Origin of the sequence: uncultured Sulfitobacter sp., from assembly GCF_964021855.1 — a bacterium.
GTDB lineage: Bacteria > Pseudomonadota > Alphaproteobacteria > Rhodobacterales > Rhodobacteraceae > Sulfitobacter.
In genome coordinates this window covers 453,203-536,262 of sequence record NZ_CAXHZD010000004.1, presented here as the reverse complement: position 1 = coordinate 536,262, position 83,060 = coordinate 453,203, and the positions used below count along the sequence as shown (strand labels likewise).

Below are 83,060 nucleotides of genomic sequence, written 5' to 3'. Positions count from 1 at the left end.
CCGCCCACAGCAGCCGTTAGGTTCAAGTGCAGCGTTCGGTACATCGAACTTATAGGGAAACTTCGCAGTGCAGAGGGCAGCTCCATTTAGCAACCCAAATACCTGAATTGGCTAAGAGCGTGCTTCCTTTCATCGTCCGTCGTGGGAAAGTGGCACCTCCTTGCTTAAATAGCTGACCACGGTGCGCAGACGTCAGAAGCAATGGCGGGGAAAATTCACAGATGTATTCCTGAGTGCTTAGTAAAACTGAGCATTGTCGGGCAAGGTAGGACTTAGCCCAGCGTGATTGATATAGATCAAATCAATTGAGATAAATCCCCTATATTCTAAAAATGGAATATATAGGAGTGAAGCAGATGATATTAAATTGGAAGGTTGGGGGGATGTTGCTCGGGTTGGTGTTTTTCGCCGCCGTGTTGCTCGTCAAGCCCATTGGTGTGTCAACGCAGTTTGTTATTCTTGACGCGATCGTTGCAGATGTAGTGAGTTCTGATTTCATCACCCAGACAGATGAAGGCTATACCTCCACCAACGCATATATGGCGAAATCGAATGGTAAATATGCAAAGAGCGCTGCCAACCCCTTAAATTACAGCTTTGTCTTCGTCCTTGCCATGGCCGCTGGGGCCTTCTTATCGGCGCGGCTGCGCGGCGGGGTCGACTTGGTTGAGCGGACGGCCCCGGCGATCTGGCGTGAGAATTATGGAGATACGCCGATGAAGCGCTATGCTGTTGCCTTTCTTGGTGGGATTGTGGTGCTTTATGGTGCGCGCCTTGCTGGTGGCTGCACCTCGGGTCACATGATGTCGGGCATGATGCAGACCGCGCTGTCGGGTTATATCTTTGCAGCAGGCGCTTTTGCTGCCGCCATTCCCACTGCAATGTTAATTTATAAAAAGGGTTAAGCTATGACATCCATTGTTCTTGCTCTTGTGATAGGTGCGGCGTTCGGTGCCGTATTGGACAGGATTGGCGCGACGAACCCGAACTGGATCGGTGGGATGTTGACGCTGCGGCGGTTACATCTGATGAAAACGATCCTGCTGGCGATCGGTGTTGGATCTATACTAATGTTCGGTGGCCAGATACTGGGGCTGGTAGACGTGGGCCATATGTCAGTGAAAGCGGCCTACATCGGCGTATTTGTCGGCGGGCTGATGCTGGGTGTCGGCTGGGCAGCTTCTGGATATTGCCCGGGCACGGGTGTCTGCGCGGCGGCAACAGGCCGAAAGGATGCGTTGTTCTTCATTGCTGGCGGACTGTTGGGCGCAGCAGCCTACATGGCTACATATCCGCTTTGGAAAGCCTCTGGTCTGCTCGACGATTTGGCAGGTGGTAAAGTCACGCTTGGGACGGTGCCGGGGTCGCCTTACGCTGGTCTGATGAACATCTCCGGTGATGTGCTTGGGATAGTGATCGGTGCGGTCTTCGTGCTGGTGGCATTTGTACTACCTGACACAATTGTGGGCGGGAACAAGAGAGTGGAAGCTCCTGCAAAGTAGTCATTTCTCAGGCAAACGCCCCAAAAAATGCTTTTGCGCAGGATCATGGGTGCCTATGGCTTGATCGGAACCATCGATGATGCGCCTAATTGCATCTTTGGTTCAGGATGTATGATATGGGCCGTTCGTGTAGGTCGGCACAGGGCGGATTGCGGACATTCGCTGCGCTCCGCACCAACGGCAGCTATGTGCAGATAGTGTACTTTGCAAAGTCGAACGAACAGCACAAACCTACCCGTGGTGACGATCTCAAATGCTGCGATTCTGTTCGTCATTGCAGACATTGGTGCGTTGCCGCAGCATTATTGAGGCGTTAAGGTCGGCTGGCGCAGCTATCATACGGTATTAGGTGCCTTTAAATATGGTAATCGCTCAAAATTGTGATGCTATATCTTCAGTTTCAGCTATACGATGAGCTTGGATGCTGTTCTCAGAATTCACCGTTGGCAACGCCAAATGATCCTAGAGTAGAGTTGCAGAACAGGCACGCGCAACCGGTTCTAATAAGCTGGCGAACAAGGCATATTCGAAAGAATTTGGGCAAGGGCTTTACACAGCCTTAAGTGGCGTGCATCAGCGGATAAAGTTTTTGGAAAGTTCACACCTTTCCCTAATTCATCTTGTACTGGCAGTCCACAGAGCCAAAATTCGATAAAATATATATTTAGTTAGGCTACGAATGAAGCACGTTAAAATTTTTGGTGAATTTCTAGCTGAATCAGTCAACTTAAATGCGACTCGTATCGGCCAACTTGAAACCCGTGTTGAAGTAATCAAAACCTTTCTAAAGGAATCTGTCTGGGATCCAAAGATTTCAACTTTTATTGAACAGGGGTCTTGGGCTCATGACACTATCATTCGCCCAGTAGATGGCGGTGAATTCGACGCGGATCTTCTTGTTAAGGTAAAATCTGTCGACGGTTGGAGTGCAGCACAGTATGTAAAAGAACTTGGTCGAATTTTCCAAAACAGTGGTCGATACGGAGACAAAACACAGGTCTATGATTATTGTGTTACAATAACCTACGCTGATGACTGCAAGATTGATATCGCTCCATTGGTGATGGATCGAAAATTTCAAGGTACTCTTGAAGTTTGCGATAGGCGAAGCGACAGTTTTAACGAATCTCAACCCATCGAATACACTCGTTGGATAAGAGAGAAAAATGGTTACTCAGGCAACAATTCTTTCCGCAAGGCAACGCGACTAATTAAGTACATTCGAGATATCAAGAAGCGTTTTAGCTGCCCGTCTATTTTGCTTACAACACTCATCGGCCATCGCATTGAATGGTTTGATAAGGATTCACCAGCCTTTGCAGACACGCCTAGTGCATTGCAAACTATCATGGGAAGACTGGACGATTGGTTGCAGGCTAGGCCGGACAGACCAATTGTCGAGAACCCATCGCTAACATCAGAGGACTTCGCCGAACTTTGGAACGATACTCAGTACGCCAACTTTAGAAAATTCGTAAACAAGTACCGGAAGTGGATTGATGAGGCGATTGTTGCTGATACTCGCTCCGATAGTATCGAAAAATGGCGACGAGTGTTTGGAGACGAGTTCGCCAAAGGTGAAAACGTTAAGAAGGCCGAAGCCACGGGCGCGCTACATGTTCTCACACTTCTGAAGGATAGCGCCGCACATCTCGATAGCTTAGTTGAGGCGGTTGTCGATTTTGGCATTACAATCTTACCAGAAAAATTTAGGAGCCCCTCCCACCTTCAAGTGCCCCAGTGGCAGCCTGTTGAAAACGTCTCTCGAAACGTTCAAGTCTTTGCGGAATACCGCGCGTCCAAAGCTTCTGGAAAGAATAACCGGGTCAACTCGGGCGAGGTCTTGCCTCCTCGTGGTGGCTTATTGTTCGATGTAAAAATTAACAAATTTCAAGCAGTTCCCGGAGACTATTACGTGCGCTGGCGCATAACGAACACAGGAGCCGTGGCCATCGCACTAAAAAAGGGAAGAGGTGGATTTGAAAGTCCAAATGAGGGAAATCGTCGTTGGGAAAGTCTCGAATACAGAGGCGTACATATGGCAGAAGCATTTATTATCCGAAGGAGCGACAATCGGTTGGCTGGCTATAGCGAACCGTTTTATGTTGTCGTCAAGTAGCTTGTGAAAGAGCAAATTACCCAGTTTCAGAGAAAAATTCGAGCTGAAGCATAATCGCTCTAACAATAGAATTCAGCAATGATCATAGTTTTCCTGGTTTTTTCCAATTTTTAAGAGTGAGCACCATCGTAGTTAATCCAAATGCGTTTGCAGATTAACTGCTCATGCGCTGCCCTCTTTGTCTGGGTTTCTAACGATGTCTAGAATTAGTTCGTTGATGCTCGAGGCGTTTGCAAAGGAAGAGAACCGCCTGACAGTCGCATTCTGGATTATACTTCGATGGCCTATGGCGCTTGCCCAGACCAACCAATCAGACCGACCGGATGTAAGGTGATCTCGCCGCCACTCCATCAGTCCCGGGTCTTGTATATCGATTTCTAGCAATTTTGCTTTAGATAGATCAGTCGCGTTTTTATGATTATAGATATTCTGTGATATCTCAGCTATCCCCCAACCTTCCACAATAAGGTTATCTGCTACATCTGAAAGAATTTGAGATAGCCAGAACAACTGATACTCTTGGATACTGGGGTCTCTAGATACTTCGGTTACAAGTTTATGAACGACCTCAATGTCGTTTAGAGTATCGCAAAACGACCAGATGCCTTTGGCGAGATGGGGGTACTGTATAGTGAGCCTTGTAAGGTGTTTCTTGACGCTCTCAGGTTGTGTCCTTGATACACTAAGAACAAGTTCAGCGTCATCTTCTGACAAGTCATTACTGTTAAGAAGTTTTTGAATATATTCGAGCTCATCTGCCTCCAACTCGATGCCGCCATGCGCATCATCGAAGTCCTCAGCGTATGCTAGTTGTATTGCGTTACGGCGTTTTGCCAGTAGGCGTGCTCTAACTTCAAGAATATCTTCGTTTTCGTTTTTTGTGTCTAAATTGCGGAAGAACGTTTTACTCGGATTTACAGAGAGCCCTCTTGCTCCAATTATTTTTTGGAACAAAAAGAAATCTTCAATCAAATCGCTTTCGCTATCCGAAAATAATACAAAATCATCCATAAATCTTATGATCTTGGTAGCTTTTAAACTTGAATTTTCTTCAGAAAATCGAAGAAAATCATTGCCCATCACTTTTGCAGGGTAAATTCCTTGTGGCCAACAATCCGAACTTCTTCCTGAATTGCTTTGCTCAAGAAATGTGTCTAAAGCTCGTAGGTCATCAGAGTTCATACCAATGATATGAAGCCATTCAACAATATCATCATGTCGAATTGAATTGAAGTATGAAGCGACATCAAATGAAAGGCTGTGCTTATACTGCCTTTCGTAATCTGAATTGGCGCTTCTAAAAGCTCCATATGTTTCTGTTGCGGAAGTCGGGATATCATCTTCATCAAACCGGTAGCCGTAGTGCTCGCGATTATCTAATTTGGGTTCCAAAAAAAGTGCCCGATTTCGATAAATTAGGTCATACAAAAAATACTCTGCGGAAGGATCAAGTTTTGTCGTTCTTCTCAGATGACGTTTTGGCTTTGAAGCATAGGCTCTTACCTGCGGTAAGAAGTCGAAGTTTTGCTTACCTTCAACGCATTTTTTCGAGTGCTCGAGCAAACGAGAACCACCAAAATCGACTAAGAACTTGGTAGTTGCCATCGGAAAAAGAGAGCTGCGGTAATCGTACCTAAAAAAATCTGCACTTGTTTTCATACTAGTCTCGATTTTCAGGTTTCTGGGTTCTTGAGCCAATGAATTTTATCGGTTGTTCGATTTTCTGACACATCGGATGCTGAAGAAGCATCGAAAATCGGTTTGTCAAAAGTAGAACATCCTATAATTTAGTTTTACTAAAAATTGAAATCCAAGGTTTTATAAGTTCAAAATTTGCGGAAAGAGCCAAACCAAAAAATGAAAAAACGCATATAAGAATCCATAATCGCGCACTTTTTTTCAGAAAAATATCCGAGGCGAATGCCCAAATGCCACTTGTAAGCCCGACAACAAAAAACAATTGAGCCAGTTGCATGTACCACGGAATCGGGCCGTCCAAGCCTCCGCCAAGAAAGATAGGTGCTTGAGAACCAAGAAATATGTTCATGCCCCCAGCTCCAACGATCAGGGACAAGGGAACGCCAATAGACAGAAGATTGTTGAGCTTTTCAGAGCTTCTTTGGGACTTTTGTTCAAGTCTCATTGTCAAAAATTCAGTGGCTACGTTCAGTTCTTGCTCAACTTCATGAAACATCTCGGTAATCCCGAAATTGCTGTACAGCTTTTCAAACATTTCGCGAGGTTGTAGTTGAGAGGAAATGTTACTGAAGTGATGTAAATGTGTGAAGTCTAAAAAGTCCTGTCGAATTTTATATAAACCGCTTGCGAACAGCTCGTATCGCTGATCATCATCGGTTTCGTCACCTGTTTCTCGCGATTGTCGGTCTTCTTGAACTAGTGCAGTAAGTTGCTGCGAGAACTGAAGCAAACGGAAATATTCGAAGACGCACAAAAATTGCATGTGACGATAATATTGGGACAAATGCCCCAACAATGGATCCTCGTTTGCGATGAAGTCTGCGGTAAAAGCTCCGCTGCCAACCGCACAAAGATGATGTTGGGACAATAAAAACTGGGTAGTATTGCCGGTCTGTGTGTCCGGGTCTCGGGTATGACGATCGTAAAAGTAATCCTCTTTCATCTTGTCCAAGAACGGTTTCTGATAGCAGTACCCATCACCGTCATCATCGACTTCCGCCAAGCGAAACAAGTCCGAAGGTTTGAGGCTTTCAATGGTGGGAACACTTCCTGTATCAAGCCCGTCGCCAATTACGACACAGCTCGATATATAGGAACGTTCATCGCCAAACGGCTTCGATTGTTTACCGTCTAATGTGAATGGAGCGACGAGTTCAGCGACCCAAGGCATTAATGGCATCTCTCCATTTGAGTGTTTCTTGCGAACCTCAGCGCCGTTGGGCGAAACGCCATGACCGAGGATACCTGAAAATGAGTCGCCAGGCATCGTACCTCGCTTGTCTGAGGTACCGCTAGCGTCCTTAAACCAAGTTGGGAATGCCCGACGGCTTCGATTCAATATCTGTTGTGAGGCGGCGAGCGTAAGGGCAGTGAATGTTTTGGGAGGTGTCAACGCCTGGTTTAAATCAGTTACAATTTCGGTGCTCATGCCGTCGTATTTTACGCCGACTATGAGAATCGCGATGCCTGGGTCTTTCTCGCTCGTTGTCTTCGACGGAAGCAAATGCCTCAGTTCCACCTCAAATACCTTGCCTTTGTACCATTTTCTTTGCCTAGGCGTTTCGCCGCCTAGTTGCTTCTCAACCTCCTGATGATCGGGGGTGCTAATTTCTTTGTCGATTTTTGTAGATTCTAGAAAATGATCAACGTAGGCATAAACTGCATTTCCGACTATCGGTCGTTTTGGTGTTAACCGATCAAATAGTGGCGCACGTTTTTCATCCGACGGGTTCACCCAAAGCGCCCGGGTGACATAAGGATGAAAATAATTAGTTTGCTGGAAGCTTGCTAGGGCTTGCTCACTTTTCCACTCGTTTCTTAGATCAACATCTTCAAGAACAGCAAACGGAAAATGGTACCAGATCACAAGTGATTTCACGTCAATCTCACTAGCGTTCTGTACAGGAGAAGGGGATGAATTTGTTTTATTGTTCATGATCAGTTCGCTGTTTGGATCCAGAAAAGACGTTAGCCAAATTGTTAACGATGAAAGCAACTGAAGTCGACCTGTCCGTCGTCAGAGCTTTTGGGTCCAGAGTGAATAGCCCCTAGTTCCCTAAGGGGCTATTCAAAGCGATCGTTCGTCCACTATGCAGCATCAGTCAGAATGGGCTCACTTCCGCCATTCGCTGCGGTGTGGATAAAGGTCGGCTATGGGCTGGGGGCTGCCATTAGACGCGATTCACACTAACGGCGGCTTTGGGCCGTCCTTGTTCGTGGCCGGCAACTAGTTCCGCAAACATGCTGCAATCGATCTAATGGCAGCTAGGAGCCCTCTTTGACCGATGCTGCGCGGTGATCGAATGTCTCCCTTATGAGAACCCATAGCTATTTTTTTCTTACAGACACATCCCAAAGAACCGCACTTGTGATGACAATCAACCCGGCTGCGGTAGCGCATGACCACTGATACTTCGATGAGAACCCTTCAAAGAAAAACGTCAATACAGGAAGCGCTGCCATGGTCACCATCACAGTATATGGGTCGCACCGGCTTATTCCGACCTGAAGAAGATATAGAGGTACGAGAACGCTGATAGATGTAACTAGCAGCAGCAAAAGGGACAGTTGGACTGACCACTGAATGCTCGGCATATCTGAGAACCAGACCAAGCCCAGAGAGACGGCTACAATGACATAGAAACGATGGGCCAGAACTGCACCAAATTTCCAGCCACACCTAAGAAGGGATTTGGACGCAATTGTGATCAAAACCGCACCAATTCCCGCCGCAAAACTTGCCAAAAGCCCAATAAGTGCAGCGTTGTTGCTAGCCTGAAACCCAGTGCCTGAGAAGGCCGATACACCCAAGACAAGGCAACCGGCCATGATGATGCCGCACACCAGAATGCTTTGCCCTGTCGGAGCCTTTCGATGTAAAAGAAACGAAATCACCACAGCCGCTATGGGTCCAACGGAAATTTCGACTGCTCCAACTATGGCTGGCTGAATGAGCTTCAAGGCGAGAAAAAGAGATAGAAATGTGATGGCTGTCGCAACATTCAGGAACAGCAATGTTCCCCATTTTGCTACGCCGATCCCTCCCTTCGACGTAGACAGAAAGAATAAGGCTGTCAGGGTAAAACTGATGCAAACAAACAAAGTTGCCGGGAAGTTTTCAAGCCATGTGCCATAGAGAACCTTCCCCATGGCCTGAAGGGTAATCGCAGCGATAATGACAGGTCTTGCCGAGAAATCGTTTGTATCAATCAAGCTTGAAAATCGCTGCGTTGGTCACTTGTTTCAAATTCGTTGGAGACACACTGAAAACTGCGTTTGGCGCACCCGCCGCCGCCCAAACAGTGCCGTGATCAAGGAGCGCCGCATCGATCCACGTCTCCGTTGGCGACAGGTGGCCGATTGGTGACACACCACCAATGGCAAAACCGGTCTCTGACCGGACCCGCTTTGGATCAGCTCTTATTAATGGCTCACCAAACAGTTCAGGAGCCTTGCCGAGATCAACATCATGTTGACCGCTCACGAGAAGCAGCTTCAGGTTTCCCGTTTCAACACCTTCGAAAATCATCGACTTTACAATTTGCCCAACTGAACAGCCGCAGGCTGCGGCAGCGTCGTCCGCTGTCCTTGTTGATTCCGGCATGCGTTCAACAGAAGCATCCAGTTTCAGATCAGAAATTGCTCTTTCTACACGGCTCACACTCTTCGACATCTGTATCCTCACGAATCAATTGGATACAGATTTATCTATTGTCTACATTCCGTCAAGCTGACTATGCTCTGCGAAGGAGCATTGGCATGAAACAAAAACCTACCAGAGATGGCGAAACAGCGGAGCATATCGCCAGCGTACTTCGTGCGGAAATCATTGCAGGCGACCGCGAACCGGGCGAGGTTTTGTATCAGGAAGAGCTTGCCGACAGATTCCAAACAAGCCGAATGCCCATCAGGGACAGCTTGAAAATTCTTGAACGGGAGGGTCTTGTCGTTGTTCCCGCCAATAAAAGTGCGACGGTTTCACCGCTGGACCCCGCTAGTTTTGTAGAGATTAATGAAATGCGCGCTGTGGCTGAGCCGCTTGCGCTCAAGATTGCCATGCCTGAATTGACGAACAGACAAATCGACCGTGCTATCACCATTCAGGATGAGGCTGAGCGTTCGGATATTGCGGTCTTCGCGGCCTTGAACAGGGATTTCCACATGGCTCTTATACAGCCCTGCGAAAGACCACGCCTACTCGCGCACATCGCGTCGTTAAATGATGCGTCACAACGTTATTTCCACCTTACAGCAGTTGATCTCGACTATTCGACCCAATCCCATGATGAGCATCGCGCACTGATTGCAGCATGCATGGCCAGAAACACGGAAAAAGCGTGTGCTATCCTAGAACGGCATATTCTTTCGGCGAGTGAGAAGATGCGAATTGCGATGCTATCCAAGGCGTAGTCAATTTAGGGCCCACGAACAGGTATGACTACGAAAGCCGACATTGATCCAACGTGCATGAACGGTAGGTTTGTCCGCAGTGCGAACCTTGCCGTGTTAGGCACCAAACGTCTGGAGTGAGCCCATTGTAACGGATGCTGCGGTGCTTGCGAATGTCGGCTTGGCGGAACAGCCAAATGATCAAGCCAAAATTCACATGGGCATTTTCAATTCAAACTGCCCAACCGTTTCTGTGGCTTTCAAATTGGCCATCAAACCACGAAACGCTGCATCAGTGCTGCAAATATTGATCAGCCTTAAAGCGCAGCCTGGCAATTGGTTCTGGATTCCAGCAATTAATGCAGTCGCAATCCCATTGCGTCGAGACTTCGGTCGCACTGCTATTTGATGTATTGTTCCCGTTCCCGGGTGGACCGCTGCAAAGGCAATGACGTCTGGACCATCAAATAATGACAAGCACAACAATTGATTGGAGATCGCATTGAGCGATTGAGTGTCGTTTTGCCACGACGGCTCCCAGTCGAACAGGCCACGCGTCAGCGGGGCAATTCGATCCCAAGGGACCTGCTCGAACTGGAACGGGTTAGAATTAGAGCAGCCCGACGCTGGAAGGCTATAGCAATCAAGTAGCCGTTGTTTCTCCATACCAAGTGACATGTACAGAGCCGCAGCGGTGTCATTGTTGCGCAGAACTTCAGTTTGAAAGGAGCAAACGCTGATCGAGCGCAGATACGCAAGACTGTCATTTGCCAAGGCCCGAGCAATGCCAAGGGATCGATACGAGGGACGAGTTCCGCTGGAAATCAAATAGGCGCGGTCCTCGCGTACAGATGTTAGCCAGATGCCTGCTATCTGACTGTCGCTGATGGCAATGCGGGAACTGGCCAAATCCAAGCCACGCTGCCGCATCATTTCCGCGAACTGCTGTGGGCTGAGCTGCATCGGAATCGCGTAATCAGAGAATGCGTCAAGCATCGCCTTTCGTAACTTATCCTGAGAATAGCCCAATGCGGAAGTGATTTTTGGTACAGTCATAGGGCTCAGTTTCCCGCCTTGAATTTTCGGGCTTTAATTTTCAACAAGACGTTATCGTTTAGTTGAAGCCTGTTCAACAAAGGCGTTTTGGGCATGCATCAAAAACTCTTTAGCTTGTGTCGCCACACATCTTGGGTGCTGCATCGCATCAGCAGTCACTTCTTCCCCGCGTGTAACAGGGGGGCACGGAATAAATAGGACATCCGACCGGCAGGTGTTCAAAAAGGTGGCGTCAATGCGCTGTCGCAAGAGCGTCGTGCGATCCGTTTCCAAGGCGTTGGCCGGCCAACAATCGGTTATGATGACATCCGCGTCCTTCGCTGCGTCAAGGTCGTCGGTCACTGTTATGTTTTGCCTTGTTTCAGCAAGCGTCAGTGCCAAATCTGGAGGGGCAACCTGAACAAGATCGATCGGCAAAACCTCTGCGGCCTCTTCTCATGACTCGGCGATATTGCCCGTGGTCCAACAATGGCCACGCGTAGACCCTCCCACGTGCCGCGTTGCGAAAGAATGTAAGCCAGATCGCCAATGATCTCGCAGGGATGATTTTCATTCGTTCGCAGGTTCAACACCGAGGCGCTGAGTGCGTTGGTAAAATCCGAAAGTCGCTGTAAACGCGGAGTGCGCACGGCCAACAAATCGAACCAGTTATCCATATATCCCGCCAGATCTTCGACGGTTTCAGCTCCTTCAAGGCGGGCTGAAACAGACACACAATTTCCGCCCATGGCCTGAACACCAAGCGCAAGCGCGGTGGGGTTGCGCCATCCGGGCAGTTCGGCGATGATCCCGACCCGAGTGCCGATGAGTGATTGTGGCATCCTTCGTTGTGACCAGAGTTCCGCAAGCGTCATTGCGCGGTGGGCAAGTTTTTCATGCGCATCAGCATCCAGATCGGACACTAACAAAAGATCAGAGGGGAGTGATTTCAGCGTCTTCATATCGAGTGCTTACAATTAATGAACTGCAAAAAAACAGTGGCTAAGCAGACCTTTGTACAGAGCGCAGCGAATTGTCGCTATGTCCGCCCAGCAGACCTTAGTGTTCGTTGCCGCTAACGTCTACTGCGAGCCCTTTGTATCCGTTGCTGCATCTCTCACCAACGGCAGCTATGCGCAGAAAGCGAGCTTTGCAAAGTTTGGCCCGTATCACACTCAGCGGCTTTTCGTGCGAACTGCAGCTAATGGCAGTAGAGAGACCATTTTGCCAATATACTGCACCGCGGCGCATTTTTGTTTGGATGGCTTGCCAAAAACGGTCCAGAACTGGCTGGGTTTTGAACGGGTTCTTTGACGGCCTATAATGAGGTGGTTTGAGGCCGTGCCAAAAACGAGCGTTTTTGACACCTTCGCGCGGTTGGCTCTGCGGGGCATCGCTGCCGTTCAAACTATTGCCGTAATCCAATGCCAAAACACTCCAACGATAGCCAAACTAAGGTAAAAGTGACCATGAGCACCACCAATAAGCACAGTGAAGATATAACAGCGTTTCTCTCAAACCATGCAGGGGTATATCTTTATCGCCCGCGGGTTAGCAGATTCATGTTCTGGTTTGGGACCGTGTTCATTCTCGGATTTTCCATCGGTGTTTATGAGTTACTTTTTGTTGATCAAAACTCAATTTATTCGACGGTAAAACTTTATGTGATGCTAGTGTTTGGACCTTATTGCATATGGTCATTTTTTGTTGTTGCGCGAAAATTCAGAGAAATTAGGATTGACGACGAAGGCATCAGAATTCTGCCTTTTGGACTGCATATTGCACCCCATGAAGTCGAAAAAATACGGCACAGCGAGAACTATACTGGCGCAGGAAGAATTGAGCTAAAACTAAAGTCCCCACATCTGATATATCACGTATTAGCATGGTCTTGGGGTCGAACTTTGACGATTTCTTTTAACAGCCGTTTGCTAACGCTAGCTGCAGCCCCTGTTTAATTTATACCTTGGGTTCGGAGCGAACGTTCAGTGTCTTCCAAAAACTACCGTTTGTTGAAAAGTTCGCTGAACCAGACATCGGTCCTCTTGCGGCTAAGGTCTGAAAGGCCCCGCACACTACCAGTTAGCTGTCGGTTCGATTTTGCACCAGCAGCGAAAGTCCGATCTGACGGGCTGCACCGCAGCGGTGGTATGGTACGGTGAATGTCCGCTAAGGGCTGGAAGCGGTCATCTATCTGATTGAGGCGGACGGCCACTTCGTCCGCAAAGCTGACTTCGGTATAGAGCGCAACAAATGGCCGCAATTTTCGCCAAAGCGGCGAGTGCTTCTGATGTAATCAGCTAAACTGACAGTTAGTGGTTCCGGCGATGATGGGGCGCTTTCAGCGTCGTCGGAACTTCCGCCATACCTTCACCGCACGACAGGCAGATCCTCTATGCGTGTGGTATACCGTGGGCTGCGATGGTCTGCGCGGAGTTGCCAAGATTGCTTTACCCCTTCGCTGGCAACAACCATCGTCTTCTTGCCGAAGCGGTCGTTTACTTTGTCTATCGCCACCATCAAGGCGCGGGATTTCGGTCGCTCCTGTTCGAACAGTGTCCGGGGGCGATCTTCGTATCGCACCAGGTCGTTCAGCAGGATACCGGCTTTGGTGAACCCGAAGGTTTCTGACCGAGCCTTTGGCCACGCAGCAACGGCGCAGCGCCTTGCGGCTTCGACGAGTTCAAAGGTATCTGACGACATAGGTGTCATTCGTGTTGATTTGGACGCGGCATATTGAGGGCGGTCAGGGCGGTGCCGGTTGGTATGGAAGAATACCGTCAGCGTGCCGGCGACCAACCCGTGCTGGCGGAGCTTTTCAGCCCCACGCGACGCATGTGCTGTGATCGCTTGGAACAGCGTATCAAAGTCCTCCATAGGCGTCCCTGCGGAGCGTGTGACTGCCATTCCTTTACGTTGCGGCTCCACATCCTCGAAGGCGAGGCAGGCCTCTCCTTGCAGCTCCAAAACGATCCTCTCCAATACCACCGTCCCAACCGCGCGCGCTTGCCTGATCGGCATGTTGCGTAGTTCGCCGGCGGTGTGGATGTTGAGGGCTTTGAGCTTTTGCTCCGTCTTTCGGCCGATACCCCAGATGTCACCGACGGGCACCCGTGGTAAAAGCCAATCGGCAAGTGCATCATCCATCAAATCCAGCACGCCAGCGAAAATCGGATTCTTCTTGGCGATATCGTTCGCGCATTTTGCCAGTGTCTTGGTGGGCGCAATACCAATGCGCACGGGGATACCGACACGCCTCAGCACTGCCGAGCGTAACTCGATGGCATGGGCGGTGCGATCCTTGAAGCCCACAAAATCCAGGAAACATTCGTCGATAGAGTAGATATCCACGTTCGGTGTAAAGTCTTCGTAAACCTCGACAACCCGCCGGGAGATATCGCCATAAAGCGTGTAATTGGAACTGAACACGCGCACGCCATGTGTTTCGATTTTGTCTCGGATGTGGTGCAGCGGTTGGCCCATCTTGATCCCAAGGGCCTTTGCCTCGTCGCTGCGTGCAATTGCGCAGCCATCATTGTTTGAAAGAACAATGACCGGCACATTCTTGAGAGTCTGGTCAAATATGCGCTCGGCGCTGACGTAGAAGTTGGCGCTGTCGCTGATCGCTATGGGGCGCTTCATGCCAGATCGTAGCGTCGCACGACCCCGGCTATCACCCCCCAGATCTCGCTGTCTTCGGTCAACTCAATATCAGGAAACTGTTCTTGGCTGTTGGCGGGCGCAAGGTAATAGCGATCGCCACGCTTTCTGAGGATCTTTGCGGTCACGGCACCATCGACCACAGCCAACACCGCACGACCAACGCGCCGCTTTCCAGCGCGATCCACTGCGATGATGTCGCCATCGCGGATCCCTGCATCCCACAGACAATCGCCCTCAACACGCCACCAGAACGTGGAGGCGGGATGGCGAACAACCCAGGCCATCGGATCAATCTCGTCTTCCAGATCATCCCCCGCTGGCGATGGAAATCCCGCGCTGGCAGGGGTGCTCACGAGGTGCACAGGGTGCGTGGCTGCAAGGGTTGGTTGATCGATAGGGTGCAGGGGCATGAGAATCCTAAGTGTTCGCTATTTGTTCTCAATCTGCTATTTGCCGATCACATGTCAAGTTTGATCGGCCCGTTCCCGCTACGTCAAAGTCCACCTCGGTCAGATTTCAAATCCTCACCGCTTTGGTGGATTACCATTTTCTCCGCCGGGAAGGGGCGAATGAGTTTGAAAGCGTCCTCCGGGGTGCCCGTCAGCCATGTGTCATACTCCTCAGGGCGCAGGATTGCCGGCATTCTGTCAGGATGGGTGTCCTTGACCAGATCGTTTGGCACGGTGGTAATCATCGATGAAGTGGTCAGCTCACGATGCTCCGTCCCGTACGCTCCTGAGAAGGCCCGCCAAATTCCGGCCAGTGCGAACGCAGGACGGTCTCCATCGCCCTTCACGCCAAACCAGACGTAGGTCGCAGGTGCGCGCCCCTTCGCCTCGCAAAAGCTTGATGCGGGGATCAGGCAGCGTCGCTCGATAAAGCTACTCTTCCAGAACGGGGAACTACGCAGCTTGTCGTCACGGGCATTATTAACAGCTTTGGGTTGGATCGGCTTGCCGGTCTTCTTGGATACCTGAGGCAAGACAAAGCCCCAATGTGTGTTCCAAAGTGCCCGATCACCGTCTTCATTCAGCGCAACAATGGGGGCAGTGCCTTTGGGAAAGATCGCAGTCAGAGGTTCAGCGTTGCCGAGTTGGTCATTCTGGCCCTCGACCCCAAAGAGCTGCTGCATCAGCGTAGAGGGCAGGGTGTTCGAGTAGAGGTTACACATGTCACGGCTCCCAGCGGTGGTACGCAACAAGTATCTGTCAATTCAACTCGGGCTTAAAGTGGTGGAGTGATCGTATGTTATGCTGGTGAGCGCAGCTCTGAAAGCGACAGGGCGTGATAATAGGGTCGTTCATATCGGTAGAGGCGGGCGGAAACCGGTCTTTCGCCGCGCGAAAAGGACGCCATAGTTCAAATATTAAAAGCTGCCATTCAGTGGAAGAAGCTCCATCGATCCGAAGTGTTTCAGGAGTTTGCTCGGAACATCACTGGTTTTGGCTGGATTCTTCCTTACCCTCTCGCTTCAGCGCTGGTATCTAAAATGGATGAGTTCAAGTTTTTATTTGCAGCGCACTCTCACGAGTAACGAGAAGTCCTACAGCGAGTCAGGTCTTCTGACGGCTTCTCGTTACATCGTCGTGCTGGGCGAACCCGGCGGTGGCAAAACCGAACTTATGAGTAGCCTCGCTGATCAGTTGGGCAGTGTAGTTGTTACTGCAAACGTGTTTGGGCAGGTCGGAGCAAAAGCTGAGAACAGCCCACTTGTTATTGATGCCTTTGACGAACTGGCGAAGGTGGATGAAACAGGCATCCACAAACTGCTTGGCAAGGTCCAAAAAGCACACCCCACTAACGTTATTGTTTCAAGCCGCTCCAGCGAATGGAATAATGCAGCGACTAGCTCATTCGAAGAATTTATTGGGCACGCACCGTTGATCGTTAGACTTCGGGAATTTAATGAAGCAGAACAACGATTAATTTTTGAAAACCATACTCCGGGGGAAGACTTTGCAGCGTTCCAAGCGGAGGTTGCTTGCTTTGACTTAGATGTACTACTTCCGAACCCTCAGTTCTTGAAACTTTTTGCTGACGCCTATGTTGGGAGTGGGCGACACTTTATCGACAAGCGGTCAATTTTTGAACAAGCTGTTGTGCAATTGGCGAAAGAAGCCAATACGAAAGTAGCAAAAAGCAAGCAGACACTCTCCAACTCACGAAAGGTACAGTTTGCCTCTGAAGTCTTTGCCAAACTTTTACTGTCCGGCGCAGAGGGTATCGGAACGAGCGAAGCCAGCGAAAACCAGATGTATCCTTTACTTGCTACGCTGTTTGAAGACGAAGATACGGCGGCAGTCATCCTTACAACCCGGCTCTTCAAACCAGGAGACAACGCAGATCAGCATCGCCCGGTTCATAAGATCGTATCTGAATACTGTGCTGCGGATTATCTAACTAAGCGGATTGCGGACCCTTTAGACCCATTGACCATCTCGAAATGTCTGTCGATCATTGCACCCAATTCGACTGTGCGAGATGAACTCCGAGGTATGGTCGGCTGGATGGCATCGCTTGGCAACACGCATATTCAAGAAGCCACGATTGCGCTTGACCCCTATGCGGTACTAGCCAACGGTGACCCGTCTCAACTAGATGCTTCGTCAAAGAGCCTACTTGTGAAGCGACTAAAGTACATTGCGGACCAAGACCCATACTTTCGCAGAAGTGATTTTTGGCGCAGGTTCAGTGTTGCTGGCTTCTTCACGCAAGCGATTGTGGACGAAATCAAGCCTCTATTAGCGCAAACAGGCGATGGGCACTTGCGCGATTTGATATTGGAACTTTTGACCGGGTCGCCAGCAATTGCTCAATTTTCTGAAGAATTGCGCCAACTTGTTCTTTCGCCAACCGAAAGTGAAAATACTCGTATATTGGCCAACAGCTGTTTGCTTGGCTGGACGGGACATGATCATCGCGCAAACCTAGCTGTTCTCATCTTTGAGGCCAGCGAGACTTCGCTGAAAGTTGCCGCGCAGGCAATTGAGACACTCGGCCCAGAAGCCTTTGGTCGGTCGTATCTCGTGGGTTTCTTTCGGGTCTGTGCGAACCTCTACCCCGGTCACCAACAGCGACATGAGCGCACAATAGGGTCGCGATATTTCGTGAAGCGCTTCATTGACACGTTAGATACGGCCGCGACCCAGTGGCTGCTGGACAAGTTGACAAAAGACCTGACCTGCACATGCGGGAAACAGTCATTCGAGTGTGACTGCCGAAATGGCATAAGCAAGATAGTCGGCTTAATGCTGGATAGATACTTCGACCTTGCATCGCCTCCCCACGATCCGAAACGAGTTTGGCAGTGGGTTGAAAACCTCAACTTTCACGAGACTAAAGGCTCAGATCAAAGCAAGGCAGTCCATATTTTGCAGGAAGACGATGGGCTCAGGCAAAGTATTATCGCTCACGTGTTTAGTGACCTGAACGACCAAGACCAGATATTTGATTCGAAACGGCATTTCCAGTTTGTGCACGGTCATCATTCGGGCCTCTTTCTGCGAGCCCCAGATTACAAATTTGTAGTCGATCTAGCCTTCGATACGAACAATCCAATCCTATGGTCGAGCTTCATGGCTCGGCATCAAGTTCATCGGAATGTTGCGGATCGCGGCGTAGACACGCTGCGACGTCACATGCGCAAACAAGCGTTAGAAAAACCAGCGTTCATGCGCGAGTGGGTGAAGTCAAATCGAGCGGCGAACCGGTTCGAACGTGAAAATCGTATGCCAAGCTTTAGGCATAGTCGCAAAATGAGACGCCGTCGCAAAATAAACGACGAAAGGCATGCGGCGAACATCAAGTATGTTCAAGAAAACCGGAAGCTTGTCGAAAGTGGTCGCCACTGGAATTGTTTGGTTCGTTTTGCGGAATTAGTGCTCGAGCACCCTGATAGAATCGAACGTGAGTTTGGTGACGAGAAACTCGTTCGCAATGCTCTCAGGAGCTGCCTTGATTTCATTGATGAAGCCGTACCCGATCTGCAGCGCCTTGCCGAACTCCAGTGCGCCTCGCAGGGCCTCCACGCTGAAACAATCCTCTATGCCGCCTGCTTGGAAATCCTGCGGGAACAAGGCCACTTAGAATGTGTTGATCGACGCTTACTGAGAGCACTGCGTACCAACATCAATATGGGATACAGTGCTGTCTCCGAGGAAGACCGGAATGCGCTGAAAGCTGAGATCGAGCGCCTCATCTTCCCCGACATTGCAAGTGCTGAAGATTTTCTTCGGAGGTACGTCGAACCACAATTGGCCATGCAGGGATGTGCTAACCCCGAAATTTGGTGGCTTCAGCACGAAGAGGCTTTTAGCCCCTTTCGCTCAAAACTTTCAATTGAATGGCTTGGACGGTCCCGTGGATTGGGGTTGGGATCACTGGACACCCTGTTTGAGATTGCTGCGCAGTATGGCAGTCGTGAAGAGCTGAAAGAGATCATTGCATCGCGATGTGCGGAATTTGTGTTCTTCTGGCCCAACGCTACTGGAAACGAGGACATCGAACAGAAGCGGGCGTTCTGGTTTTTGCGAGCTTTTTATTTTTTGGGCAATGCACCCGCAGTTTATTGGGATTGGCTCAAAGCAGACAAAGATACCGTTCTAATGTTTCACGAACGCTCTGGCCGCTTGAACCGAAGCGATCACCCTGCATGGCCGGTGCTTACCTCTGAAAAAGTTGCAGCGATTTTGAGCGCGTTTGTGGGCCAATGGCCCAAAGTGGACCTGCCAAGCAGTTTTGGGACTGGACGCCCCAAAGAGGAAAACGCGTATCGCTTTCTGACCGACGTCATATGGTCTATCAACTCCGACGACCCCGATAACGCCATCCCTGTTCTTGATCGGCTTCTTACTGACGCGCGTTGTGCGGACCTTCATAAAGACCTGAAAAGCATTCGTGCCGGTCAAGTTCGGAGAAAAGCACTCAGAGACTTTGAGCCACCGACACCGCAGGAAATTGTGAAATGTTTGGACCACGATGCAGTTGTTACGGTGGAAGGGCTGAGGGAACTCTTGGTTCAAGAACTGCACGAGTTCCAGAAAGCAATTGATGGAGGCGAATTCAACTCAGCGGTGGTATTCTATGATAAAATTATGAAAAAGGATAAGAAGCTAGGAAAGTCTGTGAAGGTGCTTCGCCGGAAGAACGAAAATGAAAGTACCGAAAGGATCGCAGAGCGCCTGAACCTTCGTCTTCAACCTCAAGGCATCTCCATAGTACCCGAGCACCAACTCAAAGCCTTAAAGCGTAGTGACTTTACTGCGACTAAGATGATCGACGGGACGCGTCGACTGCTTGTCACAGAAGTTAAAGGGCAGTGGCACGACGAGCTATATACTGCGGCCGCCGCACAACTTTATGAGAGGTATTCAATTCACCCTGATGCAGAGCAGCAGGGAGTTTATCTTGTTCTTTGGTTCGGACCGGACGAGAAAGTCGCAGGCCTGAAGAACACCACTATTACAACCGCTCTAGCACTCAAGAAAAGTATTAAGGAGCAAATGCCGACTGAGTTGGCGGCTTTTGTAGATGTGTTCGTTCTTGATGTTTCAAGAAACTAGATTGAGCAGAAAACTAAAGTCGGCTTTGACTAGCTGCGTCGCAGCATCACAGGTGCTTCCCGAAAGTCGGCAATGGGCCGTATGCTGCCAGAAAGCAGGTAATGGCTTGTATTGTCAGAAGCCTTGCGGCGGAGGCCATTTCAAATGGGCGTTATTACAAACCGGCTATATTTAAACAATATTCTTGGAAACATTTTGCTTGGCTCTCTCCAGCCAAAGTGGTGGCTTGGCAGAAGGAACGCGCGAAGGCGTAGATGTCTCATTGGTTGTAAAAATGCTCGATAGAAGCGCCAATGCAACTGAGCCCTTCGCTTGGGTCGAATTATCCCGCCCCATTGTGAAGAGGATGCGCATCAATTGGTTTCGTTGTTCATTTGTAGGCAAATGGAATTTCACCTCAATCTGCAACCCCTTATGCTTTATGATATTGGCCGCGACAGGCCCAATTTCTGGAATATCGACAAGAAGCCATCTAACATTCTGGGGAACCTGACTTTCGCTTTGAAGTCCAATACGCGCCCCAGCTAATGACAATGTTTCAATTTGTGCCAAAAGCTGCTCGTTTGGTTTGGTAGCAATTGTACAGGGCTCATTAAACTCAAAGCGTTCTTCTCGTTGCTCGGTGTCGGGCGAAACTGCGACAGCCTGAACGATAGAAAGCAAGACCATGCTTATAACTGCCCAAAAGGCGAGCATAGGAAGTTGCCCGTTGTCCATAACAACCCGACTATCAATATCTGCATTTACGTAGAGTCCTAATGCTGCAGCCAAAATTAATGCTATCGGCCAAAAGATCATCGCGCGGTCGATACCGCCACCGCCTGCGGCACTGCCTTTTGGCGTCACCTTAAAGGCGTGTCCATGCGGTTTGATAAGGGTGGTGATAACCGTTGGTAAAATGCGTGGCGCGTGAAGGGCTGCATGCACTGTCGATGCCAAAGGAAAAAATGAATCAGGGGCAATTAATCGCAAGGTACATAGGGTTGCCAGCATGGCCGGGACTTGTAACGAGAGTATTTCTTGCGCGCTTACGTTTCCAAGAGGGGACCAGCCGGTCCAGAGACAGACTATCGGGGTCAGAACTGTGGCGATCACCATAAATGGCTGCACAATCCAAGTCAGAGGTAAAAACATCAAACGGTGCCGTAACTTTATCCCGGGCCCCAGTGGGCCATCGCGGAGGAACAGCATTTGAATGGCACCCCGTGCCCAACGTGCGCGTTGGACGTACATTGCTGAGAGCGACTCAGGTGCGAGTCCAACTGCAAGACGCTCATTAAGATAGCGCGTGACATATCCTTTGCGCAGAAGTGCAAGCGTCAGCAACATGTCTTCTGTAATCGAACCGGTAGGCATGCCACCCCCAATGGCTTCCATCGCGGCACGGCGGGTGATTGAATTTGAACCACAGCAAAACGCCGCGTCCCAACCATCTCGGCCAACCATTATAGTATCAAAAAATAATCGTTGATCATCAGGCATTACCTTACGCAATCCAAGATTGTTTTGCATCGGATCAGCATTATAAAAATTGTGGGGAATCTGGACAATACCGACCTTCTCATCTTGGAAAAGCCCCATAGCGCGATAGAGAAAATTTTGTTGTGGAATAAAGTCCGCATCGAGAACCATAAAAAATTCACTATTGGTACGTTTAATAGCTGCGTTGATATTGCCAGCTTTTGCGTGATCGTTGTTCTTACGTGTAAAGTATTCGATGCCTTTTTGTGCACTGTACTTCTCAAGCCACTCCCGCTTACCATCATCAAGAATGTAAACAGTAAAACGATCCTTCGGCCAATCGAGCGCAATAGCGCCCGCAATTGTTTTTTCCAGCACTTCAATATCTTCGTTATAAGTTGCAATGAAGATATCGATCGTGGGGAGATCATTTGGTGCTCTTAACCGAAGCCGCTTCTCGCCGGCTGAGGCCGCATCAGAGTTATTCCTGCGACGCGCAAGCATTAGAAAGAGCACAGCTGTATCAAACCAGACGAATACTTCGACAACTATTAGAAACCACGCGAAAGTAGCCTCGGAAAAACCAGTGCCAGAGACAGGAAGCGTCTCAGTAAAACGCCATGCGAGATAGCGAACGATCACTGTCAAGGTAGCTATTAACAATACCCAAACGGCGAAGGGCCGCATGGTGACGCCTGACATCCACTGACGCGGAACAAGCAAGGTCAAAGCTACGACCAACGCAATTGGAACAAGAAAATCGGGCATACCTCATTCCGTTTCTATTGGAGCAGTCTCTTGGCCGAATGTAGGTTCCACGTTTAGGGGGGCAGTCCCGCCAAAACCCGAAAGCAGCCGTGATATACGTGACAACAAACTGTCTTGGTGCAAATCAAACCGGACATCGGCAGTTCGGCCAACATCGCAGAATGATCCTGCTGCGATGGCATCTTTCAAGTTTGCACTGCCCAGCCCAACAATGACTCTGAAACCGTCGATCGTTATGATCCTTGGGCTCGCGGCTTGCATTTCACGGTTTGGACGTGCACCGCTTCCGTATGCTGCAAGGACCTCGGCGGTAAATCGATCTGTCGACCCTTTGAGTTGAACTGTCGCGATTGTTCCTGTTGGAATGTTCTCAAAGTGCCGCTCTGGTAGTTGAACTTCAAGAAAGCGCCGTGAACAATCGAGGACCTGTGCGACACTTTCTCCGAAGGCAACGGTGGTTCCTTCGCGGGCAGAAGCCTCCCAGATTATTCCCGATGTTGTAACATTCGGCTTAAAGCTTTCTTGACGTATTGCTTCAAGGCCCATAGTTCTTATTTGGTTCTTGAGGCCAGCACGTTGAGCCTGCCGTTCAAGCAAGCGCGCACTAATATCCGCCAGACGAACGTCTATTTCGTTCAATCGATATTCAATTTGCTCAAAACCGTTGGACGTTAGGTCAATACCCATCGCACCGTTGAGAGTATCACGTTCGACTTTTAGCTGGTCAAATGCCGCTTTTTGTTGCGCCAAATTAGCGATCGCGACTGATAGTTCGGCGCTTGCGTCGGATGCATTTGTTGGGGTGACAGAACCACTCTTTACAAGTTTTTCAATACGTTGGGAGTTTCTTTGAGCTTTTTGTAAAGCAGTAGTTGCGCGACTAATGTTCGCGGTGGCCTCGGCCAGGCGCGGAATGAACCACGCCGTACGAGCCTCAACCAGTGCATCTCGTCTGGCTATAAGATCGGCCCGAATACGAGCCAAATCACGAGTCTGCTTGTCCATTCCTACTATCTCGCCGCTGAGAGCTCCAAGTCTCGTTTGCGCGGCTTGGAGAGCTCCCCGCTGACTTTGAGAGTTTTTCAGTTCGATGAGTGTTTCCCCACTTTCGACTATTACTGAAACCGGTTTAGTCGGCTGGATAATAGTCCCGCTGAAAGGGGCGCTGACGTTAATCAGCGGTGCGTTCACAACCGCGGATGTCGAAACATAACTTGTCGCATATGGTGCAACTGTAAAGCCGACCGCAGCTAAAAGAACCAAGGCAATGAGAACACGAAGAAGAGTAATTGGCATATGCTGTCCTTTATGAGGTCATTTTAAGTGTGCAAATGCTTCATCAACCACCCTTGACCTGTGATATTTGAAGTTGTCACATCTTGTCACTCTCGTTTGTCAAAAGTTAGGCGATCTTTGCTATGGTACGACGTCGAGAAATGAAGCAGTTTGAAGGAAGCTTGCGGTCTTTTCTTCGCTGCTAAGATAATCGAATAGGATGCAGCCGGACTTAGGCGGGTACCCTATTAAATCTCATCCACCAAAATTTATAATGCGCGATAATGAGAATACCCAGCAACGAGTGAATCTTTAGAGTGTCAGTGTTTCACTCGCTCTGTAATCATTATACTCTTGGCATCACAGATATGCTTAGTGCTTGCAAGAAAAGATAACATTCTGCAGGGGAACCTATCAACATAAGGCTCGTAAGATACCTTGGACTTATCTGCCCTCATCAGATTAAGAATACTTTTGCTACATCTGGATGTGCCCTACCTAATGATTGTAGTGGGTGAAGATTACTGGAAGGTACGGACGCGTAGTGTCGCCAATCTTGGTTCTGAAACGAACTCCACAACGCATTTAAGGTTTGGGCTTTGCTGGCCGCATATTTGGCATTTTCGCTCGACAAGGCGGAAAACCGTTTCCGGATTTGCTCCTCTCTGTAATGGTCCGCCAGATGCCCATAAGTGTTGCTAACAGCGATTGAGTTTGCGTGGCCGAGTTGTTTGGCAATCACTTCGAGAGGTACACCTTGGCGGACGAGATCACTTGCATAGGTGTGCCTTAACCCGTGAAAAACAAACTTTTCCGGTAATCCGGCTTGCGTAACAGCGCGCCGAAACAACGGAGTGTGCTGTCTTCTCCAAGGCAATTTTCTATGAGATAGAAAAACATAGTCCCTATCTGACTTTCCTTCACAAAGCTTCATAAAGAATGCCATGCCTTCATCAGGTAAAAATACGAACCGCGCTGGTGCCCTCTTAAAGGCATCCACTCTCAAGCCAAAGCCTTGGCGACCTACATCCTCAACGCGCAGCGCGCCCAACTCCCCAACGCGGCAACCTGTATAAAGCGCCCCTAAAACTAATAACTTCAACGGGGGATCGCAGACCTCCAGAAGGTCCTTACATTCCTCTCTTGTCAAAAATAGCGTACGAGGGGTGTGGTTTACCGAGATACGCTTGATGCATCGCCACGGTCTCTCTGACTCGATCTTGCCGCTATCCCAAGCATGCTGAAATGCCATCTTCATTATACTGAGCAATGAATTAAATGTCTTCTTGCGTCGCCGAATGTCATCGCGGGAAAGGTCATCAATTTGCACCCGCGACTTGTGGGGCATGAAGCCGAACTTTGGAGGGGTCTCTAAAACTTGCTTTGCCAATGATACGAGATTGGTCGCATTAAACTCTTCCAGCGGGATATGAGAAAATTTGGGTATAATATGATGGTTGATCAGCACGAGATTGTTATAATGCCCTCCTTTCGACCGCGATAGCTTGGTCCACTCAGTATAATCTCTGAGTGCGTGACCAACGGTGTAAATGTCACCGATGGGGCAGATGCAAATCTCTGACGCTCTGCCTGTCGGTGTTGGCTCATTCGCTATTTCTCGGATTTCCGCTTCCTGGAACCAAAGAAAGGCACCCTCAATAGCTTCGTGAAAAGAGATTTCGCCTTTTCCAGTATTTAAGGCCGGCCCAAGGCACTTTTGCTTGTACTGCTTGTCCTTGGTTAAAATGCGTGCGGTCCAGTTACATGTTCGCCCGTCGGGTCGGTGAATACCAAGATGTCGTGATACGAGTAGAGAGTGCCAATATGGAGCATTTCGGAATTCAAGGTTTTTGATAAAACTGATGTTAGAGAAACGACATATTTTAACAGAACTTAATGCGATTTTCGGGACATTTTCTGTGAATTTTTTCTTGAGCACGGTTGGTCGCCTTTTTTATTTCACCTCCGTCAGCTTAACCCATGTTTTAACTCCGGCAGTAATTCGCCCTCTAACAAAGAAAAATTACTCTTTGGCCAAGAGCCCGTCGGCAAAGTTTGCTCGTTCATTTGCAACGATAGTCTTAGCGCTTTCAGGCTGGGGTCTGACATAACCGGGCTTTCGCCGAGAGGCGCAAATCGCAGTTCAAGCTCCCGCTCAATACTTGAAGAGGATAAGTGACCATATGTCCTGCTGACTGTATCCGTGTTCGAGTGCCCCAATTGGCGGGCAATGATAGCTAACGGTGCCCCTGCCTGAACAAGCTGACTTGCATATGTATGCCGCAGTCCGTGAAATACGAATTGCTCAGGCAGCCCGGCGGACCGGACCGCTTCCTTGAAAAGGTGTTTGTGGAGGCCATTCCATTTTTGGTTACGCTCCGTCCTAAAAACTAAATCACTCGGTTCCTTTTCGAGACACATGCTTAAAAAGAACTGCATGCCCTCCTCAGGCAGAATAACATGTCGAGATTTACGGCTTTTTGCCGTTAAGACGAAAAGGCCGAATACATCTTTTCCGATGTCTTGGCAGCGCAGTTCGGCCAATTCAGTTATCCGACAGCCTGAATACAGTGCCCCTCGAACCAGAAGGCTAAGATCCTCCCGGCAATGCCGGATGAGCGCGCGGCACTCAATACGTGTTAGAAAGATTTGCCGTGGAGCCTCGTAGTTCGGAAGTCTTCGGATACGCCGCCAAGCGCGTTCATCGTCTGTTTGGCCATTCTCCCATGCCATTTTAAGCGCAAGCCGCATGATACCAAGAACTGTGTTCACTGTGGACTTTCGTTTTCGCAGCGTGTCAGCGTCGAGATCGCTGATTGACACTTGGGGCTGCGCCTTTTGGTTACCTCGAGCGGCAGGCGTTTCGAGAATGTCCCGACAAAAGGACGTCACTACGTTTCCTGTAAGCTCTGAGAGTTGGAGTTCGCCCAAACGTGGAATGATATGATGATTTATCAAAGATAATAGGACCAAGAAGTTCTTATGAGTGGCCGCAATTCTCTTCCACTCGACATAGTCAATCATGGCATCGCCGACGGTAAAGCCATGTTTTGAGCGTGAATACCGTAATATCTGGTTAGTTCCGACATTATATGCCTTCGAAGCGATGGCCACAGTGTCGGGTTCAGCAAACTTGGCCTCGACCAGCGTCAATGCATCATTAAAATTAAGGCCCTCAACTTCCCGCTGAGCGCAGGGCCCGACCCTGAACTGCTTGTAGCTACCAGCATTTGTTCTAACTCTTCCCAGCCACATCATCGATTTGCCTGGTTGCTTCTCCAATCCGATGTGGCGACCGTACTGCAAGATATTCCAATAAGGCGATTTGCGCTCTTTTAACTCAATTTGCGCCTTTGGGTCGGAAAGATTGGGAGATTTCATTTTTGGCACCATTGAAGTAGTACTGCACAAAGTAATCATGGGCTTCTTCGGTAAAGCCATGTTTTTCGATATAGTTCGTCAAAATGCGCTCCAAAGCCGACACTTGATCGTGTACGCTCATTTGTTCCTCCAATAAATGTTCAGCTTTTTCATTATAAAACAATATGTTAGTTAAGTTGTATCTAAGCCCCGATGGCATAAGTGTTTGAACTTTAGCCGCCTTTATGGGTTCTTATTTCTGTCGTGGATCCATTGCTGCCGGTAGGGATATTCTACAATTTTACAGGGCCTGAAGCCACTCTACCTTAACGGTTTTAAATACAACCTATTAACGAAACTTTAATTTTCGGTTCTTCTGGAAAGAATTTTTAAAATTTTTAACAGAAAGGCGAATGGGGCTCATTCCCCACCTCCACCGCGATCTACACGAACGGTAGCTTTGGGCCGTTCGTGTAGGTCGGCACAGGGCGGAAACCGGACCTTCGCTGCAATTGCAGCTGTATCTCTTCAGTCTGGAAAAGCGGCCATTCAAATATTGTAGTTTCTTCTATCAAGGGACCATTTCCGCTCCAACATTTGATTGATGTCAGGTGGATATTCAAAAATTGAAACCAGAGACGTAGCATCTTGATACAAATAGAGCACGTTTCTAAGCCTTCGAAACTTTCGACGACGCAGCTATTCAACATTTTTTGAAATTAGGCTGGCTTGATGCGATGTCTCGGCTGTTACTGGCTTTCAGAACTGAGGCTATCGTTTTTCTGATCGGCGCAGTCTCGCAACAATTTAGGTCCGCAGATATTGAGCCTGTTCCAATAACCAATTCTTGAAGAACGCCGGGGCGGACGATCCTGATGTGTTCTTGTCCAGGCCAATTTCGTACCAGATACATCTTATCGTCCGTTGATCCACAGCGACAAGCTGGCCCGATGATAACTCGCGCTCGCATAAGATATTATCTGCGAGGATAACGCCTTCACCATCTATTGCGGCATCAATCGCGAGTGAGAGGTCGGAATAAACCTTGCCAGTTTTCCAGCCAAGGCTTTGCTGCTCATGCGCCGCGTACCATTTGTGCCATGTCTCTTTGCCATTGTCGTGAATGAGAGTTGCGCTGCTCCAGTCCACAAGGGCATTTTGAGACGTGAGTTGGGCATTGAGGTAGGGAGATGCTGCGGGAAAGCCATTTATCGGAAACAGGCGGTCTCTGGTAATCCCGCTTCCGGGCATTCTGGTTTCGAAGTGAATAGCGATATCCGCATGCCCTTCGCCGATCTGCGCGGGGCTCCACGCTGGCCTTAAATCCACTTCGATACGTGGAAAAAGACTGCAAAACTCTGTGATCCGCTTGCGCAGCCACAGGGACGCAATCGCAGGTTCCGCGCTGACCACGACGGCACCAGAACGGGTTTTGCGCAAAAGGGTTTCACTGGCATCGGTAAGCGTTTGAAGGCCGCTCGCGACTTGCGGCAACAAGTCCCGCCCGTTTTCACTGAGCTCGACCCGGTTGCGATGCCTGATGAAAAGATCGGTCCCGAACCATGCCTCAAGATTCTTGATGTGCTGGCTGACAACGCTGTGGCTGACATTCAATTCACTGGCCGCTTTAGCAAAATTACAATGCCGTGCGGCAGCTTCAAAAACCCTAAGCGCATTTAGATGACGGAGCGTGTTCTTCATTAGTTTAGCGTAGTTAAAACCTTCGCTGAGAGCAAGTTAAACGCGCTTTTGGTTTGAGGCTGATGGTGAGTAACCTTCCTTTAACGAATTGCTCCCTAACGCAGAACGGAAACCCGCATGGTCGCTGCCTTGTCCGCCGACAAATCCAATGTCTCGCTTAGCGTAACCGATCTGCACAAATCCTTCGGATCGCATGAGGTTCTCAAGGGTGTTTCCCTCAAGGCTTGTGAAGGCGATGTGATTTCGCTGCTGGGGTCGTCCGGTTCTGGCAAAAGCACATTCCTGCGCTGCATCAATCTTTTGGAAACTCCGACATCTGGTTTGATCAGAGTTCATGGTGAAGACATCAAAATGTCGAAGGATCGCCACGGCGAGTCACACCCTACTGATCCACGACAGGTTGAACGCATCCGCGCCCGCCTGGCGATGGTGTTTCAGTCCTTCAATTTGTGGTCGCATATGACTGTGTTGGAGAATGTTATCGCGGGACCAATCCACGTTCTGAAGCAGTCGCGGGCCGAGGCGATTGAACACGCCAAAGAGGTGTTGGAACGCGTCGGAATGTATGAGCGCCGCGACTACTATCCATCCCATATTTCGGGCGGTCAGCAACAACGCGCAGCGATCGCCCGTGCCTTGGCCATGCAGCCCGAAGTTATGTTGTTCGATGAGCCGACCTCTGCGCTTGATCCAGAGCTTGTGGGTGAGGTGCTGAAGGTGATCCGCTCGCTTGCCGAGGAAGGGCGCACGATGGTTGTTGTCACTCATGAAATGGCTTTTGCGCGCGACGTCTCGTCCGAAGTGATCTTCTTGCATCAGGGGTTGATCGAGGAACAGGGGGCACCCGCACAAATGTTCAATGAGCCAAAATCTAACCGCTTCAAGGAATTCCTGTCGACCACCAGACAGTAAGCCGGTGTGTAAGCATCAAACCTAAAATCAATCCGAAACAAGGGAGTACCCACATGAATATCAAACAAACACTTCTCGCCTCCGCCGTTGGTGCATTCGCATTCATGGCCAGTACCGCCACCGCGGACACGTTGCGTATGGGTGTCGAGGGCGCTTATCCTCCGTTCTCGCAAAAGGAAGCTGATGGGTCGCTGTCCGGCTTCGACATCGAAATCGCGCAGGCCCTGTGCGAAGAGTTGAAGCGCGAATGCGAACTGGTTGAGCAGGAATGGGACGGCATGATCCCGGCACTGATCGCCCGCAAATACGACGCCATCGTTGCTTCGATGTCGATCACCGAAGATCGTAAGAAGCGCGTCGATTTTACTGGGAAATACTATGATACGCCGTCGCGGTTCATTGCCAAGGAAGATGCCAGCTTTGACATGACGGCTGAGGGCAGCAAGGGTCTTAAAATCGGTGTTCTGCGCGGCACGACGTTGCAATGCCATGTTGAGAAAGCATTCCCTGATGCGGACTTGCGTCTTTACAACACACAAGAGGACGTATTTGCCGATCTGGTCGCCGGGCGTCTGGACCTGCAGCTAAACAATACCTTGCAAGCCATCGACGGTTTCTTGAGCACCGATCAGGGTCAGGGCTTTGCCTTTTATGGTGAAAACATCGACGATCCCGAATGCCTTGGTGAGGGTACTGGCATCGCTGTGCGCAAAGGTGATGCGCTTGCCGATGAGCTGACCGCGGCGATCGCAGCGATCCGCGCCAACGGCACCTATGCCGCGATCAACGACAAGTATTTCGACGTCGATATCTACGGCAAGTAATCCTGCTGAAACCACGCGACAGGGGAGCCTTGCTGTTTCCCTGACGCCCAACATCCCCCCATTGACGGACAATGCACATGGACGTGATCTTTGAATACAAACAGATCCTGATCGAGGGTACTCTGGTCACGATTTCGCTGGCGGTTCTGTCCCTGCTTTTGTCCATTGTGTTGGGCCTGATCGGTGCCTTTGCCAAGCTTTCGTCTTCTCGCGGGGTCCGGCGCGCGGGCAATATCTATACTCTTTTCGTGCGCAGCGTGCCTGACCTTGTCTTGATGATGTTGATCTTTTTTGGCGGCCAGACATTGCTGAGCCAGATCGGCGGATTGACGGGCCTTTGGGATTACATCGAGATCAACCAATTTGTGGCCGGGGTGCTGACGCTTGGCTTTATCTTCGGGGCCTATATGTCTGAGACATTTCGTGGTGCGATCCTTGCCATTCCGCGCGGCCAGATCGAAGCAGCGATGGCCGTAGGCATGAAACCGGGTCAGATATTCCGGATCGTAACATGGCCGCAAATGGTACGGTTTGCACTGCCAAGCTTTACCAACAACTGGTTGGTGCTGGTCAAATCCACCGCTCTTGTATCGGTGATCGGCCTGCACGATCTGGTCTGGAACGCCTTTTCGGCCGGACGGTCTACGCACCAACTGTTTAGTTTCATGATTGCCGTCATGGTTATCTATCTAATCATCACGGGCCTGTCTGATCTTATCCTGCGCGGGGTTGACCGGAAGTACGCCGCTGGCGTGAGAAAGGCATAGACGATGGAATCCGAACGCAGCTTTTACGAATACCTCCAAAGCTTCAGCGAGACGCGATCCCCGATTGATTTCGTGCTGATCTATGACAACCTGCCGCGGTTCTTTGATGGTGCCTTGGTCACGCTTCAACTGACGTTCCTCGCTCTGCTTGTGGGCGGATTGGTTGCTGTGCCACTGGCCATCGCGCGCGCCTATCGCAAGCCGTTCCTAAGCCCGGCGATCCGTGTCTATACCTATGTCTTCTGCGGCACGCCGCTCTTGGTTCAGGTCTATCTCTCTTATTTCGCCCTCGGACAATTCACTGCCGTTCAGGAAAGCTTCCTGTGGGATCCGATCCTCAGCAATCCGTGGTGGTGCGTGATCATCGCCTTCACACTGAATACCGCCGCCTATACCACCGAATTTTTGCGCGGCGCGATTGAGGCGACACCCCACGGTGAAGTAGAAGCAGCCAAAGCTTGTGGCATGTCGCCCTTCACCCGGATGCGGTTGGTGGTTTTGCCCAATGCGTTCCGCCGCGCCCTGCCGGCCTATTCCAACGAGGTCATATTCACGCTGCACGGGTCTGTCATCGCCAGCACTGTCACATTGCAGGATCTGTTGGGGGTGGGGCGCTGGCTGAATGGCCGTTACTATCTGGCCTATGAGGGGTTTTTAACGGCGATGGTGTTCTACATGGCAATCGTCTTCCTGATCACCTTTGTTTTCCGAATGGCCGAAAAACGCTTCCTTGGGCACTTGCGGCCCCGTGAAACGCCCGCGCCCGGCAGCACCAGAGTGGCTGCATGACCGCCGGGTCCCAATCCTCGATCCACAAAAACCCATATCACTTCCTGTAAGAGGCAAAACAATGACAACTTCAGAAAAACGAGACTTGATCGAAGGGCGCGCGGCGCTGATCGTCATCGACATCCAGAAATCCACCTTTGCGCCAATTCCCGACGACAAACGTGCCATCGCTCATATGCCGGACTATGCAGAGCGCATGTCGCGTTCCAAAGTGGCGATCGACAAGGCGCGCGAGGTCGGTATTCCGGTGGTATTCATTCAGGAAATTCACCGCGCCAACCTGATCGACATGGGCCGCGAAACCGATGGCGACGAGGACGTGCATTGCCTTGATAGCAACCCGCTGACTGCCTTTGCCGAAGAAGAGTTAGGTATGCGCCCGGATGATTATCGCATTTCCAAACGGCGCTATTCAGCATTCTACGGCACCGATCTGGAAATCCTGTTGAAGGGTCTCAAGGCCGAGACTCTGATCCTTGTCGGCGGCTTGACCGACGTGTGCGTACACTACACCTTTGTTGATGCGCATCAGGGTGACTACTTCTGCCGCGTGATCGAGGATTGCGTCGCAGGCTCAAGCCGCGAGGCTCATGACGCCTCGCTCAAAGCGGTAGAGTACCTGCAACACGGCGCAGTGCGGTCGTTGGATGAGGTGCTGGACGCGATGCAAACCAGCGTGGCAACCGATGCTGCCTGACAAAACGTTTATGGCGGTCGGCCTTGCGCTAACCGCCTCAGCGGTCCTCAGCTTCATAGACAACTTCGTTGCCCCCGTCAGCCAAGAGGCAGGCCTGTGGCAGTTTCAAGTGTTTCGTACCCTATTCGCCGTCCCACTATTGCTGGTGGCGGCGCGGATGTCGGGGCGTGTGATACGCCCGGTCAACCTGCCTCGGCTTGCGGGACGCAGCCTTGCGGTGTCGGTCGGGTTATTGATCTACTTTGCCGCACTCGGAACCTTGCCCGTGTCACAAGCGGGGGCTGGTCTGTTTAGCGCGCCACTTTGGGTGGTATTGTTGTCCGCCCTTTTGTTCCGTCACAGGATCGGCGCAATCGGGGCCTTCGCCGTCGTCATCGGTTTCGCTGGCGCTTTGATTTTGCTGCAGCCCGACTTTGCGAACCTGACCCCGCTGTCCATGATGCCACTGGCAGCCGGGTTGTTCTATGGTTTGGGGATGACGCTGACGCGTCACTGGTGCAGTGACGAAAGCGCAATTGCACTGGCCATTGGCATATTCGTCACCATCGGGGCGGCTGCCCTGATCATGATGGGGTGGGTCACGATCTGTCCCGGCGATACGTTCATAACCGCGCCCTGGACTGCCCCGAGTGCTCGCTTCCTTTGGCTCACCTTATTCCAAGCCGTGGGCGCTGTAATCGCGGTTACATTGATTGCCCAAGCCTACCGGATTGGAAATCCGGCTGTGGTCGCCGTATTCGAATATTCGTTCCTGATTTTTGCAAGCCTCTGGGCATTTCTGCTTTGGGGCACGGCAACCAATCCACTCGCTTGGGCGGGGATCGCTGTAATCCTGCTCTCTGGCATCATGATGGCCCTCAGCCAGAAAGAAAAAGCAAATGCCCCCATTGCCGTCTGAACTCGCCTATGTACCCTTTGTGTCCGTCGAAAACATGATGGGCCTTGTCCACCAGATCGGAATCGAAAACGTCCTGTGCGATCTTGCCGAAGCTATTGAGGCCGACTTCAAACGCTGGGAGTTATTCGACAAGACACCGCGAGTCGCCAGCCATTCTGCCGTAGGCGTTATCGAATTGATGCCCACTTCGGATAGAGAGATGTACGGTTTCAAATACGTGAACGGTCACCCCAAGAACACCAAGGAAGGGTTGCAGACCGTCACCGCATTTGGCCTTCTGGCGGATGTGGACACAGGCTATCCGAAATTGTTGTCGGAAATGACTTTGCTGACCGCATTGCGCACGGCCGCTTCTTCGGCGATGGCCGCGCGCCACCTTGCACCCAAAGGCGCACGTATCATGGCGATGATCGGCAATGGTGCGCAGTCGGAATTCCAGTGCCTCGCGTTCAAAGCAATCTGCGGTATCGACACTGTGCGCCTGTACGACATCGACCCGTCTGCTACTGCGCGTTGCGCGGCTAACCTGAAACGACACGGCCTGAACGTTGTGTCTTGCACCTCGGGCCAGGAAGCGATGGAGGGGGCAGAGATCATCACCACCTGCACTGCGGACAAACAAAATGCCACGATACTGACAGATAATATGGTCGGCAGCGGCGTGCATATCAACGCGATTGGTGGCGATTGCCCGGGCAAAACAGAGTTGCACCGCGATATCCTGTTGCGCTCCGAAATTTTCGTGGAATACCCGCCGCAAACCCGGATCGAAGGCGAAATCCAGCAGCTGGAGGACGACCATCCCGTGACCGAATTATGGGAGGTGATTTCTGGAAAGGCCAAGGGCCGCACTGACGCAAAACAGATCACGCTGTTCGACAGCGTTGGTTTTGCGATCGAGGATTTCAGCGCACTGCGCTATGTGCTAAAGGCGATCAAGGGCACACCGTGGTTCTCCAACCTTGATATGGTTGCGGACCCCGACGACCCCCGCGACCTGTTCGGCATGTTCGAACGCGCGAACCAATAAGCTCTGGCAGCAAAGGATCGGTAAATGGCTTGGTTTCTCCTTGTTCTCGCAGGCCTGTTCGAAGTGGGCTGGGCCGTCGGGTTAAAATACACCGAAGGTTTTACGCGGCCCTGGCCCACCGTGCTGACGGCGGCTTCAATGATTGTCAGCCTTGTCCTTTTGGGGCTCGCGTTGCGCAGCATCCCCCTTGGTACAGGCTATGCGATCTGGACTGGCATCGGCACCATCGGCACTGTGATTTTCGGAATCGTCTATTTTGCTGAACCAGCTACCGCTGCGCGGATGTTTTGCGTGTTGCTCATCCTTTCGGGGATTGTCGGCCTGAAACTCGTCTCAACCACCTGACCAATGAAAAGGACTATACAATGACAACTTCGATTTCCCGAAATCACACCGGCACGCGCATGTCTCAGATCGTCACGCATGGCGATACGATTTATCTGGCCGGACAGGTCGGAAACCCCGGCGACAGCGTAGAACAACAAACACGCGATTGCCTTGCGTCGGTCGAAAAACTGCTGGCAGAGGCCGGATCCGATAAAGAACACATGCTTCAGGCAACAATCTGGCTAGCGGACATGGCCGATTTCGCCGAGATGAACGCGGTCTGGGATGCGTGGGTGCCCGAGGGTCATGCCCCAACCCGTGCTTGCGGCGAGGCCCGGCTTGCCACGCCGGAATACAAGGTCGAGGTCATTTTGATTGCTGCGCGTAAGTAATGCCCGCCGGTATACCCTTCATTGACGCGGCATCCATGCCGTCCGGCTTTGGCTGGACAGACGCCGTTGACGCGATTGCAAAGGGGCACACCCGTGCCCCCGCGCAAATAACGGATCAATTCCTGAACCGTAGAGAAGATAGCTTTGTGAACCGCGCCGCATGGATTGAGGGGTTCGGCGTTGGGGTGAAATCCTTCACCGTTTTCCCCGACAATGTGCAGCATCAAAGGCCATCCGTACAGGGCGCGATGCTAATCTTTGATGATCAAACAGGAGCGCCGCTGGCCGTCGTTGACAGTGGTTTGGTGACCTATTGGAAAACGGCCGCCGATTCCGTTTATGGCGCATCTCTTTTGGCCCGCCCTGATAGTAAGACACTTTTGATTGTGGGGTCGGGCATCGTGGCGGACAGTTTGGTCGGCGCATATTCTGCGCTTTTTCCGTGTTTGGGGCGAATTTTGATATGGGGTAGAAATCCGGAAAAAAGCCGCGCGCTGGTAGGGCTACACTCTCATCAGAAAGCCACCGTTGAGGCAATTGAGGATCTTGAAGCGGGCGTAAAACAGGCTGATATCATTTCAACAGCAACAATGAGCAAACAGCCTATTCTTGACGGAAAGTGGGTCGCGCCCGGTACCCATGTCGACCTAATCGGTGCCTTCAAAGCTGACATGCGTGAAGCCAACGACGCATTGCTGACGCGTGCAGAGATCTTTGTTGATAGGTTTGAGACCACGCTTGGGCATATTGGCGAATTGCTGATCCCATTGAAAGAAGGCACCATTAGCAGGTCCGATGTGCGCGGCGATCTCTATGATCTGACACAGCGCGCGACCGGTCGGAGCGCCCCTGACACCATCACCGTTTTCAAAAACGGCGGCGGAGCGCATCTTGACCTGATGACTGCCAAAGCATTGTCCAACTGGGGAATGCAAATCCCGCAGCCCTGAACGCGCCTTTGCCAATCATCGCGGCGAAAGCGCGTTGCAGGAGGGTTTTGCCCTACACGAAATTTGAGTACTCATTCGGGGCCAAGACCTTTCCATCCACCGGAAGCTTAGAGCCATTCACAAAGAAAAGCTCGGACCCCAGTAGATAAGGTGATCACAGAGACAGCCCCGGACGGTGTCGCACCACGCACCATAGGTACAAAGGTCCGGAATAGTTAGATCATCTCGTCACTTTCGATGGAGAAAGGTGCTTGATGATTAGTTTAGGCATGCGCCGACCGCATTCACTCATGCCACCGGGTCGGTCCGCCCTCGAATCCATCACATCGACAGAAATGCTGTACTTGAATGTCCCCTTTCCTGGCGCAGCGCCGCCGCACTATCGCAACCAGCAATGTCCGCTGTGGGCCGTTCATGTCGGCGACACTAAGGACGGTTCTTGTCAACCAACACCAAGGACGAAGGCGGGACGTTCGCCGCGGCGCATCAGGAAATTATTAGGTTTCACAATGCAGACACTCGCTTGCCGGCTTTCAGAAGGTTCTGCGTAACTTAACGCTGAAGAACTCGATTGCATGTCCACGCAGTGCTCTCGACTTGGCGCTTGGGTGACAAGGTCAATGGCAATACCGAGATGCTGTCGCATCTGGTAGAAGAAATGAAAACCTTGCAGCAGCCAGATGTGATTTTTCGGATATCCCAATCGTAGATTCTTGGGCCCAGATTTGGGGGCGGTGGCAACTGCGCCATCGGGGCATTAGGCGGCTCATGTGATAGCATTACCTGTGGTAAATGAGATGAACGATAGGACTGAAACGGACGGGGAAAAATCGTCAGAATGCCGCCGGACCAGCTGGTCCAGCGGCAAATGTTTAGCGACTGTGAGGGCTAACCTATTTACTGTGGTGCACAATTAGGTATTGCTCCATTAACAACATTAAAATTCAGCCTTGCTCCATTAATAACATTAACATGGGGGTCATTTATAGCGAGGTACTGAAAGCCTACAGTCGCCATTCCGCCTGCTTGTCTATTGGAAACATCCAAAATTTGTTCCCTGAATATGCTCCAATGATTTGGGGGGGCATTGTCAAATACAATTTCCCAAGGAAAATTGGATTGGAAGTTGTTATGCTGGACGGCACCACCTATCAGTCCAACCCAAGCAGCATCTCCAACTTGAGGATCGGGTGGCACGTCGGGCAGGAACACGCGGATTAAGCAGTCATATTGGTTAACTACGGCCCACGCGTACGCGGCGTTGTAGTTGGGAAGATGAAAGAATGACAGCGATGGGGGCTGACCGCTGACACCAAAGTTGTTGTCATTAACGCCCCAGCGGACAACACCAGTTGCCGGGTCAGCCCGAACGCCGCGATAGACTTCATATGCAGATGCGGGAGTAATGCTTGCCAGTCCAGTGCAAGCGGCGAGGATAACAACAGTAAACTTGTTGCGGAATTTGAAGTGTCTCATGTGATTAGTTCCTTTTGTTTGAGGATGAAATGCGCCCCAAGTCATAGGGGGAGCGCTGACCAACAACGGATGCTGCGGCCTTGGGAAGATGACTGGCGATTATTAGCCGCCAGTCTGGATTTTATGGTGATTGCAGAGCCGCAGTTCGGACGCTCTCAGCACCGCACCTTATCTTGGATGCGCGCGTCGAATGTAGGCATCAGAGGAGCGTTTTAAACAGCTCTGCTGGAACTGCGGCTCTTCGACAATTTGAGTGTATGATATGGACCCAGATTGAAGAGAGAGCAGCGTAGTGTTCAACTGCACTCGTTCTGTATGAGATTAACTCGCGACGGGCTCCACCTTGCCATAGCCATGGAAAACATACGCTTGTTTTGGCTCTACCAGAAACTCAGCCTTCCGGTTGTTATTCGGGTGGATTTTGAAGTAGACGCCTGATGCCGCGACGATTCCCTGATGGCCCGGCGCAACCAGTACTTTTTGTGCCGGTACCAAGTTGATCCCATCACTGTAGTTGTAGACGAAAAATGTTACAGGGTTGGGTGAGTTGTTAAAGATCACAGCGGCCTTAATGGCTGCGCCCCCAATCAGTTTTGTGATATCGTCGCGCGCGTCCTGATAGAACTTGTTAAGGTCCCCATCAAGTTTCACGTCTAGTTTTGCGTTAGTGTTCATTTTGTTTTCCTCTTAATTTATGCCAACGGACCATCCGTTAGGCACTTTGAGGTTATCTTTTAGGTTGAGTTGTCGTAACCGCGTGCAGCCTCCGCGATATGCAAGAATGCGGGCTTTCGTTTGCGCCACGCGCAATTACTGTTGGAAATTAAGGCTTAAAATGAATTTTCTTAGATGCTCCAGAGCATCTTCGGGTAGCTCATTAAGGAATTTTGGAAGTTCGGCCAGACTCCCACTGGCTGGAGGGTCCGAGTGCACGGCCTCAAGACGCTCTGCGGACCGAAACAACCAGTCCATAGAGATATCCATTTCATTACAAAGCTTGATCGCATTCTCAATACTAATACTTTCGCCAGCGGCCCATCTTGAGATGGTGCTCTCACTTACGTCCAGCGCTGCAGCAAGAGCGGTGAATTTGTTATATCCTCGTTTCGAAATCGCCTTTTTCAACTGAACACCCCAATGCCGATCCATTTTGTAAACTCCCAATGCAAATAGGAAATTTTGCGCGCGCTAAGCACTAACGCAAAGGGTGCATACGTTATTCGCGGAACAATCTCAGGTTATTTATGGGCAGTCGTGTTTCAAGAGGCGGACGAGACGTGGTGCAACGACTTCAATCACCACCGCGCTCATTTCAGCCTCGCTGGTATGACAACGTCGGAAAAGCGGCGGCAACCCAATCGAATGACCAACGTCGGCAATGGGCCGTGCGTGACGGGGGGTGGGCGACCTTGCAAGCGAACATGCTGCGGTCGATCTAATGGCGGCAGAGAGCCCAAATTTCCGATGCTGTCAGGCGCACGAATAGCAGGTAAGGGAGAAGCGAGCCTAAGCGTGAACCCCACCGTAGACCATGGTGGTTGCAGGTAAACTCAAGCCTGCGGCGAGTTCGTAATCGAATGCTGCCGTTGGAGAAAAGCCAAGCGCTTCATAAAATGCGCGGGCATCAGGGCTGGCTTGGAGGACTACAACCGAGAACTGCTTCGCAGATGGAAGGAGTCGTTGGATTTCGTTGATCAATGCTCTGCCGATGCCATTCCGCTTGTTCTCGGCTGAGACATACATTCCCCAAATATACCCTATTCTGCCGCGTTCTGCTGCTATTGCAGTTCCTACTATGCAATCGGTTGGCGTCATCGACTGCGATCCGTCAGCCGTTTCTACCGCTATCAAGGCCAATCCATCAGGAACCATTATCCCAAGGTCGACAGCGTCAAGCGAAGCAATCATCTCTTCAACTTGCGCGCCTCCAACCAAGTTGGTGTAAGTATCTCGCCAGCATCGCGCTAGATGGCTGCGGACACCTTCATGGTCAGCGATGGTCAAGTTTCGAACTGTCAGCATACGCACCTATTATCATGCCGCTTCGCATGACAAAAGCTGCCCTTCGATCAAGATCAACGAACGACAGAAAAGTCCGCGAACTGTGCATTCGCCAATCCTTTGATTTCGCAATTGCGGCGAATGGCAGGTTTGGCGAGCCGCACTGCAGCATCGCGACAGCATGATGAACGGCCGGTTTGGGCCGTTCTCGTAGATCAACTCAAGCTCGATTGGTCGGATCGCGGCGATGCCGCTAATGACCGGAGTGAGCCCAATTCGATTATATGGGTTCAGATCGGTGGGTCCAGATTTCTGCATCTGGTTCGTGATCAGCACGTGCGCCATCTGTTTTTGCTCCAAGACGTTTTGCAACCGCTTGCGAACGATGATTTTCGCAATCAATGTAGCTAACCAATTGGTTTAATCCATGGGTTTGATACGCCCAGCTAAGAACTGCCTGCCCGGCTTCGGTTGCGTATCCATTGCCCTCGGCTCCGTCGTAAAGATGCCACGCTAACTCAACTTCGGGCCAATTTGAGTGCTTAAGCAGCCCGACACGACCAATGGGGAGGCTCCTTCCATGTTCAATTACCGTAAAGAATCCGAACCCGTGCCATTGCCAATGACCAATCCCGATCAAGAACCCGAACCAGGCTTGTTCTTTGCTGCCCGTTTCCCCCTGAGCCAGCATCCTTGGCGAATTCGTCATAAATCGGGTAAACTCGGGTAGGTCGCTTTGAAGTGGTCCGCGTAGGATCAAGCGTTCCGTTTCAAGGATTGGTGCGGACGTCAAAGGTTCGGTCATATCGGACTCCGTTCAAGCATTGATTTAGGAACCATAACTCGCGATGGCCAGATCAATACATCCCCTCTATCTTCAAATGGGAGTGTAGCTTTATCCCGCATTGCCGCCTCTCGCCTTTCGATTTGAAGGTGATTTCGAGTGCAACCGTAGCGAACGGCAGCAAGGAGCCCAAGGTACCGAATGCTGCATTGTGCACGAATGTCCGCTGCCCGAAGTATGGTCAAAAACGTGTCGTGATCAAACCGCGTTCTGCAAAGGGCATGAGGCACACGATTTATGAAGGGTTTTTCTCTGAATCTTCGTCGGTAAATAAGGACCGGCCTTAGCGATGCGCCCTAAGCACAGCACCATGCGTTGCTGCATGAACACGGAGCTATGTCATAGCTTATTGCGAAGCTGTTCTGCTATGTTTAAATTGAAGTATCTGAAAACCTTGGCATGCTTGGGCGATGAAAAAGCAAACGCAGACCAGCCTGCGCGCGCGTCTGCGAACTGACACGCGCTTGGCTCATGAACAGCTTGACCAAGAGGTGTCTAGGTTCGACCTGACGACGCCCAATGGGCTTATCGGCTTTTTAGATATGCAGTCCGCCGCGTTTCAAACTCTCTTGGAGTTCGACGCCTCTGCGAAAACAGAAGCCATGATACGAGATCTCCTTGAGCGTGCGACGCTTGATCTTTGTGAACTGCGGTCATCAGCTGAAACGGTACCGGCGGCAATCGAACCGGTCCACCCACTCTCCATCGACTACGCTGTCGCCGGGTCGAGGCTGGGCTCACGACTCCTCAAGAAACGATGGCAGGCAGCCACAGACCCGAAGGTCAGGCGCGCCCGTGCTTACTTTTCGGCACCAAGTTACATCGTTATATGGGCATCTTTTTGCGACGCCACCGAAGCGATGCAGTCAACTGGACCGCAGGCCGATCAAGTCGTCAAAGATGCCAACCGAATTTTTCACATGTACCATGAGTGTGCCCGCACTCTCATGCTTACGAAAGAAGCGACCCATGTCTGAGACAGTTTCATACCAGCCGCAATATGACTACGATCTGACCAATTGCGACCGCGAACCAATCCACATCCTTGGGCGTGTTCAAAGCTACGGATGCCTGATCGCAGTTTCGACCGACTGGATGGTGACATACGCATCTGAGAACTCTGGTGACCTGCTGGGACTTGATGCTCAAATCATCGTGGGCTCTCGCTTCATGGATATCTTCCCCCAAGAAACAGTCCACCATCTGCGGACGAAAATGCAGATGCTCAGCTATCACGCGGAGGCGGCGCGCGTGTTCGCCTATCCTGTATTGGAGGATGAACGGCTTTTTGACGTCTCGATCAGCCAGAGCGATCACAACATCATCTTCGAGTTTGAGCCACGTAACGGGCAAAAACAAACCGATCAGGATCGGTCAACTGTGCGCGCTTTGATCGGTCGCGTTAGACGACACAAAACAATCGATGACATGGCGCGCGAAGCCGTCCGTGCGGTCAAGATGCTGTCCGGATTTGACCGTGTCATGGCGTATAAGTTCAACGAAGACGATAGCGGCACGGTGATTGCGGAAGTTGCCCAACCCGATCAGGAACCGTTTCTGGGTTTGCGCTATCCGGCGAGCGATATTCCAAAACAAGCACGTGCGCTCTATCTTCGCAGTCCATTGCGGATCATCTCGGACGTCGATGCAAAGATCTACCCAATACACCCTTCTTTTGATCCAAATGGTCAACCACTCGACCTTTCGTTGGCCATGACACGTGCCGTTTCTCCGATCCATCTTGAATATCTGCGCAATATGGGCGTCGCCGCTTCGATGTCCGTGTCGATCATTCGAAATGGCAAGCTTTGGGGGCTGTTTGCGTGTCACCACCAGACGGCCAAACATATCAGTTATGAGACCCGCAGCGAGATCGAGCTCTTCTCAGAGCTCTTTAACTATCAACTTGCGCAAGTGGAAATGACCTCCGAACTGACAGAGGTTGATCTTGCACGGTCACTGCATGATCGGTTGATGACACAGCTTTCCGGTGGCAAATCCATGGCGGAAGCCTTTGATGTCCTGTCTGAGAATATCAAAGAGGTTATCCCGTTCGACGGCGCTGCCGTCTACACGGATGGAGATTACAAATTTGCTGGAACCGTACCGACCAAAGAAGAATTTTTGGGTCTTGCACGGTTCCTGAACACCACGCAGTCGGGACAAGTCTACCATACAAATGCGCTTTCGACGCGTTATCCTGCAGCTGCAGACTTCGGAGATCGGGTTGCCGGTATTCTGGCTCTTCCGGTGTCTCGCACGCCGCGGGACTATCTCGTGCTGTTCCGTCGTGAGATCGCTTCCTCGGTAAAGTGGGCGGGGAACCCCGAAAAACCCATCGATCTTGGTCCGAACGGAATCAGGCTAACTCCGCGTAAAAGCTTTGATGCCTGGCAAGAGGTCGTGCACGGACAATCCGCGCCCTGGCGCGCTTCAGAGCTCCGTGCCGCTGATGCCCTTCGGGTAACGCTGCTGGAGGTTGTGCTGAAGATGGCCGATGAACGCAACGCGGCACGCAAGCAGGCGCAGGATCAACAAGAACTCTTGGTTGCGGAGTTAAACCACCGCGTCCGGAACATTCTGAACCTTATTCGTGGATTGGTATCCCAAGGTCAGGAAGACGCGAAGTCGCTAGACCACTACCGATCCGTTCTGGAAGATCGCATCTTTGCACTGGCGCGCGCGCATGACCAGCTGACACAAACAGAGTGGAATTGGGTTCCGTTCCGGTCTTTGGTCGAAACCGAGGTAAAGGCGTTTCTAACGTCGAAGGCCTCGCGCGTGAACATCACCGGAGATGAGATTGAACTGTCGCCCACAGCTTTCTCAACGCTTGCACTGGTGATACATGAGCTTGTGACGAACTCGGCCAAGTACGGAGCCCTCAAAGACACATCGGGCCGCGTTGTGCTCGATGTTCGTCTGCAGCCAGATGGGGTCGCGAAACTGTCTTGGTGCGAAGAGAACGGCCCCCCTGTGCAGCCGCCAAAGCGACGTGGCTTCGGGTCGACAATTATCCAGCGCTCCATTCCCTTCGAGCTGAAAGGCCAAGCCGACACCCGCTACCGTGTGACAGGGTTCGAGGCAGATTTCGTCTTACCGTCTGCGCATGTGCGGAAGGCAGAGTCGACGGTCATTAAGTTTGAAGATGATGCAACGACAAAGGCCCCGGACGTGCGTCTTCAAGGTGAATGCCTCGTCCTAGAGGACAATATGGTTATCGCGCTGGATGCGGCGGATATGCTTTCGGACTTGGGTGCCAGACATGTCAGCACAGCAAGCTCTGTTGCCACTGCGCTTCCGCTTATTGAGAAACGTGACATCTATTTTGCGCTGTTGGATGTCAATTTGGGCGATGAGACATCGCTACCCGTGATCGAGAAGTGTTTGGAGTTGGGCATCCCCACGGTCCTTGCAACGGGGTATGGTGCGAACTCAGCCGTCGTCGAGCGGTTTCCAGACGTTCCGGTGCTCAACAAGCCATACAACTCAGACAGCCTCAAGCAGGTTGCCGCGAAAGCGCTTGATATCTAGTCTTCAACTCAAGAACACTGGTCGCTATTTCAGGCTCCGCGCGACCAAGTTCTTGATATGAATCATCTTTATGCCCGCGGCCCCAGATGTCCGCACGCACGACTTTCTCTAATCCGATAGGCTCCTCGAAAGCAGACCCTGGAGCGGCTACAGCGGAATACTGCTTCGTTGCGCTCTGCCGACCTTCCCCTTCCGAAAGTGCTGCATGATGGACGAATGTCCGGTCTGGTGAAGCTGCGCTGCAGCGCTCAGCCTCGAAGCGAACGGCAGGAATGGGCCGTGCGTGACGATGCGATCAGGTCAGATGTTAACGGATGCTGTAGTCGATCTAATGGCTGGAAAGAGCCCAAAATGCGTGATGCTGCGTTTTGCATGAATGGCAGCTTAGCGAATGCTTACCGCTTGATGGACCAGACCATCGCTGTCTTGTAACCTGCGGCTTCAAGGAGATCGATCTTTGATTTCCAGCCTGCCGGGCAGACGACAAACGCGGCTCCCATTCCCCGGTCCGCGAATATAGCTTCTGCGGCACGTAGCAATGCGCCCGCCCCCTCCACCCCATTTTCCAGTGTGACAGGATTGGCTAAGTCGGGGTGGTAATAGTCATCTATGACACCTGTGCCAGTGATGTCATGTGCCGGGGAAAAGTGCAGACGGGATACAGGCTGTGCGATCACATAGCCTTCCAAATCATCCGCCGACCCCAGAACCATCATGTCGCGATCACGCAATATCAGGCTCCGCTGCATCCACGCCGAAAACCGCTGGTCAGCTTCGGGATGGATTTCCCAGAACGGATCGATGTCAAACAGTACCCGCCTATTCTCTGCACTGCGCGTCACAATGCCGGGAACATCACCATCTTTTGCGAGCCGAACATCTGTTGGCATTCCCTGATCGCCAAGATCGCTGCGCGAAAGATAGAGCGTCAGAGGATCGTAACCTCCGTTCTCAAACGCAACGCGCCAATCCTCACCAGTGACGTAGGAGCTCAGTATGATCTGCGATCCAGCATCTTGAAGTGCGTCTTCGGCTGCCGCCAGCAAGGCTTCCACCGTGCCATCAGGCGCATCTGGTGCTGCAAATGAGTCTGGCAGGATCAGTCCCGGTTCACCGAGCGCGCCCGTATAGATCGGAGGGACCGGCAGCAGCATTGAGTGGATAACGCCCGTGACTTGACCCCCAGCGTCCGCCACCTGCCAAAGCTGGCGGAACGGTTGTTGCTCGGCGGTCAAGGCAAAGGTCAGGGCCTTCCCGATCTGCGCGGGCGCATCGTCCGCCATTTTCCAAAGGATTGGGTCGACTGAATGACGCGTCTCTGAGTCGAGCATCAGTAGATCCACGAGACGCGGTATGTCATCGGGTGTTGCTGGACGGATCGTCTGGGTCATTCGTGGCTCTCTCTTGTCTTCCTGCTGGGTGCAGCCTCAGTGCTTTATCCGCTGCCTACATCAAATTGACAAAGCGGAACAAATCCATCAGCCTTTAGAAAATCTATCGCCTTAAAGAAATTAAATGAGAAATGTGAATCTGAACGCGCTCCGGGTCTTTGCGGTCGTCGCATCGCATGAAAATCTGCAACGCGCCGCTGAAGAGATGAACCTTTCGCGTGGCGCGGTCTCCCAGCGGATCAAGCAACTTGAAATCGAACTCGGAGTGGTTCTGCTTGTTCGAGGCGCGCGCGGCGTTTCGCTCACTCCGGAAGGTGAACGCTGTCGCACGGCCATGGAAGATGCCCTTGCGATCCTCGACACCGCGTTGGTCGATCTAGGTGAAGGTGGTGATCGCGTCACGCTGCATCTAGGCTCATCCACTGCGACGAAGTGGTTGATGCCCCGGATGGACGCTTTCGCGGCCAAGTTTCCGAACGTCTCGCTTACCACGCAGGTTCACGAACAAATACTGGCACGCAGTCTGGGTCGGAACGAGATTGCGCTCTGGCCTGGGAAAACACTCGACGCAAATCCGACCCACGGCTCGCGACGCCTCACCGACATTCGCTTGGTCGCTGTTTGTAGCCGTGACTTTCTGCGCCCAGACTGGCCCATGGGTCAGGAAACCTTGCTGACAATGCCCTTGCTTCAGGACGCGCACCGGCGGTGGGAAAAATTGATCAAGACCACAGGATATGGTGACATAAACAAACTGCTTAATTTCGACCGGTCTGCCTTGGCTCTGGATGCGGCCATCGGCGGTCACGGCGTTGCCATTGCGCCAACTTATATGGTCGAGAATGATCTTCGGGCAAAGAAGCTGGTGGAGGTTTGGATCGATCCCGAACCCTCCGATGATGGGCTCTATATTTCGTGGTCGAAGGATCATCTCGGCCAAACACGCATTAAGCGGATCGTTGACTGGATTGCCTCAGAGTTCGAGTAAGAGGCAGACCTTTAATATGAGATGGTGAACGGCAGCAAAGTCCGCAGAGCGGACCAACACGATTTGCGGACACCCCCTAAAAAATTTGAATAGGGTAAAATGTCGTCGCCCCCGACGTGGTATTCCTCAATAAATTACTGGTGATGGGGTCGGACTGGCACTTCAGCACCTGCTCTAACTACACGCTGGTTTGCCGAGGGACATGGCAACAAAACTGATAGAGGGGCAGGAGAGCATGGCGTGCAATCGTGGTACCCTAAGTTCTATACCCGGTATTGGCGATTTCTCGGCGGCTGGTGTAATAACGCTGTTTACAATGATTGGTAGGCTTGAACGTAAGCATTTAACCGGCCTCGCAGGTCGCGCTCCCATCACCCGGCAATCCGGAAAGTGGCAGGGCAAGGTATGCAGGAGAAGCGGTCGTATGTAGCTGCGCGATGCGCTCTATCTGCCCGCATTGGTTACCAGCCGCTGGAACCTGGACTTTGAAATGAAATATGGAAGACTGTGACGCTTGGATAGCATGGCAAAAACCCTGTCGTCGCAGCCAGGAGCCAGCTGGTAGAAATTGCAAATCTCATTGCCAAAGCTGATATAAATTATTCACCATAGGCAGCTTGATCAAGACAGGTACTTTATACGTAAAGCAACAAGTGACCCAACATGGACATCGGTGGCGTCACACCCGTAATGATGCTGAAGGCAGACGCATGAGTTTTACCGTCGGGCCCAACTGAAATTCTTAGATCACCGTACGATCTCAACGGTTGGTAGGAATGGACGGACTTGAACCGTCGACCACACAGTCATCTACTGCTGAAGGGTGTATAAATCCCGCGTCCCACCATGGCACTCCCGAAAATCCGTTTAAAAGTTAAAACGGTATTCGAGCGCTCAGAGTGATGTGGGATCTGTCGGTCATCCGTTACTGATAGATTGAGATGATCTTCGCCGTCAAGCTCTACATTAACAATCGCTTGCGACCCTGTGCTTCGCAATGGCGCTTTGTGAAAGCCCGCCTTCGCCATTCAGTCTCGACCTCACTGTCATCCATATCCAAAGCGGCAGTCCGGGTGAGCCTCCCCCTTTGAAGTGGTCCGTTCCTAGGTAATCCCCACTAAAAATGGGGGGATTACCGGGCTGCTCATCGCTGTTAGTAATTGAGCAGGCCCCGAGGCTCCCTCATTCATCACGAGAGTCTGCGGGTCTGTGCACCCTTACTGCAGCCAAAACATTCTGTGTGCAAAATGCCGTAGCGTATGCAGATGCGGTTCGCTTTTGAAGCTTATCCTTTTCTAAGAGCTTCGATCACGCTCGTCATCCTCTCCACGAAAATTACTCGTCTGATGACTTCGCTTGCCACGCCTAGCGTCCCAGCAATTTCGCGCAGCCTGAACAATTGCGGCAACATGGCGACGAGGATGTCTTTAGTGTCATTCGATGACAATCCATCGCACGCTACAGCTTCACACACGGCAGACCAGTCACCGCCGGGGTCCGCGTTACCTAGGCAGCGCCAGCGAGCCGCCCTCGCGATACCAGCATCAGACAGGCGCATCGGCGCGAAATCGAACAATGGGGATAGTCGTGTGCCACCCGCTGCATTGCGGCATAAAGCTGTATTCCGGCCATGATTGTCGGGATTTCCTGCGGTGATGTTTAGAACGTCTCGCTTAAGGTATTCGATACGGTCAGCGACAGGATCATCACTAAACTGATCGATTACAGCCAAGTAATCCTCGTGCGACCGTCGAGCGCCGAATTCGGTGATACCCATAGCAGAGTAGAGGCTCTCTTGGCCGTGCATCAACACCTGTTCCGACGACACAGACCTGTCGAACCGAGGGATTAGCAGGATACCGTTACCATATTTCAACGGCGCGCCACAGTTGAGGCCGACGACCCTTGCCATTTCCAGATAGGGTGCCTCTGACGCGAGAATAAGCTCATCTGCGTGCCTTCCAGTTTTGGCTAACTTAGCGATGAAATGCTCAGCTCCGTCTTGGGCCTTCAAATATGGGTCAGGGTACAAGAAACCGTCGCGCTTTGATCGCGTAAGCAAAACCTTGGGCCATTCGCCCTGGACGCAGGTCGCGCCTGGTGCTCTGTTCACATATGTATCTAACACATTAATGAAGTGGGAACTGACAGAAAGGACATCAGCATCCGTGAGCGACGGACACTTGAGCTGACGGATGTTTTCTTGCTCGCGCTTCCACGCCTGTCGGATACGAATGTTACCCACCGGCGTGCTGCTTGCGATCGCCAGAAGCAGCACATCCAACTTGGGATCATCTGGACGCAGTCCCTGGTCTCCCGCTATTCTGCCGCGCACAGGCCCTTGAGGCAGCAGATCAAGAAGAAACGAGGGCCAACTGCCCAGCATGTAATAAGTGACATCGACAGGAAATTGGACCGACACAGCACGATGGTCGATAACTGGCCCCCCCAACGCATCGACCGAGGCATGTTCCGCCCAATAGTCAGTCTCGTAGCTCAGCCAAGCTCCACTATTGATACCGCGTCGGGTCGCTGTGAACCCGACCTGCGCGGCATTGTGCCATTGGCCATCGATATTGATCTGTATTGTCAGCGCCATCTCGATTTAGCTCGCCTGTACTCACAGGACACCTTGCAATGTTCCAAATACGTTCTCAAGTCCCCGTTGGCTCGCCTTACTAAGGGAGCAAGCTGTCCGGGTGGTGCCCGAAGCTTTCTATTCTCAAATCAAGGATGGGCCTTGTGTGATCACGGGGAGGTCGAAGTGCAGTCGATCAAGCCGGATAGGCGCTTGCACTCGATAGGCGCGTTATTGTTGCGATAGAGCATTTTAATCACCTTCTCGTCAAAGATCAGTAGCTCGCAAATGGGAGGTAATGTCTGTATCCAGTTTTGGGTGGGCAGCGCACGCTCAGGTCTCCCGAGTGTGCAAAAACCTGAATTATCTCCATTGCTATTCTTTTTTGAGGATCCGGTTCAACGCCCACCTGGCCGCCCAATAGAGCGGTTGTTCGCAATTTTGAAAATAGGCGCATATTCGTTTTGCCGTAACGGGCGCATTTGGGTGGCTCTGTCTACCGTCATAATTGATACAGACTATGCGGGCGGGGTACTGATCCGACATGATAAGAGAACAGTCAGAAAGGTGAACGTGCTTTTCGATGTCCGAATCACCGCCCCGAGGGCGGGCCCTGCCTTCAGAATGCACTAGAAATCCAGAAAATTGAGGCTGGTGTCGCAAGGCAGGGTGTCAACTAAAAGCAACACTAAATTTTTGAGTATCGATTAAAATCATTAATAGATTTTTTTTATCCATTAAGCTCATCATTAGATTTTTTTTGTATCGATTAAAATCATCATTAGATCTTGAGTATCGATTAAAACCATCATTAGATCTTGAGTATCGATTAAAACCATCATTAGATTCTGAGTATCTCTTGGGAATGCTTGGAAATGCATGATTAAATCATGTTTTCTCCATTAATATCATTTGCAAACAGTAGGTTATTGACTCTTCTAGTTGTCGCATGCACGATATGGGGGGAGAGGTTGTTTTAGTGATATGGATAAGATCTGGAAAGGTGGCGAAATGAATGATTGGATTTGTTCAGTAATAGAGAGAACTCGACATTTTGCGTTGGCGATGGTGTCATATATAAAAAGTGCATTTTTTATATTAATATGCCGAAGGAGAGTCTACGCTGAGTAACATATTGTTGATCGTTTCAGTGTTCGTAGTAAAAGAATAATTATTAGATCTCATAATTATTTCACTATTGGTATAAGGTATTTCGGTTGATTTTTTGACATTTTATTCAACCGAATTTTTGTTGGTAGTGATTCAATAACGCGAATACTCGTTTAATCCGGCGGTCAGACCGTCTTTCACACACCATATTCGAAATCGACTTGGTATATTTACCATGATTTTGGGTGTCGCCTCGTCAAGTGAGGGAAGAAATATGTATACTAACACATCCGGTATTCGACTACCTGCCGCTTCGCAGGCAGATCGATCTATCGCGAAAGCGTCCAAAGGGCATTGTACGGCTGATGTCATTTTAGGGAGTGATAACGGCCGTCGTTTCCAGGCGGAATCCCATCTCGAACTGCGTGCCTTATTCGTGGTGAATGACTTACCAGATGTCGCGCAAATCAAAGAGCAAGTGCTCTTTGAATGGTGTGAGGGTGCACGTCATAGGAAGCACTACTTCGACATGGTTGCGGTTTTCGCTGATGGCCGGAAGATTGCCTTTACTGTCAAACCTGAAATCCGTCTTCGCTCAGGCAAATTCCTTGCGGAAATGGAGGACGTTACACGTCATGCGCTCGATACCGGATTCTGTGATGAGGTCAGGTTGGTCACTGAGAGGGACATCGATCCGATCAGCGAAAGTAACGCTAGGCAGTTAGCGGCTGTTCGCGAACTTGATTCCGAAGCAGATCGCATTGCCTTGAAAGCCGTATCTGAACTTTCCGGAGCTCTCTCGCTTCGGGATCTAACCGTCAGGACCGGTCTAAACGAGAAGGGCTACCGTGCTCTGCTCCGTTTAATTCGGGACCATCATCTCCGTCTTGTGAACCATGAAATCATCAACCCGAAAACTCTCGTATACAAAATGGAGGTCGTACAATGACCAGCTATTCCGAAACCTACTTTGGCCGTTTTCACATCAAGCCTCACGACAAGATCACGATCCGAGGGCGTGCTTTACGCTTGGCGTATCAAACACGAAATGGCTATGTCTTGATGGATGCAGACGGCTCAGGCATCGCCGAAACATTTAATTTTGAATTTCTTTCTCGATTGAATGCTTCCAAAAAAATTACGCATGAGCCCGATTTTTATAACCCTGCTGCAGCGACGCGTCGTTCTAGAGGGGTTAGCCCTCAATTGTCGAATCTTTCCACAAAGCAGCGTAAGCGGCTTAATGTACGGCACGCTTTGGTTTCAGCATTGTTGGAAATGCAGAATGAAGCGCTTGTGTCCGTGAATGATGCGTCAATTGAAGAGAATATGCCTGAAATTTGTAGGCGTGCACAAACGTTCCTAGCAGAGGACGCTCCTAGCCCTGAGGACGGTTTGCGTGAAAAAGAAATCCGCGATGGCTTGCGCCGAAAGCCTCGCGGCGGGTGCGTATCACCGTCTGTAGCGCCTGTGCATCCGCGAACGCTCCGAAAATGGCTCGCTTCGTTTAACGACTTCGGAATGACAGGTTTGGCAGACTCCGTTGCAAATCGAGGGAATCGGACAAGCTACTTCAGTGCGGAGGAGCAGGAGCTGCTGATGCGCATTGTAAATGAAAGCTATCTATCGCTAAACCAGCCATCCCAAAAGACTACGGCAGAGGATGTCAAACAAGCATTTATCAACGAGAATGAGAAACGAAAAGCTCAAGGCTTGACACCGCATCGAGTTCCTTCTCGCCAAGCTGTTCGCAACGCCATCGGCAGCATTGATAAGTTCCACGTGGTTTTGAAGAGGAAAGGGCTCGAAGAAGCAGTAAAGATATTTAAACCGGTTAGCTCTGGGTTGCAGGTCTATCGTCCATATGAACGAGTAGAGATGGATGAATGGAAGATCGATTTGATCTCTATTCTGGCCGGTTCAGGGCTCAAGTCGCTGTTTACGACGGAAGAGCTTCAGAGCTTAGGTCTCGATGATAAACTGGGGCGCTGGTGGATCACGGCATCTATTGACTGTCGGACACGCTGCGTTTTGGGTATGAAGTTGACCTTAAATCCGACTTCCTGCGCAGCTCTTGATTGTCTCCGCATGACGACCTCTGACAAAGGCGATTGGGCGGATGCCGTAGGCGCTGTTTCGGGATGGCATATGGCTGCCACCCCAGAGACGCTGGTAACAGATAATGGATCAGCCTTCAAAGCATTGAATTTCACGGCTGCGTGTAGCGATTTGGGCATTACTCATGAACGTTCTATCGCTGGATTGCCGAGTATGAGGGGAACCATCGAGCGCTTTTTCCGTACAGCCTCGATGGGCCTTTTGCCTCGGTTGAGCGGCCGAACGTTCTCGTCCGTACTGGAGAAAGGAAGACACCCTGCAGAGGCACAAGCCTGTTTGAAACCTGAGGATCTTTGTTTCGCGCTGGTCCGGTGGATCGTGGATATTTACCACAATACCCCACATTTGGGCTTGGGAGGTAAAACCCCGCTCGAACAATGGGAATGTGACATGAAGGATGGCAACTATGCTTTGAAAGCTAGTCCATCCGTACGCAATGACCGGCTTGCTTTTGGGGTTACCGTTGAGCGGCAGGTGGATAAATACGGTGTGACCGTTCTCGGGGTAAGATACCACTCAGAGACGCTTTCAATTTGGTACAATAAATTGGGAAAACGGGCTTTGAATGTAAGGTGGCTGGCCAATGATATCGGTGCGGTTGAAGTTCGCTTGGGTGATGAGTGGCACCAGGTACAGGCTGTGCAAGGTATTTTCAATGGGGTGCACGCGCAGCAATGGCTTGCAGCGCGACGCAGCTTGAAGACAAGCGACCCGGAGAAGCTCAAATGGCGCGAAGACGCAGTGTGCAGTGCTATTAGCGCCATCAAAAATATGAATATCGAACGTACTTTGGAGTTTGGTTTGATTACGCAAACTTGGAATGCTGAGCGCATCGCTTCTGCTGAAAAAGCTCTTTTTTGTGGTTTCAATGTTGCAGAAACAGAGGTCCAGGCCGTTAGTGATCCGAGCCAGTTCGGCCGAACGGTACAACCTTCAGAATCCGTGCCTGATACTGCACCGAAGACATCAACCCGTTCTGCTCCTGCGAAACCAGAAACCACCAAGAAGAAAAGCTGGGATGTCAACAAGGGAGATGAATAATGGGAGGCCTAGCAAAACATAACTGGAGAAAATCTCTCGCTACGCTCCGAGGTCATCACATTTCAACTGAGCGCGACGAAGAAATTCTGCTGCAGCTAAACCGGCTTTTAAAACATGATGACCAAGGGAACCTTATTGCTGAACCGATGCGGTTTACAGGCAACCTTGAAACTCGCGGTATCGCCCTTGTTGAGGGCTCAGGTTCTGGCAAAACTACTGCTGTTGATCGAGTGCTCTCAACCCACGCTGCATTGAAACCGAGCTCGGCAGGCGATCCGCCAAAGTTTCTGCGGATCCAAGTTCCTAGCCCGGCCACTTTGAAGAGTCTCGGTCGGGAGGTTCTGAAAGCTACCGGTTTAACAGATGTCTCATCGAGAGCATCTGCCTGGGAAATCTGGGAGGTCGTCCGACACAGGCTCGCTCTTCTAGGTATTGTTGTTCTCTGGTTTGATGAAGCACACGACATGTTCCTGTCCGGTTCAGCGCGTGAAATCGACGATATGCTGAAAATGTTGAAATCGTTGATGCAGAATGAATCCGCCGTAATCCCCATTCTTAGCGGCACTCAACGCCTGGCGGAAATTACGCGCTTTGATGAACAAGTGAACCGGCGGCTTACCAAGGTCGTACCAAAGCCTTTATGTCAGGGAGTGGATGATGAGCCGCTTTATAGTCTGATCGAAGAGTATTGTGCGGACGTCGGGCTAAAACCTGAACTTGATGACACATTGGCACTTCGCTTGATCCACGCAAGCCGACACCGTTTTGGTCGAGCAATTGAAACGATTATCAATGCTATCGAAAGCGCGCTGAAGGAGGGGGCTCAAGTTCTGACATGGCAGCATTTCGCAACAGCTTGGGGGATGCATGAGGGATGTGAGTGGGAGCAAAACGTCTTTGCCGCTGCTGATTGGGCCGCGATTGAACTTGATGCGGATGCTGAAAGTTTCGAAGCAGAGCGGACCAAGCGGCAAACCCGTCAGGTTGGGAGACGCTGAATGTACCTGTTGAAGCCGTACCTACTTCCAGAGCCAGATGAGAGTCTGATTTCATGGTTGAATCGTTTTGGACATTTCCATTCCGGGTTATCACTCGACAATTTCCTCAGATTTATCGGGGTGCGCCAGCAGGATTTGAATTTGGGTCGCCGCGAGATTTTTGACCGACTATCGCCTATCTGCGGCATGCCTGCGGATGAGCTGGCATCTAAAAGTTTCGAGCATGTTTCGGATCGCCTCTATCGATATAATGGTGAGGTCTTCTTCAGGGAATTTTTGCTGCGGAGCCAAGTTACTTTCTGCCCAGCTTGTTTGCTGTTTGATATCAGAGAAAGCCCCGCAAGCATGCCGATTGGTGTTGGACGCAGCACCTGGGCCTTTAGCTCGACTAGGACGTGCGAACACCACGATGTGGCCTTATATAGGAAGCCTCGGGGCAGTGGGGTCGGCCTTGAGCTGAATGTTTGGGCACACACTCCTGATCATATAGCTTTGGAAGAACTTTGGCGTAACTCAGTAAGGCGTAAACCATCAGCTCTCCAAGATTACGTTACTGCGCGTTTTGCTGGTGCCACAGGGCCGTCATGGTTGGACGCCCAACAGATCGACCTTGCTTGTAAAGCGACTGAAATGCTGGGAGCATGTATTGAATATGGTCCCCACGCGTCACTCCCAGAGCTGACTGATGACGACTGGGACCGAGCTGGTCAGGTCGGATTTGAATTTACCTCAAACGGGGAGGCGGGCATTCGGCAAGGCTTGGAGTATCTATACAGGAAGCCTAAAAAGAGCGCCGTTCAATGTGGGCCACAAGGGACATTTGGGAGACTGTATCAATGGGTGCAGTTCAGAAAGTCGGATAAGCCGGTTGGCCCCATTCTGGATGTCCTAAGCGATTTTATCTTAGATCACTTTCCAATCAAGCTCGGAGCAGTCCTATTTGGACAGGTCGTTGAAAAACAAAAGCGGCATACCGTGGCCTCCCTATCCGCATCTACGGGGGTGCACCCGAAAACCGTGGCCAATATTTTGTCACAGTCGGGCATGTTGCCCAAAGACGTATATCATGCAGATAGTCGGCAAACTGTTGAGGCGGAGCCAGCAGAAGAACTAATTGCCAAGTTGAAGCGGGCAATTCCAGTCGCCAAGATTCCTGAGTACATCGGCTGCACGCGGTCTCAGGTCGCTTTGCTACTGGAAAAACGCTTTTTAAGAACTCTCGTTGAAGATGGTGAAAACCGTACAGCGCGCTATAAAGGCGTCGATGTCGAGGACCTTGACCAACTTATTGTGAAAATGCGCCGAATTGGGGACGACGTTCGAGTACCGAGCAAAGGCATGATGGATATCGGCCAAGTTTCAAAGGTACTCAATGTTTCATCGATGGAAGTGCTCTCGCTGGTGCTGAAAGGCCAGCTCGAAAATGTTGAGCTGCTCCCGGAAAAACTGAAGTTCAAGTCCGTCTTGGTCAACGTTCAGGAAGTCGCCTACAAGCTCGGCGCGAGAACGGGCGAGGGAGGTATGACCGTTTCAGCGACATCTAGGTCTCTCGGTGTGAACGCTGAAACTGTCGAATTTTTATTATTTGCTGAAGACGGTAACGACCAGACGCCATTAAATGTCAGTGGCCGCGTCCGTCACATGGGAGCCATGCGTAATCTTGTCGACCGAGATAGTGTGACGCGGTTCAAAGAGCGTTATCGTAAGTTGTCTTCGATTGAAGGCTACTGGGCTGGCGATCCAAATCGACTACGTAATAACTTACAAGGAAGAGGGGTTTTTCCTGTGTGGGATCCTGCGGATGCGAACGCGGAATTTTATAGGATCGCCGATCTCTAAACTTCGAAGCTTCAAGCATAAAGCCGCCCTCTGGGGCGGTTTTTTTTGTTCAGCACTAATTTTTGATGGGCGGTAATGGGTGTGCAAAAGCACATTCAAACCGCCGTTTGGCTGATAGGCCGCAAAAAGGCCTTAAAAATAGGGTCGAAATGTTTTCTCATGGGCTTCAATGGCTTGGCTTTTCATCAAAGGCCCTGAAAATAGAGACCCAGAGCAGGTGCGCTTGCTCTGCACCCTGAACGGGCCGCAGGCACCAGACATATCGAGCGGTGAACCAATCGAGCCTGTTTCAGTAGACTAAAAGAGCGCCCACTGGGCGCTCTTTTTTCGAATTATGCGGGTGTGTTTATGCCCTGAGAGACAACGCCTAGTTACGCTGATAGCGCAGGTGTATGGGGTTTTCGGGGTCTTTTGCCACCGACATATTATGCAGTTCCTGAGTGGGGACTGGCGAATTTTGCGTGCAGGTATTGCAGCCGCATGCCGAGTAACCTGGCCAAGCTGGTGGTGATTGATTGGTCCAGCTGCCGCCCCATCCTCCGCTGTTCTGGCACAGCGGGGTGCAAACCTGACTGGCGCTGGTATTGGAAGAGATGATGGTCGTGCTTTCCAAATCACAACTGCCTGAGAAATCGGTTTTTACCGTATCCCGTACGGTGCCGCCAAAGGTGTGAAAGGCCGTCCGATCCGTTGTGGGCATGACCACCAGCTCTGTCGGGCGGTCATTCAGAACGGTTTGCATCTGTTCGTAAGGTGGGTAGGTGCCGGCAAGGTTTGCCAGAACGCTTTTGCGCGCGGGGAACAGATAAGAGACGTCGGATGCAGATGGCGCGATTGAGGCTTGCATAACGTCGGCACGCGTCATGAGATTGGCCAACAGATAAGGCGCGTCATTACCTTGCCCCAAGGCGGGCGAGGCGTTGTTCACGCCCACGACATCAGAATAAAACATATTCTTGGTGCTGTCTGTCGTGCTCCACGGAAAGGCCTTGAGTTTGATAATATCAAGCGTGGCATCAGACATTTGCGACATGCTTTCTGAGAACCCGATGGTGGTACGGCCATAGCCGTCGCTTAGATACCCGGCGCGGACATAACTATTGTCGATATCGGGCAAGGGGGGGATCGCGCCGGTCAGGGCGTTGTAATAGCTCGACCGCAGTGAAAGCTCGGTCAAGGCTGAAATGATCGTATCATCAAGCGCGCCTGTCATGGATGGGTATGCGCCGCTGTTGATGTAGCCGTAGATCATATAATCGACACCGGCGGTGGTTTTCCCGCTCATGTCATACATCGCGCCGGTATCGTCAAAGGGCACGGGGCTTTTGAAGATGTTTGATCCGTTGGTGTCCAAATAGTCGGTAAAGGTGGCCACATCATCAAGCCCGCCATCGCCAGACCGGTAGAACATCAGGTTTGTACATCCAAGCATCGGCAGGGCGGTCATCGCATCGCCAGCGGTGACAAGCCGCGCGGTCGCGTAATCGGCAAAATCGCCGGCGTCAGTAATATAATTGGCGGGGACGGGGGTCGTTTGGGTTTCCCAATATTCCAGATACATCGCGTCATAGGTGAAGACGTCGATGGGGGTCTGGTTGCCGCTGCCATCCGTATAGACGGGGTTTGAGGTATAGCCCCCATCCCAGACGGTGCCATCTTTGATCAGGTAAAGCTGTTGACCGGGGGCCTCGTCCGTCCAAGCCGAACAGATCGCGTTCGCGAAATCATCGATTTTTGGAACATATGGGTAAAGCGCCGCAGCGACGCAATTCTGCTGGCCGGTTGTGCATTTAACATTGCAGGCATCTGCCAGTGCCGGCGGGGCGGCGCAGGCCAGTCCTGATATGATGATAGGAAGTGAAAAGCCGAAAAGACGCATCAAAAATCCTCCGAAAAAATTGTTGTATAAAATTAAACCTTAGGTTGTATTTACACAGCGAGATGCTATCCGTCAACTTTTCCGGAGTTTCCAGAGGATCAGCCCGTGAGGCGGGCAATACGTCTTGGCGGCCTATCCCACCAATGGGGGCGTCGATTGTTACCGAAGTACAAAGGCCAACAGAAGCAGGCAAAGGATCACGCTCACCAGCCAGATGGCGACCGAAATGCGCCGCCGTGCACTCAGATGCTTTAGCGGGTTAGTCATAGCTGAACCTTTCAGACAGGATGCGATGGGATGGCGTGCCGCGCTTGAGCAGATGGTCCTCTACGATATCCATCATCACTGGCGGTCCACAGACCACGAAAACCCATTCGTCGTATACGTCCTGCGCGAACACCCGGTCCAAAAGGGGGCCGTCGATAAATCCTGTCTCGCCTTGCCAATCATCTGGCGGCTCGGACAACACCAAGGTCACGTCCTTTGCGCCCAGTTCATCGCGATATGCGATCTGATCGGCTGACCGGTTGCCGTAGACCAGTTTGACCTGTCGCGGGTCACCGGTCAGGCGCAATTGCCTGAGAATTCCCAGCAGCGGGGCCAACCCGACACCGCCTGCGATCAAGGCGATGCCCGGCTCGCTGCGGCCATCAACGGACAGGCTGCCAAAGGGGCCATCCAGATACGCGACGGTACCCGGTTTTATCTTGCCAACCGTATTGGTGAAGTCGCCAAACCCCTTGATCGTAAATGATACTTCTGGCCCTGCGGCCGGTGCTGACGAAATCGAAAACGGGTTTTCCTTTATCGAAAAACTGCTCTGCCCCACATTCAGCCAAACGAATTGACCCGCCTTGTAGTCCAGACCTGAATGGCCGTCGGGGGCTATGGTCACTTCCCATTGTTTTGGCGTGACCTCCCTCACAGAGGTCACGCGCCATGGTCGGGTCTTGTCGCGAATCGGGGCGATCAAGTACACATAGCAGAGCGACCCGACAGCGATTGCTGTCATTGCCACCCAGATACCGGTCATCAGGGGCTGCGATCCATAGCGCCCGGCATAGACCGTATGGTGCAGCAACAGCGCTGCGATCAACAGCGCCCCAAGACCATGCATGAGCCGCCATGTTTCATATTTGACGTCCAGTTTGCTGCGCCCGATGGCAAGCAAGACGAGGCTGGGCAAAAGCAGATATGCGGCAATGCCCGTGGACAGGTCAGCGATATCCGTGGTGATTACCAACTGGCGGGTCGGGTCCCATGGCCGCGGGCCGCCCACGGGCGTGCCGCGGTATAAAAACGGATGCAACAGCGCAAATGCCAGTGCAACCCGCGCCATCATCTGGTGAAACCGCATCGTCACATCCATGCCGATGTCGTTCGAGACCGTCTTGAACCGGCCGGACAGGACAAACTCCATCAAGATCATGGCAAAGGCCAGAATACCAAGGCCCGAGGCCAGTTCTTGATGGAATGCGCGCGCCGGGGCGCCGACGATCCACGACAGCACCAAGGGGAAGGCGACAGCAACGATATAAAAGATGATCAAAAACAGCGGCTTCATAGGTTTTTCTGATCCAGTTCGCATAGCGGCACAAATTGATGTTGTCGTTTGTCGATCTTTCACGCTGCTTTGCGTCTTGCGGATGACATATATCAATTATGGTGCACACCGGGTCGGCCCGTGGCTATTCGGCCCGACGCACATCAAATTCCGGGGCCTTATCATATTCAAAGCCCGATACACCGGATTTCATCGGCTCTGCCCGCTGATTGGATATCCAAGTGCCGCCATAGCCCCGGTTCTGCGCCTGTTACAAAAGTATAATCAAACCAACACAAAAGTGAATCGATAACTGCGTACCCACACGGCAACACGAAGGGGGCGTTATGCTGCAGTTTAATCAGGTCACGAAAACATTCGGTGCGAATACCGCCGTAGAAGCAGCGAGCTTTGTCGTCGATAAACCGATGATGATCGGGATTATCGGGCGTTCCGGGGCCGGAAAATCAACGCTGTTGCGGATGCTGAACAGGCTGACGGATGCATCGTCGGGCGAAATCACCTTTGACGGCTTGAACGTGACGGCCCTGCGCGGCGCGGCCAAGCGCAGTTGGCAGTCCCAATGCGCCATGATCTTTCAGCAATTCAACCTCGTGCCGCGCATGGATGTTGTGTCGAACGTGCTGCACGGCACCTTGAACCGGCGTTCGACCTTGTCGACCATGTTCAATCTTTATCCCGACGAAGACATCCACCGCGCCATCGACATTCTGGAACGGCTCGGCATTGCCCAGCACGCGCCAAAGCGGGCCGAGGCGTTGTCAGGGGGGCAGCAGCAACGTGTCGCCATTGCACGCGCCCTGATGCAGGACCCGCGGATCATTCTGGCGGACGAACCGATTGCGTCGCTTGATCCGATGAATGCGCAGGTGGTGATGCAATCGCTGCGCGACATCCACGAACAAGACGGCCGTATGGTGATTGCCAACCTGCATACCTTGGACACCGCGCGCCGCTATTGCGACCGCGTGATCGGGATGCGGGACGGCAGGATCGTCTTTGACGGTTTGCCCGAGCTTCTGACCACCGCTGCCGCCCGCGACATCTATGGCGCGGATGCAAGTTTTTCCGAGGCAACAACATCGACCGAGATCGAAACGACCGACCCGGCCAAAGAACGACTGGCCGATATCGCAGCGCAATAGCGCGAAACGATTTACTCCGCACCCCATCGCTGGGTGCATCAATTCAAGAGAGACCAAAGATGAAAAAGACGATCACACTTGCCCTTTTGACAACGACGCTGGCAGGCGCAGCCTGGGCCGAGAGCCATGCCATCGACGAATTCCGCATCGGTATTCTGGGCGGTGAAAATGCCCAAGACCGCATGAACAGCAACGAATGTTTGCGCGGTGCCATTGAGGACGCGCTTGGCGTGCCGACCAAGCTGTTTGCGCCTGCCGATTATAACGGCGTTATTCAGGGCCTTTTGGGCGGTACGATTGATCTGTCGCTGATGGGGCCATCGTCCTATGCGGCGGTTCATATTGCCGATGAAAGCGCGGTGTCGCCGATCCTTGTAAAGGTCAACGTTGACGGCAGCACCGGCTATTACTCTGTCGGTTTTGCGCGCGTCGACAGCGGCGTAAAATCGCTTGAGGATATGAAGGGCAAAGTCTTTGGCTTTGGTGATCCGAACTCCACATCCGGTTATCTGATCCCGTCGGTTGAGATCCCCGGCCAGATCGGTGCCACCATGGAAAGCGGCGACTATTTCGGCGAAGTGAAATTCACCGGCGGCCACGAACAAACCATCGTTGCGGTAAACAACGGCGACGTGGACGGCGGTGTGACCTGGACGGACGGTCAGGGCAACTGGGAAGACGGCTATACCTTTGGCGCGCTGCGCAAAGCGGTTGATGCAGGCCTTGTTGATATGAACGACATGGTTGAAATCTGGCGCTCGAAACTGATCCCGGGCGAGCCTGTTGTTCTGCGCAATGCGCTGCCTGACGACGTGCGCGCGACAGTGACAAACATCATCGACACCATGGGTGAAACCGATCCTGAATGCGCAGCGGCCCTTGCCGGTGGTGAAGTCAGCGGTTTCGATCCCATCACCCATGACGCCTATACCTCGATCGTCGCCGCCCGTTTGGCGAAATCCAATTAAATCAAGTGATTTTATAACGATTGCTGGCTCCGGAGTTTTCCGGGGCCAGATATTTATGCGGGGCAAACCATGGCAGACGAGACAATAACCGGCGGTGATGCCGCCACGCAGGCCAAGGCCTATCTTGAGCAGATCAAGAAGAAACGTTTGATGAATTTCATCATGCTGGTGGTGTTTCTGGCGCTTTTGGTGTCGGGCTTTTACACGGCAGATCAGCGGAATGCAGGCGGCTTTTGGGACGGGCTTCCCAACATTTTCGACTTTCCTGCCGCCATGTTCAGCGAGGCATTTGAACGCGCGCCCTTGATGCCCGGTTATCTGGTTAAATATTTCCCGTCCTTGATCGAGACGATCAACATCGCCGCCGCGTCGACCCTGATCGGTGCCTTGCTGGCATTGGGGATGTCACTGCTTGTCACGCGCGGCTTGGCCCCCGTGCCATGGCTGGTGAACCCGCTGCGGCGGGTGCTGGATATTCTGCGCGCCATCCCTGAAATCGTCATCGCCTTGGTGCTGATCTTTATGCTGGGCGGCGGGCCTGTGCCTGCGATGATCGCGATTGCGCTGCACTCTGTCGGGGCCTTGGGTAAACTGTTTTCCGAGGTGAATGAAAATGCCTCTCTCAAGCCTATCGAAGGGCTGGCATCGGTCGGGGCAAGCTGGACGCAGCGGATGTTGCTTGGCGTGATCCCGCAGGTCGCGCCGAACTATCTCAGCTACGCGCTCTTGCGGTTCGAGATCAATATCCGTGCCTCGGCCATCCTTGGCTTCGTCGGGGCAGGCGGCATCGGCTATGACTTGCGCAACACCATGAGCTGGGGCGTGGGCAAATACGACGAAGCCGCCGCGATCTTTATCCTGCTATTCTTGACCATTGTTGTTGTGGACCAGCTGTCCGGCATGCTGCGCAACCGACTGACCCATGGTGCCGCAAACCCACAGGTGATCCTATGACAACCGCAACCCTTCATGCCGCGACCCTTACGCAATTCAGTCGCAAGAAACGCCTGACCATAGCCGTGCCATTGGTCATTCTGGCCTATTTCGCATATATTTTCGTGTCTTTCGACGTGGCAGGCCTGCGCGACCGGATCAATCTGAACAACGCCCGTACGCTGATTTCTGACAGCTACAGCTACAAGACCCATGTCGCCCAGAATAACCGAAACGGGGTGATCACCCTGTCGGTTGAGGGCGAGCGTAAGGGCCAATACCCAGAAGGGACTGCACCCGATTGGGTCAGCTTGGGGGATACCACCGTGGTTGATCTGGGTAGGGGGCACGTGATCACCTTGGGGCCTCAGGTCAGCTATGACATTCCCGGCTACGGACTGGTGACGGCGCGACCTGACGGCACCGGCGTCCACGCGGTATTTCCAGCCGGTGATCTGCCCGATTTCATCAACGCCTCAAAGAACCGGGTTATGATCGCCACGGATGCGGGGCGCTTTACCATCACTCGCGCCCGCGCCGAGGTTTTCAAATACAGCTACGGTTGGGAGCTGTTCTTTTTCACCCTCGACAGCCCGTATTACGGCATGGGGCCTGTGCAACTTGCGCAGCATGCCCTGAGCGGTGAAACGGGCGCGATCTGGCAGGAATTCTGGACAAACAAGATGTGGCGGCACGGGGATGTGTTCTGGGCCTTGTTTGAGACGCTGCTGATGGCGTTCTTGGGCACCTTTGGGGCCGCCATCGTTGCCTTGCCACTGGCGTTTCTCGCGGCACGGAACTTTACCCCCTTGGGCATCTTCCGCTTTGCTGCGCGGCGCGTGTTTGATTTTCTGCGCGGCGTGGACGGGCTGATCTGGACCATCGTGCTTAGCCGCGCGTTCGGTCCCGGACCGCTGACCGGTTCGCTTGCAATCTTGCTGACGGACACAGGCACATTTGGCAAGATGTTCTCGGAAGCGCTTGAGAATGTGGATGAAAAGCAGATCGAAGGGATCACATCGACGGGGGCCAAGCCGATGCAACGCTATCGTTTTGGGGTTTTCCCGCAGGTGTTGCCGGTCCTGCTTAGCCAGGTGCTGTACTACCTTGAATCCAATACAAGATCGGCGACCATTATCGGCGCGATCACCGGCGGCGGCATTGGCTTGCTGCTGACCCAAGCCATCGCGACCCAAAAGGATTGGGAAGAGGTCACCTATTACATCGTTTTGATCATCTTGTTGGTCATGGCGATGGACACCCTGTCGGGATGGCTGCGCCGCAAGCTGATCATGGGCGATAGCTGATGGCGCGATTGACAGCGGATGCGCCCGTTCTCCACCCTGATTGCGAGGTGACGGATGCCACGTTTGGAGCCTTTGTTGAGATCGGACGCAGCACCAGATTGGCGCATAGTCATTTCGACGATTACGCCTATTGCGACCGGTATTGTGACATTGCCAATGCCGCCGTGGGCAAGTTCGCCAATATCGCGGCCTTTGTCCGGATCGGGGCCACGGACCACCCGATGGACAAAGCCAGCTTGCATCACTTTCACTATCGGTCAGGGGACTACTTTGACGATGCAGATCACGATGAGGCTTGGTTCGACCACAGACGCACGAGGCGCGCGGTCATCGGGCACGACACATGGTTGGGCCACGGCGCGCAAGTCAGACCGGAAGTAACAATCGGCCATGGTGCGGTGGTGGCAGGCGGCGCAATCGTGACCAAGGATGTCCCGCCCTATATGATTGTGGCCGGCATCCCCGCCGTACCGCTGCGGGCGCGTTTTACCGTTGATATTGCAGATCGGCTGATGGATCTGGCGTGGTGGGATTGGCCCCATGAGCGACTGCGCCGCGCGCTAACGGATTTCCGGTCCCTCGGGGCAGAGGCATTCTTGGAACGTTACGAAGGATCGTGAAGGGTTGGGCCGCAGCGCTAGGTGTCTGACAGGGTCAAGGTGACCTTGTCCCCCGCAAACCATGTGCGCCCAACCTCAATCGGGCTGCCATCGGGCGCGACATTGATATTGATGGTGCGTAGAATGGGCGCGTTTTCGGCGATCCGCAGATGAAGCGCTTGGGTGGCGGTGGCGAGCTTTGCGTTCACCCGTGTCGAGGCCCGCGTGTAGTCCTCCACACCGCATTTGGCCAACCCCGCCGTCACCGACGGATCAGCCCGCAGATAGGTCAACATTTCAGGAAAACGCTCGGCAGGAAAAACGCTTCGAAACAAGGCGATAGGCAGATTTTCTGCCAGCGACAATCCTTCGTACACGTGCACTTTGGCACCGTTGGAAATCTGTAGCGCCTCAGCCTCGGATGCATTGGCCGGGCGGGTTTCAAGCAACAGGGCTGTTTTGGCGGGGGCGCGACCGGCGGCGGTCAGGTTTTGGTGAAACCGGACCCGGCGGCCGATGGGATAGTCGGTTGGTGTGGTGGCGACAAAAACGCCCGCGCCACGTCTGGCATGAACGATACCTTCCTCTGCCAAGGCCGCCAAAGCCTGCCGTACCGTGTGACGGTTAACGCCAAAACGTGCAGCCAGAACCGCCTCGGTCGGCAGTTTGTCACCCTGGCGGTAGACGCCTTCGGTGATGTCGCCACGCACGGTGGTGGCAATGGCTTTCCAGATCGGCGTGCGGCGGGTCATGTCATGAAAACTTCACACTTTGGGGGGTTGGCGTGAGTGGGGTTGTTCAGTAGTATTTGTCTAGTTGTATAGACAACTAAAGAAGGTGTCTAGATGAATATGATGAGTGATCCAAACGCGTCGCGAAAAAGCTGGCTTGGTCTTTTGGCCAAATCGGCGGCCTCAGATGTTGCCCGTCATTGGGCGGCGCTGAACATGACGCCCGACCATACCGTTTTGCGCAGCCCAGAGATTGGCGGCGTTATGGTACGGGGGCGGGCAGGGGCCGTTGGTGCCGCCTTCAACTTGGGTGAAATGACCGTCACCCGCGCCTCTGTCAGGTTGGTCGACGGGACGGTTGGGCATGGCTATGTGCAAGGCCGCAGCAAGGATCACGCTCTCCACGCGGCGTTGGTTGATGCGCTAATGCAGACAGATGCAGCCGAAACGGTCGAGGCAGCAGTATTGACCCCGTTGCGCGATGCCATGGCGGCCCGCAAGTCCGGGCGCGCGGCCAAAGCTGCGGCAACCAAGGTTGATTTCTATACCATGGTGCGGGGGGAAGACTGATGCAGGCACAAACCCTTGAAGGTGGCTTTGCCGATCTGCCCGTCGATGCATCCCACGCCTTTCGTGCGGTGATGACCGCGATGGCACGCCCCGGTGACATTACCCGTGTGCAGGGCGCGCACCCCCCGTCCCCGATGAGCATGGCCGCCGGTGTTGTGGTCCTGACATTATGCGATCCGGAAACGCCCGTTTTTCTTGCGGCCAGCCATGACACCCCGCAGGTACGTGACTGGATTACCTTTCATACCGGTGCCCCCTTTACCGATGCGCGGGACGCGATGTTCGCGCTTGGGGCGTGGGATGATTTGCCGCTGTCGGATTTTCCGATTGGCACGGCGCAATATCCCGACCGCTCGGCCACCGTGATTGTCGAACGCCCGGCGCTGTCCAATGACGGCGCGATCCTGCGCGGACCGGGGATCAAGGACAAGGCGGCCTTATCCTTGCCCGAAACGCAGCGCTTTCAAACCAACGCGGCATTATTCCCGCTGGGGCTGGATTTCATTTTCACCTGCGGCGACCGCCTTGCGGCGCTGCCCCGCACAACGAGGGTCGGCTGATGTATGTTGCTGTAAAAGGCGGCGAGCGCGCCATTGATAATGCCCATGCGTGGCTGGCCGAGGAGCGGCGCGGCGACCCCGCCATCCCCGAGCTAAGCGTCGCGCAAATCCGCGCGCAGATGGCGCTGGCCGTTAACCGTGTCATGGCCGAAGGGTCGCTTTATGATCCCGACCTTGCCGCCCTTGCGATCAAACAGGCGCGCGGTGATCTGATCGAGGCGATCTTTCTGATCCGCGCCTATCGCACCACCTTGCCGCGTTTTGGCGGGTCGAACCCGATCGAGACCGAAGACATGGCCTGCGACAGGCGGGTGTCGGCAACCTTCAAGGACGCGCCGGGAGGGCAGGTTTTGGGGCCGACCTTTGACTACACCCACCGGTTGCTGGATTTCAAACTGGCCGCTGATGGCGAAGCCGCAGATGTACCGACAGCCGCGCCTTCTGACATGGCGACACCCCACATCATGTCCTTTCTGGACCGCGAAGGTTTGATCCAGAGCGAACCAACCGGCGACGCTGTGCCAGATGATCTGACCCGCACGCCGTTGGAACTGCCCGCAAGTCGCGCCTTGCGCCTGCAATCGCTGACGCGGGGGGATGAGGGGTTTCTGCTGGGCATGGCCTATTCCACCCAGCGTGGTTACGCGCGCAACCACGCCTTTGTCGCTGAACTACGCATCGGTGCCGTGGCGGTCGAAATGGACATCCCCGAACTGGGGTTTGCGATCGAGATTGGCGAAATCACGGTGACGGAATGCGAAACCGTCAACCAGTTTCAAGGCTCAAAAACGCAACCGCCACAGTTCACCCGCGGCTACGGTTTGGTGTTCGGCATGACCGAACGCAAGGCGATTTCCATGGCCTTGGTCGACCGCGCCTTGCGCTGGAAGGAACTGGGCGAGGACAACCTTGGCGCACCGGCGCAGGATGAAGAGTTCGTTTTATATCATAGCGATAACATTCAGGCGACGGGGTTTCTGGAGCATATCAAACTGCCCCATTACGTCGATTTCCAATCCGAACTGGAACTGATCCGCAAGCTGCGCCGCGAAGCGCAGGATAATATCAGCCGGGAGGCCGCGGAATGAGCGACTATAACTTTGCCTATCTCGATGAACAGACCAAACGCATGATCCGCCGCGCGATCCTCAAGGGGCTGGCGATCCCCGGTTATCAGGTGCCCTTTGCCAGCCGCGAAATGCCAATGCCCTATGGCTGGGGCACGGGCGGTGTGCAGGTGTCGGCGGCGGTGCTAACGCCCGATGATACGTTCAAGGTCATCGACCAAGGGGCAGATGACACAACCAACGCCGTGTCGATCCGGCGGTTCTTTCAAAAGACCGCAGGGGTCGCCGTGACCGAAGCCACATCGCAGGCCAGCGTCATTCAGACCCGCCATCGCATCCCCGAGGAAGACCTGCGCGACGACCAGATCCTTGTGTACCAGGTGCCGATCCCCGAACCCTTGCGCTTTCTTGAGCCATCCGAGGTCGAGACCCGCAAGATGCATGCGCTTGAGGAATACGGGCTGATGCATGTGAAACTGTATGAAGACATCAGCCAGCACGGTGATATCGCGACGGCCTATGCCTATCCGGTCAAGGTCGAGGGCCGCTATGTCATGGACCCGTCGCCTATTCCAAAGTTCGATAATCCCAAGCTTGAAATGGCGGGCATTCAACTGTTCGGCGCGGGGCGCGAGCAGCGCATTTACGCCATTCCGCCCTATACACAGGTGGTTAGCCTTGATTTTGATGACTACCCCTTTCAGCCGACCAAGGCCGACCACGCCTGCGATCTGTGCGGTGCGACCGACAGCTATCTGGACGAGCTGATTGTGGATGACGCGGGCGGACGTATGTTCATGTGCTCTGACACCGACTACTGCGCGACCCGCCGCAAACAAGGGCATGTGGGCGCGCAAGGAATACCCTACGAGGAGGACGCCGCATGACCCCGCTTTTGCAGGTTGAAAATATTGCCAAATTCTATGGTGCCCGCATCGGCTGCACGGATGTGTCGTTTGACCTTTATCCAGGCGAAGTCATGGGGATCGTGGGCGAAAGCGGGTCGGGCAAGTCCACCTTGCTGAACTGTCTGGCGGGGCATCTGGTGCCTGATCGCGGGGCCGTGCGCTTTGACACACGCGCCGATGGTCTGCGCGATACGATTACCATGTCCGAACCCGAACGCAGGATGTTGGGGCGCACCGACTGGGCCTTTGTACATCAACATGCCCGCGACGGGCTGCGGATGAATGTCAGCGCTGGCGGCAATGTAGGCGAACGGCTGATGGCGGTGAATGCGCGGCATTACGGTGATATCCGCGCCGAGGCGATTGATTGGCTGGGGCGGGTCGAGATTACCGAAGACCGGATTGATGACCGCCCCACAGCCTTTTCCGGCGGTATGCAGCAACGCCTGCAAATCGCGCGCAATCTGGTGACGGGGCCGCGGCTGGTGTTCATGGATGAGCCGACCGGTGGGCTTGATGTCTCAGTCCAGGCGCGGCTGCTGGATCTGCTGCGCGGCCTTGTACGCGAGATGAACCTCAGCGCGATCATCGTCACCCATGACCTTGCTGTTGTGCGCCTTTTGGCGGACCGGTTGATGGTGATGAAAGACGGCCACGTGATCGAGACGGGGTTAACCGATCAGGTGCTGGATGATCCGCAGCATGCCTATACCCAGCTTCTTGTTTCCTCTGTCTTGCAGGTGTGAGCCGATGATTTCTATTGAAAATGTTTCAAAGTCCTTTGTGTTGCACAATCAGGGTGCCGCTGAAATTCCGGTGATGCAGGGGGCCTCGTTAACCGTCTCTGCGGGTGAATGTGTGGCCTTGGTCGGGGCATCGGGTGCCGGGAAATCCACGTTGATGCGGATGATCTATGGCAATTACCTGACAGCCTCGGGCCGGATCATGATAGGCGATATTGACGTGGCAACCGCCGCCCCGCGTGAGATTATTCAACTGCGTCGGCGCACGCTGGGCTATGTCAGCCAGTTTCTGCGCGTCGTGCCGCGTGTATCAACGCTGGAGGTTGTGGCAGAGCCGTTGCTGGCAACAGGAACGGCCCGCGATGATGCCATCGCACAAGCCGAAAGCCTGTTGACCCGTCTGAATATCCCCCGCCGACTTTGGCAGCTTAGCCCGACAACCTTTTCGGGCGGCGAACAGCAGCGGGTGAACATCGCGCGTGGTTTTGCGTACCCTTATCCGGCACTGTTGTTGGATGAACCGACCGCCAGCCTTGACCCAACGAACCGCGCCACGGTGCTGGCCATGATTACCGAAGCCAAGGCGCGCGGTGCCGCGATCATCGGGATCTTTCATGACCACGCCGCGCGCGATGAAATCTGCGACCAGCAGTTCGACGTGACCCAGTTCACCCCGGGTCTGGCCGCATGAGCAGGGGACGCTTTATCGCCGTTGTCGGCCCGTCAGGCGTTGGTAAGGACAGCGTGATGCAGGCAATGGCAGCCCATGACCCGCGCATTGTGCTGGCCCGCCGCATGATCACCCGGCCAAGCAACGCGGGCGGCGAGGATTTTGACGGCGTAACGGTCGAAGAGTTCCACGCGCTGCACGCCGCAGGTGCCTTTGCGCTTAGCTGGGAGGCGCATGGTTTGCACTACGCCATCCCCGCGACGGTTGATGCATATCTGCAAGAGGGGCGCGATGTGCTGGCAAACCTGTCCCGTGCGGTTCTGATCCGCGCCAAAGACCGTTTCGCGCAATTTGAGGTGATCAATCTGACCGCTGATCGCGATGTACTTGCCGCAAGGCTGGCCGCCCGAGGTCGCGAAACCGCCATGCAGATCGCCGGGCGGCTTGACCGTGCCACTGCAGACTTGCCCGATGGTATTTCGGCGCTTCACCTTGATAATAGCGGATCGCTTGACCAGACGGTTCAAACCGCGCTCGACCATCTTTATCCGGCTGTAACCGCGCAGGCGGGCAGGGCACCGCACAAGGTGAAATGCTTATGAAAACCATCACATATCACCGGATGGCGAACGTTAACCCCTTCAATCCCTTAAGTTCCCTGCAGATGCCGGACATCTGCCAAATCAGCGTGACATGCCCATGACCCAGCAGACAATTTTCGCCAATGCCCGCCTGATCTTGAAGGACGAGGTCATTACCGGATCTTTGGCCGTTGCGGATGGCGTCATCACAGATATCGCCCAAGGTGCCAGCGTGCCAAAAGGCGCGATTGATCTTGAGGGGGATTATCTGTCCCCCGGTCTGGTGGAGCTTCACACCGACAATGTAGAGCGCCATTTGGAACCGCGCCCCAAAGTAAGCTGGCCGTTTCGCGCGGCCATTCTGGCCCATGACCGTGAACTGGCAGGGGCGGGGATCACAACGGTTTTCGACGCGATCCGGATCGGCTCCATCGTGTCGGACACGGGGGCGGGGTATCCTAAATACGCCCGCCAGATGACCGACGAAATCATGGGGGTCCGCGCGGCGGGGCTGCTGCGGATCAGCCACCACATTCATCTGCGGGCCGAGGTGTGTTCCGAAACCCTGATCGACGAACTTGATGAGTTTTCGGAGGAGGACCGCATCGGCATCGTGTCGATGATGGATCACACGCCGGGGCAGCGCCAATTCGTCGATATCTCAAAATTCGAGACCTATATTCGGGGCAAGCGGTCCTATTCGGACGCGCAATGGGACGGGTATGTCGATTTCCTCTACGGGCTTCAGGCGCGGCTTGGGGCAAAACACGAGGCCGCGACGGTGGCCGCCGCAAAGCGGCTAGGCGCAACCTTGGCCAGCCATGATGACACGACCGTTGATCAAGTCGCCACAAGCCATTCTTATGGCGTGAGCGTGGCCGAATTCCCCACAACTGTCGCTGCTGCCGACGCATGCCGCGCCAAGGGCATTACCACGATCATGGGGGCCCCCAACCTGATCCGCGGGGGGTCCCATTCCGGCAATGTTGCCGCGGCTGATCTGGCGCAGATGGACCTGCTGGATATCCTGTCGTCTGATTACGTACCTGCGGGGTTGCTGATGGCTGCGGTCCAGCTTGGCGATATCTGGGGCAACCTTGCGCGCGGGATGCAGACCGTCACAGCCACGCCCGCACACTCCGTCGGACTGATGGATCGCGGGGCATTAGAGGTAGGTCAGAGGGCCGACATCATCCGCTTTGCCCTGCAAGACCAGACACCCGTCCTGCACGAAACTTGGAGCGCCGGAAAGCGCGTGTCCTGAGGGGGATGCGGCTGGACGGGTGTGGTGAGGGGATTGAGTAGGGAAGGAGGCTGATCTTGGGTGGTAGCGTTTGCTAGCGTTCGTCTCATTGGGATCAATGATCGCTGTCAGCCCGAAGCGGACGGTCAGTTTTTGGCGATATCCTCCCGCAGCAACTTTACTTGTTTGCCCATTCTTCTCAGAGTGATGTTACTTTTCCCAGACCAAAGGGTTTTAGTTAAATGGAAACGTTCATTCTACTAAATGGCATCGCGGTGAAATCTGATATTCGGCTTGGCGAAGGGATCGTGCTGCAGCCAGCTGATACGTCTCACCTTGATTTCACAACCGCCCTTTCAGCTTGTCGGCATCCTGATGACATAGCAGTGGTTTCTGCTTTTATTCCGCGAATCAGATCACAGTTTCGAGTATCCGCAAATTCTTCTAGGGACGTCTCTGCCATCGCATGGAATTCGTCGTGGGATGCTCTTCTCTTATCTGCGATTTTTCAAATAGAGTTGGGGTTCAACATCCAATCTGACACCCCCGCTCATGAGATTTCCGCGAAAAGTACCCTTAGAGCAGTTCATCGACAGATGAGCGGTTTCAATGATGTAAGCCCATTCATAGTTGAGGAGGAAGATGCCCGCTGGCTATCGGATCATTTCGCGGTAGCACGCCAGTTGCTGAACAACGAGAGTTTTCAAACAGCAGTCCACTGTTTGGCCTCTATGCATTGGCACCCTCACCCGAGGATCAAACTCGCGGTGATATGGGCTGGTATAGAGGGGATTTTTGGGGCGACTTCAGAAATTCGTTTCAGAATTAGCTTGTATCTGGCGCGATACCTTGCGCCGGATGAAGTCGCTGAGAGAAAGGTGATCTTTGAGACAGTCAAGAAGCTATATAGTGTTCGCTCGAATGCAGTTCACGGCACCAAGCTCAAGTGTGACCTTTCAGTTGCCGTAGCCGAGTCAGCAACTCTGTTGAACAGGTTGCTGAAAAAGTGCATCGAAGCCGGCTCATTGCCTAGCGAGGGTGACTTGGTTCCTTAAATCTGGGGGGTGCCCCTATGTCGAACCCCAATTTTGCAAAGGTCGCTATCTGGCCATAGCCGCCATTCTCGAATTCCGCAGCACCGATCAAAGTCGGCCCAGACCCGACATCAACACCTAGATGCCTCCCCGCCTTATCTGCCCGCCACGCCACCCGCACCGCCCCAGCCGCTTGTTTCGATGCCTCTACCCGTACAAGCCGCTTAAAAAACAGGCAGGGCAATAAACTTGGCCCCATTCTCCACCCGATAAGATTTCCTATCCGGTACGCCTGCGCTACCCCAGATACGTGAGAAAAGATCTTCGTATCCTTGTCGTCGAGGCAGATACCGCCAAAGCGAAAAACATCATCGACGCGCTGCTTGAGGCAGGGTGGAGCGATGTGCATGCGATTGCCCAAGTGTCAGGTCTTGAACAGTCGATCCTGAAACATGCCCCCGACATCGTGCTGATCGACATGGCAAACCCGGATCGCGACACCTTGGAACATATCGGCGTGGTGTCGGATACCAAATCGCGCGCGGTGGCGATGTTTGTGGATCAGACCGACCAGGATTTGACCCAAGCGGCCCTTGCCGCGGGTGTCAGCGCTTATGTTGTCGACGGGCTGCAAATGAACCGCATCAAATCGGTTATCGAGACCGCGATCGCGCGGTTCCAGATGATGCGGCAGATGCAATCCGAGCTGGAGGCGGCCAAGCAGGCGCTTGAGGATCGTAAAACCATCGACCGCGCCAAGGGCATCCTTATGCGCCGCCGTGATATGTCCGAGGACGCGGCCTATAAGCTGCTGCGCAAGGCGGCGATGGATCAGGGACGCAAGGTGATTGATGTGGCCCATGCGCTGGTGACAGCATCGGACCTTTTGACATGAGCCGCACCGTTCTGAATTGTGGTTATGTGCCGCTGATGGACAGCGCGCCGCTGATCATCGCGCGCGAATTGGGCTTTGCCGCTGAGGAGGGGCTGGACCTTAACCTGATCCGGCAGCCGTCATGGTCAGCGTTGCGCGATATGCTGGCCTTGGGGCATCTGGATGCGGCGCAGATGCTGTCACCGATGCCGGTCGCGATGTCGCTGGGTCTGGGCGGGTTGCCTGCGAAAATCGACAGTCTGATGGGGTTGTCGGTGAATGGCACGGTGTTTGGTGTGTCGCAAAAGCTGGCGGGCGATCTGAGGCCAGTGCCGTTTGGCGATCCGCAGGCGTTGCTGCGTGCGCTGGCCGGGCGTGGGGGCAGCCCCTTGCGCGTGGGGGTGCCGTTCCCGTTCTCAATGCACCGGTTGTTGCTGTCTTACTGGACCCAATCCGCCCCCGATCTTGCTGTTGAAGTGGTCACCGTTCCGCCGCCGCGCATGGCCGATGCGGTTGCCGACGGGCATGTCGACGCCTTTTGGGTTGGCGAACCCTGGGGCAGTGCCATTGTCGGGCGCGGTGTCGGCAGCATTCTGATGGCGGGGCGGCATGTTTGGGGGTTCGCGCCTGAAAAAGTACTGGCCGCGCGCCATGACTGGATTGCCGACAATCCCGACCCCACGCGGCATCTCATGCGGGCCGTGTACCAATCCGCCCGTTGGCTCGACATCGAAAAGAACAAACCGCTGGCGGTCGAGATTTTGGGACGCAGCGAGCATCTGAACCTGTCGCAAGAGGTGATCGAGCCTGCGCTTACGGGGCTGTTGACGCTGACCCAAGGCGGCTCGCCGGTGATGGTCGACCAGTTTTTGATGTTTCATAATCACGCCGCGTCTTTCCCGTGGCGCAGTCAGGCAGCGTGGATCGCCACTCGGCTGGGCGCGGATGCCGCTGGTATTGCGCTGGCCAAGCAGTGCTTTCGCAGCGATCTGTATCGCAAATACCTTGGCGCGATTGGCGCGGACCTGCCCGGTGCATCGGAAAAAGTCGAAGGGGCGATCACGGAAAAGACCGCCGTTGCGTCATCGCGTGGGCAGATGATTCTGGCCCCGGATGCGTTTTTCGACGGTAGAATGTTCGATTTTGCAGCAACTAGTGATCAATAATTGTGCAGTTCGCTGCGGAAGCCCGAAATTTTATGCGGCAGTGCAGAAAAATTGTTGAACGCGCGTCGGGATTGATAAATCCTGAGATCAACGTTTCGGGCACTGCTGCCTGAATTCTTTCTGCCAATGATGGTGGAAACCTTCCAAGAGCAAAGCCGCTCGTAAGAAACACGGATTTTTCGTGATGCTTACGTGCGGCTTTTTTTATTTTGGCGACACAGCCCCAACCAGACACAGGATACCAAAGATGATCAGAAAACTTCCCCTTACGCTCGTCGCCTCAGGCCTTTTGGCCAGCACGGCTTATGCTGAAATGCTTGATCTGGAAAAGGACGAACTGACCGTCGGCTTTATCAAGCTGACCGACATGGCCCCCTTGGCTGTGGCCTATGAGAACGGGTATTTCGAGGATGAGGGCCTGTTTGTCACCCTTGAGGCGCAGGCAAACTGGAAGGTTTTGCTGGACGGTGTGATCGACGGGCAGCTTGACGGCGCGCATATGCTGGCAGGCCAGCCGCTGGCCGCCACCATCGGGTACGGCACCAAGGCACATATCATCACGCCCTTTTCCATGGACCTGAACGGCAACGCCATTACCGTCTCGAACGAGATTTGGGAGAAGATGAAGCCGAATGTGCCGAAGATGGACGATGGCCGCCCGCAGCATCCGATTTCCGCCTCGGCCCTCAAGCCGGTGGTTGAGGATTACAAGGATCAGGGCATCCCCTTCAACATGGGCATGGTTTTCCCGGTTTCCACCCACAACTACGAACTGCGCTACTGGCTGGCCGCGGGCGGTTTGCAGCCTGGCTATTACTCCGATCAGGATATCTCGGGCCAGATTGGTGCGGATGTATTCCTGTCCGTGACGCCGCCACCGCAAATGCCTGCCACGATGGAGGCCGGTACGATCTTTGGCTATTGCGTCGGCGAGCCATGGAACCAACAGGCGGTGTTCAAAGGCATCGGCGTGCCTGTCATCACCGACTACCAGCTGTGGAAGAACAACCCCGAGAAGGTCTTTGGCATTAGCGCCGAGTTTGCCAAAGAGAACCCCAACACAACGCTGGCCATGACCAAGGCGTTGATCCGCGCCGCGATCTGGCTGGACGAGAATGAAAACGCCAACCGTCCAGAAGCGGTTGAGATGCTGTCGCGGTCCGAATATGTGGGCGCGGATTACGAAGTGATCGCCAACTCGATGACAGGCACCTTCGAGTTCGAAAAGGGCGACAAGCGCGAAATCCCTGATTTCAATGTCTTTTTCCGCCACAATGCGACCTATCCCTATTACTCGGACGCCATCTGGTACCTGACGCAAATGCGCCGCTGGGGTCAGATCGCCGAGCCGAAGTCGGATGAATGGTTCGTCGATACCGCCAAGGAAGTTTACCGCCCCGATCTTTACCTCGCTGCCGCAAAAATGCTGGTGGACGAGGGCACGGCCGACGCGGCGGATTTCCCATGGGACAGCGACGGCTTCAAAGCGCCAACACCTGCCGAGGATATCATTGACGGCATCGCTTACGACGGGCGCGCACCCAACGCCTATCTGGATAGCCTGCCCATCGGCCTGAAAGGCGATCAGATGATCGTCGACAACCAGATCAAGGGCTAAGCCCTGCGCCCCGCGCGGCATCTGTCGCGCGGGGCACCCCCCATGTTTGCCCAGAACACAGGATACCCCCCATGTCTGTCACCGACCCCGATACATTGTCCGCCGTCACCTTGGACAAAGAGGCCAAGCGCGCCCGCCTTTTCACCCGCATCAACAAGGCTGACAACTGGTTTCAGGTGCTGGGGTTGGCCTGGCTTACGCCGATCCTGAAAGCAGCCGCTGGCGACAACCCAAAGGCGCAGATCGGTGAAGTCTGGCGTTTGCTGGGGGTTCCTGTTCTGGCGATTGTGATCTTCCTGCTGGCATGGGGCGCGTTGGCCCCCAAGGTACAAACCTCGCTGGGTGCGGTGCCGGGTCCGGTGCAAGTCTGGGAACAGGCCATCAGCCTGAACGCCGATGCCATCCGCGAACGTGAAAAAGCCGCAGCGTTTTATGAACGCCAGGATGTGCGGAACGCAAAGCTGATTGCGGACGGTCGCGCGGATGACGTCAAACAGCGTGTCTATACCGGCAGGCCCACCTATTACGCGCAAATCTGGACCTCGATCAAAACGGTTTTCTTTGGTTTCCTAATTGCGTCAATCATAGCCATCCCGCTTGGCATCGCGGCGGGTCTGTCACAGACGGCAAATGCCGCCCTGAACCCGCTGATCCAGATTTTCAAACCGGTCTCGCCGCTGGCGTGGCTACCGATTGTGACCATGATCGTCTCGGCGGTCTATGCCAGCAATGATGGCATGTTTTCCAAATCCTTCCTGATCTCGGCCATCACGGTCACGTTGTGTTCGCTGTGGCCCACGTTGATTAACACCGCCCTTGGCGTGTCCAGCATCGACAAAGATCTGGTTAGCGTGTCGCGGGTTCTGAAAATGAACACATGGACCAAGATCACCAAACTGGTACTGCCCTCGGCGCTGCCGCTGATCTTTACCGGATTGCGCCTAAGCCTTGGTGTGGGCTGGATGGTGCTGATCGCGGCAGAAATGCTGGCGCAGAACCCCGGCCTTGGCAAATTTGTCTGGGATGAATTCCAAAACGGGTCGTCTCAGAGCTTGGCCAAGATCATGGTGGCGGTCTTTACCATCGGGATCATCGGCTTCCTGCTGGACCGCGTGATGTACGCGCTGCAATCCATGTTCACCTTCTCGGCAAACCGGTGACCCGCGCCAAGCGGCAAAGCGGTAGCGCATAAAGGAAAAACCATGAGCATTCTGTCCATCAAAAATGTGAACAAGGGTTTCGGCGTCGGCACCCACCGCGCCGAGGTTCTTAAAAACATCAACCTTGAGGTCAAAGAGGGGGAATTCCTTGCGATCCTCGGTTTTTCCGGCACGGGTAAATCCACGCTGATGAACCTGATCGCGGGGCTTGAGACACCTGATAGCGGTAGCCTGACCTTCAAAGGTGCGCCGATCACCGAACCGGGGCCGGAACGCGGCCTGATCTTTCAAAGCTATTCCTTGATGCCGTGGTTGACGGTGGGCGGCAATGTGGGGCTGGCGGTCGACGCTGTTTTCCCCAAGCTGTCCAAATCCGCACGGCAAGAGAAGATCGACCATTACGTAAGCATGGTGGGCCTGTCGCACGCTACGGCGCGGCGGCCGGCGGAATTGTCAGGCGGGATGCGCCAACGGGTCGCCGTGGCGCGCGCACTGGCGATGAACCCCGAAATGCTGCTGCTGGACGAGCCGCTGTCGGCGTTGGATGCGCTAACACGGGCCAATCTGGCGGATGAGATCCTTGATATTTGGGAGCAGGATAAAAAGACCTGCATTCTGATTACCAATGACGTGGACGAGGCGATCTTGCTGGCCGACCGCATTGTGCCGCTGAACCCTGACGGGACGCTGGCCGACCCGATCGAGGTGAACATCCCGCGCCCCCGTGACCGGATGGCCATGAACAACGACGATACCTTCAAGGCGCTGCGGGCCAGTGTCACGAAATACCTGATGGATGTGGGGATCGAGGCGAAGGTCGAAGAAACCAAGACCCTGCCGGGGGTCACACCCATCCACGCAGTGCCACGTGCGGTGACCGCAGCACAGCACAGCCCGATTGAAGAACGGTATCTGAATTTCTCGCAGCTTCACAAAGTCTATCCAACGCCCAAGGGGCCGCTGACCGTGGTCGAGAATTTCGACCTCAAGGTCAACAAGGGGGAGTTCATCTCGCTCATCGGGCACTCGGGCTGCGGCAAATCCACGGTGCTGACCATGGCGGCAGGGCTTAATCCGATTTCCAAGGGGGCGATCCGGCTGGACGGCTGGAATGTGGAGGGGGCAGACCCCGAACGCGCTGTTGTGTTCCAATCGCCGAACCTCTTCCCGTGGCTCACGGCCAAGGAAAACGTCGCCATCGGTGTGGACAAGGTCTATCCCAAGGCCTCTCAGGCAGAGCGGCAGGACGTGATCGAATACTATCTTGAACGCGTCGGTCTGGCGGATAGCATGGACAAGGATGCGGCGTCGCTTTCAAACGGCATGAAACAGCGTGTCGGCATCGCGCGGGCCTTTGCGCTGTCGCCCAAGCTGCTGCTGCTGGATGAACCCTTCGGCATGCTTGACAGCCTGACCCGCTGGGAGCTTCAGGAAGTTCTTATGGAGGTCTGGTCGCGCACCAAGGTTACCGCCGTTTGCGTCACGCATGATGTGGACGAGGCGATCTTGCTGGCGGACCGCGTCGTGATGATGACCAACGGGCCACAGGCGACGATCGGCAAGATCACGGATGTCAAACTGCCCCGACCGCGCACCCGCAAAGCACTGCTGGAGCATCCCGATTACTACACCTACCGGCAGGAGGTGCTCGATTTCCTAGAGGAATACGAGCATGGCAACACGTCCAAAAACGCCAAAACCCCGGCCCCAAAACCCATCGCAGCGGAGTGACGATATGAAACAGAAGCTGATCATCATCGGGGCAGGGATGGCCACCGGTCGCGCGTTGGAGACGTTGCTGGAAACCGCGCCAGACGCTTATGAGGTGACCCTGTTCAACGCCGAGCCGCGCGGCAATTACAACCGCATCATGCTGTCGCCCGTCTTGGCTGGCGACAAAACCTATGCCGAGATCGAGACCCATAGCGCGCAATGGTACGCCGACAATAATGTGACCTGCCGCTTTGGCGAACGGATCGCCAGCATCGACCGCGCGGCCAAAACGGTGACGGCCCAGAATGGCGATGTGCTGCCCTATGACAAGCTGATGTTAGGCACCGGGTCCAACCCCTTTATCATCCCGCTGCCCGGTCATGATCTGCAAGGCGTCATTGCCTACCGCGATCTTGAGGACACCGAACGGATGATGGCCCTGGGTCCGGACAACAAATGCGTTGTCATTGGGGGTGGTCTGCTGGGGCTTGAGGCGGCGGCTGGCATGGCGGCGCGGGGTGTTGATGTCACGGTTGTCCATATCATGGGCCACCTGATGGAGCGTCAATTGGATGAAGCGGCGGGCTATCTGTTGCGCAAAGCCTTGGTTGATAAGGGCATCACGATCAAATGTTCCGCCAACTCCAAAGAAATACTCGGCAAAGACGGCCATGTTCGTGCCTTGCTGCTGGATGACGGCACCGAATTGCCCTGCGATCTATTGGTCATGGCCGTGGGCATCCGCCCGAATGTTGCCCTGGCGTCCGAGGCGGGGCTGGCCGTGGGGCGCGGTATTCATGTTGACGACCAAATGCTGACCTCCGACCCTGATATTCTGGCGGTCGGTGAATGCGTGGAACATGATGGCGCGATTTTCGGGCTTGTTGCACCCTTATACGATCAGGCTAAGGTCGCTGCCCAAACCTTGCTGGGGGCCGATGCCGCCTTTGTGCAAAAAGAGCTGTCGACCAAGCTTAAGGTCACGGGGTGTGATCTGTTCTCGGCCGGGGACTTTGCCGATGGGGAAGGGCGCGAGGACATCGTGTTCCGCGACCCCGCGCGTGGTGTGTACCGCCGTTTGGTGATCGAGAATAACATCGTCATCGGGGCGGTGATGTATGGCGATATCGCCGACAGTAACTGGTTTTTCGGCCTGATCCGCGACAAGGCCGACATCAGCGACATGCGCGATACGCTGATCTTTGGCCCGGCCTATCAGGGGGGAACCCAGCTGGACCCGCTCGCAGCCGTTGCAGCCTTACCGCGTGATGCGGAAATCTGTGGTTGCAACGGCATTTGCAAAGGTCAGATCGAAGACGCGATTGCCGCAGGCGCGGGCGATCTGGCGGCGATAAAGGCAACCACCAAAGCATCGGCATCCTGTGGCACCTGCACGGGGTTGGTCGAACAGGTTTTGGCCGTCACGCTGGGGGATGATTTTGTGCTGCCCGCCGCCGCGTCGATTTGTGCCTGCACAGACATGACCCACGAGGACGTGCGCCGGATGATCAAATCACAGCGCCTGACCTCAATGCCCGCGGTCTGGCAGGAATGCGGCTGGAAGACCTCTTGCGGCTGTCACGTTTGCCGCCCTGCGCTTAACTTCTATCTGCTGGCCGATTGGCCGCTGGACTATGCCGATGATCCGCAAAGCCGGTTCATCAACGAACGCAAACACGCCAACATCCAAAAAGATGGCACGTTCAGCGTCGTGCCGCGCATGTGGGGCGGGATCACGACGCCGGATGAATTGCGCGCGATTGCCGATGCGGCGGATAAATATATGGTGCCCACGGTCAAGGTGACCGGCGGGCAACGGATCGATCTGCTGGGGGTTAAAGGCGAGGATCTGCCCGCAATCTGGAAGGATCTGAACGACGCCGGCATGGTCTCGGGCTATGCGTACTCCAAGGGGCTGCGCACGGTGAAAACCTGCGTGGGCACCGATCATTGCCGCTTTGGTACCCAAGACAGCACCGGCCTTGGCATCAAGCTGGAAAAGACCCTGCATGGTTCGTGGACACCGCATAAATTGAAACTTGGCGTGTCAGGCTGCCCGCGCAACTGCGCCGAGGCGACATGCAAGGATATTGGCGTGATCTGTGTCGACAGCGGCTTTCAGATCAGCATCGGCGGCGCGGCTGGTATGGATGTCAAGGAAACCGAACTGCTGATGCAAGTCGCGACCGAGGACGAGGCCATCGCGGTGATCAAGGCCGTGACCCAGCTGTACCGCGAAAACGCCAAGTATCTGGACCGTATATATAAATGGATGGCCAAGGTCGGGCTGGACTGGATCAAAGAGCGTATCCAAGACGACCTGGAAGGGCGTGCGGCATTGGTCGAACGGTTCGAGCTAAGCCAAAGCATCTATCGCCATGACCCATGGGCGGCCCACGCCAAGGACAAGGCAGCAAGCTATCAGCCCTTAGCACGTTTTGATCTGGAGGCGGCGGAATGAGCAGGTGGATTGATATCGCAGCGCTGGACGACATCCCGCAGCGCGGCGCGCGGGTGGTCAAGACGGCGCAGGGCTGTGTCGCCGTGTTCCGCACCGCGAGCGATGAGGTTTATGCCCTCGACAACACCTGCCCGCACAAGGGCGGCCCCTTGGCCGAGGGGATCGTGCATGGTTCCTCGGTTACATGTCCGCTGCACAATTGGGTGTTTTCGCTGGAAACCGGCGTAGCGCAGGGCGCGGATGAAGGGCAGGTGGGTACCTATCCCGCACGCGTGGCGGGCGGGCGGATCGAGCTTGACGCCGCATTTCTGGCCGCACGGTCCGCCGCATGAGCTTGACGCGTACCACCTGTCCCTATTGTGGCGTCGGATGTGGTGTGCTGGCCGGGGCCGATGGCACCATCAAGGGCGATCCCGACCATCCTGCAAACTTTGGCCGCCTGTGTTCCAAAGGCTCGGCGCTAGGCGAAACCATTGATCTGGACGGCCGCCTGTTGCATCCGCAAATTGCGGGGCAGCCGGCCACGTGGGACAGCGCGCTTGATCAGGTCGCGACCAAGTTTAGCGATGCGATCCGCGACCATGGTCCTGACAGCGTCGCGTTTTATGTTTCGGGCCAATTGCTGACCGAAGATTACTATGTCGCAAACAAACTGATGAAGGGTTTCATCGGATCGGCCAATATCGACACCAATTCGCGGTTGTGCATGGCGTCATCCGTGGCGGGGCATAAACGCGCTTTTGGCACCGATACAGTCCCCGGCACCTATGCCGATCTGGAGGAGGCTGATCTGATCGTGCTGGTCGGGTCCAACCTCGCCTGGTGCCACCCGGTGCTGTACCAGCGCATCGCGGCGGCCAAGCAAGCGCGGCCCGAAATGCGCGTCGTCAACATCGATCCGCGCAGAACGGCGACCTGCGATCTGGCAGATATGCACCTGCGCATTGCCCCCGATGGCGATGTGGCCCTGTTCAACGGTTTGCTGACGTATCTGGCGGATCAGGGCCAGCTTGATATGGAGTATGTCACCGCGCATGTGGGCGGCTGTCAGGCGGCGCTGGCGACGGCGCGGGCCAGTGATCCGCTACAGTCAGGTGCGGCCCCCGAAGATATCGCACAGTTCTTCCGACTATGGGGGCGGACGAAAAAGGTCGTGACAGTCTATTCCCAAGGGGTGAACCAGTCGCAATGCGGCACCGACAAGGTCAACGCGATCCTGAACTGTCATCTGGCAACAGGGCGCATTGGCAAGCCGGGATGCGGGCCGTTTTCGGTCACCGGACAACCCAATGCCATGGGCGGCCGCGAGGTCGGTGGTTTGGCCAATATGCTGGCAAATCACCTTGATATTGAAAACGCAGACCACCGCGACACCGTGCAAACTTTCTGGAACAGCCCTACAATTTGCACGCAGGCCGGTTTCAAGGCCGTCGATCTTTTTGATGCCTGTGCGGCTGGCAAGATCAAGGCGCTGTGGGTGATGTCCACCAATCCTGCGGTCTCAATGCCGAACGCCGAGAATGTCGTGCA

At 53.4% G+C, this 83,060-nt stretch carries 73 protein-coding genes (1 of these 73 cut by a window edge); 46 read left to right on the top strand and 27 right to left on the bottom strand.

Going from position 1 to position 83,060, the window contains the following annotated elements; translation table 11 throughout:
* Window positions 1-356: 356 nt before the first annotated feature.
* From AADJ11_RS16005 to AADJ11_RS15995, 3 genes are all read left to right on the top strand, one after another.
* Window positions 357-905: a YeeE/YedE thiosulfate transporter family protein gene (locus AADJ11_RS16005; RefSeq protein ID WP_341235531.1), complete on the top strand. Its 549-nt coding sequence runs from the start codon at window positions 357-359 to the stop codon at window positions 903-905.
* Window positions 906-908: 3 nt separating this feature from the next.
* Window positions 909-1,502: a YeeE/YedE thiosulfate transporter family protein gene (locus AADJ11_RS16000; RefSeq protein ID WP_341235513.1), complete on the top strand. Its 594-nt coding sequence runs from the start codon at window positions 909-911 to the stop codon at window positions 1,500-1,502.
* 679 nt (window positions 1,503-2,181) lie between these two features.
* Entirely contained in the window at window positions 2,182-3,621 is a 1,440-nt protein-coding gene (locus tag AADJ11_RS15995) for a cyclic GMP-AMP synthase DncV-like nucleotidyltransferase (RefSeq protein ID WP_341235512.1), read from the top strand.
* A gap of 162 nt (window positions 3,622-3,783) precedes the next feature.
* Here the strand turns inward: AADJ11_RS15995 and AADJ11_RS15990 are convergent, their stop codons facing one another.
* The 4 genes from AADJ11_RS15990 to AADJ11_RS15975 form a co-directional block, all read right to left on the bottom strand.
* A complete protein-coding gene (locus tag AADJ11_RS15990; protein WP_341235511.1) occupies window positions 3,784-5,280 on the bottom strand; it encodes a reverse transcriptase domain-containing protein in 1,497 nt (498 codons plus the stop codon).
* Between the two features lie 121 nt (window positions 5,281-5,401).
* Window positions 5,402-7,255 carry a hypothetical protein gene (locus tag AADJ11_RS15985; RefSeq protein ID WP_341235510.1) on the bottom strand — a complete coding sequence of 618 codons (1,854 nt, stop codon included), beginning with the start codon at window positions 7,253-7,255 and terminating at the stop codon, window positions 5,402-5,404.
* 392 nt (window positions 7,256-7,647) lie between these two features.
* Entirely contained in the window at window positions 7,648-8,532 is an 885-nt protein-coding gene (locus AADJ11_RS15980; protein WP_341235509.1) for a hypothetical protein, read from the bottom strand.
* Window positions 8,525-8,992, bottom strand: a complete 468-nt coding sequence (locus AADJ11_RS15975) for a YbaK/EbsC family protein (protein ID WP_341235508.1) — start codon at window positions 8,990-8,992, stop codon at window positions 8,525-8,527. Before AADJ11_RS15975 ends, AADJ11_RS15980 begins: the two co-directional genes overlap by 8 nt.
* A gap of 86 nt (window positions 8,993-9,078) precedes the next feature.
* Here AADJ11_RS15975 and AADJ11_RS15970 point away from each other — a divergent pair, with 86 nt between their 5' ends.
* Entirely contained in the window at window positions 9,079-9,729 is a 651-nt protein-coding gene (locus AADJ11_RS15970) for a GntR family transcriptional regulator (RefSeq protein WP_341235507.1), read from the top strand.
* A gap of 192 nt (window positions 9,730-9,921) precedes the next feature.
* On the opposite strand, the gene AADJ11_RS15965 is transcribed toward AADJ11_RS15970, so the two are convergent.
* Genes AADJ11_RS15965 through AADJ11_RS15955 form a run of 3 tightly spaced genes read right to left on the bottom strand, consistent with a single transcriptional unit; the run spans window position 9,922 to window position 11,705 of the window.
* Entirely contained in the window at window positions 9,922-10,764 is an 843-nt protein-coding gene (locus AADJ11_RS15965) for a GNAT family N-acetyltransferase (RefSeq protein WP_341235506.1), read from the bottom strand.
* Between the two features lie 51 nt (window positions 10,765-10,815).
* A complete protein-coding gene (locus AADJ11_RS15960; RefSeq protein WP_341235505.1) occupies window positions 10,816-11,145 on the bottom strand; it encodes a hypothetical protein in 330 nt (109 codons plus the stop codon).
* On the bottom strand, window positions 11,136-11,705 hold the full coding sequence (locus tag AADJ11_RS15955) for a hypothetical protein (protein ID WP_341235504.1): 570 nt from the start codon (window positions 11,703-11,705) through the stop codon (window positions 11,136-11,138). The genes AADJ11_RS15960 and AADJ11_RS15955 overlap by 10 nt, the downstream gene beginning before the upstream one ends.
* A 79-nt stretch (window positions 11,706-11,784) precedes the next feature.
* On the opposite strand from AADJ11_RS15955, the gene AADJ11_RS15950 reads away from it, so the two are divergent.
* Together AADJ11_RS15950 and AADJ11_RS15945 are read left to right on the top strand one after the other, a co-directional pair.
* Window positions 11,785-12,057 (top strand): hypothetical protein, encoded by a 273-nt coding sequence (locus tag AADJ11_RS15950; RefSeq protein ID WP_341235503.1) that lies wholly within the window; start codon window positions 11,785-11,787, stop codon window positions 12,055-12,057.
* Between the two features lie 155 nt (window positions 12,058-12,212).
* Window positions 12,213-12,701 carry a hypothetical protein gene (locus AADJ11_RS15945; RefSeq protein WP_341235502.1) on the top strand — a complete coding sequence of 163 codons (489 nt, stop codon included), beginning with the start codon at window positions 12,213-12,215 and terminating at the stop codon, window positions 12,699-12,701.
* Window positions 12,702-13,113: 412 nt separating this feature from the next.
* On the opposite strand, the gene AADJ11_RS15940 is transcribed toward AADJ11_RS15945, so the two are convergent.
* The 3 genes from AADJ11_RS15940 to AADJ11_RS15930 form a co-directional block, all read right to left on the bottom strand.
* Window positions 13,114-14,385, bottom strand: coding sequence for a Y-family DNA polymerase (locus AADJ11_RS15940; RefSeq protein WP_341235501.1), 1,272 nt, complete (start codon window positions 14,383-14,385; stop codon window positions 13,114-13,116).
* Window positions 14,382-14,816 (bottom strand): S24 family peptidase, encoded by a 435-nt coding sequence (locus AADJ11_RS15935; protein ID WP_341235500.1) that lies wholly within the window; start codon window positions 14,814-14,816, stop codon window positions 14,382-14,384. The genes AADJ11_RS15940 and AADJ11_RS15935 overlap by 4 nt, the downstream gene beginning before the upstream one ends.
* Window positions 14,817-14,899: 83 nt before the next feature.
* Window positions 14,900-15,577: an SOS response-associated peptidase family protein gene (locus tag AADJ11_RS15930; RefSeq protein WP_341235499.1), complete on the bottom strand. Its 678-nt coding sequence runs from the start codon at window positions 15,575-15,577 to the stop codon at window positions 14,900-14,902.
* A 250-nt stretch (window positions 15,578-15,827) separates the two neighbouring features.
* On the opposite strand from AADJ11_RS15930, the gene AADJ11_RS15925 reads away from it, so the two are divergent.
* Entirely contained in the window at window positions 15,828-19,967 is a 4,140-nt protein-coding gene (locus AADJ11_RS15925) for a hypothetical protein (RefSeq protein ID WP_341235498.1), read from the top strand.
* 171 nt (window positions 19,968-20,138) lie between these two features.
* Here the strand turns inward: AADJ11_RS15925 and AADJ11_RS15920 are convergent, their stop codons facing one another.
* From AADJ11_RS15920 to AADJ11_RS15895, 6 genes are all read right to left on the bottom strand, one after another.
* A complete protein-coding gene (locus AADJ11_RS15920) occupies window positions 20,139-22,196 on the bottom strand; it encodes a glycosyltransferase (protein WP_341235497.1) in 2,058 nt (685 codons plus the stop codon).
* 3 nt (window positions 22,197-22,199) lie between these two features.
* A complete protein-coding gene (locus AADJ11_RS15915) occupies window positions 22,200-23,492 on the bottom strand; it encodes an HlyD family efflux transporter periplasmic adaptor subunit (RefSeq protein WP_341235496.1) in 1,293 nt (430 codons plus the stop codon).
* A gap of 436 nt (window positions 23,493-23,928) precedes the next feature.
* Window positions 23,929-25,410 (bottom strand): tyrosine-type recombinase/integrase, encoded by a 1,482-nt coding sequence (locus tag AADJ11_RS15910; protein WP_341235495.1) that lies wholly within the window; start codon window positions 25,408-25,410, stop codon window positions 23,929-23,931.
* 29 nt (window positions 25,411-25,439) lie between these two features.
* The gene (locus AADJ11_RS15905) at window positions 25,440-26,852 is read right to left on the bottom strand and encodes a site-specific integrase (protein WP_341235494.1); all 1,413 of its coding nucleotides are present in this window, start codon (window positions 26,850-26,852) and stop codon (window positions 25,440-25,442) included.
* Window positions 26,812-26,973 (bottom strand): hypothetical protein, encoded by a 162-nt coding sequence (locus tag AADJ11_RS15900; protein WP_341235493.1) that lies wholly within the window; start codon window positions 26,971-26,973, stop codon window positions 26,812-26,814. Before AADJ11_RS15900 ends, AADJ11_RS15905 begins: the two co-directional genes overlap by 41 nt.
* Window positions 26,974-27,638: 665 nt before the next feature.
* Window positions 27,639-28,532, bottom strand: coding sequence for a LysR family transcriptional regulator (locus tag AADJ11_RS15895; RefSeq protein WP_341235492.1), 894 nt, complete (start codon window positions 28,530-28,532; stop codon window positions 27,639-27,641).
* A 117-nt stretch (window positions 28,533-28,649) separates the two neighbouring features.
* On the opposite strand from AADJ11_RS15895, the gene AADJ11_RS15890 reads away from it, so the two are divergent.
* The 10 genes from AADJ11_RS15890 (at window position 28,650) to AADJ11_RS15845 (ending at window position 36,118) form a co-directional block, all read left to right on the top strand.
* A complete protein-coding gene (locus tag AADJ11_RS15890) occupies window positions 28,650-29,444 on the top strand; it encodes an ABC transporter ATP-binding protein (protein WP_341235491.1) in 795 nt (264 codons plus the stop codon).
* A gap of 53 nt (window positions 29,445-29,497) precedes the next feature.
* Window positions 29,498-30,268 (top strand): transporter substrate-binding domain-containing protein, encoded by a 771-nt coding sequence (locus tag AADJ11_RS15885; RefSeq protein WP_341235490.1) that lies wholly within the window; start codon window positions 29,498-29,500, stop codon window positions 30,266-30,268.
* A gap of 77 nt (window positions 30,269-30,345) precedes the next feature.
* On the top strand, window positions 30,346-31,035 hold the full coding sequence (locus AADJ11_RS15880) for an ABC transporter permease subunit (RefSeq protein ID WP_341235489.1): 690 nt from the start codon (window positions 30,346-30,348) through the stop codon (window positions 31,033-31,035).
* A 3-nt stretch (window positions 31,036-31,038) separates the two neighbouring features.
* Window positions 31,039-31,824, top strand: a complete 786-nt coding sequence (locus tag AADJ11_RS15875) for an ABC transporter permease (protein ID WP_341235488.1) — start codon at window positions 31,039-31,041, stop codon at window positions 31,822-31,824.
* Window positions 31,825-31,885: 61 nt separating this feature from the next.
* Entirely contained in the window at window positions 31,886-32,521 is a 636-nt protein-coding gene (locus AADJ11_RS15870) for a cysteine hydrolase (RefSeq protein WP_341235487.1), read from the top strand.
* Window positions 32,511-33,419 carry a DMT family transporter gene (locus AADJ11_RS15865; RefSeq protein ID WP_341235486.1) on the top strand — a complete coding sequence of 303 codons (909 nt, stop codon included), beginning with the start codon at window positions 32,511-32,513 and terminating at the stop codon, window positions 33,417-33,419. Before AADJ11_RS15870 ends, AADJ11_RS15865 begins: the two co-directional genes overlap by 11 nt.
* Window positions 33,400-34,449 (top strand): ornithine cyclodeaminase, encoded by a 1,050-nt coding sequence (locus AADJ11_RS15860; RefSeq protein WP_341235485.1) that lies wholly within the window; start codon window positions 33,400-33,402, stop codon window positions 34,447-34,449. Before AADJ11_RS15865 ends, AADJ11_RS15860 begins: the two co-directional genes overlap by 20 nt.
* A 24-nt stretch (window positions 34,450-34,473) precedes the next feature.
* Complete coding sequence (locus AADJ11_RS15855; protein ID WP_341235484.1) at window positions 34,474-34,794, top strand: multidrug efflux SMR transporter; 321 nt, start codon at window positions 34,474-34,476, stop codon at window positions 34,792-34,794.
* A gap of 20 nt (window positions 34,795-34,814) precedes the next feature.
* A complete protein-coding gene (locus AADJ11_RS15850; RefSeq protein WP_341235483.1) occupies window positions 34,815-35,168 on the top strand; it encodes a RidA family protein in 354 nt (117 codons plus the stop codon).
* Window positions 35,168-36,118, top strand: coding sequence for an ornithine cyclodeaminase (locus tag AADJ11_RS15845; protein WP_341235482.1), 951 nt, complete (start codon window positions 35,168-35,170; stop codon window positions 36,116-36,118). Before AADJ11_RS15850 ends, AADJ11_RS15845 begins: the two co-directional genes overlap by 1 nt.
* A gap of 442 nt (window positions 36,119-36,560) precedes the next feature.
* Here the strand turns inward: AADJ11_RS15845 and AADJ11_RS15840 are convergent, their stop codons facing one another.
* The 6 genes from AADJ11_RS15840 to AADJ11_RS15815 all read right to left on the bottom strand — a co-directional run bounded on the left by AADJ11_RS15840 (window position 36,561) and on the right by AADJ11_RS15815 (window position 40,400).
* On the bottom strand, window positions 36,561-36,821 hold the full coding sequence (locus tag AADJ11_RS15840) for a hypothetical protein (protein ID WP_341235481.1): 261 nt from the start codon (window positions 36,819-36,821) through the stop codon (window positions 36,561-36,563).
* 194 nt (window positions 36,822-37,015) lie between these two features.
* Window positions 37,016-37,594, bottom strand: a complete 579-nt coding sequence (locus tag AADJ11_RS15835) for a hypothetical protein (RefSeq protein ID WP_341235480.1) — start codon at window positions 37,592-37,594, stop codon at window positions 37,016-37,018.
* Window positions 37,595-37,915: 321 nt separating this feature from the next.
* On the bottom strand, window positions 37,916-38,269 hold the full coding sequence (locus AADJ11_RS15830) for a hypothetical protein (RefSeq protein ID WP_341235479.1): 354 nt from the start codon (window positions 38,267-38,269) through the stop codon (window positions 37,916-37,918).
* A gap of 135 nt (window positions 38,270-38,404) precedes the next feature.
* A complete protein-coding gene (locus AADJ11_RS15825) occupies window positions 38,405-38,743 on the bottom strand; it encodes a helix-turn-helix transcriptional regulator (protein WP_341235478.1) in 339 nt (112 codons plus the stop codon).
* Between the two features lie 357 nt (window positions 38,744-39,100).
* Window positions 39,101-39,598, bottom strand: coding sequence for a GNAT family N-acetyltransferase (locus AADJ11_RS15820; RefSeq protein WP_341235477.1), 498 nt, complete (start codon window positions 39,596-39,598; stop codon window positions 39,101-39,103).
* Between the two features lie 277 nt (window positions 39,599-39,875).
* On the bottom strand, window positions 39,876-40,400 hold the full coding sequence (locus AADJ11_RS15815; RefSeq protein WP_341235476.1) for a GNAT family N-acetyltransferase: 525 nt from the start codon (window positions 40,398-40,400) through the stop codon (window positions 39,876-39,878).
* Window positions 40,401-40,849: 449 nt separating this feature from the next.
* Here AADJ11_RS15815 and AADJ11_RS15810 point away from each other — a divergent pair, with 449 nt between their 5' ends.
* Entirely contained in the window at window positions 40,850-41,416 is a 567-nt protein-coding gene (locus AADJ11_RS15810; protein WP_341235475.1) for a biliverdin-producing heme oxygenase, read from the top strand.
* Window positions 41,409-43,973 carry an HWE histidine kinase domain-containing protein gene (locus AADJ11_RS15805; protein WP_341235474.1) on the top strand — a complete coding sequence of 855 codons (2,565 nt, stop codon included), beginning with the start codon at window positions 41,409-41,411 and terminating at the stop codon, window positions 43,971-43,973. The genes AADJ11_RS15810 and AADJ11_RS15805 overlap by 8 nt, the downstream gene beginning before the upstream one ends.
* A gap of 395 nt (window positions 43,974-44,368) precedes the next feature.
* Here AADJ11_RS15805 and AADJ11_RS15800 read toward each other — a convergent pair whose 3' ends face one another.
* Window positions 44,369-45,364: a hypothetical protein gene (locus AADJ11_RS15800; RefSeq protein ID WP_341235473.1), complete on the bottom strand. Its 996-nt coding sequence runs from the start codon at window positions 45,362-45,364 to the stop codon at window positions 44,369-44,371.
* Between the two features lie 124 nt (window positions 45,365-45,488).
* Between AADJ11_RS15800 and AADJ11_RS15795 the strand changes: the two genes are divergently transcribed.
* Window positions 45,489-46,352, top strand: a complete 864-nt coding sequence (locus AADJ11_RS15795; protein WP_341235472.1) for a LysR family transcriptional regulator — start codon at window positions 45,489-45,491, stop codon at window positions 46,350-46,352.
* A gap of 1,285 nt (window positions 46,353-47,637) precedes the next feature.
* On the opposite strand, the gene AADJ11_RS15790 is transcribed toward AADJ11_RS15795, so the two are convergent.
* The gene (locus tag AADJ11_RS15790) at window positions 47,638-48,951 is read right to left on the bottom strand and encodes a HipA domain-containing protein (RefSeq protein WP_341235471.1); all 1,314 of its coding nucleotides are present in this window, start codon (window positions 48,949-48,951) and stop codon (window positions 47,638-47,640) included.
* A gap of 1,363 nt (window positions 48,952-50,314) precedes the next feature.
* Here AADJ11_RS15790 and AADJ11_RS15785 point away from each other — a divergent pair.
* From AADJ11_RS15785 to AADJ11_RS15770, 4 genes are read left to right on the top strand one after another with little or no spacing between them, the layout of a single operon-like run.
* Window positions 50,315-50,989 carry a hypothetical protein gene (locus tag AADJ11_RS15785; protein ID WP_341235470.1) on the top strand — a complete coding sequence of 225 codons (675 nt, stop codon included), beginning with the start codon at window positions 50,315-50,317 and terminating at the stop codon, window positions 50,987-50,989.
* A complete protein-coding gene (locus AADJ11_RS15780) occupies window positions 50,986-53,199 on the top strand; it encodes a DDE-type integrase/transposase/recombinase (protein ID WP_341235469.1) in 2,214 nt (737 codons plus the stop codon). Before AADJ11_RS15785 ends, AADJ11_RS15780 begins: the two co-directional genes overlap by 4 nt.
* Complete coding sequence (locus tag AADJ11_RS15775) at window positions 53,199-54,197, top strand: TniB family NTP-binding protein (RefSeq protein WP_341235468.1); 999 nt, start codon at window positions 53,199-53,201, stop codon at window positions 54,195-54,197. The genes AADJ11_RS15780 and AADJ11_RS15775 overlap by 1 nt, the downstream gene beginning before the upstream one ends.
* On the top strand, window positions 54,198-56,036 hold the full coding sequence (locus tag AADJ11_RS15770; RefSeq protein ID WP_341235467.1) for a TniQ family protein: 1,839 nt from the start codon (window positions 54,198-54,200) through the stop codon (window positions 56,034-56,036).
* Between the two features lie 367 nt (window positions 56,037-56,403).
* Here the strand turns inward: AADJ11_RS15770 and bcmE are convergent, their stop codons facing one another.
* Window positions 56,404-57,915, bottom strand: a complete 1,512-nt coding sequence (bcmE, locus tag AADJ11_RS15765; RefSeq protein ID WP_341235466.1) for a thiamine pyridinylase — start codon at window positions 57,913-57,915, stop codon at window positions 56,404-56,406.
* A 259-nt stretch (window positions 57,916-58,174) separates the two neighbouring features.
* The gene (locus AADJ11_RS15760; protein ID WP_341235465.1) at window positions 58,175-59,479 is read right to left on the bottom strand and encodes a ferredoxin reductase family protein; all 1,305 of its coding nucleotides are present in this window, start codon (window positions 59,477-59,479) and stop codon (window positions 58,175-58,177) included.
* 326 nt (window positions 59,480-59,805) lie between these two features.
* Between AADJ11_RS15760 and phnC the strand changes: the two genes are divergently transcribed.
* The 5 genes from phnC (at window position 59,806) to AADJ11_RS15735 (ending at window position 64,452) form a co-directional block, all read left to right on the top strand.
* On the top strand, window positions 59,806-60,624 hold the full coding sequence (gene phnC, locus AADJ11_RS15755) for a phosphonate ABC transporter ATP-binding protein (protein ID WP_341235464.1): 819 nt from the start codon (window positions 59,806-59,808) through the stop codon (window positions 60,622-60,624).
* Window positions 60,625-60,683: 59 nt separating this feature from the next.
* Entirely contained in the window at window positions 60,684-61,592 is a 909-nt protein-coding gene (gene phnD, locus AADJ11_RS15750; RefSeq protein WP_341235463.1) for a phosphonate ABC transporter substrate-binding protein, read from the top strand.
* 69 nt (window positions 61,593-61,661) lie between these two features.
* Window positions 61,662-62,546 (top strand): phosphonate ABC transporter, permease protein PhnE, encoded by an 885-nt coding sequence (gene phnE, locus AADJ11_RS15745; protein ID WP_341235462.1) that lies wholly within the window; start codon window positions 61,662-61,664, stop codon window positions 62,544-62,546.
* Complete coding sequence (gene phnE / locus AADJ11_RS15740; protein ID WP_341235461.1) at window positions 62,543-63,832, top strand: phosphonate ABC transporter, permease protein PhnE; 1,290 nt, start codon at window positions 62,543-62,545, stop codon at window positions 63,830-63,832. Before phnE (AADJ11_RS15745) ends, phnE (AADJ11_RS15740) begins: the two co-directional genes overlap by 4 nt.
* Complete coding sequence (locus AADJ11_RS15735; protein ID WP_341235460.1) at window positions 63,832-64,452, top strand: chloramphenicol acetyltransferase; 621 nt, start codon at window positions 63,832-63,834, stop codon at window positions 64,450-64,452. Before phnE (AADJ11_RS15740) ends, AADJ11_RS15735 begins: the two co-directional genes overlap by 1 nt.
* A 17-nt stretch (window positions 64,453-64,469) precedes the next feature.
* On the opposite strand, the gene phnF is transcribed toward AADJ11_RS15735, so the two are convergent.
* The gene (gene phnF / locus AADJ11_RS15730) at window positions 64,470-65,183 is read right to left on the bottom strand and encodes a phosphonate metabolism transcriptional regulator PhnF (RefSeq protein WP_341235459.1); all 714 of its coding nucleotides are present in this window, start codon (window positions 65,181-65,183) and stop codon (window positions 64,470-64,472) included.
* 93 nt (window positions 65,184-65,276) lie between these two features.
* Here phnF and phnG point away from each other — a divergent pair, with 93 nt between their 5' ends.
* The 17 genes from phnG to AADJ11_RS15645 all read left to right on the top strand — a co-directional run.
* A complete protein-coding gene (gene phnG / locus AADJ11_RS15725; RefSeq protein ID WP_341235458.1) occupies window positions 65,277-65,732 on the top strand; it encodes a phosphonate C-P lyase system protein PhnG in 456 nt (151 codons plus the stop codon).
* Window positions 65,732-66,292: a phosphonate C-P lyase system protein PhnH gene (gene phnH, locus AADJ11_RS15720; protein WP_341235457.1), complete on the top strand. Its 561-nt coding sequence runs from the start codon at window positions 65,732-65,734 to the stop codon at window positions 66,290-66,292. Before phnG ends, phnH begins: the two co-directional genes overlap by 1 nt.
* On the top strand, window positions 66,292-67,380 hold the full coding sequence (locus AADJ11_RS15715; protein WP_341235456.1) for a carbon-phosphorus lyase complex subunit PhnI: 1,089 nt from the start codon (window positions 66,292-66,294) through the stop codon (window positions 67,378-67,380). The genes phnH and AADJ11_RS15715 overlap by 1 nt, the downstream gene beginning before the upstream one ends.
* Window positions 67,377-68,246 carry an alpha-D-ribose 1-methylphosphonate 5-phosphate C-P-lyase PhnJ gene (locus tag AADJ11_RS15710; RefSeq protein WP_341235455.1) on the top strand — a complete coding sequence of 290 codons (870 nt, stop codon included), beginning with the start codon at window positions 67,377-67,379 and terminating at the stop codon, window positions 68,244-68,246. The genes AADJ11_RS15715 and AADJ11_RS15710 overlap by 4 nt, the downstream gene beginning before the upstream one ends.
* On the top strand, window positions 68,243-69,013 hold the full coding sequence (phnK, locus tag AADJ11_RS15705) for a phosphonate C-P lyase system protein PhnK (protein ID WP_341235454.1): 771 nt from the start codon (window positions 68,243-68,245) through the stop codon (window positions 69,011-69,013). Before AADJ11_RS15710 ends, phnK begins: the two co-directional genes overlap by 4 nt.
* A 4-nt stretch (window positions 69,014-69,017) precedes the next feature.
* Entirely contained in the window at window positions 69,018-69,701 is a 684-nt protein-coding gene (gene phnL, locus AADJ11_RS15700) for a phosphonate C-P lyase system protein PhnL (RefSeq protein WP_341235453.1), read from the top strand.
* Entirely contained in the window at window positions 69,698-70,282 is a 585-nt protein-coding gene (gene phnN, locus AADJ11_RS15695; protein WP_341235452.1) for a phosphonate metabolism protein/1,5-bisphosphokinase (PRPP-forming) PhnN, read from the top strand. The genes phnL and phnN overlap by 4 nt, the downstream gene beginning before the upstream one ends.
* Before the next feature lie 97 nt (window positions 70,283-70,379).
* Complete coding sequence (locus AADJ11_RS15690) at window positions 70,380-71,525, top strand: alpha-D-ribose 1-methylphosphonate 5-triphosphate diphosphatase (RefSeq protein WP_341235451.1); 1,146 nt, start codon at window positions 70,380-70,382, stop codon at window positions 71,523-71,525.
* 221 nt (window positions 71,526-71,746) lie between these two features.
* A complete protein-coding gene (locus AADJ11_RS15685) occupies window positions 71,747-72,559 on the top strand; it encodes a hypothetical protein (protein ID WP_341235450.1) in 813 nt (270 codons plus the stop codon).
* Between the two features lie 289 nt (window positions 72,560-72,848).
* On the top strand, window positions 72,849-73,433 hold the full coding sequence (locus AADJ11_RS15680) for an ANTAR domain-containing protein (protein ID WP_341235449.1): 585 nt from the start codon (window positions 72,849-72,851) through the stop codon (window positions 73,431-73,433).
* Window positions 73,430-74,578 (top strand): CmpA/NrtA family ABC transporter substrate-binding protein, encoded by a 1,149-nt coding sequence (locus AADJ11_RS15675; RefSeq protein ID WP_341235448.1) that lies wholly within the window; start codon window positions 73,430-73,432, stop codon window positions 74,576-74,578. The genes AADJ11_RS15680 and AADJ11_RS15675 overlap by 4 nt, the downstream gene beginning before the upstream one ends.
* A 247-nt stretch (window positions 74,579-74,825) precedes the next feature.
* Window positions 74,826-76,196, top strand: coding sequence for a CmpA/NrtA family ABC transporter substrate-binding protein (locus tag AADJ11_RS15670; protein ID WP_341235447.1), 1,371 nt, complete (start codon window positions 74,826-74,828; stop codon window positions 76,194-76,196).
* Between the two features lie 71 nt (window positions 76,197-76,267).
* Complete coding sequence (locus AADJ11_RS15665) at window positions 76,268-77,356, top strand: ABC transporter permease (protein ID WP_175498487.1); 1,089 nt, start codon at window positions 76,268-76,270, stop codon at window positions 77,354-77,356.
* A gap of 42 nt (window positions 77,357-77,398) precedes the next feature.
* On the top strand, window positions 77,399-79,087 hold the full coding sequence (locus tag AADJ11_RS15660) for an ABC transporter ATP-binding protein (RefSeq protein WP_341235446.1): 1,689 nt from the start codon (window positions 77,399-77,401) through the stop codon (window positions 79,085-79,087).
* A gap of 4 nt (window positions 79,088-79,091) precedes the next feature.
* Complete coding sequence (gene nirB, locus AADJ11_RS15655; protein ID WP_341235445.1) at window positions 79,092-81,530, top strand: nitrite reductase large subunit NirB; 2,439 nt, start codon at window positions 79,092-79,094, stop codon at window positions 81,528-81,530.
* Window positions 81,527-81,862, top strand: a complete 336-nt coding sequence (nirD, locus tag AADJ11_RS15650; RefSeq protein ID WP_341235444.1) for a nitrite reductase small subunit NirD — start codon at window positions 81,527-81,529, stop codon at window positions 81,860-81,862. The genes nirB and nirD overlap by 4 nt, the downstream gene beginning before the upstream one ends.
* Window positions 81,859-83,060, top strand: the start of a protein-coding gene (locus AADJ11_RS15645) for a molybdopterin-dependent oxidoreductase (protein ID WP_341235443.1). It continues 1,375 nt past the right edge of the window; only the first 1,202 of its 2,577 coding nucleotides appear in the window; its start codon is at window positions 81,859-81,861; its stop codon lies beyond the right edge, outside the window. Before nirD ends, AADJ11_RS15645 begins: the two co-directional genes overlap by 4 nt.

Bases quoted from the DNA above. Each gene is read 5' to 3' on its own strand.
- AADJ11_RS16005 (WP_341235531.1), top strand. From the start codon at position 357: ATGATATTAAATTGGAAGGTTGGGGGGATGTTGCTCGGGTTGGTGTTT.
- AADJ11_RS16000 (WP_341235513.1), top strand. From the start codon at position 909: ATGACATCCATTGTTCTTGCTCTTGTGATAGGTGCGGCGTTCGGTGCC.
- AADJ11_RS15995 (WP_341235512.1), top strand. From the start codon at position 2,182: ATGAAGCACGTTAAAATTTTTGGTGAATTTCTAGCTGAATCAGTCAAC.
- AADJ11_RS15990 (WP_341235511.1), bottom strand. From the start codon at position 5,280: ATGAAAACAAGTGCAGATTTTTTTAGGTACGATTACCGCAGCTCTCTT.
- AADJ11_RS15985 (WP_341235510.1), bottom strand. From the start codon at position 7,255: ATGAACAATAAAACAAATTCATCCCCTTCTCCTGTACAGAACGCTAGT.
- AADJ11_RS15975 (WP_341235508.1), bottom strand. From the start codon at position 8,992: ATGTCGAAGAGTGTGAGCCGTGTAGAAAGAGCAATTTCTGATCTGAAA.
- AADJ11_RS15970 (WP_341235507.1), top strand. From the start codon at position 9,079: ATGAAACAAAAACCTACCAGAGATGGCGAAACAGCGGAGCATATCGCC.
- AADJ11_RS15965 (WP_341235506.1), bottom strand. From the start codon at position 10,764: ATGACTGTACCAAAAATCACTTCCGCATTGGGCTATTCTCAGGATAAG.
- AADJ11_RS15955 (WP_341235504.1), bottom strand. From the start codon at position 11,705: ATGAAGACGCTGAAATCACTCCCCTCTGATCTTTTGTTAGTGTCCGAT.
- AADJ11_RS15950 (WP_341235503.1), top strand. From the start codon at position 11,785: ATGTCCGCCCAGCAGACCTTAGTGTTCGTTGCCGCTAACGTCTACTGC.
- AADJ11_RS15945 (WP_341235502.1), top strand. From the start codon at position 12,213: ATGAGCACCACCAATAAGCACAGTGAAGATATAACAGCGTTTCTCTCA.
- AADJ11_RS15940 (WP_341235501.1), bottom strand. From the start codon at position 14,385: ATGAAGCGCCCCATAGCGATCAGCGACAGCGCCAACTTCTACGTCAGC.
- AADJ11_RS15935 (WP_341235500.1), bottom strand. From the start codon at position 14,816: ATGCCCCTGCACCCTATCGATCAACCAACCCTTGCAGCCACGCACCCT.
- AADJ11_RS15930 (WP_341235499.1), bottom strand. From the start codon at position 15,577: ATGTGTAACCTCTACTCGAACACCCTGCCCTCTACGCTGATGCAGCAG.
- AADJ11_RS15920 (WP_341235497.1), bottom strand. From the start codon at position 22,196: ATGCCCGATTTTCTTGTTCCAATTGCGTTGGTCGTAGCTTTGACCTTG.
- AADJ11_RS15915 (WP_341235496.1), bottom strand. From the start codon at position 23,492: ATGCCAATTACTCTTCTTCGTGTTCTCATTGCCTTGGTTCTTTTAGCT.
- AADJ11_RS15905 (WP_341235494.1), bottom strand. From the start codon at position 26,852: ATGAAATCTCCCAATCTTTCCGACCCAAAGGCGCAAATTGAGTTAAAA.
- AADJ11_RS15900 (WP_341235493.1), bottom strand. From the start codon at position 26,973: ATGAGCGTACACGATCAAGTGTCGGCTTTGGAGCGCATTTTGACGAAC.
- AADJ11_RS15895 (WP_341235492.1), bottom strand. From the start codon at position 28,532: ATGAAGAACACGCTCCGTCATCTAAATGCGCTTAGGGTTTTTGAAGCT.
- AADJ11_RS15890 (WP_341235491.1), top strand. From the start codon at position 28,650: ATGGTCGCTGCCTTGTCCGCCGACAAATCCAATGTCTCGCTTAGCGTA.
- AADJ11_RS15885 (WP_341235490.1), top strand. From the start codon at position 29,498: ATGAATATCAAACAAACACTTCTCGCCTCCGCCGTTGGTGCATTCGCA.
- AADJ11_RS15880 (WP_341235489.1), top strand. From the start codon at position 30,346: ATGGACGTGATCTTTGAATACAAACAGATCCTGATCGAGGGTACTCTG.
- AADJ11_RS15875 (WP_341235488.1), top strand. From the start codon at position 31,039: ATGGAATCCGAACGCAGCTTTTACGAATACCTCCAAAGCTTCAGCGAG.
- AADJ11_RS15870 (WP_341235487.1), top strand. From the start codon at position 31,886: ATGACAACTTCAGAAAAACGAGACTTGATCGAAGGGCGCGCGGCGCTG.
- AADJ11_RS15865 (WP_341235486.1), top strand. From the start codon at position 32,511: ATGCTGCCTGACAAAACGTTTATGGCGGTCGGCCTTGCGCTAACCGCC.
- AADJ11_RS15860 (WP_341235485.1), top strand. From the start codon at position 33,400: ATGCCCCCATTGCCGTCTGAACTCGCCTATGTACCCTTTGTGTCCGTC.
- AADJ11_RS15855 (WP_341235484.1), top strand. From the start codon at position 34,474: ATGGCTTGGTTTCTCCTTGTTCTCGCAGGCCTGTTCGAAGTGGGCTGG.
- AADJ11_RS15850 (WP_341235483.1), top strand. From the start codon at position 34,815: ATGACAACTTCGATTTCCCGAAATCACACCGGCACGCGCATGTCTCAG.
- AADJ11_RS15845 (WP_341235482.1), top strand. From the start codon at position 35,168: ATGCCCGCCGGTATACCCTTCATTGACGCGGCATCCATGCCGTCCGGC.
- AADJ11_RS15835 (WP_341235480.1), bottom strand. From the start codon at position 37,594: ATGAGACACTTCAAATTCCGCAACAAGTTTACTGTTGTTATCCTCGCC.
- AADJ11_RS15830 (WP_341235479.1), bottom strand. From the start codon at position 38,269: ATGAACACTAACGCAAAACTAGACGTGAAACTTGATGGGGACCTTAAC.
- AADJ11_RS15825 (WP_341235478.1), bottom strand. From the start codon at position 38,743: ATGGATCGGCATTGGGGTGTTCAGTTGAAAAAGGCGATTTCGAAACGA.
- AADJ11_RS15815 (WP_341235476.1), bottom strand. From the start codon at position 40,400: ATGACCGAACCTTTGACGTCCGCACCAATCCTTGAAACGGAACGCTTG.
- AADJ11_RS15810 (WP_341235475.1), top strand. From the start codon at position 40,850: ATGAAAAAGCAAACGCAGACCAGCCTGCGCGCGCGTCTGCGAACTGAC.
- AADJ11_RS15805 (WP_341235474.1), top strand. From the start codon at position 41,409: ATGTCTGAGACAGTTTCATACCAGCCGCAATATGACTACGATCTGACC.
- AADJ11_RS15800 (WP_341235473.1), bottom strand. From the start codon at position 45,364: ATGACCCAGACGATCCGTCCAGCAACACCCGATGACATACCGCGTCTC.
- AADJ11_RS15795 (WP_341235472.1), top strand. From the start codon at position 45,489: ATGAGAAATGTGAATCTGAACGCGCTCCGGGTCTTTGCGGTCGTCGCA.
- AADJ11_RS15790 (WP_341235471.1), bottom strand. From the start codon at position 48,951: ATGGCGCTGACAATACAGATCAATATCGATGGCCAATGGCACAATGCC.
- AADJ11_RS15785 (WP_341235470.1), top strand. From the start codon at position 50,315: ATGTATACTAACACATCCGGTATTCGACTACCTGCCGCTTCGCAGGCA.
- AADJ11_RS15780 (WP_341235469.1), top strand. From the start codon at position 50,986: ATGACCAGCTATTCCGAAACCTACTTTGGCCGTTTTCACATCAAGCCT.
- AADJ11_RS15775 (WP_341235468.1), top strand. From the start codon at position 53,199: ATGGGAGGCCTAGCAAAACATAACTGGAGAAAATCTCTCGCTACGCTC.
- AADJ11_RS15770 (WP_341235467.1), top strand. From the start codon at position 54,198: ATGTACCTGTTGAAGCCGTACCTACTTCCAGAGCCAGATGAGAGTCTG.
- bcmE (WP_341235466.1), bottom strand. From the start codon at position 57,915: ATGCGTCTTTTCGGCTTTTCACTTCCTATCATCATATCAGGACTGGCC.
- AADJ11_RS15760 (WP_341235465.1), bottom strand. From the start codon at position 59,479: ATGAAGCCGCTGTTTTTGATCATCTTTTATATCGTTGCTGTCGCCTTC.
- phnC (WP_341235464.1), top strand. From the start codon at position 59,806: ATGCTGCAGTTTAATCAGGTCACGAAAACATTCGGTGCGAATACCGCC.
- phnD (WP_341235463.1), top strand. From the start codon at position 60,684: ATGAAAAAGACGATCACACTTGCCCTTTTGACAACGACGCTGGCAGGC.
- phnE (WP_341235462.1), top strand. From the start codon at position 61,662: ATGGCAGACGAGACAATAACCGGCGGTGATGCCGCCACGCAGGCCAAG.
- phnE (WP_341235461.1), top strand. From the start codon at position 62,543: ATGACAACCGCAACCCTTCATGCCGCGACCCTTACGCAATTCAGTCGC.
- AADJ11_RS15735 (WP_341235460.1), top strand. From the start codon at position 63,832: ATGGCGCGATTGACAGCGGATGCGCCCGTTCTCCACCCTGATTGCGAG.
- phnF (WP_341235459.1), bottom strand. From the start codon at position 65,183: ATGACCCGCCGCACGCCGATCTGGAAAGCCATTGCCACCACCGTGCGT.
- phnG (WP_341235458.1), top strand. From the start codon at position 65,277: ATGAATATGATGAGTGATCCAAACGCGTCGCGAAAAAGCTGGCTTGGT.
- phnH (WP_341235457.1), top strand. From the start codon at position 65,732: ATGCAGGCACAAACCCTTGAAGGTGGCTTTGCCGATCTGCCCGTCGAT.
- AADJ11_RS15715 (WP_341235456.1), top strand. From the start codon at position 66,292: ATGTATGTTGCTGTAAAAGGCGGCGAGCGCGCCATTGATAATGCCCAT.
- AADJ11_RS15710 (WP_341235455.1), top strand. From the start codon at position 67,377: ATGAGCGACTATAACTTTGCCTATCTCGATGAACAGACCAAACGCATG.
- phnK (WP_341235454.1), top strand. From the start codon at position 68,243: ATGACCCCGCTTTTGCAGGTTGAAAATATTGCCAAATTCTATGGTGCC.
- phnL (WP_341235453.1), top strand. From the start codon at position 69,018: ATGATTTCTATTGAAAATGTTTCAAAGTCCTTTGTGTTGCACAATCAG.
- phnN (WP_341235452.1), top strand. From the start codon at position 69,698: ATGAGCAGGGGACGCTTTATCGCCGTTGTCGGCCCGTCAGGCGTTGGT.
- AADJ11_RS15690 (WP_341235451.1), top strand. From the start codon at position 70,380: ATGACCCAGCAGACAATTTTCGCCAATGCCCGCCTGATCTTGAAGGAC.
- AADJ11_RS15685 (WP_341235450.1), top strand. From the start codon at position 71,747: ATGGAAACGTTCATTCTACTAAATGGCATCGCGGTGAAATCTGATATT.
- AADJ11_RS15675 (WP_341235448.1), top strand. From the start codon at position 73,430: ATGAGCCGCACCGTTCTGAATTGTGGTTATGTGCCGCTGATGGACAGC.
- AADJ11_RS15670 (WP_341235447.1), top strand. From the start codon at position 74,826: ATGATCAGAAAACTTCCCCTTACGCTCGTCGCCTCAGGCCTTTTGGCC.
- AADJ11_RS15665 (WP_175498487.1), top strand. From the start codon at position 76,268: ATGTCTGTCACCGACCCCGATACATTGTCCGCCGTCACCTTGGACAAA.
- AADJ11_RS15660 (WP_341235446.1), top strand. From the start codon at position 77,399: ATGAGCATTCTGTCCATCAAAAATGTGAACAAGGGTTTCGGCGTCGGC.
- nirB (WP_341235445.1), top strand. From the start codon at position 79,092: ATGAAACAGAAGCTGATCATCATCGGGGCAGGGATGGCCACCGGTCGC.
- nirD (WP_341235444.1), top strand. From the start codon at position 81,527: ATGAGCAGGTGGATTGATATCGCAGCGCTGGACGACATCCCGCAGCGC.